This is a genomic window from Sphingopyxis sp., assembly GCF_034380315.1.
GTDB lineage: Bacteria > Pseudomonadota > Alphaproteobacteria > Sphingomonadales > Sphingomonadaceae > Sphingopyxis.
Genome location: NZ_JAXMPB010000001.1, coordinates 55,634 through 165,975 on the forward strand (window position 1 = coordinate 55,634; position 110,342 = coordinate 165,975).

The 110,342-nt window shown below is 65.6% G+C and carries 119 protein-coding genes (2 of these 119 running past the window's edge); 53 read left to right on the forward strand and 66 right to left on the reverse strand.

Features of this window, described 5'->3' with window-relative positions; translation table 11 throughout:
* The 3 genes in view from coaD to U0S50_RS00285 are tightly spaced (at most 16 nt apart) and all read right to left on the reverse strand, a layout consistent with a single transcriptional unit that may run on beyond the window.
* Positions 1-121, reverse strand: the 5' end (the start) of a protein-coding gene (gene coaD, locus U0S50_RS00275) for a pantetheine-phosphate adenylyltransferase (RefSeq protein ID WP_322306751.1). It extends 386 nt beyond the left edge of the window; only the first 121 of its 507 coding nucleotides appear in the window; the start codon lies at positions 119-121; its stop codon lies beyond the left edge, outside the window.
* Positions 121-1,032, reverse strand: coding sequence for a farnesyl diphosphate synthase (locus tag U0S50_RS00280; RefSeq protein ID WP_322307261.1), 912 nt, complete (start codon positions 1,030-1,032; stop codon positions 121-123). The genes coaD and U0S50_RS00280 overlap by 1 nt, the downstream gene beginning before the upstream one ends.
* Positions 1,033-1,048: 16 nt before the next feature.
* Complete coding sequence (locus U0S50_RS00285) at positions 1,049-1,312, reverse strand: exodeoxyribonuclease VII small subunit (RefSeq protein WP_322306752.1); 264 nt, start codon at positions 1,310-1,312, stop codon at positions 1,049-1,051.
* A gap of 74 nt (positions 1,313-1,386) precedes the next feature.
* Between U0S50_RS00285 and U0S50_RS00290 the strand changes: the two genes are divergently transcribed.
* The 3 genes from U0S50_RS00290 to U0S50_RS00300 all read left to right on the forward strand — a co-directional run bounded on the left by U0S50_RS00290 (position 1,387) and on the right by U0S50_RS00300 (position 5,225).
* Positions 1,387-2,043 carry a hypothetical protein gene (locus U0S50_RS00290; RefSeq protein ID WP_322306753.1) on the forward strand — a complete coding sequence of 219 codons (657 nt, stop codon included), beginning with the start codon at positions 1,387-1,389 and terminating at the stop codon, positions 2,041-2,043.
* A 91-nt stretch (positions 2,044-2,134) separates the two neighbouring features.
* On the forward strand, positions 2,135-4,378 hold the full coding sequence (purL, locus tag U0S50_RS00295; RefSeq protein WP_322306754.1) for a phosphoribosylformylglycinamidine synthase subunit PurL: 2,244 nt from the start codon (positions 2,135-2,137) through the stop codon (positions 4,376-4,378).
* A 109-nt stretch (positions 4,379-4,487) separates the two neighbouring features.
* Complete coding sequence (locus tag U0S50_RS00300) at positions 4,488-5,225, forward strand: DUF72 domain-containing protein (RefSeq protein WP_322306755.1); 738 nt, start codon at positions 4,488-4,490, stop codon at positions 5,223-5,225.
* A gap of 6 nt (positions 5,226-5,231) precedes the next feature.
* Here U0S50_RS00300 and U0S50_RS00305 read toward each other — a convergent pair whose 3' ends face one another.
* The gene (locus tag U0S50_RS00305) at positions 5,232-5,570 is read right to left on the reverse strand and encodes a helix-turn-helix domain-containing protein (RefSeq protein WP_322306756.1); all 339 of its coding nucleotides are present in this window, start codon (positions 5,568-5,570) and stop codon (positions 5,232-5,234) included.
* A gap of 135 nt (positions 5,571-5,705) precedes the next feature.
* Here U0S50_RS00305 and U0S50_RS00310 point away from each other — a divergent pair, with 135 nt between their 5' ends.
* Complete coding sequence (locus U0S50_RS00310; protein ID WP_322306757.1) at positions 5,706-6,353, forward strand: flavodoxin family protein; 648 nt, start codon at positions 5,706-5,708, stop codon at positions 6,351-6,353.
* Positions 6,354-6,438: 85 nt separating this feature from the next.
* Here the strand turns inward: U0S50_RS00310 and U0S50_RS00315 are convergent, their stop codons facing one another.
* The gene (locus U0S50_RS00315; protein WP_322306758.1) at positions 6,439-7,257 is read right to left on the reverse strand and encodes a Coq4 family protein; all 819 of its coding nucleotides are present in this window, start codon (positions 7,255-7,257) and stop codon (positions 6,439-6,441) included.
* Between the two features lie 112 nt (positions 7,258-7,369).
* Between U0S50_RS00315 and U0S50_RS00320 the strand changes: the two genes are divergently transcribed.
* Positions 7,370-8,044 carry a nitroreductase family protein gene (locus tag U0S50_RS00320; protein ID WP_322306759.1) on the forward strand — a complete coding sequence of 225 codons (675 nt, stop codon included), beginning with the start codon at positions 7,370-7,372 and terminating at the stop codon, positions 8,042-8,044.
* 31 nt (positions 8,045-8,075) lie between these two features.
* Positions 8,076-9,317 carry a DUF418 domain-containing protein gene (locus U0S50_RS00325; RefSeq protein WP_322306760.1) on the forward strand — a complete coding sequence of 414 codons (1,242 nt, stop codon included), beginning with the start codon at positions 8,076-8,078 and terminating at the stop codon, positions 9,315-9,317.
* On the opposite strand, the gene U0S50_RS00330 is transcribed toward U0S50_RS00325, so the two are convergent.
* From U0S50_RS00330 to panB, 6 genes are all read right to left on the reverse strand, one after another.
* Positions 9,311-9,763 carry an Hpt domain-containing protein gene (locus tag U0S50_RS00330; RefSeq protein WP_322306761.1) on the reverse strand — a complete coding sequence of 151 codons (453 nt, stop codon included), beginning with the start codon at positions 9,761-9,763 and terminating at the stop codon, positions 9,311-9,313. The two genes, U0S50_RS00325 and U0S50_RS00330, sit on opposite strands and share 7 nt — an antisense overlap.
* A 67-nt stretch (positions 9,764-9,830) precedes the next feature.
* On the reverse strand, positions 9,831-10,058 hold the full coding sequence (locus U0S50_RS00335; protein WP_322306762.1) for a sulfurtransferase TusA family protein: 228 nt from the start codon (positions 10,056-10,058) through the stop codon (positions 9,831-9,833).
* A gap of 3 nt (positions 10,059-10,061) precedes the next feature.
* On the reverse strand, positions 10,062-11,435 hold the full coding sequence (gene der, locus U0S50_RS00340) for a ribosome biogenesis GTPase Der (protein WP_322306763.1): 1,374 nt from the start codon (positions 11,433-11,435) through the stop codon (positions 10,062-10,064).
* Positions 11,436-11,479: 44 nt separating this feature from the next.
* Positions 11,480-12,814 (reverse strand): PQQ-binding-like beta-propeller repeat protein, encoded by a 1,335-nt coding sequence (locus tag U0S50_RS00345; RefSeq protein WP_322306764.1) that lies wholly within the window; start codon positions 12,812-12,814, stop codon positions 11,480-11,482.
* A gap of 1 nt (position 12,815) precedes the next feature.
* On the reverse strand, positions 12,816-13,589 hold the full coding sequence (locus U0S50_RS00350) for a tetratricopeptide repeat protein (protein WP_322306765.1): 774 nt from the start codon (positions 13,587-13,589) through the stop codon (positions 12,816-12,818).
* Between the two features lie 120 nt (positions 13,590-13,709).
* Positions 13,710-14,573 carry a 3-methyl-2-oxobutanoate hydroxymethyltransferase gene (gene panB / locus U0S50_RS00355; protein WP_322306766.1) on the reverse strand — a complete coding sequence of 288 codons (864 nt, stop codon included), beginning with the start codon at positions 14,571-14,573 and terminating at the stop codon, positions 13,710-13,712.
* A gap of 129 nt (positions 14,574-14,702) precedes the next feature.
* Here panB and U0S50_RS00360 point away from each other — a divergent pair, with 129 nt between their 5' ends.
* Entirely contained in the window at positions 14,703-15,122 is a 420-nt protein-coding gene (locus U0S50_RS00360) for a hypothetical protein (protein ID WP_322306767.1), read from the forward strand.
* 100 nt (positions 15,123-15,222) lie between these two features.
* A complete protein-coding gene (locus U0S50_RS18510; RefSeq protein WP_416194932.1) occupies positions 15,223-15,453 on the forward strand; it encodes a helix-turn-helix transcriptional regulator in 231 nt (76 codons plus the stop codon).
* Between the two features lie 30 nt (positions 15,454-15,483).
* Here U0S50_RS18510 and U0S50_RS00370 read toward each other — a convergent pair whose 3' ends face one another.
* The 3 genes from U0S50_RS00370 to U0S50_RS00380 are packed head-to-tail and all read right to left on the reverse strand — an operon-like array spanning position 15,484 to position 17,580.
* Positions 15,484-16,551, reverse strand: coding sequence for a glycerophosphodiester phosphodiesterase (locus U0S50_RS00370; protein ID WP_416194933.1), 1,068 nt, complete (start codon positions 16,549-16,551; stop codon positions 15,484-15,486).
* Positions 16,548-16,898: an ArsC family reductase gene (locus U0S50_RS00375; RefSeq protein WP_322306769.1), complete on the reverse strand. Its 351-nt coding sequence runs from the start codon at positions 16,896-16,898 to the stop codon at positions 16,548-16,550. The genes U0S50_RS00370 and U0S50_RS00375 overlap by 4 nt, the downstream gene beginning before the upstream one ends.
* Positions 16,899-16,905: 7 nt before the next feature.
* On the reverse strand, positions 16,906-17,580 hold the full coding sequence (locus U0S50_RS00380; RefSeq protein ID WP_322306770.1) for a cyclic nucleotide-binding domain-containing protein: 675 nt from the start codon (positions 17,578-17,580) through the stop codon (positions 16,906-16,908).
* A gap of 265 nt (positions 17,581-17,845) precedes the next feature.
* On the opposite strand from U0S50_RS00380, the gene U0S50_RS00385 reads away from it, so the two are divergent.
* On the forward strand, positions 17,846-19,219 hold the full coding sequence (locus U0S50_RS00385) for a class II 3-deoxy-7-phosphoheptulonate synthase (protein ID WP_322307263.1): 1,374 nt from the start codon (positions 17,846-17,848) through the stop codon (positions 19,217-19,219).
* Positions 19,216-19,386: a hypothetical protein gene (locus tag U0S50_RS00390; RefSeq protein WP_322306771.1), complete on the forward strand. Its 171-nt coding sequence runs from the start codon at positions 19,216-19,218 to the stop codon at positions 19,384-19,386. Before U0S50_RS00385 ends, U0S50_RS00390 begins: the two co-directional genes overlap by 4 nt.
* Positions 19,387-19,395: 9 nt before the next feature.
* On the opposite strand, the gene U0S50_RS00395 is transcribed toward U0S50_RS00390, so the two are convergent.
* Together U0S50_RS00395 and U0S50_RS00400 are read right to left on the reverse strand one after the other, a co-directional pair.
* Complete coding sequence (locus U0S50_RS00395; protein ID WP_322306772.1) at positions 19,396-20,892, reverse strand: M28 family peptidase; 1,497 nt, start codon at positions 20,890-20,892, stop codon at positions 19,396-19,398.
* Between the two features lie 77 nt (positions 20,893-20,969).
* The gene (locus U0S50_RS00400; protein ID WP_322306773.1) at positions 20,970-21,782 is read right to left on the reverse strand and encodes a CoA ester lyase; all 813 of its coding nucleotides are present in this window, start codon (positions 21,780-21,782) and stop codon (positions 20,970-20,972) included.
* 82 nt (positions 21,783-21,864) lie between these two features.
* Here U0S50_RS00400 and U0S50_RS00405 point away from each other — a divergent pair, with 82 nt between their 5' ends.
* The gene (locus U0S50_RS00405) at positions 21,865-22,779 is read left to right on the forward strand and encodes an SPFH domain-containing protein (RefSeq protein ID WP_322306774.1); all 915 of its coding nucleotides are present in this window, start codon (positions 21,865-21,867) and stop codon (positions 22,777-22,779) included.
* A 1-nt stretch (position 22,780) separates the two neighbouring features.
* On the forward strand, positions 22,781-23,227 hold the full coding sequence (locus U0S50_RS00410; protein WP_322306775.1) for an NfeD family protein: 447 nt from the start codon (positions 22,781-22,783) through the stop codon (positions 23,225-23,227).
* A gap of 53 nt (positions 23,228-23,280) precedes the next feature.
* On the opposite strand, the gene U0S50_RS00415 is transcribed toward U0S50_RS00410, so the two are convergent.
* Together U0S50_RS00415 and U0S50_RS00420 are read right to left on the reverse strand one after the other, a co-directional pair.
* The gene (locus U0S50_RS00415; RefSeq protein ID WP_322306776.1) at positions 23,281-23,811 is read right to left on the reverse strand and encodes a GNAT family N-acetyltransferase; all 531 of its coding nucleotides are present in this window, start codon (positions 23,809-23,811) and stop codon (positions 23,281-23,283) included.
* A gap of 142 nt (positions 23,812-23,953) precedes the next feature.
* On the reverse strand, positions 23,954-24,862 hold the full coding sequence (locus U0S50_RS00420; protein ID WP_322306777.1) for a metal-dependent hydrolase: 909 nt from the start codon (positions 24,860-24,862) through the stop codon (positions 23,954-23,956).
* Positions 24,863-24,937: 75 nt separating this feature from the next.
* Here U0S50_RS00420 and U0S50_RS00425 point away from each other — a divergent pair, with 75 nt between their 5' ends.
* The 6 genes from U0S50_RS00425 to sppA all read left to right on the forward strand — a co-directional run bounded on the left by U0S50_RS00425 (position 24,938) and on the right by sppA (position 31,796).
* Entirely contained in the window at positions 24,938-25,546 is a 609-nt protein-coding gene (locus U0S50_RS00425) for a TetR/AcrR family transcriptional regulator (RefSeq protein WP_322307264.1), read from the forward strand.
* Positions 25,547-25,716: 170 nt separating this feature from the next.
* Complete coding sequence (obgE, locus tag U0S50_RS00430) at positions 25,717-26,760, forward strand: GTPase ObgE (protein ID WP_322306778.1); 1,044 nt, start codon at positions 25,717-25,719, stop codon at positions 26,758-26,760.
* Positions 26,761-26,865: 105 nt separating this feature from the next.
* Positions 26,866-27,666, forward strand: a complete 801-nt coding sequence (locus U0S50_RS00435) for a MipA/OmpV family protein (RefSeq protein ID WP_322306779.1) — start codon at positions 26,866-26,868, stop codon at positions 27,664-27,666.
* A gap of 44 nt (positions 27,667-27,710) precedes the next feature.
* Positions 27,711-28,817, forward strand: coding sequence for a glutamate 5-kinase (gene proB, locus U0S50_RS00440; protein WP_322306780.1), 1,107 nt, complete (start codon positions 27,711-27,713; stop codon positions 28,815-28,817).
* A gap of 17 nt (positions 28,818-28,834) precedes the next feature.
* Complete coding sequence (locus U0S50_RS00445; protein ID WP_322307265.1) at positions 28,835-29,734, forward strand: NAD-dependent epimerase/dehydratase family protein; 900 nt, start codon at positions 28,835-28,837, stop codon at positions 29,732-29,734.
* A 76-nt stretch (positions 29,735-29,810) separates the two neighbouring features.
* Positions 29,811-31,796, forward strand: coding sequence for a signal peptide peptidase SppA (sppA, locus tag U0S50_RS00450; RefSeq protein WP_322306781.1), 1,986 nt, complete (start codon positions 29,811-29,813; stop codon positions 31,794-31,796).
* A gap of 37 nt (positions 31,797-31,833) precedes the next feature.
* On the opposite strand, the gene U0S50_RS00455 is transcribed toward sppA, so the two are convergent.
* From U0S50_RS00455 to U0S50_RS00465, 3 genes are all read right to left on the reverse strand, one after another.
* Positions 31,834-32,736 (reverse strand): alpha/beta fold hydrolase, encoded by a 903-nt coding sequence (locus U0S50_RS00455; RefSeq protein WP_322306782.1) that lies wholly within the window; start codon positions 32,734-32,736, stop codon positions 31,834-31,836.
* A 33-nt stretch (positions 32,737-32,769) separates the two neighbouring features.
* Positions 32,770-34,098, reverse strand: a complete 1,329-nt coding sequence (locus tag U0S50_RS00460; protein ID WP_322306783.1) for an oxygenase MpaB family protein — start codon at positions 34,096-34,098, stop codon at positions 32,770-32,772.
* A 257-nt stretch (positions 34,099-34,355) separates the two neighbouring features.
* A complete protein-coding gene (locus U0S50_RS00465) occupies positions 34,356-34,988 on the reverse strand; it encodes a trimeric intracellular cation channel family protein (protein ID WP_322306784.1) in 633 nt (210 codons plus the stop codon).
* 80 nt (positions 34,989-35,068) lie between these two features.
* On the opposite strand from U0S50_RS00465, the gene U0S50_RS00470 reads away from it, so the two are divergent.
* Entirely contained in the window at positions 35,069-35,563 is a 495-nt protein-coding gene (locus U0S50_RS00470; protein ID WP_322306785.1) for a GNAT family N-acetyltransferase, read from the forward strand.
* On the opposite strand, the gene U0S50_RS00475 is transcribed toward U0S50_RS00470, so the two are convergent.
* The 6 genes from U0S50_RS00475 to mdh all read right to left on the reverse strand — a co-directional run bounded on the left by U0S50_RS00475 (position 35,560) and on the right by mdh (position 44,884).
* On the reverse strand, positions 35,560-36,888 hold the full coding sequence (locus U0S50_RS00475; protein WP_322306786.1) for an amidohydrolase: 1,329 nt from the start codon (positions 36,886-36,888) through the stop codon (positions 35,560-35,562). The genes U0S50_RS00470 and U0S50_RS00475 overlap by 4 nt on opposite strands.
* A 41-nt stretch (positions 36,889-36,929) precedes the next feature.
* Entirely contained in the window at positions 36,930-38,327 is a 1,398-nt protein-coding gene (lpdA, locus tag U0S50_RS00480) for a dihydrolipoyl dehydrogenase (protein WP_322306787.1), read from the reverse strand.
* A gap of 100 nt (positions 38,328-38,427) precedes the next feature.
* A complete protein-coding gene (gene odhB, locus U0S50_RS00485) occupies positions 38,428-39,645 on the reverse strand; it encodes a 2-oxoglutarate dehydrogenase complex dihydrolipoyllysine-residue succinyltransferase (protein ID WP_322306788.1) in 1,218 nt (405 codons plus the stop codon).
* A gap of 17 nt (positions 39,646-39,662) precedes the next feature.
* The gene (locus U0S50_RS00490; protein WP_322306789.1) at positions 39,663-42,476 is read right to left on the reverse strand and encodes a 2-oxoglutarate dehydrogenase E1 component; all 2,814 of its coding nucleotides are present in this window, start codon (positions 42,474-42,476) and stop codon (positions 39,663-39,665) included.
* Between the two features lie 430 nt (positions 42,477-42,906).
* Positions 42,907-43,797 carry a succinate--CoA ligase subunit alpha gene (gene sucD, locus U0S50_RS00495; protein WP_322306790.1) on the reverse strand — a complete coding sequence of 297 codons (891 nt, stop codon included), beginning with the start codon at positions 43,795-43,797 and terminating at the stop codon, positions 42,907-42,909.
* A 124-nt stretch (positions 43,798-43,921) separates the two neighbouring features.
* Positions 43,922-44,884, reverse strand: a complete 963-nt coding sequence (mdh, locus tag U0S50_RS00500; protein ID WP_322306791.1) for a malate dehydrogenase — start codon at positions 44,882-44,884, stop codon at positions 43,922-43,924.
* Between the two features lie 278 nt (positions 44,885-45,162).
* On the opposite strand from mdh, the gene U0S50_RS00505 reads away from it, so the two are divergent.
* Positions 45,163-46,206, forward strand: coding sequence for a hypothetical protein (locus U0S50_RS00505; protein ID WP_322306792.1), 1,044 nt, complete (start codon positions 45,163-45,165; stop codon positions 46,204-46,206).
* 9 nt (positions 46,207-46,215) lie between these two features.
* On the opposite strand, the gene zapE is transcribed toward U0S50_RS00505, so the two are convergent.
* Genes zapE through U0S50_RS00520 form a run of 3 tightly spaced genes read right to left on the reverse strand, consistent with a single transcriptional unit; the run spans position 46,216 to position 48,660 of the window.
* The gene (zapE, locus tag U0S50_RS00510) at positions 46,216-47,340 is read right to left on the reverse strand and encodes a cell division protein ZapE (RefSeq protein ID WP_322307266.1); all 1,125 of its coding nucleotides are present in this window, start codon (positions 47,338-47,340) and stop codon (positions 46,216-46,218) included.
* The gene (locus tag U0S50_RS00515) at positions 47,337-47,831 is read right to left on the reverse strand and encodes a PaaI family thioesterase (protein ID WP_322306793.1); all 495 of its coding nucleotides are present in this window, start codon (positions 47,829-47,831) and stop codon (positions 47,337-47,339) included. Before U0S50_RS00515 ends, zapE begins: the two co-directional genes overlap by 4 nt.
* 46 nt (positions 47,832-47,877) lie before the next feature.
* Positions 47,878-48,660 (reverse strand): succinate dehydrogenase iron-sulfur subunit, encoded by a 783-nt coding sequence (locus U0S50_RS00520; RefSeq protein WP_322306794.1) that lies wholly within the window; start codon positions 48,658-48,660, stop codon positions 47,878-47,880.
* Positions 48,661-48,813: 153 nt separating this feature from the next.
* Here U0S50_RS00520 and U0S50_RS00525 point away from each other — a divergent pair, with 153 nt between their 5' ends.
* The 5 genes from U0S50_RS00525 (at position 48,814) to U0S50_RS00545 (ending at position 53,788) form a co-directional block, all read left to right on the forward strand.
* Positions 48,814-50,358: an oligosaccharide flippase family protein gene (locus tag U0S50_RS00525; protein WP_322306795.1), complete on the forward strand. Its 1,545-nt coding sequence runs from the start codon at positions 48,814-48,816 to the stop codon at positions 50,356-50,358.
* Positions 50,355-51,050 (forward strand): HAD-IB family phosphatase, encoded by a 696-nt coding sequence (locus U0S50_RS00530; protein ID WP_322306796.1) that lies wholly within the window; start codon positions 50,355-50,357, stop codon positions 51,048-51,050. Before U0S50_RS00525 ends, U0S50_RS00530 begins: the two co-directional genes overlap by 4 nt.
* A 62-nt stretch (positions 51,051-51,112) precedes the next feature.
* On the forward strand, positions 51,113-52,255 hold the full coding sequence (locus U0S50_RS00535) for a CDP-glycerol glycerophosphotransferase family protein (RefSeq protein ID WP_322306797.1): 1,143 nt from the start codon (positions 51,113-51,115) through the stop codon (positions 52,253-52,255).
* Complete coding sequence (locus U0S50_RS00540; protein WP_322306798.1) at positions 52,252-53,355, forward strand: CDP-alcohol phosphatidyltransferase family protein; 1,104 nt, start codon at positions 52,252-52,254, stop codon at positions 53,353-53,355. The genes U0S50_RS00535 and U0S50_RS00540 overlap by 4 nt, the downstream gene beginning before the upstream one ends.
* 4 nt (positions 53,356-53,359) lie before the next feature.
* Positions 53,360-53,788, forward strand: coding sequence for an HIT family protein (locus tag U0S50_RS00545; RefSeq protein WP_322306799.1), 429 nt, complete (start codon positions 53,360-53,362; stop codon positions 53,786-53,788).
* Here U0S50_RS00545 and U0S50_RS00550 read toward each other — a convergent pair.
* Genes U0S50_RS00550 through U0S50_RS00560 form a run of 3 tightly spaced genes read right to left on the reverse strand, consistent with a single transcriptional unit; the run spans position 53,776 to position 56,307 of the window.
* The gene (locus U0S50_RS00550) at positions 53,776-54,540 is read right to left on the reverse strand and encodes a phosphocholine cytidylyltransferase family protein (RefSeq protein WP_322306800.1); all 765 of its coding nucleotides are present in this window, start codon (positions 54,538-54,540) and stop codon (positions 53,776-53,778) included. The genes U0S50_RS00545 and U0S50_RS00550 overlap by 13 nt on opposite strands.
* A 55-nt stretch (positions 54,541-54,595) precedes the next feature.
* Positions 54,596-55,366, reverse strand: coding sequence for a nucleotidyltransferase family protein (locus U0S50_RS00555; RefSeq protein WP_322306801.1), 771 nt, complete (start codon positions 55,364-55,366; stop codon positions 54,596-54,598).
* Positions 55,363-56,307 (reverse strand): alpha/beta hydrolase, encoded by a 945-nt coding sequence (locus U0S50_RS00560; protein WP_322306802.1) that lies wholly within the window; start codon positions 56,305-56,307, stop codon positions 55,363-55,365. Before U0S50_RS00560 ends, U0S50_RS00555 begins: the two co-directional genes overlap by 4 nt.
* A gap of 95 nt (positions 56,308-56,402) precedes the next feature.
* Here U0S50_RS00560 and U0S50_RS00565 point away from each other — a divergent pair, with 95 nt between their 5' ends.
* From U0S50_RS00565 to U0S50_RS00580, 4 genes are read left to right on the forward strand one after another with little or no spacing between them, the layout of a single operon-like run.
* Positions 56,403-57,233 (forward strand): diacylglycerol/lipid kinase family protein, encoded by an 831-nt coding sequence (locus U0S50_RS00565; protein ID WP_322306803.1) that lies wholly within the window; start codon positions 56,403-56,405, stop codon positions 57,231-57,233.
* Entirely contained in the window at positions 57,230-58,078 is an 849-nt protein-coding gene (locus U0S50_RS00570; RefSeq protein ID WP_322306804.1) for a metallophosphoesterase, read from the forward strand. The genes U0S50_RS00565 and U0S50_RS00570 overlap by 4 nt, the downstream gene beginning before the upstream one ends.
* 39 nt (positions 58,079-58,117) lie before the next feature.
* On the forward strand, positions 58,118-59,218 hold the full coding sequence (locus U0S50_RS00575) for a hypothetical protein (RefSeq protein WP_322306805.1): 1,101 nt from the start codon (positions 58,118-58,120) through the stop codon (positions 59,216-59,218).
* A complete protein-coding gene (locus tag U0S50_RS00580; protein ID WP_322306806.1) occupies positions 59,215-60,255 on the forward strand; it encodes an aminoglycoside phosphotransferase family protein in 1,041 nt (346 codons plus the stop codon). Before U0S50_RS00575 ends, U0S50_RS00580 begins: the two co-directional genes overlap by 4 nt.
* A gap of 58 nt (positions 60,256-60,313) precedes the next feature.
* Here U0S50_RS00580 and U0S50_RS00585 read toward each other — a convergent pair whose 3' ends face one another.
* From U0S50_RS00585 to U0S50_RS00600, 4 genes are all read right to left on the reverse strand, one after another.
* On the reverse strand, positions 60,314-63,781 hold the full coding sequence (locus tag U0S50_RS00585; protein ID WP_322306807.1) for an autotransporter domain-containing protein: 3,468 nt from the start codon (positions 63,779-63,781) through the stop codon (positions 60,314-60,316).
* Between the two features lie 208 nt (positions 63,782-63,989).
* On the reverse strand, positions 63,990-64,481 hold the full coding sequence (gene rpsI, locus U0S50_RS00590) for a 30S ribosomal protein S9 (RefSeq protein ID WP_322306808.1): 492 nt from the start codon (positions 64,479-64,481) through the stop codon (positions 63,990-63,992).
* Complete coding sequence (rplM, locus tag U0S50_RS00595) at positions 64,481-64,960, reverse strand: 50S ribosomal protein L13 (protein ID WP_322306809.1); 480 nt, start codon at positions 64,958-64,960, stop codon at positions 64,481-64,483. Before rplM ends, rpsI begins: the two co-directional genes overlap by 1 nt.
* A 235-nt stretch (positions 64,961-65,195) precedes the next feature.
* Positions 65,196-66,227 carry a COX15/CtaA family protein gene (locus U0S50_RS00600; protein ID WP_322306810.1) on the reverse strand — a complete coding sequence of 344 codons (1,032 nt, stop codon included), beginning with the start codon at positions 66,225-66,227 and terminating at the stop codon, positions 65,196-65,198.
* Between the two features lie 66 nt (positions 66,228-66,293).
* Between U0S50_RS00600 and U0S50_RS00605 the strand changes: the two genes are divergently transcribed.
* The 6 genes from U0S50_RS00605 (at position 66,294) to galU (ending at position 71,187) form a co-directional block, all read left to right on the forward strand.
* Entirely contained in the window at positions 66,294-67,259 is a 966-nt protein-coding gene (locus tag U0S50_RS00605) for a M48 family metalloprotease (RefSeq protein ID WP_322306811.1), read from the forward strand.
* A gap of 54 nt (positions 67,260-67,313) precedes the next feature.
* Positions 67,314-67,850, forward strand: coding sequence for a peptide-methionine (S)-S-oxide reductase MsrA (gene msrA, locus U0S50_RS00610; RefSeq protein WP_322306812.1), 537 nt, complete (start codon positions 67,314-67,316; stop codon positions 67,848-67,850).
* Between the two features lie 178 nt (positions 67,851-68,028).
* Complete coding sequence (locus U0S50_RS00615; RefSeq protein ID WP_322306813.1) at positions 68,029-68,523, forward strand: YfiR family protein; 495 nt, start codon at positions 68,029-68,031, stop codon at positions 68,521-68,523.
* Positions 68,520-69,737, forward strand: a complete 1,218-nt coding sequence (locus U0S50_RS00620; protein ID WP_322306814.1) for a diguanylate cyclase domain-containing protein — start codon at positions 68,520-68,522, stop codon at positions 69,735-69,737. Before U0S50_RS00615 ends, U0S50_RS00620 begins: the two co-directional genes overlap by 4 nt.
* Before the next feature lie 16 nt (positions 69,738-69,753).
* Positions 69,754-70,254, forward strand: coding sequence for an OmpA family protein (locus tag U0S50_RS00625; protein WP_322306815.1), 501 nt, complete (start codon positions 69,754-69,756; stop codon positions 70,252-70,254).
* A 69-nt stretch (positions 70,255-70,323) separates the two neighbouring features.
* Positions 70,324-71,187 (forward strand): UTP--glucose-1-phosphate uridylyltransferase GalU, encoded by an 864-nt coding sequence (gene galU / locus U0S50_RS00630; protein WP_322306816.1) that lies wholly within the window; start codon positions 70,324-70,326, stop codon positions 71,185-71,187.
* A gap of 49 nt (positions 71,188-71,236) precedes the next feature.
* Here the strand turns inward: galU and aqpZ are convergent, their stop codons facing one another.
* Both aqpZ and U0S50_RS00640 read right to left on the reverse strand, forming a co-directional pair.
* Positions 71,237-71,962 (reverse strand): aquaporin Z, encoded by a 726-nt coding sequence (gene aqpZ / locus U0S50_RS00635; protein WP_322306817.1) that lies wholly within the window; start codon positions 71,960-71,962, stop codon positions 71,237-71,239.
* 98 nt (positions 71,963-72,060) lie between these two features.
* A complete protein-coding gene (locus U0S50_RS00640) occupies positions 72,061-73,341 on the reverse strand; it encodes a methyl-accepting chemotaxis protein (RefSeq protein WP_322306818.1) in 1,281 nt (426 codons plus the stop codon).
* A 190-nt stretch (positions 73,342-73,531) separates the two neighbouring features.
* Between U0S50_RS00640 and U0S50_RS00645 the strand changes: the two genes are divergently transcribed.
* Positions 73,532-73,837: a hypothetical protein gene (locus U0S50_RS00645; RefSeq protein WP_322306819.1), complete on the forward strand. Its 306-nt coding sequence runs from the start codon at positions 73,532-73,534 to the stop codon at positions 73,835-73,837.
* Positions 73,838-73,852: 15 nt separating this feature from the next.
* Here the strand turns inward: U0S50_RS00645 and U0S50_RS00650 are convergent, their stop codons facing one another.
* The gene (locus U0S50_RS00650) at positions 73,853-74,524 is read right to left on the reverse strand and encodes a S24 family peptidase (RefSeq protein ID WP_322306820.1); all 672 of its coding nucleotides are present in this window, start codon (positions 74,522-74,524) and stop codon (positions 73,853-73,855) included.
* Between the two features lie 124 nt (positions 74,525-74,648).
* Between U0S50_RS00650 and U0S50_RS00655 the strand changes: the two genes are divergently transcribed.
* Together U0S50_RS00655 and U0S50_RS00660 are read left to right on the forward strand one after the other, a co-directional pair.
* The gene (locus tag U0S50_RS00655) at positions 74,649-74,909 is read left to right on the forward strand and encodes a hypothetical protein (protein ID WP_322306821.1); all 261 of its coding nucleotides are present in this window, start codon (positions 74,649-74,651) and stop codon (positions 74,907-74,909) included.
* On the forward strand, positions 74,906-75,253 hold the full coding sequence (locus U0S50_RS00660) for a hypothetical protein (RefSeq protein ID WP_322306822.1): 348 nt from the start codon (positions 74,906-74,908) through the stop codon (positions 75,251-75,253). Before U0S50_RS00655 ends, U0S50_RS00660 begins: the two co-directional genes overlap by 4 nt.
* A gap of 5 nt (positions 75,254-75,258) precedes the next feature.
* Here U0S50_RS00660 and U0S50_RS00665 read toward each other — a convergent pair whose 3' ends face one another.
* Both U0S50_RS00665 and U0S50_RS00670 read right to left on the reverse strand, forming a co-directional pair.
* A complete protein-coding gene (locus U0S50_RS00665) occupies positions 75,259-76,155 on the reverse strand; it encodes a hypothetical protein (RefSeq protein ID WP_322306823.1) in 897 nt (298 codons plus the stop codon).
* A gap of 27 nt (positions 76,156-76,182) precedes the next feature.
* Positions 76,183-77,406 (reverse strand): TIGR04063 family PEP-CTERM/XrtA system glycosyltransferase, encoded by a 1,224-nt coding sequence (locus U0S50_RS00670; protein WP_322306824.1) that lies wholly within the window; start codon positions 77,404-77,406, stop codon positions 76,183-76,185.
* A gap of 107 nt (positions 77,407-77,513) precedes the next feature.
* Between U0S50_RS00670 and U0S50_RS00675 the strand changes: the two genes are divergently transcribed.
* The 7 genes from U0S50_RS00675 to U0S50_RS00705 all read left to right on the forward strand — a co-directional run bounded on the left by U0S50_RS00675 (position 77,514) and on the right by U0S50_RS00705 (position 83,158).
* Positions 77,514-77,693, forward strand: a complete 180-nt coding sequence (locus U0S50_RS00675) for a hypothetical protein (protein ID WP_322306825.1) — start codon at positions 77,514-77,516, stop codon at positions 77,691-77,693.
* A complete protein-coding gene (locus tag U0S50_RS00680; RefSeq protein WP_322306826.1) occupies positions 77,686-79,068 on the forward strand; it encodes a putative O-glycosylation ligase, exosortase A system-associated in 1,383 nt (460 codons plus the stop codon). The genes U0S50_RS00675 and U0S50_RS00680 overlap by 8 nt, the downstream gene beginning before the upstream one ends.
* A gap of 263 nt (positions 79,069-79,331) precedes the next feature.
* Complete coding sequence (locus tag U0S50_RS00685) at positions 79,332-80,441, forward strand: mechanosensitive ion channel family protein (protein ID WP_416194945.1); 1,110 nt, start codon at positions 79,332-79,334, stop codon at positions 80,439-80,441.
* 93 nt (positions 80,442-80,534) lie between these two features.
* Positions 80,535-80,993, forward strand: a complete 459-nt coding sequence (locus tag U0S50_RS00690) for a MaoC family dehydratase (RefSeq protein ID WP_322306828.1) — start codon at positions 80,535-80,537, stop codon at positions 80,991-80,993.
* A gap of 92 nt (positions 80,994-81,085) precedes the next feature.
* The gene (locus tag U0S50_RS00695) at positions 81,086-82,267 is read left to right on the forward strand and encodes an acetyl-CoA C-acyltransferase (RefSeq protein WP_322306829.1); all 1,182 of its coding nucleotides are present in this window, start codon (positions 81,086-81,088) and stop codon (positions 82,265-82,267) included.
* A complete protein-coding gene (locus tag U0S50_RS00700) occupies positions 82,267-82,851 on the forward strand; it encodes a carboxymuconolactone decarboxylase family protein (protein WP_322306830.1) in 585 nt (194 codons plus the stop codon). Before U0S50_RS00695 ends, U0S50_RS00700 begins: the two co-directional genes overlap by 1 nt.
* 16 nt (positions 82,852-82,867) lie before the next feature.
* Positions 82,868-83,158: a putative quinol monooxygenase gene (locus U0S50_RS00705; RefSeq protein WP_322306831.1), complete on the forward strand. Its 291-nt coding sequence runs from the start codon at positions 82,868-82,870 to the stop codon at positions 83,156-83,158.
* A 10-nt stretch (positions 83,159-83,168) separates the two neighbouring features.
* On the opposite strand, the gene U0S50_RS00710 is transcribed toward U0S50_RS00705, so the two are convergent.
* A complete protein-coding gene (locus U0S50_RS00710) occupies positions 83,169-83,651 on the reverse strand; it encodes a hypothetical protein (RefSeq protein ID WP_322306832.1) in 483 nt (160 codons plus the stop codon).
* Between the two features lie 56 nt (positions 83,652-83,707).
* Entirely contained in the window at positions 83,708-84,178 is a 471-nt protein-coding gene (soxR, locus tag U0S50_RS00715; RefSeq protein WP_322306833.1) for a redox-sensitive transcriptional activator SoxR, read from the reverse strand.
* Between the two features lie 95 nt (positions 84,179-84,273).
* On the opposite strand from soxR, the gene U0S50_RS00720 reads away from it, so the two are divergent.
* Positions 84,274-84,669, forward strand: a complete 396-nt coding sequence (locus U0S50_RS00720; protein ID WP_322307267.1) for a VOC family protein — start codon at positions 84,274-84,276, stop codon at positions 84,667-84,669.
* Between the two features lie 64 nt (positions 84,670-84,733).
* A complete protein-coding gene (locus tag U0S50_RS00725) occupies positions 84,734-85,198 on the forward strand; it encodes a pyridoxamine 5'-phosphate oxidase family protein (protein ID WP_322306834.1) in 465 nt (154 codons plus the stop codon).
* Between the two features lie 75 nt (positions 85,199-85,273).
* Here the strand turns inward: U0S50_RS00725 and U0S50_RS00730 are convergent, their stop codons facing one another.
* Positions 85,274-86,278 (reverse strand): dipeptide epimerase, encoded by a 1,005-nt coding sequence (locus U0S50_RS00730; protein ID WP_322306835.1) that lies wholly within the window; start codon positions 86,276-86,278, stop codon positions 85,274-85,276.
* A 24-nt stretch (positions 86,279-86,302) separates the two neighbouring features.
* Here U0S50_RS00730 and U0S50_RS00735 point away from each other — a divergent pair, with 24 nt between their 5' ends.
* Positions 86,303-86,698, forward strand: coding sequence for a YkvA family protein (locus tag U0S50_RS00735; RefSeq protein WP_322306836.1), 396 nt, complete (start codon positions 86,303-86,305; stop codon positions 86,696-86,698).
* Between the two features lie 106 nt (positions 86,699-86,804).
* Here U0S50_RS00735 and U0S50_RS00740 read toward each other — a convergent pair whose 3' ends face one another.
* A complete protein-coding gene (locus tag U0S50_RS00740; protein ID WP_322306837.1) occupies positions 86,805-88,025 on the reverse strand; it encodes a polyhydroxyalkanoate depolymerase in 1,221 nt (406 codons plus the stop codon).
* A 178-nt stretch (positions 88,026-88,203) separates the two neighbouring features.
* Between U0S50_RS00740 and U0S50_RS00745 the strand changes: the two genes are divergently transcribed.
* The 3 genes from U0S50_RS00745 to U0S50_RS00755 all read left to right on the forward strand — a co-directional run bounded on the left by U0S50_RS00745 (position 88,204) and on the right by U0S50_RS00755 (position 91,886).
* Entirely contained in the window at positions 88,204-90,012 is a 1,809-nt protein-coding gene (locus U0S50_RS00745) for an ABC transporter transmembrane domain-containing protein (RefSeq protein ID WP_322306838.1), read from the forward strand.
* A 46-nt stretch (positions 90,013-90,058) separates the two neighbouring features.
* On the forward strand, positions 90,059-90,595 hold the full coding sequence (locus U0S50_RS00750) for a DUF1993 domain-containing protein (RefSeq protein ID WP_322306839.1): 537 nt from the start codon (positions 90,059-90,061) through the stop codon (positions 90,593-90,595).
* Positions 90,596-91,019: 424 nt separating this feature from the next.
* A complete protein-coding gene (locus tag U0S50_RS00755; RefSeq protein ID WP_322306840.1) occupies positions 91,020-91,886 on the forward strand; it encodes a hypothetical protein in 867 nt (288 codons plus the stop codon).
* A gap of 288 nt (positions 91,887-92,174) precedes the next feature.
* Here U0S50_RS00755 and U0S50_RS00760 read toward each other — a convergent pair whose 3' ends face one another.
* From U0S50_RS00760 to U0S50_RS00790, 7 genes are all read right to left on the reverse strand, one after another.
* Complete coding sequence (locus U0S50_RS00760; RefSeq protein ID WP_322306841.1) at positions 92,175-92,597, reverse strand: biopolymer transporter ExbD; 423 nt, start codon at positions 92,595-92,597, stop codon at positions 92,175-92,177.
* 463 nt (positions 92,598-93,060) lie between these two features.
* The gene (locus U0S50_RS00765; protein WP_322306842.1) at positions 93,061-94,179 is read right to left on the reverse strand and encodes an OmpA family protein; all 1,119 of its coding nucleotides are present in this window, start codon (positions 94,177-94,179) and stop codon (positions 93,061-93,063) included.
* Between the two features lie 130 nt (positions 94,180-94,309).
* Entirely contained in the window at positions 94,310-94,762 is a 453-nt protein-coding gene (locus U0S50_RS00770) for a DUF2793 domain-containing protein (RefSeq protein WP_322306843.1), read from the reverse strand.
* 13 nt (positions 94,763-94,775) lie between these two features.
* The gene (locus U0S50_RS00775) at positions 94,776-96,953 is read right to left on the reverse strand and encodes a phage tail protein (protein ID WP_322306844.1); all 2,178 of its coding nucleotides are present in this window, start codon (positions 96,951-96,953) and stop codon (positions 94,776-94,778) included.
* An 18-nt stretch (positions 96,954-96,971) separates the two neighbouring features.
* Positions 96,972-97,379, reverse strand: a complete 408-nt coding sequence (locus tag U0S50_RS00780; protein ID WP_322306845.1) for an NlpC/P60 family protein — start codon at positions 97,377-97,379, stop codon at positions 96,972-96,974.
* A 25-nt stretch (positions 97,380-97,404) separates the two neighbouring features.
* Positions 97,405-98,244 carry a DUF2163 domain-containing protein gene (locus U0S50_RS00785; protein ID WP_322306846.1) on the reverse strand — a complete coding sequence of 280 codons (840 nt, stop codon included), beginning with the start codon at positions 98,242-98,244 and terminating at the stop codon, positions 97,405-97,407.
* Positions 98,238-100,565: a DUF2460 domain-containing protein gene (locus U0S50_RS00790; RefSeq protein WP_322306847.1), complete on the reverse strand. Its 2,328-nt coding sequence runs from the start codon at positions 100,563-100,565 to the stop codon at positions 98,238-98,240. Before U0S50_RS00790 ends, U0S50_RS00785 begins: the two co-directional genes overlap by 7 nt.
* A gap of 389 nt (positions 100,566-100,954) precedes the next feature.
* Between U0S50_RS00790 and U0S50_RS00795 the strand changes: the two genes are divergently transcribed.
* Positions 100,955-101,539, forward strand: coding sequence for a hypothetical protein (locus U0S50_RS00795; RefSeq protein WP_322306848.1), 585 nt, complete (start codon positions 100,955-100,957; stop codon positions 101,537-101,539).
* Positions 101,540-102,148: 609 nt separating this feature from the next.
* On the opposite strand, the gene U0S50_RS00800 is transcribed toward U0S50_RS00795, so the two are convergent.
* The 4 genes from U0S50_RS00800 to U0S50_RS00815 are packed head-to-tail and all read right to left on the reverse strand — an operon-like array spanning position 102,149 to position 103,686.
* Positions 102,149-102,730: a tail tape measure protein gene (locus U0S50_RS00800; protein ID WP_322306849.1), complete on the reverse strand. Its 582-nt coding sequence runs from the start codon at positions 102,728-102,730 to the stop codon at positions 102,149-102,151.
* Positions 102,723-102,953, reverse strand: coding sequence for a phage tail assembly chaperone (locus U0S50_RS00805; RefSeq protein WP_322306850.1), 231 nt, complete (start codon positions 102,951-102,953; stop codon positions 102,723-102,725). Before U0S50_RS00805 ends, U0S50_RS00800 begins: the two co-directional genes overlap by 8 nt.
* Positions 102,954-102,955: 2 nt before the next feature.
* Positions 102,956-103,267, reverse strand: a complete 312-nt coding sequence (locus tag U0S50_RS00810; protein WP_322307268.1) for a gene transfer agent family protein — start codon at positions 103,265-103,267, stop codon at positions 102,956-102,958.
* A gap of 11 nt (positions 103,268-103,278) precedes the next feature.
* Positions 103,279-103,686, reverse strand: coding sequence for a phage major tail protein, TP901-1 family (locus U0S50_RS00815; RefSeq protein WP_322306851.1), 408 nt, complete (start codon positions 103,684-103,686; stop codon positions 103,279-103,281).
* Between the two features lie 48 nt (positions 103,687-103,734).
* On the opposite strand from U0S50_RS00815, the gene U0S50_RS00820 reads away from it, so the two are divergent.
* Positions 103,735-104,070, forward strand: coding sequence for a hypothetical protein (locus U0S50_RS00820; protein ID WP_322306852.1), 336 nt, complete (start codon positions 103,735-103,737; stop codon positions 104,068-104,070).
* A 159-nt stretch (positions 104,071-104,229) separates the two neighbouring features.
* Here U0S50_RS00820 and gp17 read toward each other — a convergent pair whose 3' ends face one another.
* The 9 genes from gp17 to U0S50_RS00865 all read right to left on the reverse strand — a co-directional run.
* Entirely contained in the window at positions 104,230-104,625 is a 396-nt protein-coding gene (gp17, locus tag U0S50_RS00825; RefSeq protein WP_322306853.1) for a tail completion protein gp17, read from the reverse strand.
* Positions 104,622-105,167, reverse strand: a complete 546-nt coding sequence (locus U0S50_RS00830; RefSeq protein WP_322306854.1) for a head-tail connector protein — start codon at positions 105,165-105,167, stop codon at positions 104,622-104,624. Before U0S50_RS00830 ends, gp17 begins: the two co-directional genes overlap by 4 nt.
* Positions 105,167-105,448, reverse strand: a complete 282-nt coding sequence (locus tag U0S50_RS00835) for a hypothetical protein (RefSeq protein WP_322306855.1) — start codon at positions 105,446-105,448, stop codon at positions 105,167-105,169. The genes U0S50_RS00830 and U0S50_RS00835 overlap by 1 nt, the downstream gene beginning before the upstream one ends.
* Positions 105,449-105,602: 154 nt before the next feature.
* Positions 105,603-106,745, reverse strand: coding sequence for a phage major capsid protein (locus tag U0S50_RS00840; protein WP_322306856.1), 1,143 nt, complete (start codon positions 106,743-106,745; stop codon positions 105,603-105,605).
* 69 nt (positions 106,746-106,814) lie between these two features.
* The gene (locus U0S50_RS00845) at positions 106,815-107,270 is read right to left on the reverse strand and encodes an HK97 family phage prohead protease (protein WP_322307269.1); all 456 of its coding nucleotides are present in this window, start codon (positions 107,268-107,270) and stop codon (positions 106,815-106,817) included.
* A gap of 26 nt (positions 107,271-107,296) precedes the next feature.
* A complete protein-coding gene (locus tag U0S50_RS00850; RefSeq protein ID WP_322306857.1) occupies positions 107,297-107,632 on the reverse strand; it encodes a DUF6127 family protein in 336 nt (111 codons plus the stop codon).
* An 87-nt stretch (positions 107,633-107,719) separates the two neighbouring features.
* Positions 107,720-108,826, reverse strand: a complete 1,107-nt coding sequence (locus tag U0S50_RS00855; RefSeq protein WP_322306858.1) for a phage portal protein — start codon at positions 108,824-108,826, stop codon at positions 107,720-107,722.
* A gap of 71 nt (positions 108,827-108,897) precedes the next feature.
* Entirely contained in the window at positions 108,898-109,062 is a 165-nt protein-coding gene (locus tag U0S50_RS00860; RefSeq protein ID WP_322306859.1) for a hypothetical protein, read from the reverse strand.
* Positions 109,063-109,072: 10 nt separating this feature from the next.
* Positions 109,073-110,342, reverse strand: partial view of a hypothetical protein gene (locus tag U0S50_RS00865; RefSeq protein WP_322306860.1) — the 3' portion only. The gene runs 50 nt beyond the window's last position; only the last 1,270 of its 1,320 coding nucleotides appear in the window; its start codon lies off the right edge, out of view; its stop codon occupies positions 109,073-109,075.

Consider the following 110,342-nt stretch of genomic DNA (forward strand, 5'->3'; position numbering starts at 1 on the left):
TGGTGATATTGGTCGTCACCCCCACCACCAGCCGATCGACCAGTTTTGCCCCGCGCCGGATGATATCCATGTGGCCAAGGGTGATCGGGTCGAAGGTGCCCGGATAGACCCCAATGCGCATTACCGGTCCCTTTCCACCACATAGCGCGCGATCGCACGCAGCAGCGCCGCCTCTTCGCCGAAGCCGGCAAGATGGGCGGTCGCCTGTTCGACCAGCGCCGTCGCCTGGTCGCGCGCGCGTTCGAGCCCCATCAGCGTCACGAACGTCGCCTTTCCGGCGGCGTCATCCTTGTGCAGCGCCTTGCCCGCCAGCGCCTCGTCGCCCTCGACATCCATGATATCGTCGGCGATCTGGAAGGCGAGCCCGATGTCGCGGGCATAGCCGCGCAGGGGCAACCGCCCCTCTGCCGGGATGCGCGCGAGGATTGCCCCCGCCTCGACCGAAAAGCCGATGAGCGCGCCGGTCTTGAGCTGTTGCAGCCGGGTGACGGTCCGCAGGTCGAAATTGGCGGTTTCGGCGGCGAGATCCATCATCTGCCCCCCAGCCATGCCCGCCGGGCCCGAAGCGCGTGCCAGTTCCTGAACCAGTTCGGCGCGGACGAAGGGATCGGCGTGGGTTGCGGGGTCGATCAGCCATTCGAAAGCGAGCGCGTGGAGCGAATCGCCCGCCAGCACAGCGGTCGCTTCGTCAAAGGCGCGATGCACCGTCGGCTTGCCGCGGCGCATGTCGTCATCGTCCATGCACGGCAGATCGTCGTGGATCAGCGAATAGACGTGCATCGCCTCCACCGCCGCGCCGACGCGCAGGCTGGGTGTCCGGTCGATGTGGAAGAGGTCGCCCGCCGCACGGACCAGCAAGGGACGCAGCCTTTTCCCGCCCGCGATCGCGGCGTGGCGCATCGCCCGATAGAGCCGTTCCCGCGGGTCGTCGGGGACGGTCAGAAGCTGTTCGAAGAGACGGTCGATGCCGTCCGCAACCTCGTCCTGCGCATCGGCGAGGATGCACGATCCGGCAGCCAGATCATCGTCCATGGATGCGGACACCGCCTCAGCCTTCGCCGAAAGGCGTGGTCCCCGCCGGCTGCCCGTCGGCGCCGAGGCTGACCTGTTCGATCCGCGCCTGCGCCGCGGCGAGGCGTGCCTCGCAATGCGTCCGCAGCGCGTGGCCGCGTTCGTAGAGCGCCACCGATTCTTCCAGGCTGACATCGCCGCTTTCGAGGCGGCGCACGATCGTTTCCAGCTCGCCCATCGCGGCTTCGAACGACAGCGACGCGATGGCCGGAGCGGTGGCGGGTTGGGGGGTGTCCGTCATACCCCCTGCTTTGGCCCTTTCGCCCCCTTGCGGTCAAGCTTGACGTCATCGGGCATGGCGATAGCATCGCGGCCATGTTCATCGGTCATTTCGCGCCCGCGCTGATCGTCGCCGCCCGGCCCAACGCCGCCGGGCTCGGCACGCTGTTCGTCGCGGCGCAGCTGGTCGATATCGGCTTTGCCGCGTTGCTGGTTCCGGGGATCGAGGCGATGCGGATCATCCCCGGCTTCACCGCGATGAACCCGATGGACCTTTACCACATGCCCTATACCCACAGCCTGCTCGGCACCTTGCTGTGGGCCGCCGGATTCGGGGCGCTGGTCTGGGGCGTGACGCGCCACCGCGCGGCGGCTGCGGGCGCCGCGCTGGTCGTGCTGTCGCACTGGTTCGTCGACCTGGCCGTCCATGCCCCCGACCTGACCCTGTTCGGAGCGCCGCCCAAGCTGGGCCTTGGCCTGTGGAACCACCCGGCGATCGCGATGCCGCTGGAATTCGCCTTCATCGGCGGCGCCCTGTTCTATTATGCGGCGCGGACCACCGCCCCGACCGGAAACCGGCGGCTGTGGTTGCTTGCCGGCCTGCTCGCCCTGGCGCAGACGATCGACTGGTTCGGACCGAAGGAAGACGCCTATTCGCTGGCCGTCCCGGCGACGATGCTTAGCGCCTACGCGCTGCTGTGCGCCGCCGCCTGGTGGGCCGGGCGCAACCGGACGCCGCGCGCCGCCGCCTGACGAGGCCGGACACCGCCCAGAGGCGGATAAATTGCCCAAAAGGGCCTCATGGGGTCTGTTCCTATCGCGCGCGCGGGGCTAAAGGCGCGCCATGACTCAGCCCGCACCCGCCATCACCGCCGAGATCGTCGCCGACCACGGCCTGTCCCCCGAAGAATATGAGCGCATCCTGTCCGCGCTCGGCCGCGAACCGAATCTGGTCGAACTCGGCATCTTCTCGGTCATGTGGTCGGAGCATTGCAGCTATAAAAGCTCGCGCATCCATTTGAAGAAGCTGCCCACCGAAGCGCCCTGGGTGATCTGCGGTCCCGGCGAGAATGCCGGGGTCATCGACATTGGCGAAGGCCCCGACGGCAAGAAGCTCGCCGCCATCTTCAAGATGGAAAGCCACAACCACCCGTCGTACATCGAACCCTATCAGGGCGCGGCCACCGGGGTCGGCGGCATTTTGCGCGACGTCTTTACGATGGGTGCACGCCCCGTCGCGAACCTCAACGCCCTGCGCTTCGGCCGCCCCGATCATCCCAAGATGCGCCACCTGATCTCGGGCGTCGTCCACGGCATCGGCGGCTATGGCAATTGCGTCGGCGTCCCGACGGTCGGCGGCGAGGTCAATTTCCACAAGGCCTATGACGGCAATATCCTGGTCAATGCGATGACCGTCGGGATCGCCGAACAGGACAAGATCTTCTATTCCGCCGCCTCCGGCGTCGGCAATCCGATCGTCTATGTGGGCTCGAAGACCGGGCGCGACGGCATTCACGGCGCGACCATGGCGTCGGCCGATTTCGGCGAGGATGCCGAAGAAAAACGCCCGACCGTCCAGGTCGGCGACCCCTTCACCGAAAAGCTGCTGATAGAGGCGTGCCTTGAACTGATGGCGTCGGACGCGATCGTCGCGATCCAGGACATGGGCGCTGCGGGCCTGACCAGCTCGTCGGTCGAAATGGCGTCGAAGGGCGGCGTCGGCATCCACCTGGTGATGGACGATGTGCCGCAGCGCGAAACCGGCATGACGGCGTATGAAATGATGCTGTCGGAAAGCCAGGAACGCATGCTGATGGTGCTGAAGCCCGGCAAGGAAGATTTCGCAAAGGCGATCTTCCACAAATGGGAGCTCGACTTTGCGGTCATCGGCACCGTCACCGACACCGGCCGGATGGTGCTGGAACATCGGGGCGAGATCGTCTGCGACATCCCGCTCGCGCCGCTTGCCGACGATGCGCCGCTCTATGACCGCCCGCATGTGCCGACGCCCAAGCAGGCCGAACTGACCGGCATCCCCGAAACCACCGACATCGCGGCGGATCTGAAAACGCTGATGGGTTCGCCCGACATCGCCAGCCGCCGCTGGATCTGGGAGCAGTATGACAGCCAGGTCGGCGCCGACACGGTACAGACCGGCGGCGACGCCGCGCTGGTCCGCATCCATGGCACCGGCCGCGCGCTCGCCATGTCGACCGACTGCACCCCGCGCTATTGCTATGCCGACCCGGTCGAGGGCGGCAAGCAAGCGGTCGCCGAAACCTGGCGCAACATCACCGCGGTCGGCGCGACCCCGCTCGCGATCACCAACTGCCTGAACTTCGCCAACCCGCAGCGGCCCGAGATCATGGGCCAGATCACCGGATGCCTCGACGGCATGGCGCAGGCGTGCCGCGCGCTCGATTATCCGATCGTGTCGGGCAATGTCAGCCTGTACAATGAATCCAAGGCCACCGGCGGCGGCAGCGCGATCCTGCCCACCCCCGCGATCGGCGGGGTCGGCGTCATCGACGATCTGACCAAGGCGGTCGGCATCGGGTTCAAGCGCACCGGTGACATCGTGCTGGCGGTCGGCGAACGCGCGGGCCACCTGGGCCAGTCGGCCTGGCTGCGCGAGATTCTGGGCCGCGAGGAAGGCCCGCCGCCGCCCGTCGACCTGAAGGCCGAAAAGCGCACCGGCGATTTCATCCGGCAGGCGATCAACGCCGGGTGGATCACCGCCTGTCACGACGTGTCGGACGGCGGCATGGCGGTGACGATCGCCGAAATGGCGCTGAAATCGGACATCGGCGTACTGGTCAGCGAAGAACAACCGTTCGGCGTCGCCGAAAGCTTCTTCGGCGAAGATCAGGGTCTTTATCTCGTCACCGTCTGTGACACCTGCCTCGCCGACTTCCTCGACGCCGCGAACCGCGCCGACGTTCCGGTCGATCCGGTGGGCCGCACGATCAAGGACCGCATCGTCTTTGAACTGCCCGACAGCGACTTTTCGGTGACGATCGCCGAACTGCGCACCGCGCACGAAGGTTTCTTTCCGACGCTGATGGGCGCTGACGCCGCGCTTGCCTAACCCGCCATTGCAGGCGTAGCGAAGCATCCGGAGCGGGGTACGCCTCTTTCCGGATGGCTTCGCCATGCTTGAATGGCGCAATGGTGATTGGCACGGAGGTGAGGCGCATATGAGCATCCATGTCGGAATCGGCGGCTGGACCTACGAACCCTGGCGCGGGACATTCTATCCCCCCAAGCACCCGCAGAAGCGCGAGCTTGAATATGCCGGGCAGCATCTGACCGGGATCGAGATCAACGGCACCTATTATGGCAGCCAGAAGCCCGAGAGCTTTGCGAACTGGGCAGCGGCGGTGCCGGACGGCTTTCGCTTCAGCGTCAAGGCGTCGCGCTTTTGCACCAACCGCAAGATACTCGCCGAGGGGGCGGCGTCGATCGAGAAATTCCTGAACCAGGGGCTGACGCGGCTGGGCGACCGGCTGGGCCCGATCCATTGGCAGTTCATGGCCACCAAGAAATTCGAACGCGACGATTTCGCCGGCTTTCTCGACCTACTGCCCGACAGCCAGGACGGTCTGCCGCTGCGCCACGCGATCGAGGTCCGGCACGAAAGCTTTCGCGATTCCGCCTTTATCGACCTGCTGCGCGAACGGAACATGGCGGTGGTCTTTGCCGACAGCGACGAATTTCCCCGTATCGACGAACAGACCGCCGACTTCACCTATGCGCGGCTGCAACGATCCCAGGAGGATGTCGCAATCGGCTATGACGCCAGGGCGCTCGACCATTGGGCGAAGCGGGCGAGAGAATGGGCGACAGGCGACCGCGACGTTTACATCTTCTTCATTGCGGGCGCGAAGGTCCGCAACCCAGCCGCCGCACAGGCGCTGATCGCGCGGCTTGCCTGACCCGTATTATCGGTCCCCGGCGGCCGGCGGTTGCAGATGATGCTTTCCCCATTCGCATAGCGGCGTCAGCGCGTCGTTGAGCGACGCGCCCAAGGGGGTGACCGAATAATCGACGCGCGGGGGAACCTGATGGAACATCTCCCGATGGACGAGGCCGTCGGCTTCCATTTCGCGCAATTGCTGGATCAGCATCTTTTCGCTGATCCCCGCGATACGGCGCCTGAGCGCGCCAAAGCGTACGGGCGCACCGTGAAGTTCCCAGAGAATCAGGGCCTTCCACTTTCCGCCGATGATCTCGAAAACCGGCCCAAGACCGTCGTTATAGGGTTGTCTGCGTGTCGTCATGCGAGCCAATTTTTACCAAAATGTATGTACCTGACAAAATAGTAGGTAGTTGATTGATAGAAAGTATCAAGCCACCCCTTCGCCATCAACCCGACGCGGCGGTCATGCCGTGTCCAACGCGAAAGGATCGCCCGCATGTCCGAAAAACTGCTTATTCTTGTCGGAAGCCCACGCCGGAACGGAAACAGCGCGACGCTGGCCGAGGCCGTCCGGCGCGGCGCCGAGGCGGCAGGCAGCGATGTCACGCTGCGGTTTCTGGACGACCATATTTCCGGGTTCCTGCGCGATTGCCGCCAATGCCGCCGTTCCGACGGCGAATGCACGATCGACGATCCCTATCGGGCGCTGTTCTTCGACGATTTCCTGCCCGCGCGCGGCGTAGTGTTCTGCTCGCCCATCTATTGGTACGGCGTGTCCGCCCAGATCAAGGCCTTCTTCGACCGCAGCTTTTGCTATTATGCGGCGTCCTATCCCGGTTCCGGGGACGCGCTCGCAGCGATGGCCGGCAAGCGGCTTGGCGTCGTACTGGCGTCGGAGGAAAGCTATCCCGGCGTCGCGCTCGGCATCGTCCACCAGATACAGGAGTTTTCCCGCTACACCGGTTCGGACTTTGTCGGCGTCGTGCGCGGAGCGGGCAACAGCCGCGGCGAAGTGCGTCGCGACCCGTCGGACCCGGTCGGCGAGGCCGAACGGCTGGGCCGCGAAATATTTGCGCGATCCTATTCGGATTATCGGTTGGAAACCCCGCGCAGTCTGCGGGTCTGGCCCGAACAGGCCGCCTGACCGCGCCGCCGGAGAGCAGGATGGCGGGGTGGAACGCGACGCCCCTGCGCCGCCGCCTTGCCGCCTTGCTCATCCTGCGGCGGCGTCAGGCCGCCTTTGCCAGTTCGCCGGTGATCTCCGCCGGTTCCGCGGCCCTTGTCCCCAGCAGGTCATAAGGATCGATGCCGTCGGCGCGCATCATCGCATGGACGCGGTGATAGGCCACCGGTTCGGTGATGCCGAGACGCCGCCGCGCGGCATCGAGCGGCTCGGCGAGCAAGGCCTCTATATCCTGATGCGCAATCTGTGCCGCGACGCGGCCGCTGCGCTGTCCTTCGCGCACGGCGGCATAAATGGGATAGCGCTTGTTCGGACCCTTGCGGATTTCACGGGCCCCGGCCCAGGCGATGAACAAGGTGCCCCAACTGGGCGTCTGGCTGTACGAAAAGGCGAGCACGCATTGTTCGCCAAGCGCATCGCGGCCATAGCCGGTGAGGATGTGGAACAGGTCATGCGTATCGCGCAGCCGGTCGGAATAAAGTTCGAGCATGTCGTCAAAGCGCTGATCTTCGCGGCGGAACTTGTCGAATTCGTCGACCAGCCCCTGCGCGGTCAGCCCTTCGCGTTCCATGAAATCGACATAGGTACGCCCGACGCTGCCCTCCGGCAGTTTGCGCAGGCGGGCGTGGTCGTCGAGCAGGCCGGGCAGATACTGGCGATCGGCCAGTTGCCGGCGCCCGGCCGGGGTCGCAAAAAAGGCGGCGGCCGACCGGTCGAAGCGCTTGTCGCGCAAGGCTTCGATAATGTGGAACACCTGTTCGGTATCTTCCTTGTCCGCGATCAATTTTCGAAAATGGCGCCACGCCTTGAGGGGACGAAAGCCGGCATCGGTACGGTCGGGATGCGAAAGGGGGATCATGGTCATGGCGAATCTCTGATACCTGTTCTGCGAGAGCGTCGAATATCATTACTAACATAAATGTCAATAGAAGATGAGCGGGGTGGTACTGGCGCTATCCCGGCGCTAGTCTTTTGCCATGCAGCCACATCCCACCATCCCCTATACCGCCCTTCCCGCCATGACCGATGCCGAGCGCATCGCCGCGGCCGAAGCCTTTCGCGACCATGTCGCCGGACGCCGCACGTGCCGCATGTTCGCCGATACGCCGGTCCCCCGCGCGGTGATCGAGGCGGCGATCGCCGCCGCAGGCACCGCGCCGAGCGGCGCCAACCATCAGCCCTGGCATTTCGCGGCGATCGGTTCGGCGGACATCAAGCATCGCATCCGGGAGGCGGCGGAAGAGGAAGAGCGCGCCTTTTACGCCAGCCGGGCGGGTGAGGAATGGCTGGACGCGCTGGCGCCGCTGGGCACCGATGCCGACAAGGATTTCCTGGACATCGCCCCGTGGCTGATCGTCGTGTTCGGACAGCGCCGCGGCGGCATCGACCCCGGCGAAGCGCGGCAGAATTACTATGTCACCGAAAGCGTCGGCATCGCGTGCGGACTGTTGTTGACCGCGCTGCACCGCGCGGGCCTGGCCACGCTGACCCATACGCCGTCACCGATGGGCTTCTTGCGCGACATCTGCGGCCGCCCCGCCGATGAAAAGCCGGTGATGCTGATCGTCGCGGGCCACCCCGCCGCCGACGCGACCGTGCCCGTCCACGCCACGCGGAAAAAACCGCTCGACCAGATCTCGTCCTGGCTGTAGCGCCCGCGCGATACAGCTAGAGAACAGAAATATGACGATAAAATCTGCCGCGCCGCGCATCGTGGCACTCGACGCGCTGCGCGGTTTTGCGGTGATGGGCATTTTGGCGATGAACATCATCGGCTTTGCCATGCCGCAAGCCGCCTATGTCACCCCGCGCGCCTATGGCGGCGAGACGACCACCGATCTGATCGCCTGGGCGCTCGCCTTCCTGCTCGTCGACGGCAAGATGCGCGGCCTTTTCTCGATCCTGTTCGGGGCCAGCCTGTTGCTGATCACCGACCGCGCCGACGCGGCCGGACAGAGCGCCGCCTCTGTCCATTATCGCCGCATGGCCTGGCTCGCGCTGTTCGGCCTGTGCCACTTCTTTTTCATCTGGTGGGGCGACATATTGTTCCTTTATGCCGCAGTCGGGTCGGTGGCCTTTCTGTTCCGCGGCTGGACGCCGGGACGGCTGATCCGCTGGGCCATCGGGCTTTATGCGGCAGGAACGCTGATCCTGACGCTGTTGATGGGGACCGACATCGCGACGGTGCGCGCAGGCGAAGCCCCCGGCGCGTCCGCCGCGGCGGCACAGGCCGCCGAAGAGCTGCGCAGCGAATATGCACTCACCGATGACGACATCGCCGAAGAAATCGAATTTTATCGCAGCGACTATCCGACAATCGTGATGGGCCAGCTTGAAACGCCCGACGCCCCCTTTGTCGCGGTGGCATGGAGTTTTCTGGAGACGCTGCCGCTGATGATGCTGGGCATGGCGCTGCTGCGAAACGGGTTTCTGACCGGCGGCTGGAGCAGCCGCGCCTATCGGCGCACGCTGATCGCCTTTCTGGTGCCGGGATTGCTGCTGACGCTGCCGCTGATCTGGGTGCAGTGGCGTAGCGGGTTCGATGACATCATAACCCATAACGCCTTTGTCGCATGGGGTTTGCCGGGCCGCCTGATCATGACGATCGGCTATGCCGCACTGTTGATGCTGGTCATCCGCCGTTTCAGCGGCGGCGCCCTTATGGCGCGCGTCGCGGCCGCGGGACGGATGGCCTTTACCAACTATCTGGGCACCAGCATCCTGATGACCTTCATCTTCTATGGCTATGGGCTGGGCCTGTTCGGCGCGATCGACCGTGCGCCGCTCTATCTGTTCGTGGCGGGAGCATGGGTGCTGATGCTGCTGTGGTCAAAGCCGTGGCTTGACCGCTTTCGCTTTGGCCCGATGGAGTGGCTGTGGCGCAGCCTGGCGCGCGGCGCGATACAGCCGCTGCGCCGTCAATAGCTGGCGGCGCGACCGAAACTGACGGGGCGACGCTGAACCAGCGGATTGGCCTCGCGCTCCAGCGCGCCCAGCGTTTCCTCGAACAGCGGGCGCAGGTTGACGACGCGCGGCAGATATTCGTCGGGGCTGATGCGGCTTTCGACGCAGGACCGTGCGAACATCTCGATATCCTCGGCCAGCGCGCCCAGACGTTCGGCACCGAACTGGCGCGCCTCGCTCTTGAGCGTGTGGGCGGGCATTACGAGACCACGGGCATCGCGGGCGCGCATCGCTTCTTCGATCGCGGCGACCGACTTGATTCCATCTTCGCGGAAATAGCCCAATATTCGCACGAACGCGGCGCCTAGCTGAGCCCGCGTGGCGCGAAATTCGTCCCAATCGACCAGGATTTCGTCCACTGTTCCGTCCCTTGGTATCAAATCGATCGGTGGTCCCGACGGTTTCATGCCCTGAAGTCGGTTAAGGGGAGGTTACTTCGTCGCGCCGCCCGGCAGGAAAATGCTTCAATATGGGTCAATCGCGGCGGACACGCCAACACGGTTCATCCAAACCGGCGACATCGACCGGTTCGACGCACCAACCATGTTCGGCGGCCAGCGCCGCCACCTCCGCCCCGGCACGCGGATCATCGGCAACAAGGGTGACGTCGCGAAATTCACGCATGGCGCGGGCCAGACGCACCGCTGGCCAGGGGCAGCGCATACCGCGCGCGTCGACGAGAGCCGGGGCGCCCGCCGTCACGGCCTATCCATCATAGGGATTGCGCGTGTTACGGAAATTGATGCGAATCGGGACGCCCTGGAATCCCAGCTCCTTGCGCATGCCGTTGACCAGATAGCGGTGATAGCTCGCCGGCAGGGCGTCGGTGCGGCTGCCGAAAATCACGAAGGTCGGCGGACGGGTGCGCGCCTGGGTCATGTAACGCAGCTTGATCCGCTTGCCGCCCGGCGCCGGCGGCGGGTTCGCATCGACCGCGCGTTCGAACCAGCGGTTGAGCTTTGCCGTCGAGACGCGGCTGGTCCAAATCTCGCGCTGTTCGAACGCGACGCGCACCAGCGTATCGATGCCCTTGCCCGTCGCGCCCGAAATGCTGAGCAGCGGCACGCCCTTGATCTGGCTGAGCCCGTCATCGAGCGCGGCGCGCACCCCGTTGAACAGCGACGAGGGATCCTCGGCAACGTCCCATTTGTTGAGCGCGACGATCAGCGCGCGCCCCTCTTCGAGGACGCGGTCGGCGATGCGCAGATCCTGCGCCTCCAGCCCCTTGGTCGCATCGAGCAGCAGCACGACAACTTCGGCGAAATCGACCGCGTGCAGCGCGTCGGCGACCGACAGTTTTTCCAGCTTGTCCTGCACCTTGGCGCGCTTGCGCATTCCCGCCGTGTCGAAAAGCTGGATCGGATGAACCTCTCCTTCCCTTTCCCATTGCCAGTCGACGCGGATCGAATCGCGCGTAATCCCGGCCTCGGGTCCGGTAATCAAGCGGTCCTCACCGATCATGCGGTTGATCAGCGTCGATTTTCCGGCGTTGGGGCGCCCGACGATGGCGAGTTTCAGCGGGCCGAGCGGCGCATCCTCTTCATCGCCCGAAGCCGCCGCTTCCTCTGCATCCATAAAGGGTTCGACCACCGGACGCAGCGCATCGAACAGGTCGACCAACCCCTCGCCATGTTCGGCGCTGAGCGCGATCGGGTTTTCAAAACCGAGCGCATAGGCCTCCATCAGCCCGGCCTCGCCCAGCTTTCCCTCGGCCTTGTTCGCGCAGAGGATGATCGGCGTATCCTCGCTCCTGAGCCAGCGGGCGATTTCTTCGTCGAGCGGCGTCACCCCGGCGCGCGCGTCGATCAGGAACAGGGCGGCATCGGCCTCGCGCACCGCCTTTTCGGTCTGCACGCGCATCCGTCCGGGCAGGGTCGCGGCGTCCTGATCCTCGAAACCCGCGGTATCGACGATCCGGAAATTGAGCCCCAGCAACTGTCCGTCACCCTCGCGCCGGTCGCGCGTCACCCCTGGCTGGTCATCGACCAGCGCCAGCCGCTTGCCGACCAGCCGGTTGAACAGTGTCGACTTGCCGACATTGGGACGGCCGACAATGGCGATCGTCGCGGATCGCGCCATGCGTTTATCCTATCTTTCCGCGGAGCCAGCGGCCCCGCACCCCATTAACGCCAGGCGGTGATGCGCCCGTCATCCGCCAGAATATAGAGGATGTTGTTCGCCACGATCGGCGGCTGCGACAACGACGTCTTGAATTCGGTCGTCGCCAGCGTCGAGCCGTCGGTCGGCGAAAATTCGACGAGCTGCCCTTCGCTGTTCACTGCGATCAGGCGTCCGCCAGCCAGAATCGGCCCGGTCCAGCGGATCGGATCCTTTTTCTTCTTGTCGGTTTCGACGCGGAAGCGCGCGAGCTGTTGCAGCCAGCGGACCTTTCCGGTCGAGCGCGACACGCACAGAAGCTTGCCATCGTCGGTCATCGCATAGACCCATTCGCCCGCCACATAGGGGGTCGAAATGCCCGCAATCGAAATTTCCCAGATGCGCTGGCCGGTGACGAGTTCATAGCTCGCCATGCGACCGCCCTGCCCAAGCGCGAAAACGCGGCCGCGATCGATGACCGGATCGGCATCGACGTCGGTCAGCGTCGAAACCGACAGGGCCATCGAGGTACGCGCCAGCGCGTCTTCCCAAAGGTCGCGGCCGTTTTCGTAGCGATAGGCCTGTACCTCGCCCGACGAATAGCCCGCGACGATCGTGCTCTGTCCGGCCGCGGGCGACGCCGCGCCGAACACGCTGCCGGGTTCGAGCGAAGCCGTCGCCTGCCACTGGACCGCGCCGTCCGACGCATTGAGCGCGAACAGCTGGTTATCCTGCGTCACGACATAGACGGCGCCATAGGCGACCGTCGGCGCACCGCGCAGCAGTCCGGCGGGCTTCGCCTTCCAGATGACCGATCCGTCGGCGACGTTGAGCGCCGCGACATCGCCCGCGCCGCTGGTCGCATAGACGACATTGCCTTCGACGCCGGTCCCGCCGCCAAACAGCGAATTCTGGTAATCCTTGCCCGTGCTGCCGATCGAGACGCTCCAGAGCTTTGCCCCGGTGTCGGCGGCAAAGGCCGTGACCACGGCGTCGGTATCGACCACGAACAGCCGGTTGTCGGCGACCACCGGTGCCGCCGCGAGGCGCTGTTTCTTCGTATTGCCGGCCACATCGGCCTGCCAGATCTGGGCCCGCGATGCCGCAAGCGCCGGATGCCCCATCGATTTCTGCGCATTGCCGCCCGATTGGGCCCACGCCGCATTGATCATGGGGTCGGGCAGGACGACCGCGACCGATTCCGTCGCGGGATCGACCTTCACGCTGTTGTCGTTCGACAGGATCGACACGCGTTCGCCGACCGTCGGCGTGCGCGGCCCGCCGTCGCCTTTCAGCGCGCCGCAGCCCGCCAGCGGAAGGGCCAGCAGCGCAGCGTAATATCCATAACGCCTTTTCAGCATATTATTTCTTTTCCTCAGTCTTGGTGACTGCCGCTGCGCCCGATGCGGTCCCGTCGGTTTTCGTTTTCGTTCCGTCGTCGGCCGCACCATCGGGAACAGCATCGACGCCCAGCATTCCCGCCATCTGTACCGTGCGCGATTGCAGCGACTTCGGGACGTCGGGAAGCTTGGCGATACGGCCGTAAAGCGCGCCCGCCTTGTCATATTGGCCCAAACGGTAATGCGCGATCGCCGTCAGTTCGGCGGCGCTGGCGAACCAGCTCGATTGCGGATCCTTTGCATCGACGATGGGCTTCATCCGCGCGATGACCTGATCGGGTTTCAGCGTGTCAAATTCGAACGCCGTCTGGCGGATCAGCGCCATGTCGCGCAGCGTCGGATCAAGCTTGGTATCGGCGGCGGCCTGGGCCATCAACGCCGCTGCTGCCTTGAGATCGCCGCCCTGCGCCTTAATATTCGCCTGCTGGATCAGGGCTGCCGCCCGATAGGCGGGATCGCCCGCCGCTTCGATCTTTTTCAGCGCTTCGTTGGCGGCGGCAGGCTGTCCCGCCGTCACCTTTTCAAAGGCCGCGACCAATTCCTCGGCGCGTTCGCCGCGCGCGACGTCCTGGCTGTGATTCCAATAGAGATAGCCACCGAAAGCGAGCAGTCCGCCCGCGACCCCGCCGATGATCCAGCGACCATAGCGCCGCATGACGCTGTCGAGCTGGTCCTTGCGGACCGCCTCGTCAACTTCCTGCAACAGCGCGGCATTGTTCGTCGGGCTCAGCGCCAATCAAACCTCCATTATCTCGTTTGCGGCTCTGGCCACAGGGCCCCACCGGTCGTTTCCTTAGCGACGGCGCCAGCAAAGGCCAAGCGTTTCGCACGTCGGGGCGGCGAGCGGCCGACGGCGTCAGCCAGCGTAGGTCTGATCCTCTGTCGGGAATGAACGGGACCTGACTTCGTCGGCATATTCCTTGACCGCGCCGTTCACCACGCCGGCCATGTCCTGGTAGCGTTTCACGAACTTGGGAACCCGTTCGAACATGCCCAGCATGTCGTCGGTGACAAGCACCTGTCCATCGCAGCGCGCCGAGGCCCCGATGCCGATCGTCGGGCAATCGACCTTTTCGGTGATCTCGATCGCGATCGATTCGAGCACGCCCTCGATCACGATCGAAAACGCGCCGGCCTGCGCCACCGCGACCGCATCCTCGACGATCGAGCGCGCCTCTTCCTCGCTCTTGCCGCGCACGCCATAGCCGCCGAGGATATTGACCGCCTGCGGGGTCAGGCCGACATGACCCATTACCGGAATTCCGCGCTGGGTCAGGAATTCGATCGTCGGGGCCAGCACCTTGCCGCCTTCGACCTTGACCGCCGCGGCGCCCGTTTCCTTGAGCAGGCGCGCGGCGTTGTTGAAGGCCTGTTCGGGGCTCCCTTCATAGCTGCCGAAGGGCATGTCGACGATGACCGCCGCATGATAGCTGCCGCGCACCACCGCGGCACCGTGCAGCGCCATCATGTCCATCGTCACCCCGACGGTGTGCGGCAGACCGTAAATCACCTGCGCCAGCGAATCGCCGACCAGCAGCATGTCGCAATGCGGGTCCAGCAATTGCGCCATGCGGACCGTATAGGCGGTCAGCATCACCAGCGGCTCGCCGCCCTTGCGCTGGCGGATACGCGGCACCGTCAAGCGCTTCATCGGCTGCGGCGTCGGATTGGCGCGGCTGGTGGAGGTGTCGAGGGTGAGCGTTTTCGGGAGCGTGGACATGGGCAGGCGGCTTAGCCCTTTATGTTGCGCTGCGAAAGCGACAAAGCCGCACCGCGTTACCCTTTCTTGACTTCATGTTAAAAATATATAACATTAAGTTTGAAATTTTTGGCAATGGAGTCGGAAAGCATGTCATTTCGGGAGAAGATTCACTGGGTCGCACTGGTCACGATGATTCTGGCCTTCGGCTGGTATTTCCTTGCCTATCCCTGGCGCATGGCGAACAGCCCGGCGGGCATCTGGGCATCGGCGGGAATGCTCATTCCTGCAACGATCGCGATCATCGTCGTGATGACGATCGCGTCGGCATGGATGGCGGTCCGCGCGCCGGGCGAAGCCAATCTGAAAGAGGATGAACGCGACCGCCAGATCCACGTACGCGGCACGCATTATGCCTATTATCCGCTCGTCATCGGGGTATGGGCGAACATCTTCGCGCTGCTGTGGGGTGTCTACCCTGCCGTGCAGCTCAACCTGATGCTGGTCACGGTCGTACTTGCCGAACTCGCGCGCATCGGCACCCAGCTTTACCTCTATCGGAGGAACTGAGCATGATGCCACTCGAACGAACCGCGCACCGTCTCTGCCCTCCAGGCGACGGGAACGGCGAAGGCCTGGATCGTACCCACCCGCGATCGGGAAGGTTCGCATGACCAGGCTTCCGTTCACCAACGATATCCGCACGCTGCGCTTCCTTGCTGGCGAGATGACGCAGGGCGAGCTCGGCGACCGCGTCGGGGTGACGCGCCAGACGATCGCCGCAATCGAACAGGGCAAATATTCGCCCTCGCTCGAGGTCGCCTTTCGCATCGCGCATGTCTTCGGAAAGTCGCTGGAAGATGTATTTCAGTGGCAGGCAGAAGGCGCGCAAGAAGGATAGGAAGCGGCCCGCGAGGCGTGGCCGGGAACGTCAGCGCGGCCCGCGCGCCTCCACCGCCTCGCGCACATTGTCACTGAACAAGCCGTCGATGCCGGTGGCCAGATAGGCGCGAATCTCGGCCGCCAGGTCGCCGTGCCCGGCCGGGTTCAGGCTGCCCTTGCCCGCCAGCGGCAGGAAATAATTTTCGCGGCGAAAGGTCCAGGGATGCACCTTGAGCCCCGCAGCATGAGCGTCGCGCACCAGCGTCGTCGGCTCGGCCAGCGTACCGAGCGCGCCGCGCGGAATGATCATCGCCTTGTTGGGACCGATGCCGTCGGCATAGGCCGCCACCGATTTGAGCCCATCGGGTGACGCCATGGCGGCATAGCTGGTCCCGGGCAGATCGGCCGGGCCGCCTTCCCCGTCCATCAACTGGATCAGCGGCAAGTCGCTTTTGGCGCGCAAGGCTTTCAGATTGCCGACCTCGAAGCTCTGGATAAACACCGGCGCCTGGCGCCCGCGATAGCCGAAGCGGGCGAGCGCTTCCAATAGCGGCGCTTCGTGCGACAAGCCGATCGCGGCGAAATAGGCAGGATGCTTGGTTTCGGGATAAACGCCGATCGGTGCCACCCGCCCCCGGTTCGCCGAAGCCAGCAATTCCAGTATCTCGTCAAAAGTCGGCACCGGATAGCGGCCGTCATGCGCGGTGCCGCGCAACTGCGGCAAGCGTTCGCGCGCGCGCAGGGTCTTGAGTTCGGCCAGCGTAAAATCCTCGGTAAACCACCCCGTCACCGTTTGGCCGTCGATCGTCTTGCTTGTCTTTCGGACCGCGAATTCGGGACGATCCGCAACGTCCGTCGTCTCCGATATCTCATTCTCGTGCCGCGCGACGAGAACCCCGTCGCGGGTCAGCACCAAGTCGGGTTCGATATAATCGGCACCCTGTTCGATCGCGAGGGCATAGCTGGCCAGCGTATGTTCGGGCCGCTCGCCCGATGCACCGCGATGCGCGATGATGATCGGCGCGGCGCCGTCGAGCGTGGGCTGCATCACCCGTTCGTCAGCCGCGCAGCCGCCGGCGAGCGCCAGCATCAGCAAGGCCGCGACCGATCGTTTCATGCCGCAAAGCGCGTCTGCCAGTCATCGGCCGAAAACCCCACGCTGACACCCGCAGCCGATTCGGCGACCGGCCGCCGAATCATCGCCGGCTGGTCGAGCATAAGCGCCTTTGCCGACGCGGCGTCGAGCCCCTGCTTCTGATCGTCGGGAAGCTTGCGGAACGTCGTCCCGTTCCGATTCAGCAGCTTTTCCCATCCGATGGCGTCGATCCACCCTTGCAACAGCGCAGGATCGAGTCCGTCCTTGCGGAAATCGTGAAAGCGATACGCCACGCTGGCATCGTCGAGCCAGCGCCGTGCCTTTTTCACCGTGTCGCAGTTGGGAATGCCATAGATTGTCAGTGCCATGCCGCCTTCATAGCGGCACCGTATCGCTAAGGCGAGTATTGGCGTTCGCCAATTTTCCGCGCAGCGCCCGCGCGAAACCTTCGTGCAGCGCGGCCGCGATATCGGGATTGGCGGCAAGATAGGATCGCAGCGCCGCCGCCGGGACGAACCACAGCCGGGCATTGTCCTTCAGCGTCACCGTACCCGTCGCATTGCTGCCGTCGAGCACCGTCGCCTCGCCGATCAGCGCGCCGTCGACGACCGAGCCCACTTCCTTGCCATCGCGGTGCACGCTCGCCGCCCCGCGCGCGAGGTAAAAGAGGCTGGGTGCCGCCTGGCTTTCCCGGATCAGCACTTCGCCGCGCTTCGCGCTGATCCAATGCCCCTGGTCGATGAGCCGCCGCGCCGAAGATGGATTGAGCCCGTCGAAATGCAGGCGCCGCAGTTCCTGTTCCTCGGACGAAAAATTGATCCTGGCATCGTGCAACCAAAGGCGCAGCAGCAGGCCCGCATTGGCGAGGAACACGAGCAGAAGGAGGAGCGTCAGCCCCAGATTGTGCCAGGTCGCAAAGGCGACCAGCAACCCCATGAGCGCCGCAACCGCGAGCCCCATGCGCACGCGATCAATTCGCGTCGCAAAGCTCGCCGCAAGCAGGGCGAACAGGGCTCCATAGCCGAACCACAGGGGATCGAAATCCGTCATGTCACAACCGTTCCGCGCAGAATCCCACAGCGATCCGCAGATCAAGGACGTTGCCGATTGCCGAATGCCTTAAAAAGGCGCGCCCCACATGCGCTCCCGGAAACTGAAACAAACTATCAGTTTTTGAGACGCAAGAAAAGCATAGGTGCGCAAAAGACGCAAAAATGCTAAGAATCATCCTTACGGGTCGCGGACGCATTGCGTCCGCGGCCCTTTCGCGCCATTCCGGCGCGCGATTCGCACGGAATAGACAAGAAGACAGATGATGACGCAACCATGGCAACCGCATAGCTGGCGCAACCACGAAGCCCGCCAGCTTCCCACCTATGCCGACCAGGCGGCACTGACGGCCGCCGAGCGCGAGCTCGCGAGCTATCCCCCGCTGGTCTTTGCTGGCGAAGCGCGCGCGCTGACCGGTGAGCTGGCCCGGGTTGCCGAAGGCAAGGCCTTTCTGCTTCAGGGCGGCGACTGCGCCGAAAGCTTTGCCGAGTTTCATCCGAACAATATCCGCGACACCTTCCGCGTCCTGTTGCAGATGGCGGTGGTGCTGACCTTTGCCTCGAAGATGCCGGTGGTGAAGCTCGGCCGGATGGCAGGCCAGTTCGCCAAACCGCGCTCGGCCGACATGGAAGAGATCGATGGCGTCGAACTGCCGAGCTATCGCGGCGACATCATCAACGACATCGCCTTTGAGGCCGAGGGCCGCGGCCCCGACCCGCAGCGCATGATCAAGGCGTATAACCAGTCGGCGGCGACACTCAATCTGCTGCGCGCCTTCGCCGGCGGCGGCTATGCCAATCTGCAGCAGGTCAACGCCTGGACGCATGATTTCATGGACCGCAGCCCATGGGCCAAGAAATATCAGGAAACGGCCGCGCGCATTTCCGAAGCGCTGGCTTTTATGGAAGCATGCGGCGTCACGCCCGAAACCGTCCCGCAGATCAAGGGGACGAGCTTTTACACCAGCCACGAGGCGCTGCTGCTCCCTTATGAGCAAGCCCTCACCCGTCAGGACAGCCTGACCGGCGGCTGGTACGACACCTCGGGCCATTTCCTGTGGGTCGGCGACCGCACCCGGTTCGAAGGGTCGGCGCATATCGAATATCTGCGCGGGATCGGCAATCCGGTCGGCATGAAGTGCGGACCGAGCCTGGAGGCGGACGCCCTGCTGCACCTGCTCGACACGTTGAACCCCCATCATGTTCCGGGGCGGATGACGCTGATCACCCGCTATGGTCACGACAAGATCGAGGCGCATCTGCCGAAGCTGGTGCGCGCGGTGAAGGAATCGGGACACCCCGTCGTCTGGTCGTGCGACCCGATGCACGGCAATGTCATCAAGACCTCGACCGGGTACAAGACGCGGCCTTTCGAACGCATCCTGGCCGAAGTGCGCGGTTTCTTTGCGGTGCACCGTGCCGAGGGCACGCATGGCGGCGGCATCCATATCGAGATGACCGGCCAGAATGTCACCGAATGCACCGGCGGCGCGATGGACGTGACGCAGATGGATCTGGCCGACCGCTATCACACGCATTGCGACCCGCGCCTGAACGCAGGGCAGAGCCTGGAACTCGCATTCCTGCTCGCCGAAATGCTCAATCAGGAAATGGCGGACCGCGCCAGGCAGGCAGCGTGACCGAGCGGCGCGTCGTCGTCCGGCATGAAGCGATCCGTAACGGGATCGGTTTTGGCAGCGCGCTGGCGATCGCCATCAGCTTTACGACGCACAAGTCGGTGCTGTGGGCGATCGTCCACGGCGTCTTCAGCTGGTTCTACGTCGCCTATTATGTGCTGACCCGCTGACCGCGGGGATCATTCCCCCGGCCAGCGCTTGCTGTCCGCAAAGGCCCGGCCCAACGCGACGTGCAGGTCGGCATCCTCTGCTGCGCCGCCCAGCGGTATCCGGTCCGAAAACTGGTCGGCGGGCCCATGATAATCGCTTTCGAGAAATTTCATGAGCAGCCCCATGTCGGAAAAGCTGCCGCCGACCATCAGCGACGGCACATCCTTGGCGCCGAGCGCCCAGCCGTCCTGCCGCTGAACAAAGGCATCGGCCTCGCCATCGGTATCGAGCGTGCGACCGAGCCCGACCGCAACATCGCGGACCAGCGCGTCATGCGCGAGCCGTCCGCGGCCAATCGTCGCGACGGGCGTGCCGCGCGGCGAAATGGCGACGGTATCGACATTCAGCGCCACGGCAATATCCTGAAGCGGCACCACCGGATGGTCGGCGAAATGATAGGCGCCGAGCAAGCCGCGCTCCTCCGCCGTGGTCGCCAGGAAATAAATGTCGCGATCGGGCCGGGGTCCGGCGGCAAGCCGTTTTGCCACCTCGATCAGCACTGCAATCCCGCTCGCATTATCGACCGCCCCGTTGCAGATGCGATCGGCGGCGCCCTCCGGACGACAGATGCCGAGATGGTCCCAATGCCCAAGGAAAAGCACTGCCTTGCCGTCGGGTTTTGCGCCGGGAAGCTTGGCGATGACATTATGGCTGTCGAAAGCGCGAACCTCCGCCTTGGTCGCAAGATTGGCGGTCACCGGCAGCACCGCCCCGCGATAGGCGGGCGCTTTCGCGGCCTCGCGCAAGACATCGCCCTTGAACCCGGCCTTTTCGAACAGCGCGTCGGCAGCCTTCGGCGACAGAAAGCCGCTGACCGGCGCACCGGCCTTTGCCGCGGCCAGCCGGATCGACGGGCCATCGACCGCGCCGCGCAGCTGGTCCCAGGGCAGCGCATCGGTCGCGATCACCAGCACCCCCGCCGCGCCGGCATCGGCAAGCATCTGGCGCCGTTCGCGATAGCGCGGCAGTTTTTCGCCGAAGGGCGCATTGTCGAACAGCATGATCGCAAGCTTGCCCGCGACATCGGCATTGACCTTGCCCGCACCGTCGATGCCATAGCCGACGAAGACCGTCGGCACGTCGGCCATCGCCACATCGCTGTCGCGGCCGCTGAGGATGACCCCATCTTCTTCGAGGGCAAAGGGGCGGCCCTTGACCCGGAATTGGGCTGCGCCGCCCAGCGCGCGGCTTTCGACTAGCGGAACAGGTTGCAGCCAGGGCGTTTCACTGCCCGGCACCGCCGCGAGCCCCGCCCTTGCCCACTCGCCGACAATATAGGCGATGGTCCGATCCTCGCCCGCCGTTCCGGGTGCCCGTCCTTCGAAAGCATCATCGGACAGCGCCCGGATATGGGCGGCGAGATCAGCCTCGGTAATCGGCGTATCGGCGGTCTTGGCAGGGGCAGCGGAAACACCGGAGCCGGCAACCAGGGCGATGGCCGCGACCGCGACCCGAAACGTCATCATCTGCATGGCCGTGTCGCATGGCACGATCGTCCGCCCCCGGCAAGGCGCGTTCGTCGAACGATAAATGACCGGCTGGCTCAGTCCCGCGCGGCGCGGTCCAGCAGCGCGCGCGCCGCCGCGACGTGCATATCCTCGATCATCCGTCCGTCATGCCGCTGCGCCCCGCCGGTTGCGGCGGCGACCAGCGCCGCGGCCGCCGCAATCTCCCGCGCGCTTGGTGCGAAGGCAGCATTGCACGGATCGACCTGCGACGGGTGGATCAGCGTTTTGCCGTCGAAACCCAGCCGCCGCCCTTCGGCCGCCTCGGCCGCGAAGCCCGCGGCATCATCGATCGCATTATAGACACCGTCAAAGCACCACGTTCCGGCCGCCCGCGCCGCGAGCACGATCGCCTGGATCGCATGGCTCATCGCACCGCGATCCATGCCGTCAGGGAGCCGAAGCTCGTGCGCCAGATCGTTGAGTCCGGCGATCAGGCCATGCGTTGCCGGGTCGCCAGCAATATCGCGCGCCGCATAGATCGCCGCCGGGGTCTCGATCATCGCGAACAGCGGCACGCCAAGCCCCCGGGCGGGGTCGAGATCGGCGGGGGCATCGACCTTGGGCAACACCACCGCATCGAGCGCCAGTCCATCGAGCGCCGCGAGGTCCGCCGCCTGTTCGTCGCTGCCCGTCCCGTTGATCCGCACCGCAACCCGCTTGCCCACATAACCCGCCACGACGGCATCGCGCATCGCGGCCCGCGCCTCCGCCTTGCGCGCCGCGGGAACCGCATCCTCCAGATCGATGATCAGCATGTCGGCGGCGAGACCGCGCGCCTTTTCGAGCGCCCGTGCATTGGATCCGGGAACATAAAGCAGCGATCGGGGAGCGAATGGTGCAAGGGTCATGCGCTTTTGTCTGGCGCAGCCACACGGTTCCCGCAATAAGGAAGACGGATCGCGAACAGCAATTTGATTGAGGGGATGATCGATGGAATTCGCACTCGCACTGGTGGTATTGGCGCTGGTGTTCCTAGTCTGGGCGCTGACGCCAGTGCGCCAGGGCTTTGCCTATACGATCGAACGCTTCGGCCGTTACACGCACACGGCGCAGCCGGGGCTCAATTTCATCATGCCGATCTTTGACCGCGTCGGTCGCAAGGTGAACATGATGGAACAGGTGCTCGACATTCCGGGCCAGGAAATCATCACCAAAGACAATGCGATGGTCGCGGTCGACGGGGTGGTGTTCTTTCAGGTCCTCGACGCGGCCAAGGCGGCCTATGAGGTCAGCGACCTTTATCTGTCGATCATGAACCTGACGACGACCAACCTGCGCACCGTGATGGGGTCGATGGACCTCGACGAAACGCTGTCGAAACGCGACGAGATCAACGCCCGGCTGCTCCATGTCGTCGACGATGCAACGACGCCCTGGGGGGTCAAGATCACCCGCGTCGAGATCAAGGACATCCGCCCGCCCGCCGACATTTCGAACGCGATGGCCCGGCAGATGAAAGCCGAACGCGAAAAGCGCGCCGCCATTTTGGAAGCAGAGGGGCTGCGCGCATCGGAAATCCTGCGCGCCGAGGGTGAGAAGCAGGGCCAGATTTTGCAGGCCGAAGGGCGCCGCGAGGCCGCCTTCCGCGACGCCGAAGCCCGCGAGCGCGAGGCTGAAGCGGAGGCCAAGGCGACCCAGATGGTGTCGGACGCGATCGCCAGCGGCAATGCCCAGGCGATCAACTATTTCGTCGCGCAGAAATATGTCGAGGCGGTGAGCCAGTTCGCAACCAGCCCGAACAGCAAGACGATCCTGTTCCCGGTCGAGGCGACCCAGCTGATCGGCACGCTGGGCGGCATCGGCGCGCTCGCCAAGGACGCGCTCGACCACAAGGCGGGAGGCTGAGATGCCCGACTGGCTGACCCATATGGAACCGCATTGGGCGTGGCTGTCGCTGGGCGTCCTGCTCGCCGCGGCGGAAATCGTCATGCCCGGCTTTTTCCTGATCTGGCTGGGCGCCGCGGCGATCGTCACCGGCGTCATCGCCTGGGTGGTGCCGATCGCGGTCCCGGCCCAGCTCGGCATTTTCGCGATATTGTCCTTTGTGGCGCTTTATGCGGCGCGCAAATGGCTGCGCGACAATCCGATCACCAGCGCCGATCCGCAGCTGAACCAGCGCGCCGGACGGCTGGTCGGTGAAATATTGACCGTGACGCGGGCGATCGAGGATGGCCGCGGACGGGCGCGGGTCGGTGACGGCGAATGGCCCGTGCGCGGTCCCGACGCCGCCGAAGGCACCAAGGTTCGTGTCGTCAGCGCCGATGGCGGCGTGCTGGTGGTCGAGGCGGCCTGAGCCAATTCCCTTCGCGATTGCGCCCACCCCGGCCCCGGTCCGGGGCGAGGCTGCTACCCTCCCCTTGGCCGGCCATATAGTGCGACCACATGGCCCAGCGCGTCGCTTTCGCCGATACGCCGAAAGCCGAGCTTTGCCGCGACCCGTTCCGATGCGGTATTGCCGATGTCGATGATGCAGCGGACCTCCGCCGCGTCGAGATGGTCGTCGGCCCAGCCGAGAGCCGCCCCCATCGCCTCGGTCGCCAGCCCCCCGCCCCAATGGTCGGCGCCAAAGGCCCAGCCCGCTTCGGGCACATCTTCCAGTTCGGGAATGCCGCGACAGAAATAGGACAGGCCGCCCATTCCGATCAGCCGGTCGCTCGCCCGGTCGGCAAAGACCCAATAGCCAAAGCCCATCACCGGCCAGAGCCCCGCAGAGCTCAGATATTTTCCCCAGCTGACGTCGGGCGTGCGCGGTTCCCCGCCGATGAAGCGGGTCACACGCTCGTCCGCCCACATGGCGATATGGTCATGCTTGTCGGCGAGACGCTGGCCGCGCAGGCGCAGCCGGTCGGTTTCGAGGGTCGGTGGCGAGGTAAACATGGGCCCGACATGGCGCACCGGGCGGCACGCGGTCAATCGGGATCGGAACCGCCCCCAGGGCGCGGGCCAAGGTTGCTGCAAAGGTTCGAAAGCATCTGGGGAGAGGAGAAGAAGCCCCCTCGCCTTCGCAGCAGCCCCGGTGTCAGGCGACTGCGGTCGCCAACTCGTCCTGCGCCTTGACGGGCGCCGCCGACGCATGCGCGGGCATGATCGCGTCGGCATAGTCGCTTTCATATTTGCGGATCAGCGACCGGTCGTCATGATTCCATGGATGGAAGCCCGGCAGGAAATAGGCCAGCCAGGGCAGAAAGCTTCGACGCAAAATACCCGGACGACCCAGCAGATAGGCCCAGATCCGCATCGATACGCGCCAGCCCGACAATCCGTCCTGTTTCAGCAACGCCTTCATCCCGGCGACGCGGCGCGGCCAGAAGCGCAGCGTGATGATCAACATCATCAGCGACTTCATCCGCCAGCGTTTCCAGCGGCTCCAGTCCCTGGTCGCGTGCATCCAGGTGTCATAGGCGACGCCCTTGTGCTCGATTTCCTCGATCGCGTGCCATTTCCAGAGCGCGGCCCATTCGGGTTCGGCGCCGGCATACATCTTGTCGTCGCGCAGCATGATCGCCGCCATCATCGCGGTATAATGTTCAAGCGCAATCGTCGCGGCGAGGTTGACGATGGCCGGACGGGTCTTGATCAGTTCCATCACCTCGTCGACATCGGCCTCGAGTTCGGACAGATCATATCCCGCCTCGGCCGCCTTGCGGTTGAAGACGACATGTTCGCGGCTGTGAATCACTTCCTGCTGGGTGAAGGCGCGGATTTCGCGCGCCAGCTTTTCAGGCACGCCGTCGCGATGCGCCTTCACTGCTTCGATGAACATCGCCTCCCCCTTCGGAAATGTGACCGACAGGGCGGTATGAAAGGCGGAGGCGATCGGATCGCCGTTCAGCCACCAGCGCCCCTGTCGATCGTCACGCCCAAAGCGCATGTCGCGCGGGGTAATCGCAAGGTCGGATGGGGTCGGAGAGAGCGAAGGGCTGGACATATGTTCCTCACCGTCGAAAAGAAGCGTATGGCGCGGGGGCGCCGTGGGGCAACGAGATAGGATTTACTTACAGTGGTGTCAATAGTGAAGAAGCGGCTCAGCCCGGAAGAAAGCCGTTCGGTCGCGCTGGAGGCCGCCCGGCTGATCCTGATCGAGGCCGGCCCGCAGGCGGTGACGCTGAAAGCCGTGGCGGCGCGGATCGACCGCACCCATGCCAATCTGCTGCACCATTTCGGCAGCGCGGCCGGACTGCAAAAGGCGCTGGCTGCCTATCTTGCCGAAACCGCCTGCGCGACGATCGGCGAGAAAATGGCCGGATCGCCGCCGGGCGCCCGGAATGTGCGCGAAATCGTCGACCTGGCATTCGACACATTCGATCAGGGCGGCGCGGGCGGGCTGGCGTCGTGGATGCTGATCAGCGGCAATGAAGACGCGCTGGACCCGATCATCGACGCGATCCATCGCCTGATCGACGGCATGGCGCCGGGCGCGCAGGAAAAGCGGCTGATGCACGAAGATACGCTTGCGCTGGTGCTGATGGCGCTGGGCGATGCGCAGCTTGGCGGCCCCATGGCGGCGGCGCTCGACCTGCCGCGCGACACGGCGCGCGCACTGGCGACCGAACTGATTTCGGGTCGCATCGCTGCCTTTTGGGCCGAGCAAGGTGGAAAACCGGCCGCCTAAGGACTCGCCATCGGCTTGTGCGGGCGCTAGAGGCTGTCGCCTTTCCCCCGTTTCGCATCGTGCGCAGCCCGGACATCCTTTGGCCCAAGCCCTGGGACGTTGCGACTTCGACCGACGCGAACGATCATATATAGTGTAGCGTTACCGCTTCCGCCCCATAAGGCCTCACCATGCATTTCCTCGACCAAGCCAAGATATTCGTGAAATCCGGCGACGGCGGCCCCGGCGCCGTCAGTTTCCGGCGCGAAAAATATATCGAATATGGCGGCCCCGACGGCGGCAATGGCGGCAAGGGCGGCGACATTGTGTTCGAGGCGGTCGCCGGGCTCAACACGCTGATCGACTTTCGCTATACCCAGCATTTCAAGGCGCGACGCGGCACCCCCGGCGCGGGGCGCGACCGCACCGGCGCGGGCGGCGACGATCTGGTCATCGCGGTTCCGGTGGGGACCCAGATCCTTGCCGATGACGACGAGCGCAGCTTGCTTGCCGATTTGACCAAGGAAGGCGAACGCATCGTCTTTCTGCGCGGCGGCGACGGCGGGCGCGGCAATGCCAGTTACAAAAGTTCGACCAACCGCGCCCCGCGCCAGCATGGGCCGGGATGGCCGGGCGAGGAAATGTGGGTATGGCTGCGGCTGAAGCTGCTCGCCGATGCGGGGCTTGTCGGCCTGCCCAACGCGGGCAAATCGACCTTCATCAACGCCGTCACCAACGCCCAGGCCAAGGTCGGCGCCTATGCTTTTACCACCACCCGGCCGCAGCTCGGCGTCGTCAGCCACAAGGGGCATGAATTTGTCGTCGCCGACATTCCGGGACTGATCGAGGGCGCCGCCGACGGCGCCGGGATCGGCGACCGTTTCCTTGGCCATATCGAGCGGTGCCGCGTTCTGCTGCACCTCGTCGATGCGAATGACGCGGATGTCGCGACCAGCTATCGCATCGTGCGCGACGAGCTCGAAGCCTATGGCGGCGGGCTGCTCGACAAGCCGGTGATCGTCGCGCTCAACAAGGTCGACACGCTCGACGAGGAACTGATCGCCGCGCTGTCAGCCGAACTCGCCGAGGAAAGCGGCCAGCCGGTGATGGCGCTGTCCGGCGCCAGCGGGGCCGGTATCGGCTCCGTGCTCGACAAGCTGCTCGAAGCCATCGCTCCCGACAAGGCAGACGGGCAGGATATCGACGACGGCGAAGGCGACTGGTCGCCGATCTGAACGGCCGAGGCCGGCGACCGGCGGCGCACGGATGCGAAGGCGCACTGGCACCAAGCGGAACGAAATGCGCCGCAACGAATATCATAGGAACAACAAGGAGTTCCCATGACCGCTCGTTTCATCGCCCTGCCCCTGTTTTGCGCGGCCCTGATCGCCCCGGCCACGCCCCCCGCGCAGGCCGAAGAGGCCGATGAAACCCCGGCCAAACGCACCCGCATCTTCATCGGTCCGCAATTCTTTCCCGAATATCCGGGCGCCAAGGATCTGGGTGTCGGCCCCTTCATGGATTATTCGCGCTCGCCCGTCGGCACCCCTTTTGAATTCGAGGCGCCCGACGAGAGCATCGGCCTCGGCCTGATCGGCAATGATCGCTTTTCGATCGGCCCAGCGGCCAATCTTGTCCGCAAACGCCGCGCATCGGATGTCGGCGGCCAGTTGCCTGAGGTGAAGCGCACGATCGAGGTCGGCGCCTTTGCCCAGGCCTGGATCACCCCCGCCTTCCGGCTTCGCGCCGAAGGCCGCCGGGGCATCAACGGGCACGACGGCTGGGTCGGCAATATCAGCGCCGACTATGTCGCCCGCGACGGCGACGATTGGCTGTTTTCCATAGGGCCGCGCGTTACGCTGGCCGATGCAAAGGTTCAGCGCGCCTATTTCGGAGTGGCCCCCACCGATACCGCCGCATCCGGCCTCGCCAGCTTTCGCCCGAACGGCGGCGTCCAGGCGGTCGGGGTCACAGCCGGCTTCCTGCGCCAATTGACCCCCAGCCTGGGCATCGCCGCCTATGCGCGGTACGACCGGCTGGTCGGCGACGCGGCGAAATCGCCGGTCACGCGCGCCTTTGGATCGCGAAATCAGCCGTCGGCAGGTATCGCGCTAAGCTATACATTCGGCGGCGAGCGCTGACGGAAAATATTGGCGCGCGGGCGTGCCCGCGCTATCGGCGGCGCATGTTGTTCGCCCCTTCCACCTGCTCCCGGCTGATCGTGAAGATCGGTTCCGCCCTGCTCGTCGATCCGGACGGCGCCGTGCGCCGCGACTGGCTGGCTGAAATCGCCGCCGATATCGCGGCGCGAACGAAGGCGGGGCAGCAGGTCGCGGTCGTTTCATCGGGGGCGATCGCGCTCGGCGCGCGGCGTCTGGGCCTTGCCAAGGGCGGGCGCGCGAGCCTGGAGGATGCGCAGGCCGCCGCCGCGACCGGCCAGATCGCGCTGAGCCAGGTCTGGGCCGAGGTGTTGGGCGCCGAAGGGCTGACCGCAGCGCAAATGCTGGTGACGCTGGACGATCTGGAACATCGCCGTCGCTATCTGAATGCCGCCGCGACCCTCGACCGGCTGCTGAGCCTTGGCGTCGTACCGATCATCAACGAAAATGACAGCGTCGCGACCGAGGAAATCCGTTTTGGCGACAATGACCGGCTGGCGGCGCGCGTCGCGCAGGCCGCCCTGGCAGGCGGGGTCATCCTGTTGTCCGACATCGACGGGCTGTACGACCGCAACCCATCCCAGCCGGATGCCAAGCATATCGCGCGGATCGAGCGGATCGATGCCGCGATCGAAGCGATGGCCGACACGGGATCGGCATCGGGCATGGGATCGGGCGGCATGGTGTCGAAGATCGCCGCCGCCCGGATCGCCAACGCGGCGGGCGCCCACCTTGCGATAGCGTCCGGGCGTATGGGCCGACCGCTGTCAGATGCCGAAGCCCGCCACAGCCTGTTCGTCGCCGAACGCGGCGCCAGCGCGCGCAAGGCGTGGCTGGCGGGCGGTCTGACCGCCAAGGGGCGGCTGACCATCGATGCGGGCGCCGCAAAAGCGTTGCAGGGCGGCGCGAGCCTGCTCGCAGCCGGCGTTACCGGCGCGAACGGCGAGTTCGCGCGCGGCGACATTCTCGACATCGCCGGACCCGACGGACGAATCGTGGCACGCGGCCTGTCCGAATATCCCGCCACCGACGCCGCCGCGATACTGGGGCTCGGCCGCGACGCGCAGGAAGCCGCGCTGGGCTATTCGCCGCGCGCGGCCATGGTGCACCGCGACCATCTGGTGCTGCTGTGACCGGCGCCGTCCTCGCGATGACCGGGGCCACCGGCTTCGTCGGCAAGGCGACGCTGGCCCGGGCGATCGCGGCGGGCTGGCACGTGCGCGCACTGACCCGCCGTCCGCAACCCGACCAGGCGGGCGTCACCTGGATCGCCGGGGCGCTCGACAAGCCCGACAGCCTTGCCGACATGGCGGAAGGAAGCGACGTCGTCCTGCATATCGCGGGGGTGGTCAACGCACCCGACCGGGCCGCATTCGATGCCGGCAATGGCGTCGCGACCGGCCATGTCGTCGAGGCGGCACGCGGCGCCGGCGTGACGCGCTTTGTCCATGTTTCCTCGCTCGCCGCGCGCGAGCCCGACCTGTCCAACTATGGCTGGTCAAAAGCGCGGGCCGAAACGGTTGTCCGCGCCAGTGGGCTCGACTGGACCATCGTTCGCCCGCCCGCCGTATTCGGCCCAGGCGACACGGAAATGCTGGACCTGTTCCGCATGGCGCGGCGCGGGATCGCCCTGTTGCCGCCAAGCGGGCGCATGTCGGCCATCTATGTCGACGAGCTGGCCCGGCTGCTCGTCGCCCTTTGCGGCGACCGCTATGCCAGCGTCGGCGCGACCTATGAGCCCGACGACGGCCACCCCAAGGGCTGGTCGCACCGCAGCTTTGCCCAGGCGATTGGCCGTGCGGTCGGGCGGCACCATGTATCGACGCTGTCGATTCCCGCGACGGTGCTGAAAGCCGGAGGGCGGCTGGACAAGCTGGTACGCCGCGGCGGCGCGAAGCTGACTCCTGACCGCGCGCGCTATATCGCGCATCCCGACTGGGTGGTCAGCGAAGGCGCGGCACCGCCGCCCGCGCTGTGGCGTCCCGACACCGAAACCGCCGATGCGCTGGCGGAAACAGTGCGTTGGTATCGCCGGGAAAAATGGCTCTGACGTCGTCGGTGGGACCAAAAGCCGCATCGGTCGAAGCCTGATTGCCAACGCGGGTCCGTGGCCCTAATTTGCCGCGATGACCGACACCAGCGCGCCTTCCGCCAACGATCCCGCCGGCCCCTGGGCCATCCCCGTCCGCCGCCCGATTCCGGGCGACGACAAACCCCGCAGCGGGACGAGCTTTCCGCGCAAGGTCTGGCGCTTCCTGGTCGCGATCAAGGACGCGCTGGCGCTGATCTTTCTGCTGCTTTTCTTCCTCGCGCTTTTCGCCATCATGTCGGGCCGCCCCAATACGGCGCTGCCGGTCAGCGAAGGCGCGCTGGTCATCGACCTCAACGGGACGCTGACCGAACAGCCGGCCGAGGTGGACACGGTTTCGGCGTTGTCCGGCGGCAACCAGATCCGCGAAACCAGGGTCCGCGACGTCGTCCATGCGCTCGAAAGCGCGGCCGATGACAAGCGCGTGACGTCGGTGGTGCTCGACCTCGATCGGTTCATGGGCGGCGGCCAGGTGTCGCTCGCCGAAGTCGGCGCGGCGATGGACAAGGTCCGCGCCAAAAAGAAACCGGTTCTGACCTTTGCCACCGCCTATACCACCGACAGCTATCAACTGGCGGCCCATGCCAGCGAGATATGGGTCGATCCGATCGGCGGCGTGGCAATCGCCGGGCCGGGCGGATCGCGCCTTTACTACAAGGGGCTGATGGACCGACTGGGCGTCACCGCGAACATCTATCGCGTCGGCACCTTCAAAAGCGCGGTCGAGCCCTATCTGCGCGGCGATCAGTCGCCCGAAGCCAAGGAGGCCAATCTGGCCTATGCCGGAGCGCTGTGGGACGTCTGGCTGGGCGAGATCAAGAAGGCCCGGCCCAAGGCGCAAATCGCTCCGTTCATTGCCGACACCACCGCCGCCGTCCGCGCGGCGGGCAACGATCTGGGCAAGGCGTCGCTTGATGCCGGACTGGTCGACAAGCTGGGAAGCCGCATGGCATTCGAACGCCGGATCGCCCAAATCAGCGGCACCGCCGACGATAGCCGTCCCTGGGAATATAAGGCGATCCCGCTCGAAAACTGGGTCGCCGCCAATCCCCCCGCCGCCCATGGCGACACCATTGCCGTCGTGCCGTTGATCGGCGAAATCGTCGACGGCGAAGCAAAGGGCGGCACCGCGGGCGGTGAAACCGTTGCCGGGCATATTCTGGACGCGGTCGCCGACAGCAGCGTCAAGGCCATCGTCCTGCGTGTCGATTCGCCCGGCGGATCGGTGACGGCATCCGAACAGATTCGCCAGGCACTGCTCGCCGCCAAGGCAAAAAAGCTGCCGGTGGTCGTGTCGATGGCCAATGTCGCCGCGTCGGGCGGTTATTGGGTATCGACCCCCGCCGACCGCATCTTTGCCGAGCCCGAAACGATCACCGGATCGATCGGCGTGTTCGGCATTCTGCCCAGCTTTGAAAAAACCCTCGCGAAGGTCGGCGTGACGACCGATGGCATCGCCACCACGCCGCTGTCGGGCCAGCCCGACATATTGGGCGGCGTGAATGACGAGTTCAACCAGCTGGCCCAGGCCAGCGTCGAGAATGTCTATGCACGCTTTACCGGCTTGGTCGCCAAAAGCCGCAAACAGCCGGTCCAGAAGATCGAGGAAATCGCCGAAGGCCGGGTCTGGGCGGGTGGTACGGCGCGCCAGATCGGGCTGGTCGACCAGTTCGGCGGCCTGCCTGACGCGATGGCCGACGCGGCGAAGCGCGCCGGGATCAAGGGCCAATATCACGCCCGCTATTTCGAGGATGAACCCAGCGAGTTTTCCAAGCTCCTCGCCCAATGGGCGGGCAGCGAGCAGGAAGAGGCTGCCGCCGCGCCGCGCGGGTGGTTCGGCATTGCAGCAATGAACCGCCAATTGACCGAGCGGCAGATCGTCCAGGACCTGTCCATGCTGGCCAAGGCGGGTTCGATCCAGGCAAGCTGCCTCGATTGCCGCGCCTATCGCCCGGCCGTTGTGCGCGCCGACCGGGGCGAGGCAAAGGGGCTTTTCGCGACGCTGGCGCTGCTGCTCCGTTAGGGAAGCGCGGCGGGCATCGCCTTGGACGCCCCGCCCGTCAAGCTGCGACCAGGGCGGCGCGCGCGTGGTCGGCGATCGCGTCGGCCAGCGTATCAACCAGAGCCAGGGGTAAATCGTGCCCCATGCCGGGGATCGTCCGGAGCCGGGCACCGGGAATGTTGGCGGCGGTATCCTGTCCGCCCGCCAGCGGAACGAGCGGGTCCGCCTCGCCATGGATCACCAGCGTCGGGACGGCGATATCCTTCAGCATCGGACGCCGATCACCGTCGGCGACGATCGCCGCCGTCTGGCGCGCCACGCCTTGCGGATACCATCCGCGCTCGAAATCGCTCCTGACGCGCCGACGCAATCGCTCCTCGTCGGGCGGAAAGCCGGGGCTGCCGATGACTTTTGCGGCGCGAACCGAAAAGGCTATCATCTCTTCGGGATCGCCGCTCATGGGACGGCTGGTGAGCACGCGCATGGCCTCGCGGTCGGCGCGCGGCAGGCGGCGATTGCCGGTCGTCGACATCACCGACGTCAGCGACAGGACATGATCGCTGTGGCGCGCCGCGATATGCTGCGCAATCATGCCGCCCATCGATACGCCGACGATATGCGCCCGGGCGATATTTAGGTAATCGAGCAGGCCGATGCCGTCCGCAGCCATATCGGCCAGCGTATAGGCGCTGCGCACCGGCAGCCCGACGACCGATTTCAGGAACATCCATTTAAGGTTGGGCACACCCGCCGCATCGAAGCGGGTCGACAGCCCGACGTCGCGATTGTCGTAGCGGATCGTTCGAAAGCCGCGCTGGTTCAAGGCGTCAACAAACTCCTCTGGCCAAAGGGTCAACTGACCGCCCAGCCCCATGACGAGCAGGATCGGGGGGGCATCGCGCGGGCCACGATCCTCAAATGTGATGGAAATGCCGTTGGCGGTGGTCGTTTGGGTCTGCATGGAAATCCTTGAACGAGAGAACGGTAAGGCGGATCAGCGCGCGGTGGCCGGACGGTAATCCGCAGCGTCGGAGGTGAATTCCGCGTGGCCATAGCCCGCAAGCTGGCGCTCGATCCGATGAATGAGCCGGCGGTCGGCAAGGTGGCGCACGACGGGCAATCGCGACGCGACGCGATAGGCGGCCATGCGACCGGCCACGCCCAGCATCGTCGCGCCGTAAACCAGCCGGTCACGGCGTCCGACCGGAACGCCAAGGCCTTCGGCCCGCTGCGCATCGCCGTTCAAAAATGCCTTCACGAAAAAGACCCTGCTGGTCGAACGTTCGAGCCGCCGCTTTACGCGCGCGGCGGGTGATGCGGCCTTGGACAGTTCGGCGTCCATCGTCGCGCGAAGCAGCGCACCGCAAATCGCATCGTCATATTCATAGCGCAGCGTGGCACTGCGCGTGCGCCAGATGCGCACGATTTCCTGCGGGGTATCGGCGAGCAGATCTTCGGGCAGGCCAAGAAGATAGCAGCGATAACGCGCGAGTTCGACGCGGCCCCGTTCGACCCGGTTGAAGCGGCACCGCCCCTTTTTCAGCACCTCCTGCGACAGGAAGTAGATGGGGATCAGGCCCGCCGGCATCTGATCGAGTTGGGGAATGGGCACGCCATAGGTGTCGGCATCCCACATGCCCGGCCGCGACAACAGATTGACCCGGACCATCGAGTGCATCAGCCGCACCATCGCCGCTGCCTTGAACCCTGCCCCAAAGCGTTCGAGGGCGCCGGGGAGCGCGGTCGTCGCAAAGAAGGTCGCGGTTTCCTTTACGCGGCGCGCGGCGGTCGTATGGCCGAGGGTGCCGGTGAGCGCCATCGGCAGGGCCGAATATTTGTTGAGGAAGGTCGCGATAAAGGCCCCGCGAATCAGGAAAGGGGCAAGATTCGCAGTCGCATTGCGTTCATAGGCGGCGCCCGCCTCGACCAAATCCATGTCCAGCCAGTCGGGGCGCGCCTCCATCTCACGGATCAACGCGACCAGTTCGGGCGGCGCATCGGCGACCGCATCCACGCCCCGGTCGCAAGCTTCCACCAGCATCGCGACGGTTCGCTGGAAACCCAGGCGCGGCATCAACGCCGCATAGGCATCGCCGGTGCGGTCGCCGAGCATGGTATATTCACGGATCCGGCCAACCAGATCATCGTCGTGCAAATAGGCGCCGCGATCCACCCCGCGCAGCCTTCCCAACTCGCTCGTCGCATCCGCTTCGGGCGCCCAGCGTTCGGGCGCGCGGTCGAAATCGAAACGACCGAACAGCTCGGGCAAGGCATCGGCCTGGCCGCGGACCCGTTCGGCGATCATGCTGACATTGCTGTTCATAAATCGAACCTGCCATAAATCGGCGATTTGGCAAGCGCGGCGCGGCAAGGACAAGCAAAGCGCACGCAACACCGCGAACAGCGGCATCACGCCCAGCCACGACCAAGACGAAATCGGGGCCTGCGCGGCGGCGGCGCCCGGCCCCGGCACCCCGGCGCCGAACAAGATCAAAGTCGAATACATGGTCCCACGAACGCCCCCAGCGCGCCGCGGGGCTGTAACGCGGAAATATTAAACTGTTATGGAGCGCGGCGCGATCAGGCCTCGGGCGTGCGATCCGCGCCATAGCTGGGCAATGCCAGCGACCAGCGGATGGCCGCACCGCGCAGGATAAAGCCCGCGGCGGCCCCCGCAACGGCTGCCACCGGCGTCGCGACGCCCAGCCACAGGAGCAGCAGAAACAACCCGGAGGCGAGCGCGGCGGCCGTCACGTAGATTTCAGGCCGCATAATGATCGAGGGCGCTCCGGCGAGGACATCGCGGATGATCCCGCCGACACAGCCGGTGATCACGCCCATCAACAGCGCCGGCACCGTCGGCACGCCCCAGGCCACGGCCTTTGCCGTCCCGAAAACGGCGTAAGCGGCAAGGCCCACCGCATCGGCCCATTCCAGAAGTTGCCCCTGCCACCAGCGTTCGGGCGTCATCCAAACGAGCAGGGCGATCACGATGCACACGGCGGCGACGGCGCCATCCTGAACCCAGAACACCGGCGCCCCGATCAACAGGTCGCGCACGCTGCCGCCCCCCACGCCGGTCAGCAGGGCGAAAAAAGCCGCCGTCACGAGCGTCTGCCGCAATCGGACCGCCATCAACGCCCCCGACAGCGCGAAAACGCCAATGCCGGCAAGGTCGAGGATGCCGATGAGGGCGGGCAGGTCGGGTTTCATGGCCAGCGCTATATCGTCAAAAGATTTGGCTGTCGCGGGCTGGTGACAAGTGCCCGGCGGGCTGGCAAAGGAGCCGCATCATGACCGGAACGACAACGACAGGCTGGCGCCCGATGCGCGCCGGCGACCTTGATGATGTGCTTGCCATTGCCGACGCCGTACACGGCGCTGCCTATTCGGAAAGCCGCGAAACCTTTGCCGAGCGGCTCGCGCTCTATCCCGCGGGCTGCCAGATTCTCGACCGCGATGGCGCGGCGCTTGGCTATCTGATCACCCATCCCTGGTGCCGCGACACCCCGCCGGCACTCGGCCAGCGGCTGGGCGCGATCCCGGCCGACGCTGACACCTATTATCTGCACGATATCGCGCTGCGCCCCGAAACGCGCGGCAGCGGAGCCGGGGCCGCCGCCGTCGCGCACGTCGAGACGTGCGCCCGCGCCGCCGGTTTTGACGAAATCACGCTGGTCGCGGTCGGCGGCGCCGACAGCTATTGGGAACGTCACGGCTTCACGAAGCTGATCGCCTATCCGGCCTATGGCCCCGAATGCTGGCTGATGCGCCGGACGGCAATCTAGGGCCGCGGCTCCCCGTCCGGACGCACGCCGCCGATAATCGACAGGACAATCGCCTTGACCGCGTTGCGGATCGCGGGTTCGGGACTGGGTGCGAAAAAAGGGGAATGGTTCGTCGGCACCGCCTCCCCCTTCGCTTTCAGCGCGGCGAGCGCGGCAGGGTCATAGCCGCCAATCACAAAATAGAGCGACGGAACCCCGGCTTCGACAAATTCGGAGAAATCCTCGCTCGCCGACATTGGCGGCGTCGTGGACGGCGCAAAGACGAGCCCGGCGCCAAAGACCGGTTTCAGCACCGCCGCCCCCGCCGCCGCCATCGCATGGTCGTTAATCAGCGCCCCGGTCCCACCAAGATAGGCGACCGTCGGTTCGGGTGCATTGCCCATCTGCGCCGCCGCCTTGGCGGCCCGCACGGTTCCGTTCTTGAGCAAGAGGCGCACGTCATCGGCGTGCGAGCGAAGATTGACCTTCACCTCTGCGGTGTCGGGAATGATGTTCGGCGCACTGCCCGCATTGATCGCGCCGATGGTCAGCACCCCGAAGGCACCCGGGTCCTTTTCCCGGCTGACCACCGTCTGCACGTCGGTCACAAAGCGCGCCGCGATCGGAATCGGGTCGATCGTCGCGGACGGCATCGATCCATGCCCGCCGCGACCGTGAAAGGTGATCGCATAGCTGTCCGACGCCGAAGAAGTCGCCCCCGCCTTGACCACCACGCTGCCCGCAGGAAGATTGGTGACGTGAGCGGCAAAACCAAAGTCAGGCCGGGGAAAGCGCGTGAGCAAGCCATCATCGAGCATCGCCCGCGCACCGCCCAACGCCTCTTCGGCCGGCTGACCGATCAGAACGACGGTACCGGACCAACTGTCGCGAAGCGCGGCGAGCGAACGGGCGACCCCAACAAGATAGGCGACATGGGTGTCATGGCCGCAGGCGTGCATCACCGGCGTTTCGCGGCCTTCATAGGTGGCGCGGACCTTGCTGGCCCAGGCCAGGCCCGTCTTTTCCTCCATCGGCAGCGCATCCATGTCGGCACGCACCAAAATGGTCGGGCCGTCGCCATTGCGCATAACGCCGACGACACCGGTGGTTCCGACCTTTTCGGTGACGGCAAAGCCTGCCTTGCGCAGATGGTCGGCGAGAAGTTTCGCGGTTCGGACTTCCTGCATCGCGAGTTCGGGATGCGCGTGGAGATCCTTGTACAGCGCCTCGAGCGCCGGATAGTCGCGATCGAGCAGGGCATCGAGCTGACGCGCGGCAGCTCCGACATCGGCGGCGGTCGCCGCTGGTATCGCGGTGAGGGGCAGGAGCAGCGAAGCCGCCCCCAAGAGCCAGTGCTTCGCCGTCGTATCCTGTCCCCTCGCCTCGATCAGATGTGGATCGGCTTTCCGGTCACGGCCATGGCCGCTTCCTTGATCGCCTCGCTGTGCGTCGGATGCGCGTGGCAGGTATAGGCGATGTCTTCCGACGTCGCGCCGAATTCCATCGCCTGCGCCGCCTGCGCGATCATCGTACCGGCCACCGTTGCGATGCACCACACGCCAAGCACGCGGTCGGTCTTGGCGTCGGCGATCACCTTTACGAAGCCGTCGGGCTCGTGGTTGGTCTTGGCGCGGCTGTTGGCGAGCATCGGGAATTTGCCGACCTTCACCTCGCCCTTTTCCTTCGCCTGTTCCTCGGTCAAGCCGACACCGGCGATTTCGGGCCAGGTATAAACGACCGACGGGATGACATCGTGGTTCACGATACCGGTCAGCCCGGCGATATTTTCGGCGCAGGCGATGCCTTCGTCTTCGGCCTTGTGCGCGAGCATCGGGCCGGGAACGACGTCGCCGATCGCCCAGATGCCATCGACCACGGTGCGGAAGTCATGATCGGTTTCGATCTGACCGCGGGCGTTGGTGCTAAGCCCCGCCTTGTCGAGCGCCAGGCCATCGGTGTTGGGACGGCGTCCGATCGACACGAGCACGACGTCGGCCTCGAGCGTTTCGGCTGCGCCGCCCGCCGCGGGTTCGAGCGTCAGTACCGCCTTCTTCCCCTTGACGGCAGCACCCGTCACCTTGGTCTTCAGTTTGAATTCGATCCCCTGTTTCTTGAAGATCTTGTTCGCTTCCTTGCGCACGTCGGCGTCCATGCCGGGCAGGATCTGGTCGAGAAACTCGACGCAGGTGACCTTGGCGCCCAGACGGCGCCAGACGCTGCCGAGTTCCAGCCCGATCACGCCGCCGCCGATCACGACCATGTGCCCCGGAACCTTCGCGAGTTCGAGCGCGCCGGTCGAATCGACGATGACCTGGCCGTCATTGTCGACCTCGACACCCGGAAGCGGCGTCACCGACGATCCGGTCGCGATGATGATATTCTTGGCGCGATAGGTCTTGCCCGCAACCGCGACGCTGTCCTTGCCGGTGAAGGCGGCATAGCCCTTCAGCCAGTCGACCTTGTTCTTTTTGAACAGATACTCGATGCCGCCGGTCAGACCCTTTACCGCATCCTTGCGCTGCCCGTGCATGGTGGGAAGGTCGAGTTCGGGCTTTACCTTGATGCCCATCGCCGCCATCGCGCCGCCAGCCGCCGCTTCGAAATATTCCGAAGCGTGCAGCATCGCCTTCGACGGGATGCAGCCGACGTTGAGACAAGTGCCGCCCAGCGTTTCGCGCCCTTCGGCGCAGGCGGTCTTGAGGCCCAGCTGCGCCGCACGGATCGCCGCGACATAACCGCCGGGGCCGGCACCGATGACAAGGACGTCGTAGTCGTAATCAGCCATTTTTCACTCCATTCGTCATCCCGACGAAAACCGGGATCGCTGGCACTCACAACGGAGCCCAGGGGAATTGCGGCCCCGGCCTTCGCCGGGGCGACGGTCCTTACAGGTCGATCAGCAAGCGCGTCGGATCCTCGATCGCTTCCTTGATCGTCTTCAGGAAGGTCACAGCCTCGCGGCCGTCGATCAGGCGGTGGTCATAGCTCAGCGCCAAATACATCATCGGGCGCACGACGATTTCGCCGTTCACGACAACCGGGCGATCCTCGATCCGGTGAAGGCCGAGCACCGCCGACTGCGGCGGGTTGATGATCGGGGTCGACATCAGCGAACCGAATACACCGCCGTTCGAGATGGTGAAGGTGCCGCCGGTCATGTCGTCCATGGTCAGCGTGCCTTCCTTGGCGCGCTTGCCGAAATCGCCGATCGTCTTTTCGATCCCGGCAAAGCTCAACGCTTCGGCGTTGCGGATCACCGGAACGACGAGGCCGCTGGGGCCGCTGACCGCGACCGAGACGTCCATATAATTATGATAGACGATCTCGTCGCCATCTATGCGGCCATTGACCGCCGGGATGTCCTTGAGCGCAAGGCAGGCCGCCTTGGTGAAAAAGCCCATGAAGCCCAGGCGCACGCCATGCTTCTTTTCGAACAGATCCTTGTAACGCGCGCGCGCCTCGATCACCGCCGTCATGTCGACGTCGTTGAAGGTGGTGAGCATCGCCGCGGTATCCTGCGCCGATTTCAGCCGCTTGGCGATTGTCTGACGAAGACGGGTCATCTTGACGCGCTCTTCCTGACGGCCCGGTGCCGCGGACGCGGCAGCGGGAGCAGCAGCGGCAGGAGCGGCGGTCGAGACATCGGGCGCGGCGTTGGCAGCGGCCACGACATCTTCCTTGGTCAGGCGGCCATCCTTGCCGGTGCCCTTGATCTTCGTCGGGTCCAGGCCATGTTCCAGTACCAGGCGGCGTACGGCGGGCGACATGGTGGTGACGGTATCGACGCTGGCTTCGCTGGTCGTGGCGGGTGCCGGCGCCGCCGTTTCGGCCTTTGCCACCGGGGCCGGAGCCGCCGCCTTGCCCGAACCGGCCTCGATCGTCGCGATAACCGCGCCGACATTGACCGTGTCGCCGACCGCGACGACCTGTTGCCCCATCACGCCCGCAACCGGCGACGGCACTTCGACCGCGACCTTGTCGGTTTCGAGGCTGGCAATGGGTTCGTCGACAGCGACGGCGTCGCCCGGCTGCTTCAGCCATTCGCCGACGGTCGCTTCGGTCACGCTTTCACCCAATACGGGGACTTTGACTTCGGTGCTCATAATGCAGTTCCTTGGGGTCAGGCTTTGTTCTTGGTACGGCGGATTTCGGCACGGACATTAAGGCCGAGCGCATCGGCGACCAGGGCCGCCTGTTCGGTCTGGTGACGACTCATCAGGCCGGTCGCGGGGGATGCCGCGGCGTGGCGTCCGGCATAGCGCGGACGCATGCCCTTGTGCCCGGCATCGTCCAGCGCTTCCTCGATCAGTTCGTTGACGAAGAACCAGGAGCCATTGTTGCGCGGTTCTTCCTGCGCCCAGACGACGCATTCGAGGTTCTTCATCCGCTTCAGCCGCACCGCAAGCGCGTCGCCGGGGAAGGGATAAAGCTGTTCGATACGCACCACGCTGACATCGTCGAGACCGGCGCTGTCGCGCGCCTCCATCAGATCATAGGCGACCTTGCCCGAACAGAGGACCAGCCGCTTGACCTTGTCGTCGGCGGGCGGCGTCAGGTCGGACTTGATGCGCATGAAGTGGCTGTCGCCCAGGAATTCCTCGCGGCTGCTGACCGCCTGCTTGTGGCGGAGAAGTGACTTGGGCGTCATGATGATCAGCGGCTTGCGGAAATCGCGGAGCATCTGGCGGCGCAGTACGTGGAAATAGTTCGCCGGGGTCGTGATGTTGCACACCTGGATATTGTCGCCCGCGCACAATTGCAGGAAACGTTCGAGGCGGGCCGAGCTGTGTTCCGGCCCCTGGCCTTCATAGCCGTGGGGGAGCAGCATCACGAGGCCGTTGGCGCGCAGCCATTTCGCCTCGCCCGACGCGATGAACTGGTCGATCATGATCTGCGCGCCATTGGCGAAGTCGCCGAACTGCGCTTCCCACAGCACCAGGCTCTTGGGATCGGCCATCGCATAGCCATATTCGAACCCGAGCACACCATATTCGGACAGCGGGCTGTCGAGCACTTCGAAACGGCCGTGCGGCAGCGTTTTCAGCGGCACATATTTGGTCTCGCTCGTCTGATCGACCCAGACGGCGTGGCGCTGGCTGAACGTCCCGCGGCCCGAATCCTGGCCCGACAGGCGCACTTGATAGCCTTCGCTGAGCAGCGTCCCGAACGCGAGCGCTTCGCCGGTTGCCCAGTCGAAATTCTCGCCCGACTTGAACATGTTGGCGCGCCCATCGATCACGCGGCGCAGTGTCTTGTGCGCATCGACATCATCGGGGATCGTCGTGATCGCGCGGCCCACCGCGTCGAACAGCTTGCGTTCGACCCCGGTTTCGACGTTGCGGCGGGCGTTTTCGCCATCCTTGGGTGCGTAAAGCCCGGACCAGCGTCCCGCGAACCAGTCGGCCTTGTTCGCCTTGTAATTGGCGCCAAGCTTGAACTCATCCTCCAGATAGGCGGTGAACTCGGCGCGGTGCTGGGCCACGAAATCACCGCCGATGACGCCTTCATCGACCAGTCGCGCGCCAAAAATATCGCTGACCGGCGGATGCTTGCGGATCGTCTTGTACATCAGCGGCTGGGTAAAGCCCGGTTCGTCGCCTTCATTGTGGCCGAAACGGCGATAGCACCACATGTCGATCACGATATCGCGCTTGAACTGCTGGCGGAAATCGATCGCCAGCTTGCACGCGAACGTAACTGCTTCGGGGTCGTCGCCGTTGACGTGCAGGATCGGCGCCTGAACACCCTTTGCGACATCCGACGGATAGGGTGACGATCTGGCAAATTGTGGGCTTGTCGTAAAACCGATCTGGTTATTGACGATGAAATGGATGCAGCCGCCGGTGTTATAGCCGGGGACGCCCGAAAAGCCCAGGCACTCCCAGACGATACCCTGCCCCGCAAAGGCCGCGTCGCCGTGGATCAGCACCGGCAGCACCTGCTCATGCTTGGCCAGGTCGTCGCGGTGAACCTGCTGCGCGCGCGCCTTGCCCAACACGACCGGATCGACCGCCTCGAGGTGCGAGGGGTTGGGGACGAGCGACATATGGACGCTGATCCCGTCGAATTCGCGGTCGGTCGAGGTGCCGAGGTGATATTTGACGTCGCCCGACCCGCCGACATCGTCGGGGTTGGCACTGCCGCCCTGGAATTCGTGGAAGATGACGTGATAGGGCTTGGCCATCACGTTCGCGAGCATGTTGAGCCGTCCGCGGTGCGCCATGCCGTACACGATTTCGCGCACGCCATATTGGCCGCCATATTTGATGATCGCTTCCATCGCCGGGATCATCGCTTCGCCGCCATCCAGGCCGAAACGCTTGGTCCCGACATATTTGCGGGCGAGGAATTTTTCCCACTCTTCGGCGTCGATCACCTTCTTCAGGATCGCCTGCTTGCCTTCGGGCGTGAATTCGACGCGCTTGTCGGCGCCTTCCATGCGGTCCTGCAGAAAGCGGCGTTCCTCGACGTCGGCGATGTGCATATATTCCAGACCGACGTGGCCGCAGTAATTGCCCTGCAGGATCGCGACGATCTCGCGCACCGTCGCACGCTCCAGACCCAGCGTCCCGCCGAGATAGACGGGACGGTCCTGATCGGCGCCGACAAAGCCGTGATATTCAGGGGTCAGGTCGGCGGGCAGCTCGCGCTTCGTCAGGCCGAGCGGATCGAGCTGCGCGGCGAGATGCCCGCGCACGCGATAGGTGCGGATCAGCATCATCGCGCGTATCGAATCGTCGGCGGCGCGTTCGACCTCAGCGCTCGACAACGGCGCCCCCGCCTTCGCCGCGGCGGCCTTTACCGCAACCTGCATCTGCTGCGGGTCCAGCGCGGCGGTCAAATCGTCGCTGTCGATCAGCGGCCAATTCTTCGGCGCCCAGCTCGGGCCCTTTTGGACTTCGTCGACGTCAAAGCTCTGTCGTTCGAGATTCATGATCTTATACTCGCCATGCCCCTGCACAGGCAGGGACCCATCTCCTGGGGTTTCAAACTAGCGCGTCCAACCGATTGGCCAACTCGGGATTCTTTCCCTGTGCGGCCGATCGTCCACGCCCGATACACTTTGCCTTCATCCATGCCCAAACGGCCCGCGATCCCGGAATATATCGAATATCCCGTATCGGAACGGTCGCTTGCCGCCCTTGCCTTCGTCAAAACCTCGGCCGCTTCTTCGCCGCAAAGCCCGCCTGCCGTGATCCGCGGGCCCGCCCCGGGGGGCAAGCGCCGCGCCTTTTCGGCCCGTGCTTGCCGCTCCGAAGCCGCAGTGCGCCCTTCCGTCATCCCGGCCCGCGCCCTGCTCGAAAACAGGGACGCCGCGCCCCCGCTTTCACGGGAGGCACCGGAAAGGGAGGGACGCGCGTCGATCAGACGCGCTCCTTGAGCACTTCGGCCAGCGTGGTTCCGAGTTCCGACGGGCTTGCCGACACGGTGATGCCGGCGGCTTCCATCGCGGCGATCTTGCTTTCGGCATCGCCCTTGCCGCCCGACACGATCGCGCCGGCGTGGCCCATGCGGCGGCCCGGAGGCGCGGTGCGGCCCGCGATGAAGCCGACCATCGGCTTTTTGCGGCCGCGCTTGGCTTCGTCGATCAGGAACTGCGCCGCCTGCTCCTCAGCATCGCCGCCGATTTCGCCGATCATGATGATCGACTTGGTCGCTTCGTCGGCGAGGAAGAGTTCGAGCACGTCGATAAAATTGGTGCCGTTGACGGGGTCGCCGCCGATGCCGACCGCAGTGGTCTGGCCAAGGCCCGCATTGGTGGTCTGGAACACCGCTTCATAGGTCAGCGTGCCCGAGCGCGAGACAACGCCAACGCTGCCCTTGGAAAAGATGCTGCCGGGCATGATGCCGATCTTGCATTCGCCGGGGGTCAGCACGCCGGGGCAGTTGGGGCCGATCAGGCGCGATTTCGAACCCGTCAGCGCGCGCTTCACCTTGACCATGTCGAGCACCGGAATGCCTTCGGTGATCGCGACGATCAGCTCGATCTCGGCGTCGATCGCCTCGAGGATCGAATCGGCGGCGAACGGCGGCGGCACATAAATGACCGACGCGGTCGCGCCCGTCGTCGCCTTGGCCTCCGCCACGGTGTCGAACATCGGCAGGCCGATGTGCGTCGTCCCGCCCTTGCCCGGCGTCACGCCGCCGACCATCTGCGTGCCATAGGCGAGCGCCTGTTCGGTGTGGAAGGTGCCGGTGGCACCGGTCATCCCTTGCGTGATGACCTTGGTATTCTTGTCAATAAGGATGCTCATGGATTTCGTTCCGTTTCTCGTGCCCATGCGGAGGCAGGGGCCCATCTCCAGATTTGTCGACCACCCGCCGCCGGACATTTCAAGGGCAGGTGATGGGTCCCTGCCTTCGCAGGGACACAGACTATTATGCGAGGCTGGAATCCAGATTCTTGCATGCGTCGAGCAGTTCCTTGACCGCGTCGACCGACACCTGCAGGCCTGCCTTGTCTTCGGCATCAAGTTCGATCTCGACGATCTTCTCGACGCCGCCCGCACCGATCAGCACCGGCACGCCGACATAGAGGCCGTCGAGGCCGTACTGGCCGTCGACATAGGCGGCGCAGGGCAGGATGCGCTTCTGGTCGCCCAGATAGGCTTCGGCCATCGCGATGCCCGATGCGGCGGGCGCATAGAAAGCCGAGCCGGTGCCGAGCAGCGCGACGATTTCGCCGCCGCCGCCGCGGGTGCGCTTGACGATCGCGTCGATCTTGTCCTGCGACGACAGGCCCATCTTGACGAGGTCGGGAACGGGGATGCCGTTGACGGTCGAGTAACGGACGACGGGGACCATCGTGTCGCCATGGCCGCCGAGGACGAAGGTGTTCACATCCTTCACCGACACGTCGAATTCGTCGGCGATGAAGTGGCTGAAGCGCGCCGAATCGAGCACGCCGGCCATGCCGACGACCTTGTTGTGCGGCAGGCCGGAAAATTCGCGCAGCGCCCACACCATCGCGTCGAGCGGGTTGGTGATGCAGATGACGAAGGCGTCGGGGGCGTTCGCCTTGATGCCCTCACCCACCGACTTCATGACCTTGAGGTTGATGCCGAGCAGGTCATCGCGGCTCATGCCCGGCTTGCGGGCGACACCGGCGGTGACGATGATGACGTCGGCGCCCGCAATATCCTTGTAATCGTTCGAGCCGGTGATCTTCGCGTCGAAACCGGCGATCGGGCCGACCTGCGACAGGTCCAGCGCCTTCCCCTGCGGCACGCCTTCGACGACGTCGAACAGCACGACGTCGCCCAGCTCCTTCTGCGCCGCGAGCAGCGCTAGCGTTCCGCCGATATTCCCGGCTCCGATCAATGCGATCTTCTTGCGTCCCATGGCGCGCGGCACTCCCTTCCTGGCAAGCCCGGCAATTTGGTTCACAGACCGGCGGAGGCACGGGCCACAGCCCCACGGCGATCCCAAGACTGGCGTTGCCCCTACGCCGATTCCCCGAAGGAAACAACCGTCAAAAGGACGAAAATCCGCCTATTTTTGCTAATAGTTCGCAGCAGCATTAATGCCGAAAAATGCCACCCCGAACGTCGCAAACGACGAACGGCATATCGCAATCATCGATTAACCATCCCTTATCCACCTGCTATTAATCTGCGCACGTGACGCGCGCGATCATCAGCTTTGACACTGAATTATCAGCCGGTCTGCACCAGCGGGGGGTCGATCCGCGCGCCAATTTTGAAAGCTCGATTCTTGGTCGCTGCCGCGAGGGCGATTTCGGTATTGTTTTCCAGATGGACATGCTCGAACGCCATGGGCTGACGGGAGTCTTTTTCGTCGATCCGATGCCCGCGCTCGTTTACGGGCCCGCGATCATTCGCGACATTGTCCAACCGATCGTCGAGCGCGGCCATGAAGTGCAATTGCACATTCACACCGAATGGCTCGCCTTCGCGCGCTTCAATCCGGTGGGCCGTATGACCGGGCGCAATATCGGCGACTTCTCGCGCAGCGCACAGAAAAAGCTTATCGGCCTGGCCCGCGACATGCTGATGCGCGCGGGCGCGCCAACACCAACCGCCTTTCGTGCCGGAAACTTCGGCGCCAATGATGACACGCTGCGTGCGCTGACCGCGCTCGGCTTTCGCTACGACAGTAGCTTCAATGGCGCCTATCTGGGGCATGGCTGCAGGATCAGCCTCGATCGCGACAATATCGGCATGCGCCATCACCAAGGCATTTGCGAAGTCCCGGTGAGCGGCGTGATGGATCGCGCCGACAGTTTCCGCCCCGCCCAGCTTTGCGCCATGTCCGAGGAAGAGATGCGCGATGCGCTGGACCATGCCGCACGAAATGGAGCGGCCCAGTTTTCGGCGTTCAGTCACAGCTTCGAACTGCTGAGCCGCGACCGCGAAGCACCGAACCGGCTCGCCATTGCACGGATGGAAGCGCTCTGCCGCACTATCGCGAACGATGCGCGCATCAGCACCAGCGGCTTTGCAGATCTTCCCGAACCGCCCGCCGATCCGGGGGCCATTGCGGTCGCAGCGCCGCGGCCGTTACGCACGCTGCGCCGCGTGGGCGAACAGGCGGTAGGGCATTTGCTCCATGAGGTGCGCTATATCCGCAGCATCGTCTCTGTTACGCTCAACACCTCGCGTTGGGGCAAGGCCGCCGGCGGCATCCTCCTGGCGCTCGCGTAAGCCGAACCTCTAGCCCCCCTCCTCACCAGGGCCGTGGCCCAGGGCCAGATAATCATCCGACTGCATTTCGGCGAGGCGGCTCGCGGTCCGCTCGAACTCAAAGGCGCCATCGCCCGCAACATAGAGCTGATCTGGCTCCGCTGCGGCGCTGGCGAGCAACTTGACCTTATATTCGTAGAGCGCATCGATCAGCGTGACAAAACGCGCGGCTTCGTTGCGGTTTTCGGGGCCCATCCGGGGGATGCCGACGATGATGACGCTGTGGAAATGGCGCGCCACCGCCAGATAGTCGGCCGACCCCCGCGCGCCCCCACACAATCGCTTGAACGAAAAGACCGCCACGCCCTTCAGCGCCTTGGGAACATGGAGCGTTCGACCGCCACCGACATCGAGGTCGAGCGAGGGCACATGCCCCCGGTCCTCGGGCGGATAATCGGTGAGGCGAAAGAAGGCGGCCGAGAGCGCAGCGCTCGCCGCATCGTCGGCGGGGACGAACCAGCGCGCGCCGTCGCCAAGCCGGTCGCGGCGATAATCGGTCGGACCGTTGAGGCTCATCACGTCGAGCCGGTCCTCGATCAGCGCGATGAAGGGCAGGAAATGCTCACGGTTGAGCCCGTCCTTGTAAAGATCGCCGGGCGGGCGGTTCGAGGTCGCGACCACCGTCACCCCGCGCTCGATCAGCGCGGTGAACAGGCGCGAGAGGATCATCGCGTCGGCGCTGTTGTTCACCACCATTTCGTCAAAGGCGAGGCAGCGGACATTTTCGACCAGCGCGGCGGCGACCTGCGGAATCGGATCGCCGCTTTCGGTCTTGCGGATCTCGCGCATGCGGGCGTGGACGTCGAGCATGAAGGCGTGGAAATGGACGCGCTTCTTGCGCTGGATGCCGAGCGCGTCATAGAACAGGTCCATCAGCATCGACTTGCCGCGCCCGACCGCACCCCAAAGATAGACGCCGCGTGGCGGCGCGGGCTTGCGCCCCGTGATCCGCCACAGCAGGCTGCCGCGCGGCGGCGCCGCTTCCAGTTCCCGTTGCAATTGATCGAGCCGCACCGCAGCGGCGCGCTGTTCGGCATCAGGTTTCAATTCCCCGGCCGTCACCAGCGCATCATAATGGGCCAGCACCGACATCAGCGGCGCGGGCTCGCCTTGCGGATCGTCCCGGCGAAACTCAGCACGATATGGCCGTCCTCGGCGCCCTGGACGACCAGCCCGCGCAGGAAGATCAACCGCCCCGTCTCGCGCACCAGTTCGACCACCGCATCGAGCGGTTCGCCAACGCGGCCGGCGCCGACGAACTGGGTCGACAGGTCGAGCGTCACCGAATGGCCGGCATCGAGCGCGCCGAACTGATGCGATGCCGCGAACAGCGCGATATCGACCAGCGCCAGCGTCACCGCGCCATGAACATTGTCGCCCAGATTGCTGTGCTTGCGCTCGGGCAGCATCCGCACCCGGGCGCGCGGGCGGCCGTCGGGGGTCGGTGCCTCGGCGCGTACCGACAGCGGTTCGATGAAGCTGTTGAAGCGGGTCGGATCCTTGAGGTTCCAGCTGACCCAGCCATCGTCCAGCGCCTCTGCGCTGAAATTTTCGCGGCGCTTCGGCTCCTCGATCCCGTCGTTCATCGATGCGCGTCCGCCGGGCCGGTGCCGCTGGGGGCGTCGGCCACCATCAAACCTGCCGCTCGGCTTCCATCTTCTTGATTTCGGCAATCGCGCGCGCCGGGCTCAGACCCTTGGGGCAGGCGTTGGCGCAGTTCATGATGGTGTGGCAGCGATAAAGGCGGAAGGGGTCTTCCAGCTCGTCGAGGCGCTCGCCGGTATATTCGTCGCGGCTGTCGGCGAGCCAGCGATAAGCCTGAAGCAGGATCGCCGGGCCCAGGAACTTGTCGCTGTTCCACCAATAGCTGGGGCAGCTGGTCGAGCAGCAGGCGCAAAGGATGCACTCGTAAAGACCGTCGAGCTTTTCGCGCTCGGCGGGCGACTGCAGCCGCTCCTTGCCGCTGGGGGTGGTCGTCTTGGTCTTCAGCCAGGGTTCGATCGACGCATATTGCGCATAGAAATGGGTGAAATCGGGGACCAGATCCTTGATCACGTCCATCGCGGGCAGCGGGGTGATCGTCACTTCGCCCTTCAGATCCTCGATCGCGGTGGTGCAGGCGAGCCCGTTCTTGCCGTTCATGTTCATCGAACAGCTGCCGCAAATGCCCTCGCGGCACGAACGGCGGAAGGTCAGCGACGAATCCTGCTCGCTCTTCATCTTGATGAGCGCATCAAGGACCATCGGGCCGCATGTGGCGGTGTCGATCTCGAACGTGTCGAAGCGGGGATTTTCACCGCTGTCGGGGTCGTAACGATAAACTTTGAACGTCTTCACGTTCGCCGCGCCCTCGGCCTTGTGGACCTTGCCCTTCTTTTGCGGGCGGCTGTTCTTGGGCAGGCGGAATTCGGCCATGTCGCGGGGCTCCCCTATGCAATCGCGGGCTGACTAGACCCGATTGCGGGCAACGACAAGGGGCCTGTCACAGGAAATCGCCCGATCGCGGTGCCCGATCGCCCCGTAAAAAGCCGTTCCCACTTTATCCGGAAATGCTCTAGGGGCGCTGCCATGAGCGAAGACGCCGCCCAGTCCGCCGTCACCAGCCGCCACGTCGCACGCGGGCTGGGAACCACCGTGCTTGCACGGCTCGGCGCGGTGGTCGAGATCGTCGCCCAGCCGCTTTACGTACTGATGTTCGGGCTTGCCGGCTATGGCCTCTATGCGGTGCTGTGGGCGGCGGTGAACCTGCTCGAGAATATCTTCGACCTTGGCATGACCAGCGCGATGCAGCGCACCGTCCCGCAATCGGCGAACGACACCGAAGCCGCGGCGGCGCTGCGCACCGCGCTGGTCTTCGGCGTCGGCCCATGCGTCATCGTCGCGGCGCTGATCGCCGCCTTTGCCGCCGACCTCGCGCCGATGCTCAATGTCGCCGACAAGGACCGGCCGCTGCTCGTCCCGGCAATCCAGCTTTTCGTCTGGGCGTTGCCGCTATGGGCCTTTGTCGAGATCGCCACCTCTGCGATGCGGGCACGCATGGTGTTCGGGGCGGAAATCCGCCTGCGCATCGTCTGGGAACAGATTATGCGACTGGTCTTCGCGGTCGCCTTCTACCTGCTTGGTTTCGGGCTTACCGGCCTGTTCCTCGCCCATCTCTGCTCGCTCGCAGCGACCGCGCTGCTCTCGGTCCGGATGCTCGCGCGCTATTACCGCCTCGCCGATATGTGGCGCGCGCCGCGCGGCAGCGAAACCGCGCGCCACACCTTCTGGGCCGGATTGTCGGTGCTGCCGTCCAACATCATCGGCCGCCTGTTCGGCGATGCGCCGACGCTGATCCTCAACATCATGCTGACGGGCGCCGCCGGCGCGACGGCGGCCGGGCTGTTCACCATTGCGCGCAAGCTGTCGAGCGTGGTGCAGCTTGTCCGCATGTCCTTTGCCTATGTGCTTGCGCCCCTCGCGGCGAGTGCGGAGCGGCGCGACCGGCGGCAGGTCGCCGACATTTATGCCTATGCGATGCGGCTGATCGCGGCGATCGCCCTGCCGCTCGCCGCGGTGCTCGCGGCGGGAAGCGAACCGCTGCTCGGCCTGTTCGGAGCCGGAGCCCAGGTGGCACAACCGGCGCTCGTCATCCTGTTGTTCGCGCGCGCCGCCGAAGCCGTCCTCGGCATTTCGGTCCCCGTCCTTCAGGTCGTGGCGGCTTTCCGACACCAATTGACCGCCAGCCTCTTCGGCGTGTTGGCCGCGATCGTGGTCGGCGCCCTGATCGACGGCCATATGGACGCCCTGACCGGCGTAACGCTGGCGATGGGTATCGGCCTGATCGTGATGGCGGGCATCCCGATGCTGCAACTCGCCGTGGCCGAAAGGCTGCACCCCTTTGACCGCCAATTCCCCGGCGTGGCGCTGCGCGGCGGCGCCGTCACGCTGATCGGCGGCGCGGCGGCGCTGATGGCTAGCCGCCTGCCCGATGCCGCCGCCCTGCCGCTGATCCTCGTGATCGCATTGGGCGCCATCTGGTCGGCGCTGCGCTTTGCGCTGCCCCATGCCGACCGCGCATCGCTGGGCAAGACGGGGCGGCGCCTGCGCCTGTTCGAAAGCCACGCGGCATGAACGCCGTGCACCGGATCGCGGTCTATGACCTCGACCGCACGCTGTTGCGACGGCCGACCTTCACCCTGTTCCTGCTGTGGGCGGCGTGGACCGGCGCGCCGTGGCGATTGCTGCTGACCCCGCTTCTACTGCTCGCCGGGGCGGGCCACGCGCTGCACCTGTTCGGGCGCGACCGGTTCAAGCCGATCGCCATCCGCCTGATGCTGGGTTCGCACCTGCCCGCCGGACGCACCGCCGACCTGGCCGAACGCTTTGCGGCATGGCGGGTACCGGCTGATGTCCCGCCGGGCGCCCGCGCCCGGGTCGACCGCGACCGCGCCGAGGGCTATCGCCTGTTGATGGCAACCGCCGCGCCCGAATTTTATGCCGGCGCGATTGCCGCGACGCTGGGCTTTGACGCCGTCGTCGCCTCGCGCCATCGGCGCAATGCCGACAGCCACTGGCTGCCCGCGCTCGACGGCCCCAATTGCTATGGCGCCGAAAAGGCGCGGCGGGTCGCCGAATGGCTCGATACCCATACGCCGCAGGGCGCACGCCATATCCGCTTTTATTCCGATCACCCCAGCGATGCACCGACCTTCGCGCTTGCAGACGAAGCCTGGCTGGTCGGACGCGGCGAAAAGCTGGCACGCCTTGCCAGGAAAAACGGCTGGCACCTTGCCGATTTCGAAACGGACGTTTTTCCCGACTGAGAAGCAAGCTAGCCATCGCCCGCATGGCATGTAAGAGAAATCCGGTTCAACAAGGCTTGGCAATGCGCATCCTTTTCCTGTTTATCGGCGAACCCCATCAGATCTTCCATTCCCTGCCCATCGCCGCAGAAATGGCCTCACAGGGCCGGAACGTGGAAATTGCCGTCGCCAGCACCGACCATCTGCGGATGGTCCAGCAGGTCGCGAACGTCTATCCGGACTTTACACCACACGTCACGTTGCTTGGTCAGCGCGGCCCAGCGCAATGGCTGCGTGCTGCCGGAATTATACGCAATGCACGCCTACCGCTGCTGATCGGTGCATTGCGCTTCCTGCGCGAGTTCGATGCGATTGTCGTACCCGAACGTACGACCACAGCGATCCGCCACTTTCTTCCACACCGCACAAAGCTGATTTTCACGCCGCATGGAGCGGGCGACCGGGCGATCATGCTTGATCCGCGCGACCGCTATTTCGATTTCGTGCTCGTCGCGGGCGAAAAAAGTGAAAAACGCCTGCTCGAGGCAGGGACGATCCGTCGCGACCATTACGCAGTCAGTGGTTATGTAAAGCTCGACCTGATGACGCGGATGCAAAAACGCCGCGCCCCCTTGTTCGACAACGATCGACCGACAGTTTTATATGCGCCGCATTTTCGCCGTTCGCTCTCCTCATGGGATCGTTTCGGTCACGAATTGATCGCGTGGTTCGCGGGTCAGGAGCGCTATAATCTAGTCGTCGCGCCGCATATCCGTTTGTTCGCCGAAGCAAACGCAGCCGAACGCGCCAGCGTCGAACGGCTTGCGATACCAAACCGAATCTTAATCGACCTGACTTCTGACCGGCTGTTTGACATGAGTTACACGACCGGAGCGGACATATATATCGGGGACGTCAGCAGCCAAGTATATGAGTTTCTAGGGACGCCACGCCCGTGCATTTTCCTGAACGCCCATCGGTCGGCATGGGAGGGCGATCCTGACTATCTATTCTGGACGCTGGGCGACGTGCTCGATGATCTCGCGGAGCTGAGTCCAGCGCTCGATCGCGCGCCCATGCGCCACTCAGATTACATTGATTTACAACGCAAGCGTCTTCGAGAATCAATTGGTGGCGACCCGGCGGGTGCCGCAAAGCGCGGTGGCGAGGCGATTCTACGCTTTCTTGCAAAGGACAGCCCAGACGATAAGAACGCGCAGACATGATCGACGCTACCTCTCCACCCGCTCTTAATCCTTTCGGCGAAAACTCAACCCCGATATGGGGTCTGTCCAATACAGAGCGTCTGCGGCGCATGGCCAAAGCGGAAGGGCTCGCGAATCCAAGCCACGCATCCGGCGCACAGCTTTTCGTCAATCTCGATTATGTCTTCGATCCGGTGTGGCTGCGCCATGTCGTGGCGCGGCCCGGGCTGGCCGTGACCGACGGCGGCACGCTGGTGATGGCGCATCTGGTGGACGGCATGACCCCCGCCGACCTTGCCGGGGCCGGCGATGCCGTCGATATCCTCGATTATCGCGACAATCCGCAAATCTATAACCGCCAGCTGCGCAAGCTCGACTGTCCCTTCATCCAGCGGCTGACCCCCGAAACGCGGCGCGAGATCGAACGCAAAAGCTATTTCGGCGCCTATAAGGGCGTCACCGACCTGCTCACCAAATATCTGTGGCCCGAACTCGCGCTGTGGCTGACGCGCGGCGCGGCGAGCATCGGCATGACCCCGAACATGGTCACGGCGATCGGCGCGACGCTCTGCATCTATGCGACCTACCTCTTTGCCTATGGCCATTATTGGGCCGGGATGCTCGCGGGCTTTGCCTTCATGGTGCTCGACACGGTCGACGGAAAGCTTGCCCGCTGCACGATCACCTCGTCAAAATGGGGCAATGTCGCCGACCATGGCGTCGACCTGATCCATCCGCCTTTCTGGTGGTATTTCTGGGGCGTCGGCCTCGCCGCCTGGGGGCTTGCCCTGTCGACCCAGACCTTCACCCTGGTGATGGTCGCGGTGATCGCCGGCTATATTCTGCAGCGGGTGATCGAAGGGCTGTTCCTCAAGGACTTCGGCATGGACATCCATGTCTGGCAGCGCTTCGACAGCCAGTTCCGCCTGATCACCGCGCGGCGCAATCCCAATATGGTGATCCTGTTCGCCTCGCTGCTCGCCGGGCGCCCCGACATCGGGCTGATCATCCTCGCCTGGTGGACCGTCCTGTCGCTGATCGTCCATGCGGTGCGGCTGGCGCAGGCCTATGCCGCGCGCCGCGCGCGCCGCCCGATCGTCAGCTGGATGGAGGAGGGCTGACCCCATGAACGCGACCATCGAAAAATTCGGCTATCCCGCGACGCTGATCGCCGACTATGCGCATTGGACCGTGCTGCTGCGCCCGGCGCAGCCGACGCTCGGCGCGCTGGTGGTTGCCGCCAAGTCCGACGCGACCGCCTTTGGCGATCTGCCCGCCGCCGCGCACGCCGAGCTCAAGCCAGTGACGGCGGCGATCGAGGCGGCGCTGTCGGCCGCCACCGGCTATGCAAAGATCAACTATCTGATGCTGATGATGGTCGATCCGCACGTCCATTTCCACGTTCTGCCCCGCTATGAGGGCGAGCGGACGGGTGCCGGGGTGACGGTCGCCGACGCGGGCTGGCCGGGGCAGCCCGACCTTGGCCAGGCGGTCAAACTCGATGCCGATCAGGTGGCGGCACTCGCCGCCTGGCTCAAAGCCTATTTCGCATAGCGCCCTTCGGCGGCCCAGCGCGCCGTCAACGCCTCGGCCGCCTCGACATCCTGGGGGAAATCGACCTCCTGCCAGCCCAGCCCCTCGATCGACACGGTGCCGACCCGGTTGCCCTTGGCGATGATGTCGATCGCGCGCAGATACCAGCGCTCGACCCCGTCGGGGGTGCGCATCATCTGGTCGACCTGGTTGCGAAAGATCGCCGGGCCGTCGCCGATAAAGGCCAGCATGCCGATCGATTCGGCATTGGTGTCGGGAGGCAGCAGCCGCTTGCCGATCGCGTGGAGCCGCCCTTCGCCATCGCGGTTCACCTTCATATCATCATCGTCATAGTCGGTCTTGACGTCGACGGTGACGGTGATCGGTTCCTTGGCGCCTTCGATCAGCCGCCCGACGATCTCGTCCGACACGATGGTATCGCCGTTGAGGATGATGAAATCGCGGTCCATTTCTTCGCGCGCGATCCAGCAGGTGCCAAGATTGTCGGCGACCTGGAAAAAGGGATTGAACAGCGTGCGGACCCGCGCGCCGGTGTCGCGGTAGAGCTGCAGCGCGTGATCTTCGACCCGTTCGGTGCGAAAGCCGGTGACGACGACGATGTCCTTGATGCCGTTGGCGGCCAGCGCCGCGACCTGCCAGCTGATCAGGCTGCGGCCCGCAAATTCGATCAGGCATTTGGGGATGTCGCGGGTCAGCGGCAACAGGCGTGATCCCTGCCCGGCCGACAGGATGATGGCTTTGTCGATGCTCATAGCGGCTCCCTAGGGCCCCGCGCGCGCGGTTTCCACAAAAACCAGACGCGGCAGATCATCCGCGCGCCGCGAATATCCGTTCGATCAGGATGATGTCGGCGGGCTTGTCGGCGTCGATGCACGCCTCCGCCGCCGTCATCGGCACGACGCGGGCATCAAGTCCGAAGCGCCGCCCGGCGCGGGCGACCCCCTGCTCGATGGTGAAAAGGCGGAGCAGCGCGCCGAGCAGCAGCCAGGGACCGAAGGCAGCGATGATCTTCAGTCCCTTTTTGCGGTCGCGCTCGATCCGGCCCCAGAAATCGAGCAGCGGCAGCACCCGGCGCCCGCGCAGCCGGAACAGATTTGCCCCCGACCACCAGCCGTGCCGGAATTTGAGCCAGGTACGCCGCGATTCGGGATAACGGGCGAGCAGCACGGCGCGCTCGACCATCGCCACCGCAACGTCGCTGTTCGCCGCACCGTCCAGAAATTCGGCGATCATCGCGGGGGTGAGCAGCACATTGTCGGCGGTGGTGACGAGCAGCGGATCGTCATTGTCGGGAAGCGCGGCGGCGAGCGAGCTGCTGATCCCCTGCCCCGAATCGGCGAAATGCAGGTCGGCGAAGCCGGCAAGCCCCGGTTCGGCGGCGAGTTCGGCACTGTTCTGTGCCAGAATATGCACCGGCCCGACCAACGGCGAGGCGCGCAGCGCGCGCACGACATGGACGAGCATCGGCACGCCCGCGACCGGCAGCAACGCCTTGGTCGATACGCCGCTGCCGCTGAGCAGCGGGTCGGGGCCGGGACGGCTGCCCGCCAGCACAATCACCGATATGGGGCGGGTCACGGCACGATCCCCTTCGCCGGAGCGATGCGGCGGCCGGTCACGCCGCGCAGAAAGTCGGTGGCGTCATCGAGCACCGGCGCACGGCCGCGAAAGGGGCGTGCGAGCGCCATGACGATCCCCGTATGGCCGATGCCGGGATAGAGGCGCAGCGCCGCCGATCCGCCCGCGCGCTCGATCGCGGCCGCCAGATTCTGGCTGTTGCGCGGGCGCACCCTGGTGTCGGCATCACCGGTTGCGAGCCACATCGGCGGCGCGTCGCCGCGTGCAAAGGCGATCGGCTGCGTCCGTTCGACCGGCCGCACCTTGCCCATCGCCCTGTCGGCGCTGCCGCCCTTTTCGAGCGGCAGGAAATCATAGGGACCGGCAAGCCCCGCAACGCCGCGCACGACCGATGGATCGCTGCCCGCATCGCGCAGCCATTGCGGATCGAGCGCCAGCATCGCGGCATTATAGGCGCCCGCCGAATGCCCCATCAGCGCGATCCGGTCGGGATCGCCGCCGAGCGCCCCGATATGCGCGTGCGTCCAGGCGACGGCCTCTGCGCTGTCCTGAAGAAAATCCGGCCATTGCGCGCGCGGCGCCAGGCGATAGTCGGGAATGACGACGATGAAACCCTGCTGCGCCAGCGCGCGGCCGGCAAAGCCATAATGTTCGCGCTCGCCGCTGCTCCAGCCGCCGCCATAGAAAAAGACGACGACGGGAAGCCGGTCGCCCTCGCGCACGCCGCCGGGCGCCCATATGTCGAGATACTGCCGCGTCCCATGGCCATAGCGCTGGTCGGCAACGAGCAGCCGGGCACCGTCGCCGCTGCCGATCAGGCGGTCCGCCATGTCGAGCGAACGCGCGCCACCGGCAATGACCCATCGAATGCCGCCGCCGAACAACAGGGCCAGCAGCAGCGCCGCGATGAGCAATTTGATCAAACGCCGTCCCTTTGCCATGCGCCCTCTTTGATTTTTGCGCCCTACAGGTCGGCGCCTCGGCCGACAAGCATCCTCGCGCCGCGACCTTTTTCGCGTTCGTGCGTAGGAAATATATGACCAGCTCCTTCCTTCGCCCCGCACTCGTCTGCAACCGTGCCAGCGGCAGCCACGATCCCGCGCTGCTGCGGACCATTACCGAAAGCTGCACCCGGCACGGCGCCCCGCTCGTCGACACCTTCATCCTGCCCGACGCCGATCTGCCCGACGCGGCCGCGCTGCGCCGGGTCGACGCGGATCTGTTGATCCTTTGGACCGGCGACGGGACGATCAATGCGGCGGCGCAGCGCCTGCCCGGCTGGGCCGGGGCGCTGCTTCCGCTGCCCGGCGGGACGCTCAATCTGCTATCGAAAAAGCTGCACGGCGACCGCCCGGCGGACGAGATATTGGAGGATGTGCTGGCGAACGGTGCGCGGCGGCAGCCCATTCCGATCATCCGTTCGGCGGACGGTCATGCGCTGATCACCGTCATTGCCGGACCCGCCACCCGCTGGGCCGAAGTGCGCGAGACGATGCGCCAGGACGGGCTGATCGAGGCAGGCCGCGCGGCGCCCGACGCGCTGGAGGCGATGCTGAGCGCCCCCGGCGTCGGCATCGCCGGACAGGATGCCGAACATGCCGCGATCATCCTGACCCCGACCCAAAGCGGCCTGACCGCCGATGCCATCCAAACCGGCGGAACCGCCGACGTGCTGCGCCATGGGCTCGCCTGGCTCGGCGGCGATTTTCGCGACGGGCCGAGCGAGCGCGTCGCCGAGGGCGAGACGATCATCCTCGAAAGCGCCGCGCCGATCAGCCTGGAATATGACGGGGAACTCGCCGAAACCGCTTCGCCCGCGCGCTTTGCGCTGGGAATGAGCCGGGTCGATTTCGTCGTCACGGCATGACGCGGCTGTTCCATATCAGCGATCTGCATTTCGGGCTGGAGGATCGGGCCGCGCTGGCGTGGTTTGGCGACTGCGTGCGCCGCGAACGCCCCGATGCGGTGCTGATCACCGGCGACCTCACGATGCGCGCGCGAAGGCGCGAATTTGCCGCCGCCTGCGACTGGATCGAAACGCTCGACGTGCCGGTGACGGTGGCGGTCGGCAATCACGACCTGCCCTATTTCAACCCGTTCGCGCGTTTTCTGTGGCCCTATCGCCGCTTTCGCCGGATCCAGCGGCTGGTCGAGCGCGAACTCGACTTTCCGGGGCTGGCCATCGTGCCGTTGAAAACGACCGCGCGCGCGCAGTGGCGCTTCGACTGGTCAAAAGGGTGGGTGACGCCGCGCGCGCTCGACCGGACGCTGGCCGCGATCGACGCCCTGCCGCAGGGCACGACCATCCTCGTCACCGCGCATCATCCGCTGGTCGAGGCGGGAACGCGCGGCCGTGCGCTGACCCGCGGCGGCGAAAAGGCATTGTGCGAACTCGCCGCGCGGCGGGTCGCCGCGGTGCTGACCGGCCATGTCCACGACGCCTTTGATCTGGAAAAACAGACCCCCGCCGGGGTAATCCGAATGATCGGCGCCGGAACATTGTCACAGCGCATCCGGTCCACGCCGCCCAGCTTCAACGATCTGTCGGTGACGGACGGCGGCATCGGGGTGCGGGTGCGCAATCTGGCCGATGTGCCGACCCCCGACATGCAGATCAGCGACATTCCGCCCGACGCCCTGCCCCCGCGCGCCATCGGCGAACCCGTCGCGCCGGTCGCCGCCATTCCGCCGGTCGATCCGCCGGTCCATTGACGCGCCGCCCCGCCCCGTTAGGTTGCAACAAAAAACGGGATGACGATCATGCTGACCAAGGGCGACGATTTTCCGGTCCACCAGACGAGCGAGCCGCTGGCCTTTGCGGGCACCGACCGCAATTTCTATGACCGTTATTTCTTCAACGGCTACAGCCCCGACGGGGCGGTGTTTTTTGCCGCGGCGATGGGTTTCTACCCCCAGCTCGGTATCGTCGATGCCGCCTTTTGCGCGATTGTCGACGGGGTGCAGCATAATCTGCGTGCCAGTCGCCGTTCGGGGGGCGAGCGGCTTGACCTGTCGGTGGGGCCGATCGCAATCCATATCGACGCGCCGCTGGAAACCATCACGCTACGCATCGCGCCGAACGACGGGCCGCTCGCCGCCGAACTGCGTTTCAGCGGGCGGCATTTCCCTGTCGAAGAGCCACGCTTCATCCGGCGAACCGGAACCCGGCTGTTCATGGATTATACGCGGATGACCCAGAACGGCCGCTGGTCGGGCTGGCTGTCGGTGGATGGCGGCCGCATCGCGGTCGGCGACGGCTGGACGGGGACGCGCGATCGCAGCTGGGGCATCCGCCCGGTCGGCGCCAGCGAGCCGCAGCCGCCGCCCGAGGGCAATTTCAACCAGTTTTTCTGGCTGTGGACGCCGTGCCATTTTTCGGGCCGCTCGCTGTTCTTTCACAGCAATGACGATGGCGGCGGGACGCCGTGGAACCGCCGCGCGGTGATCGCCGGCGACGACGGGACAGAAAGTCATTTCGATGCCGCCCGGTTCGCGGTTGACTGGAAAGCCGGATCCCGCCGCATCGCGCGCCTGACCGCCGACCTTGGCGCCGGGCGGCGATTGATGCTGACGCCATCGGGCCCGGTGTTTGCGATGAGCGGGCTTGGCTATACCCACCCGGTGTGGGGCCATGGCCGCGACCATGGCGCCGCACCGGTGGTCGCGCACGACATGCTGACCGCGGCGGAACGCGAATGGGGCAATCCGCTCGCCCTCCATGTACAGGCGCTGGTCGAGGCGGAACTTGGCGATGGCGACAGCGTCCATCGCGGTATCGGGGTGCTCGAACAATTGTTCGTCGGCCCGCATAGCCCCACCGGGCTCACCGGCATGACGGACCCCGCCACATGAGCTTTCCGACCGCGCCCGACGCGATGAACGCGGCGTGGCTGGGCGCCGCGCTGGGGGCAGAGGGACAGCTTCGGGGCTTTACCGCCACCCGGGTCGGAACCGGGCAGATGTGCGACAGCTATCGCCTTGCCCTTCATTGGGAAAAGGACGGAGCAGGCCCGGCGAGCATCATCGCGAAATGCCCCAGCCAGGACGCCGCAAGCCGCCATATCGCCAGGCTGACCGGCACCTATGTCAAGGAAGTGAACTGGTATCGCGCGCTCGCTGCGGAAAGCGGGGTGTCCGCTCCCGCTTGCCATTTCCACGCCATCGCGGCCGATGAGGTCGAATTTCTGCTGCTGCTGTCCGATCTCGCGCCCGCTCGGCAGGGCGACCAGCTTGCGGGAACCGACCTTGCCGGACTGGTCCCGTGCATCGACGCGGCGGCGAGCCTTCATGCATATTTATGGGACGATCCCCGACTGGATGGGCTCGACTGGCTGGCGCGCGATAACGGGTCGCTTGTCCGCACGCTGTTCCCGCAACTCTATCAGGGTTTTCGCGAACGCTATGCCAGTCGCCTCGATACCGACGTCCTCGATCTGGGTGCCGGACTCGTCGAACGGCTCGACGCCTATCTGGCGCGGGTTCCGGCCGCCCCCACGCTCGTCCACGGCGATCTGCGGATCGACAATATATTGTTTGCGCCCGATAGCGCCCGCTGCTGGCTGGTCGATTGGCAGACGCTGGGACGCGGCAGCGGCGCCGCCGACCTCGCCTATCTGGTCGGGACCAGCATCGCCGACCCTGGCGACCGCGCCGCCGCCGACCACCCCGCCTTTGACCACTGGATCGCCGCACTGGCGGATCGCGGGATCGAAGCCGATCGCGCCGCCCTGTGGACCGATTATCGGGTCGGAGCGCTCAGCGGCTATTTCATGGCGGTCTTCGCCTCGATGAGCGTCGAGCGTACGGCGCGCGGCGACGAAATGTTCGCGGTGATGGCCGAACGCCCGGCGCGCCAGGCGCTGGCGCTCGGCAGCCTCGATCTTCTCTGACCAAAAAGGGCGGCCCGCTGCCGGACCGCCCCCTTTTTTTTCCGCGCTATTGCCGGGTTCAGAACCGGAACGTCACCGACCCGCGATAGCTCTGGTTCGAGACATCCTTGCGCCAGATCGTCGTGTCGGCGCCGATCGACAGGTCGACATTGCCCGTCGAGATGGAGATGCCGCCGCTGATTTCGCCCCAGTTGCGGTCCGATCCGGCAAGTCCGAAAATCGCATTCGGGCCGACCCCGCCGACGAAATTGGCGCCGAAAGCAGCCGGTTCATCGTCGAACTCATGCACGAAATCGGCGCTGAGATACGGCTGAACCTTGCCGCCCGGTTTGCCCGACAGCGCCAGGCCAAGACGGCCCTGCAAGCTGTTGAAGGCCTTGCGGTCAAGCCGCAGCGCCGGACCGCCCCCCTTTTCGCTGGTGGCCGAAAAGCCGATGTGGCTGGCCCGCAACGCAGCGCGCGGGCCGATTTCGATGCTGCCGACATCGAAATCCTTGCCCAGGCTGATCTCGCCGGTGAAAGCGAGCGCGCTATCGTCGGCAGTCAACGTATAGGGAGTGCCGACCACGTCGGCGATCCGCATCGTGCGCGTGTCAAAGGCGCCCGCGCTGACCTGGGTCGACAAATCGATCCCGCCGCCAAGCTGCGTCTTGCCGTAGAGGGTGCCCTGAAACAGCTTGCCTTTGGCGCTCTGGCCGCCGACGCCGCTATGTCCCTTTACATCGGTATAGCTGAGCGCAAAGCCCAGGACGTTCGCGTCGTCGAGCGCCTTTTCGATACCCCCCGCGATGTAAAAGCCATCGAACTGATCGCGCCCGCCAAGCGGAATGGCGGTCGCCATCGGGCGGCTGTCGCCATCGAGATACCCCCCGGCCAGAAAGGCGCTGGTGTCTTCGGGCAGGCGGCCCTGCTGCACCATCACCGGCTGCGCATCGCTGCGTACAGCCATGCTGTCACCGCCGACGGTTGCCATGCTGAGCGCCGCCATCTGGACCGGCCGGCCGATGATCGCCAGCGTACCGCCCATGTTGCCGGCATCGAGGCGCAGCAGGCGATCGCGATAAAAGCGCGACATATTGTCGAGCGCCACCGTCCCGAGCGATCCGCGCAGCGTTTCGGCGCGCGGTGCCCAGCCTTCGAGCACCGCCTGGATCGTCTCGGCATTCTGCATGTCGAGCGGGCCAAAAACATCGGCGAGAAAACCGCTGCGGCGATTCTGGTCGAGCAACTGCGCATAGCCGCGCTGGACGGGCGAATTGCCTGCCACCACGTCGCGATAGAGCCCTGCCTCGATCACCACCTGCACCGCATTGGGCAGATAGTTGAAGGTCGGGCGCAGGATCGCACTGATCGCCTGGACGTCGGAGAAGCTACCGTCGATGCCGCCCTCTGCGGTGACGATCGTATAGGTATCGCCATCGCGGATGGTGTAGCCGCCGGCCGGGCTGAACAGCACGGTTCCCCCCAGCGACGCGACGCCGTCATCGGCACCGGTCGCATTGACGGCGATCCGGTCCGAGGCGCCATTGGCGCCCAGATTGACGAAAAAGCCCGTTCCGTCGCTGAGCACGACATTGCCGTTGAAGGTCAGCGTACCCGTGGTGGTCATGCTGCCGGGCGAGATCGCACCCGACGCGCTGGTGAAATAGGGCGTGTTGATCGTACCGCTGCCCTGCAGACTGCCGAGCATCATGAAATAATCGCCAAGCGTCGTCAGCGTGCCGTTGACGGTCATCGCACCGGCGATCTGGCTGACCTCGATCAGGCTGGTCAGCGATCCGCCCTGCGCAATCGTCAACCCCGAATTGATCCCCGCCAGCGTCAACCGGTCGATGGTCACATTGCTGTCGAGCGTCGTGGTACCGGCCGCCGCCAATGTCACGTCATAATAGCGGGGCATCTGACCCTGCAGCCGGTCGCCGTCGCTGTTGTTCGGGACAAAGCCGGTTGCACCAGGCAGGCCATTGTCGATCGTCGGCGCGGGCAACGCCATGGTCGCGGTCTGCGCGGCCGGAACGATGCGATCGAGGATCGACGTCGCCGGGTCGCCGCCCTCTCCGGTCAGCGATGCGACGCTGGCGGTCTCCGCACCATTGCGGATTTCGCCCGTTCCGATCGGCCGGATGGTCGACGTATATTCGTCGGTCGCATAATTATAACAGTCGCTGGCGCCGCCGGCGATCGGACCTTCGAAACAGGCTTCGCCAAATTTGCCATCGGTGCCGTTCGGGCCTTCGCCTGGATCGGTCGGGACCCCGTTCACCAACTGACCGTCGGGCCCGATGATCTGGTAATTGGGATCAAGATTGCTGACCCAGTTCGCACTGTCGTTCCAGTTCCGGTTGCCCGCCACATTGCCGACATAGCGATAGGGGTTATTTTCCGCGATCCAGTCCCAATAGAGATACAATGGCTGATAGAAGCTGGCGGTGCCATAACCATTCGCCGGCGCACCGTTGAAAAAGCGGGTATAGCCCCCCGACAGCACCCCGATCACCACCTTTTTGTCAAAGGTGGAATCCAGGATCAGCGGGCCGCCCGAATCGCCGCTGGCGGTGGTGCCTTCGGTCGGGGTCGGATTGTCGCGCCAGGCGTTGAAGTCGCGCGGATCGGCAGCGGCGGTGCCGCGGCGCGGGTCATCGAAATCGATCCAGTACAGATTCTGCGGCAGGACGCCCGATGCGCTGCCGAAAATAAATCCTTCGAAATCGTCGATCGACGCGAGCGCGCCCAGCATGTTGGTCGCGATGCGACGGCGAAAATCCGATCCGGTCGATCCGGTGGTGCCGGTGCCATTGCGGCCATAGCCGGTGATATTGACGTGATAGCCGGTGCCCTCGGCACCCCCAGCCGTCTGTGGCAGCGGCGAAAACAGCAGCGCCCAGGTCGGGATTCCGACCGCCGGCGTGTCGAGCGACGCCAGCGCGACGTCGCCATAAAGGAAGCTTCGCGCGTCGGGTTCCAGCGACGCCGGATGATAAGCGACGCCATTCACATTATACATATATTGGTCGGGGTTGGTGGCATAAGCGGGGTTGGTCGCGGTGCCGTTCAGCCATTGGCCAAAGGCGCTGTTGCCCGCGACATTATTGTTGTTGGAGAATCCAAAGCCGATCGGCTTGCCGCCGCTGTCCGCGCCATAGGCACCTGCCGGCGCGCCGTTGACGCAGTGGGCGGCAAAGATGACCGCGCGGGGGTTGATCAGCGTCCCGGTGCACAGGCCGATAAAGCCATTTTGCTGATCGATGATCATCTGGCCGACGCCATTGACGTTCACCGGATCGCGCGCCGTCGTCGGAGTTCCGGGATCGCCAATCACGATCTGTTTTTCGATTTCGATCCGCGTCGAAATGAAACCGAGCGTCGATCCGTCGGCATGTGCCGCCAGTTCGGCGCCATTGCGGTTCACGAGAGAGTTTTGCGTTGCATCCTGCGCAGAGGCCGGAGCCGCCATCGCAAGGCCGACGCCCGCGGCCGACAGTAACAGGCCTGCGCGCAACGAACGCGCATTCCGATTGATGATCATAAATATCCCCTGTCCAATTTATTCCCGCCCAGCCCCCTGGACGGCATGGAATAGAGGCTATGTAAAAATTGACGCCATTCAAGCGTGTAATGTCGCCAAAACAGCTTATGGTTTCGAAAGAAACGAACTGTTGCCCACGGGCAACAAAAAAGGGCGGCCCGTTGCCGGACCGCCCTTCTCTTTTCCACCCGTCGGCGGAAAAAAGCTCTTAGCGCTTCGAGAACTGGAAGCTGCGGCGGGCCTTGGCCTTGCCGTACTTCTTACGCTCGACGGCGCGGCTGTCGCGGGTCAGGAAGCCAGCCGCCTTCACCGTGCTGCGCAGCGCGGGTTCGAAACGGGTCAGCGCCTGGGCGATACCGTGCAGCACGGCACCCGCCTGGCCCGACAGACCGCCGCCCTTGACGGTGGCGATGACGTCATACTGGCCAACGCGCTCGGTCAGGCCGAAGGGCTGGTTGATGACGAGACGCAGCGTCGGACGCGCGAAATAGACTTCCTGGTCACGGCCGTTGACGGTGATCTTGCCCGTGCCGGGCTTGACCCACACGCGGGCGACGGCGTCCTTGCGGCGGCCGGTCGCATAGGCGCGGCCCTGCTTGTCGACCTGCTTTTCGCGCAACGGCGCGGCCGGGGTTGCGGGGGCGACGGTGCCTTCGACAGCGCCGGCGAGATCCTTAAGATCGTTCAGGTTGTCGGCCATTATGCACCCACCTTGTTCTTGCGGTTCATCGACGCGACGTCGATCACTTCGGGGTTCTGCCCTTCATGCGGATGTTCGGTGCCCGCGAAGATGCGCAGGTTGCGCATCTGCTGGCGGCCGAGCGGGCCGCGCGGGATCATGCGTTCGACCGCCTTTTCGAGCACGCGTTCGGGGAAACGGCCTTCCAATACCTTCTGGGGGCTGGTTTCCTTGATGCCGCCGGCATAGCCGGTGTGCTTGTAATAGCGCTTGTCGGCCATTTTCTTGCCGGTGAACTGCACCTTTTCGGCGTTGATGACGATGACATTGTCACCGCAATCGACGTGCGGGGTAAAGCTCGGCTTGTGCTTGCCGCGCAGGATATTGGCGATGATGGTGGCGACGCGGCCCACGACGAGACCGTCGGCGTCGATCAGCACCCATTTCTTTTCGACCGTTGCGGCATTCGCCGACTGGGTCGTCTTGGTCAGCGCCTTCATGGCACGCTCCTTGAAGAGATGGACGAGGCGGCGGCTTTTGGGTCCGTGCCCCGGAAACAAACCGCGCCGCCTTTCCCCGAAAAGGAATCGGCGGCGCTTCGGAGCGGGCCAATGCGCGTTAGGAGCGTCAAAGTCAAGCATAGCGCGGCTTTGCTGACGGGTATTATAATACCGCCGACATCACAGCGTCCCGATCCGCAGCATTGCGGAGCGCCCGCGGCGCGGCCCTCGTCCGTTACGCCGGCCGACTTCCCCAGCGATGCAGCGCCGCCGCGACGATCGCGACCAGAAGCGCGCCAACGACCTGATGCGCGACGGCGACCCACATCGCCATGCCGCTCACCACGGTCCATATTCCTAGCGACATCTGGGCGGCCACGACCGCGAGCAACAGCTTCGCCTCTGTTCGCGCGCCCCTTTTCCAAAGCCCGCGCGCCAGCAACAACAGGGCAGCCGCGGCAACCCACGACCACCAGCGGTGGAGGAAATGGATCAGAAAGGGATCATTGGTCAGCGCCAGCCAGGCGCCGCCAGCCCAATCGACGCCCTGCGGAAAGAAATGATCGTTCATCAGCGGCCAGCTGCTCGCCACATAGCCCGCGTTGAGCCCGGCAACCCAAGCACCGAGCAACAGCTGAACGGCCAGCACGGCGGAAAGGCCAAAGCCGCCCGCGGTCAGCCGAGCGGGGCGCGCGCGCCGATTGCGCGCGAGCGTGCCAAGATCGCGTGCCGTCCACACCAGCCCCGCGAGCAGGAACAGCGCGGTCAGCAGATGCGTCGCCAGGCGAAAATGGCTGACGTCGGTTCGATATTCGAGGCCAGAGGCCACCATCCACCAGCCGATCGCGCCCTGCAGGCCGACCAGCGAGGTCAGCGCGAACAAGCGCCAGCCATAGCCCGCCGGAATCGCGCGCCGCCATGCAAACCACAACAGGGGCACGATCATCGCCGCCCCGACGAGCCGCCCCAGAATGCGATGCAGCCATTCCCAAAAGAAGATCGCCTTGAATGCCGCCAGCGACATGCCAAGGTTGATCTCCTTATACTCCGGAATCTGCTTGTATTTCTCGAATTCGGCGACCCAATCGGCCTCGTTGAGCGGCGGCAGCACGCCCGACACCGGGCGCCATTCGGTGATCGACAATCCCGATTCGGTCAGGCGGGTAATTCCCCCGACACCGACGACGATCACGACGAGCAGGGCGACGAGCCAGAGCCAGCGCGCGAGCGCGGCGGGACGAGCGGCATGTGCGGAAGTTTGCGCCATGCCCGCCCTATCGGCGCTCGCCCGGTGATAGGCAAGAGGGCCGATCGCCCCAGTACCGGGAAATTCATGGCCGCGACAGCCCGCGATTGTTATGCCCGGCCGATGCGCCGCCCACTTCCTTTTCTGGCAATATTCATCGCCGCGTTCCCCGCCGCCATGCTGTCGCCTCCGCTTCACGCGTCGGACATCGGCGACCTGCCCATGCAGGAAGCGCGACTGGCGGCGGTCGGCCACCGGCTCGCGGTCGCCAGCGCGTCCTGGTGTCCCGAACTCGCACCGCAGCCGGGATGGTTGCTCGGCGACCTTCGCCGCTTCGCGGGTGACGAGCGCGATGCGGCCCGGCACGCTTATGGCGCCGGCGAGGGCGCCTTTGCCGCCGCCATTGCCCCCGGCTCCGCCGCCGCCCGTGCCGGTATCGCGCCCGGAACGGCGATCGCCGCGATCAACGGCGATCCGGTGCCGACGCTCAGCGACCAACCGACCATTCGTATCGATGCGGTCATCGTCGCGCTGGCCGAACTCGACCCCGCCGCGCCGCTCGCGATCACCGACACCGCCGGGCAAATCTATCGGCTGGACGCCACCCCGGGATGCGCCAGCGCGTTTCGGATCGAACGCGACGGCCCACAGGCGGCCGCGAACGGAAAGCTGGTCCGGCTGCGCCTCGACCTCGCCCGCTCGATCACCGACGAGGGCGAATTAGCGGCGGTCGTCGCGCACGAGATGGCGCACAACATCCTGCGCCACCGCATCAGGCTCGGCGATGACCGGTCGGCGCGGCGCGTGCGCATGACCGAAATCGAGGCCGACCGGCTGTCGGTCTGGCTGCTCGTCGATGCGGGCTATCCCCCCGAAGCTGCGATACGCTTCTGGCAAAGGCACAAGAAACCGCTGATCCGCGCGGCGACCCATCCGCCGCGCCAGGAAAGGATCGCGGCCATCGAGGCAGAGGCGATCGCGATGCAAAGCGCGCGCGCAGCCGACCCGGCGGCCAGGCCGCCGCTGGTCACGGCACCGCCGCCCTTGGAATAATGACGCGCGCGCCTATTTTCGAGATGGACCATCTTTCTACCAAGGATCGACATCATGACCCGTGACACTGCCATCTTCGCCGGCGGCTGCTTTTGGTGCACCGAGGCGGTGTTCCAGTCGCTTGCCGGGGTCGAAAAGGTCGAAAGCGGTTATATCGGCGGCACCGTCGCCGATCCGACCTATAAACAGGTGTGCGGCGGCGACACCGGCCATGCAGAGGCGATCCGCATCACCTTTGATCCCGCCGTCATATCCTATGACGATCTGCTCGACGTGTTTTTCGCAACCCACGATCCGACCCAGCTCAACCGTCAGGGAAATGACGTCGGCACCCAGTATCGCAGCGCGCTCTTCCCACGCGACGAAGCGCAGGAAACGGCGGTGCGCGCCGGTATCGCACGCGCGCAGGCCGACTGGCCCGCGCCGATCGTCACGACCGTCGAAGCAGCATCCCAATGGTATCCGGCCGAGGATTATCATCAGGCCTATTGGGATGGCGAGGGGCAGCGCAACCCCTATTGCATGGCCGTCATCCCGCCCAAGCTCGCAAAGCTGCGCAAGGGATTTTCCGACCGGCTGCGTACCGACTGATCATAGACCACCCTGTTGCAAATTGGCCGCACGGCACCGGTTTTCATTGACTTTCCGCCGCTTTTGACTAGCGGACGCCGCTTTGTCGGGGCAGGATCGCGCCGAAGGCACAGTTGGGGATTGCGACAGGGTGCTGGCATCACTGCTTCTGATTAGCGCGCTTTCGTCCGCGCCACAGATGACGGTTCAGGTCGCCAGCCAATCGCTCGTCGAGGGCGGCGCTCGGGGAATCGCCCACACGGCAAACCGGATGATCGGCGGGATCATCAGCTACGCCCGCTGGCCCGACGACCCATCCCCGGCGCCCCGTACATTGTGCGTCATCGGCCAGCCGAAGCTGGCCGACCCCATTGCGCCCGAAATGCCCGGACGCGGCAAGCTGGTCGTGCGCCGCACGGCGGCGGCCGAGGTCACGGGTGGCGGATGCGACATATTGTTCCTGGGCCGAATGCCCGTCAGCGACCGCCAGCGCCTGATCGCCTGGGTACGCGGCCGTCCCGTCCTGACCCTGACCGACGACGATCCCAATTGCCTGTACGGCGCCATGTTCTGCCTGGCGGGGCGCACCGGCGGGCTTGGCTTTTCGGTCAATCTCGACGCCATCGGCCGCGGCCCGCTGCGGATCGACCCGCGGGTTCTGAAAATCGGCAGCGACGATGGAGGGCGGCCATGACCGCCCCGCCCACCCGCGACAAATCGGCCCCGCGCACGACGCTGCAACGCCTGTTGTCGCGCTTTCACTTCGGCATCACCCTGTTCGCCGTGGCGCTGTCGGGCATGACCATCCTGCTTGCCGGGGTGACGGCGCTGCGCAGCTACGCCGACCGCAATATCGAACTCGCGGCGCAACTCGGCGCCTATGGCGTCGAGCCGGCGCTCGTTTTCAACGACCCCGTCGCGGCGCGCGAGGGGATCGAGCCGCTGACGCATATGGCGGGCGTCGCCCGGCTGCGCGTTCTGGACGACCGCGGCCGCCCGCTGGCGCATTGGACCTCTCCCGTCAGCGACCCGACACCGTTTCTGACCAACCTCTTCTTTCCAGACCCTGCGTCGGTTCCGATCCGGCGCAATGGCTCGGTGATCGGGACGATCGAGGTGTGGGGCGACAGTTCGACGCTGACCGATTATGTGCGACTGGGGCTGCTGGCGGGCCTGGCCTGCCTGCTTGTCACCGCGCTCGGGACGATCGCGCTTGCCCGCCGGTTCGAATATGAGCTGGTCAAGCCGCTGAACGAGATCGCGACCGTCGCCCACGATGTCCGCCTGCATCGCCGCTTCGACAAGCGGGTGCAAACGCTGCGGATTGCCGAACTCGACCGGCTGGGCGGCGATATCAACACCCTGCTCGACGAGCTTCAGGGGTGGCAGGGGCATATGGAAGATGAACGGGCCATGCTGGCGCACCGCGCCTCGCACGATCCGCTCACCACCATGCCGAACCGCGCGGCGCTCGACGAACAACTGGCGCAGCGCGTCCAGTCGGCGGAGGCGCGCGGCACCCGCTTTGCCCTGCTGTTCATCGACGCCGACAATTTCAAGGCAGTCAACGACAATTTCGGTCATGCGGCGGGCGATGCGGTGCTGATCGCCCTGTCGGCCTGTATCAAGGGCACGCTGCGCAAGGGCGATTTCGCGGCGCGGATCGGCGGCGACGAGTTCGTCGTGATCATCGACACACTCGATAACGATGCCGCGCCAGAGGCGCTGACCGCGCGTATCCGCGATTGTGTCGAGGATCCGTTCACCCTGCCTGACGGCACCCGATATTCTGCGTCGGTCAGCGTCGGCGTCGCCATCTATCCCGACGATGGGGGCGATACCACCGCGCTGCTGACTGCCGCCGATGCCGCGATGTACAGTAACAAGCTGGCACGCAAACTGTCATGATGTCCACTGGAGCTCAATGATGACCCTGCCCTCTTCCCGATTCCGAATATTCGCGGCGGCGCTTCTTGCCGCCCTGCTCGCGGCCTGTCAGTCCGTGCCGCCGCCGTCGGGCTTCAGCCCCGAACAGATCGCCGCCCTGCAATCGGAAGGCTTCGTCGAAAGCGGCCCCGACTGGCAACTGACCATTTCCGATCGCCTGCTCTTCGACACCGACGAAAGCGCGCTCAAGGTCGAACAGATCGATCGCATCGCCGCCATGTCGCGCCATCTGGTCTCGGTCGACATCCGGAGCGCGCGTGTCGAGGGTCATACCGATTCGGTGGGCACCGAAGCCTATAACCAGCGCCTGTCGCAAGCCCGAGCCGAAGCCGTCGCGGCGCCGATGCTGACGAACGGCATGCAACTCGCCGCCGATCAGATCATCGGCCGCGGCGAAACCTTTCCGCTGTCCAGCAACGACACCCCGGAGGGTCGCCAGGACAACCGCCGCGTCGTGGTCATCGTCACGCCGCCCTGAACGATCGACCGGACGCGCTCCCGTCCGCCGTTCTTTCTTTCGCAACCCTTCGCGATTAGAGCCGCCGTGATGAAACCGATCCGTAAAGCCGTATTTCCCGTCGCGGGCCTTGGCACCCGCTTTCTGCCCGCGACCAAGGCGATCCCCAAGGAGATGCTGCCCGTCGTCGATCGGCCGCTGATCCAATATGCGGTCGACGAGGCGCGCGAGGCGGGGATCGAACAGATGATCTTCGTCACCGGACGGGGCAAGAGCGCGATCGAGGACCATTTCGACATCGCGTTCGAGCTCGAAAAGACGATGTCGGAACGCGGCAAGGATCTGTCGGTATTGGCGCCGACGCGGCTTGGGCCGGGCAATTGCGCCTATGTCCGTCAGCAGGAACCGATGGGCCTTGGCCATGCCATCTGGTGCGCGCGCGACATCGTGGGCGACGAACCCTTTGCGATCTTCCTGCCCGACGAGTTCATGCACGGCTCGCCTGGTTGCATGAAGCAGATGGTCGATGCCTATCACAAGGTCGGCGGCAATCTGATCTCGGTGCTGGAGGTTCCGCGCGAACAGGTCTCCTCCTATGGCGTCATCGCGCCGGGGCGGGCCGAAGGCGCGCTGACCGAAGTGACCGCGCTGGTCGAAAAGCCGCCGGTCGATCAGGCACCCTCGAACCTCATCATCTCGGGCCGCTATATCCTGCAACCCGAAGTGATGCGGGTACTGGAAAGCCAGGAAAAGGGCGCGGGCGGCGAAATTCAGCTGACCGACGCCATGGCGTCGATGATCGGGACGCAGCCTTTCCACGCCGTGACCTTCGATGGCGCCCGCTATGACTGCGGATCAAAGGCCGGTTATATTCAGGCCAATCTGGCGGTGGCGCTCGGCCGCCCCGACATGGCCGCCGACGTGCGCGCCTTTGCGCTCGATCTCTTGAAATAGGCGGACCGAAACGAACCGGCGGAGGCAGACGCCCCCGCCGGACGGATCGTCAATCGCCTTCGATATCGGGCTTGGCGCCTGCGTCGGCGCCGACGGTGCGATAAAGCCAGCCGCCGACCAGCCCGCCAAGCAGCGGCGCAACCCAGAACAGCCACAATTGCTGCAGGGCGATACCGCCGACCACCAACGCCGGGCCCGTGCTGCGCGCCGGATTGACCGACGTATTGGTCACGGGAATCGAAATCAGGTGGATCAGCGTCAGGCCAAGGCCGATCGCCAGCGGCGCAAAGCCCGCGGGCGCCCGGCCGTCGGTCGATCCCATGATGATCCACAGGAATACCGCCGTCAGCAATATCTCGATCGTGAAGCCCGATATCAGGTCATAGCCGCCCGGCGATCCCTCACCGAAACCATTGGCCGCAAGCCCGTTGGCCGCGACGCTATAGTCGGGATTCCCGCTCGCGACATACAGCAGCAGAAAGGCAGCGACGATGCCCCCCGCGACCTGCGCGGCAATATAGAGCGGCATGTCACGCGCGTCGAAACGCCCGCCGGCCCACAGGCCGACCGTAACCGCCGGGTTGAGGTGACAGCCCGAAATATGCCCGATGGCATAGGCCATGGTCACGACCGTCAGACCGAAAGCCAGCGCCACGCCGAGCAGGCCGATACCGACATCGGGAAAGGCGGCCGCCAGAACCGCGCTGCCGCACCCGCCGAACACGAGCCAGAATGTGCCGATAAACTCGGCCAAGCCCTTTTGCATATTCGTCATATGACCCTCCTCCCACCCGGTGGTCATACGCCACCGGCGCGTAGGGAAGAGTAGCAGCCTGTCGCCGCGCGGCAAGCCATTGTGACGTCCGCGTAAAGTCAGGCGGCAGCGACGCTCTCGACAAATTGTCGGGTGCGCTGGTGCAGCGACAGCGCGGTTCGCGTCAGCCCCGAAGCCAGCTCGCCGAGCGAGGCGGCGCCATACCCCGCCAACGACGCATCGCGGCTGATATGGCGAACGCGGTCGTCGATCTCGCGTCCGGCCATCACCGCCTGTTCGACATAGCTGGCGATCAACAACGCGGTGGCGCTTTGCCCCGTAACCGCTTCATCGACGGCATCCGAAAAGGCGCTGTTGGCATCGATCTCGCGTTCGGCCTCGGCAAAGCCCTCGGCCAGTTGCCCGACGATTTCGCGTATCCGCGCGATATAGGGGGTGATGTCGCTCGCCGCCGCGCGGGTCTGACGCGCCAGCATCTTGACCTCTTCCGCGACCACCGCGAACCCGCGGCCGGCCTCGCCGGCGTGGGCGGCCTCGATCCCGGCGTTCAGCGCCAGCATGTTGGTGCGCCCGGCCATGTCGATGATCAGCCGCATCATCTGTTCGATCGACTGGCTCGCGCCCTTCAGCGCCGCGGCACGTTCCCCGGCCTGCTTGACCTTCGCCTGCGCCTGATGCCGGACCGCGCGCGCATGGGTGCCATCCTCGACGATCCGCGACAGGCTGTGGGCCAGGCCATGTCCATGCTCGCCCAATTGCGTCAGCCCGGCCAGCGTCTGCGACGACGCCCCGGCCACCGACGCGGCATCGCGGCCGGTCTGTTCCGAACGGTCGGACAGGCCCGCAGCGACCATTTCGACCTCGCGCGCGGCCTCCGACATCGCTTCGGCAAGCGCGGCGATATCCTCCTGGAACCGGCGCCCTTCGGTATCGACGCGCACGCCGCGCGCGGCCTGCTCCTGCGCAGCCTCCATCTCGCGCATCATCGCGAGCTTCGCCAGTTGCCCGCTGTCGAGCGTTTCGACAAAGCGGCCACGATCGACCAGCACCAGCCCTTCGCATCCGGCCGAGCGCGCGACCCGGCGAAGCAGGCTGGCGGTCGATTCGCTGGCATCGGCAACCAGACAGGGTTCGACCATCGCGTCGATCGACCCGCCGATGGTCGGATTCTGCATCAGCGAAAACCAATAGGGACAGAAAAGCAGCTCACGCACCCGCTGTTCGCGGATAATTCCCACCGGCCGATGCTGTTCATCGACGATCGTCAGGATCGTCAACCGCGCCTGACTGCGGAACAGGTCGATCACCTCGGACAAATGCGCGTCGCAGCGCAGGGTGGTCGAGTGGCCGGAGGCGGGGACAAGGGCGGCGGGGTTCATGGCTCTGCTCATTGGATGGGGGGTACGGCGTATCGCCGGCGGCACCGATCTAGAACGTCAAGGTAAACGCAAATTTAACCATTTGTTTCAATCATATGACAGATACCGGTGCAATGCCCCGATCCACCGCAACCCGCTGTTCAGAAAGCGGCGCTTATGCGATAGGCGGCAACCGGCAAGGAGAAAGACGATGCGGATGTTCATCTTTGCGGCCCTCGCCGCACCGGTGCTGGGCGGCTGCGTCAGCACGGTCAAATCGGTCGTCACCGCGCCGGTCAAGGCCGTCGGGCAGGTCGCAGACTGGTCGACCACCAGCCAGGACGAGGCCGACCGCAACCGCGGCCGGGCGCTGCGCGAGCGCGAGGAACAGGTTGGAAAGCTGTCGCGCCAGCGCGACAAGGCGATGGAAAAGTGCCGCGACGGCAAGGATGATCAATGCCGCCGCGCCGAGGTGCTGGACCATGAAATCGAAGCGTTGATGGCGGCGCCCTATTGATCCCGATCGGGCCGATCAGCGTACCCGGCGCCCGGTCCAGATCACCCGTCCGACCAGTTGCACCGCCGTCATCGGCAGGTCGTCCCAATTGCGATAATGCGGATTGTCGCTGATCACCGCGATGCGCCCCTGCCCCGGAACGCGCGCGACGCGCTTCACCATCAGCACATCCTCCATGCGCAGCACATAGATGCCGTCGCGCAGCCGCGACGCCGCATCGCCGCCGTCGACCAATATATCGTCGCCATCGTCCAGCGTCGGCGCCATCGAATCGCCCTCGACCCGAATGATGCTGAGCGCGCGCAGATCGGCGCCCAGATCGCGCAGCCATTTGGGATCAAAGGCGACAGCCCCCTCGACCGGCTCGCCGTCGATGCTCGCCCCGGCCCCCGCCGAAGCGCCGATCGCCAGCTTGGGGACAAGCAGCATATCATTCCCATGCGCGCCCCGCACCGATGTCGCGACCCGCTGCACCGGCGCCCCCAGCACCGCTTCGGGCACGCCCAGATAGGCCGCGATGCGCGCGCGATCCCCTTCCGCCAGACGCCGCGGCGATCCACGCTTGATATATTGCTGGATATAAGCGGGATTGCGCCCGATCACGTCCGAAAGGCGCGCATAATCAACCCCCCGGTCCCGGCACAACCGGTCGAGCGCCGCGCGCGGATCATCGTCGAAATCGGTCAAGCGCTGGTCCTTCCTATTTCGTCCTAGCAAGCGGATTTTTCCTAGACAAGTAGGAAATCAATCATCAGATAGGAAATATCCTATCGAGCGACTCATCCGCTCATCACCGAACAGGCAGGAAAATATGGAGCGCAGCCTGTTGCAACGGATCGAAGCGTTTCTGAAGGAATCGGCCATGCCGCCCAGCGTGTTCGGACGCGCCGCCGTCCGCGACCCGCGCCTGGTCGGCGACCTGCGCGGCGGGCGCGAACCGGGGCGTCAGATCATCTGTCGTACGGAACATTTCATGAACAAATGGCGTGCCGATCGCGATGCCGGGCGTATTGCGGCAGTGGGCGACCTTCGTACCCGTGCGGCGCGCCAGGCTGGCGGAGGACGGGCATGATCCGCTGGTCGCCCGCGGCACCGGGGCGCACGGCTTGCCCGCACCGGCGACTTGCCCGCCTGCTCGCGCGGATGATGCCGACGGGGATCGAACTCGGCCGCTCCACGCTTCGCCCCTGGGCCAGCGCGAATTTCGTCGGGGCCCGGCATGTTTTTCCCTGCACGCTGGTACCGGATGGCGCACCCGCGATGGCCGCGGGGGCCGAGGTGATCGCCGCGGCGATGCAGCAGATGTTCGGTGACCAGCAATGGCATGTACCGGGGCATATCGTCGCCGATGTCGCCATAGAGCCGGCGACGGACGGGCGCGGCCTGACGATCGAAATGCTGACCGTCGAAGCGTGACCCGATCAGCCGGTCGCCTGTCGGTTGAGCCGCTGCAGCGTCCCGAGCGCGGCCTCGAGCGCAAAGTCGATTTCGGGGTCCGCCTCGGATCCGGCGTCCGTTTCGGGGGCCGTCTCTGCGGCCGCCGAACCCGGAACCGGAATTGCCGGTGCCGACGGGCCGCCGGGCGCCACACGGCGTCGAGACAGGCCGGCCTCCAGCCGCGCAACCATCGCGCCCAGGCTGTTGTCCGACGGATCGGGCAGCGCGGGTCCGGTCGCGGCAACGGGCTGCAGCCACGGCTCCTCGCCGGGTTCCACGGCCGCATCGGGCGCCAGGTCGGCAAGGATCAGCTCGTCGCCGCCATCGCCCATCACCGGATCGGCCGGAACATCAACCTGGATATCGACCGGCGCTTCTTCGTTGGCGAACGGCCGGACGAGCGGACCCAACCCTTCGGGCGGCAGGTCGCGGCCGGCGCGGATCGGCGGGCGCAGCGCATCATCGGGGTGAAGGTCGGCGCGGCGGCGCGGCAACACCGCTTCATCGTCCGCGCTCGCTGCCGCCTTGCGCCCGCGTATCCGGCGCGCCAGCGCGGCGACGCCGGTTTCTTCCGGGCGAGTGACGAGCAACGCCACAAAGCCCGCCACGATCGCGGCCGCTCCCGCCATGCCGATGGCAAGGCCAAGCCGCGCGGCATTGCCGACGGGCGGCACGAAAAAGTCCGACAGGCGATCGAGATAAAGGTTCCAGCTGATCGCCGCGACCCATGCCATCGGCATGACCGCCACGACCAGAAAGGTCAGCGCCGCGGCGCCGATGATCGCGGGGACCGCCGGGCGCAGGCCACGAAGCAGCCCTTTCAGGGTCGGTTGCCGCCGGATGTCGCTGGCTTCGTGCATATCGTTCCAAATCTGCGGCATTGCTTTCAATACCGCCCTTCCCTTTCGCTACGCCGCCCGGCCGATGCCGTCGCGGTGCAGCAACCGCTGGTAAACCGGCTCGTAACGTAAAATGTTTGATGACCAGTTACGATGAGTTTCGACGAAGATGCGTGCCGTCCGGCGTCGTTCGTCCCACATCGCCCGATTTTCAAGCAGCCCGGCCAGCGCGGCAGCGATCGCTGCCGGATCGTCGGGCGTAAACAGGGTTCCGGTCACGCCATCCTCGATCAGTTCGCGGTGCCCGCCGACATTCGATGCCGCGACCAGCTTTCCCTGCGCCATCGCCTCCAGCGGTTTCAGCGGCGTGACAAGGTCGGTCAGCCGCATCTTCTTGCGCGGATAGGCCAGGATATCGATCATCGAATAATATCGCTCGACCTCCTCGTGCGGCACGCGGCCGACGAAATGGATGTGCGCCGCGACCGGCGATGCCGCCGCCTGCGCCTTCAGCGCCGCCTCCATCGGCCCGCCCCCCACGAGCAACAGCCGCGCGGCGGGCTGCGCCGCGACCAGCGCCGGCATCGCCGCGATCAGATCGTCGATGCCCTCATAATCGTAAAAACTGCCAATGAAGCCGATCACCGCGTCGCTCGGCGCCAGTCCCAGCGCGGCGGCGAGCGCATCGTCGCGCGGCGGCGGATCGCCGAACAGGTCAAGGTCGACCCCGTTCGGCGACACGATGATCTTGGCCGGATCGATGCCGCGCGCGATCAGGTCGTCGCGCAGTCCGTCGCAGATCACGGCAACCGCGTCGGCCGACCGGACGGCGTGGGTCTCCAGCCGCCGGGTCAGCCGGTAACGCGCGCTGCCTTCGCGCCCGGTTCCATTTCCGACCGAGGCATCCTCCCAAAAGGCGCGAATCTCGTAGATGACCGGAATATTAAGCCGCTTTCCGACGCGCAGCGCCGCCAGCGCGTCGAGCACCGGCGAATGGGCATGGAGCAGGTCGGGCCGCCATTCGCGTACCAGCGCCTCGGTCCGGGCCGCCAGCGCGCCGATTTCGCGCCATTCGCGGATCGGCGAGCGGGCGGGCGCGACCGCCGGGGTGCGATGAAAGGTCAGCCCGTCGACCGTTTCGACCGCCGGGCCGGGAATCGGATGACGAACCCCCGTCACCCCCGCGACCTCCCACCCCTTGGCGGCTTGCGCCTTCATCAGCGCGCGGGTCCGAAAGGTGTAGCCGCTGTGCGTCGGCAGGCTATGGTCAAGAATGTGCAGGATCCGGGTCATGGGCTTGCGCTTTGACATAGAAGGCTTAACGCGGCGTCAACCCCCTTGGCGTAGAGCCGCCGCAAGAGACCCGACAGGGTCGCAGAAAAGCTAGGCGTTGCCGCTCGATGGTCGACAATTTCTCGATTGCCCTGACCCATGTGCTGATGGCCATCGCGCTGTGGCGCATGCTGCACCGCGACGATCTCGACCATGAGGTCAGCCCGCGGATGCGCTGGCAGCAACAGCGCGACGCCGAAACCGCGACGCGCCCCGCCACGACAGAGGACACGCCCGGCCATGCGTGACATCGCCTTTGTCGCCTTTCTGTTTGCCTTTATCGGCGTGGGGTTCCGCAAACCCTTTCTGTTCATCCTGTGCTTTTGCTACATCGATATCGTCGCGCCGCAACGGCTCAGCTATTTCCTCATCAACGCGCTGCCGGTGTCGCTGATCGTGTTCGGGCTCGCCGTCGGGGGGTGGCTGCTGGCCGATGACAAGCGCGATACCCGCTGGTCGGGACGCCAGAGCTTGCTGCTGCTGCTGCTCCTTTATTGCTGGATGACGACGATCAACGCCGATTTCCCGGTCGAGGCGGCCGACAAGTGGAGCTGGGTGTGGAAAGCATTGCTGTGGGCGATCTTCCTGCCGCTGGCGCTGCGCACGAAATTGCGGATCGAATCGCTGGCGCTGATCATGTTGCTGTCGGCGGCGTCGATCGCCATCGCGGGCGGGATGAAAACGGCGATGGGCGGCGGCGGCTATGGATCGCTGCAATTGCTGCTCGACGAAAATTTCGGCCTGTACGAAGGGTCGATCATGTCCACGGTCGGCGTTGCGATCATCCCGCTGATCCTCTGGTATCGCCGTCATGGCACCATCTTTCCGCCCGACTGGCGGGTCTCGCTCTTCTGCTTCGCGCTCTGCTTTGCCTGCATGTTGCTGCCGGTGGGGACGCAGGCGCGCACCGGTCTTGTCTGTCTCGCGGTCCTCGCGATCCTCTCGCTGCGCACCGTAAAGCACCGGATGCTCTATATCGGCGGGGCCGCCTTGCTCGCCGTTGCCGCCGTGCCCTTCCTTCCGGAAAGCTATACCAACCGGATGGAAACGATCCGCGGGTACAAATCCGACCAGTCGGCCTCGACGCGCGTGGCGGTCTGGGCGTGGACCTGGGACTATGCAAAGGAAAACCCCTTCGGCGGCGGGTTCAACGCCTATATCCAGAACCGGCTGCGCGTCGAAACCGAGGCATCGACGTCGGGATCGGCCGATCCCGGCGCGGCTGGTCCGACGGTTCATGACGAACAGTCGCGCGCCTATCACAGCAGCTATTTCGAAATGCTGGGCGAACAGGGATATCCGGGAACCGCGATGTGGCTGCTCCTCCATTTCGCCGGGATATTTCAGATGGAACGGCTGCGCCGCCGCTATCTGAAAACCCGCCGGGCCGAGGAGCAATGGATCGCCCCGCTCGCGACCGCGCTGCAGAACGGCCACATCGTCTATATGGTCGGGTCGCTGTTCGTCGGCATCGCGTTCCAGCCCTTCATCTATATGATGCTGGCGCTCGAAATCGGGCTTTCGACCTATTGCCGGCGGCGCGAAAGCGAATCGGGTTGGCGGCCGTTGATGGCCCGCCCGGCCCAGGTTCCGGCCCGCCACGGCTGGACCGCGCCCCGATAGGCGGCGCGGCGCGCGGGAACCTTTCGGCGGTCCGGACGCTACAATCGTGGGCGGTCGTCGCCCTTTCCAATGTTTCGCGTTACCCACGCGGGATTTTCGCCTATCTGAAGCCGATGCCCGACGCTGCGGGGGCCAGCGCCCGCAGCGCCCCGTCGCCATCGACAATGACCAAATGATCAACGAGGAACCACGTGACCCTGTCCCTTCTTGCCGCCGCGGCATCCAGGCCGGCCCCCGCAACGACCAGCAACCCGATCGAGGACATGCGCCACTGGTGGGATAGCAGCGCCGCCTGGCTGAACAGCCACTGGCTGCAGATCGGCATCGCGGTGGTCGCCGGCCTGGTGATCTATTTCCTGCTGTCGATGCTCCGCTCGCTGGCGCTCAAGCGCGCGCAGGCGGCGGCGGGCCAGTTCACGCTCACCGATATCGTCGGGCGTGTCATCTACAAGACCAAGTCGGCGGTCCTCGCCATCGTCGCGGCCCGCATGGTGGCGGGCTATGCCCAGCCGCCCGCGATCGTCATGGAACTGATCCGCTTTGCCTTCACCGTCGCGGTGGTGATGCAGGCGGCCTTCTGGATGCGCGAAATCGTGCTGGGGCTGATCCAGCGCCGCGCCGCCGACGGCAACAATGAAACGCTGTCGAACGCGATGGGCATCATTCGCCTGCTGATCAGCGTCGCGCTATTCGCGGTCGCCGGCATCGTCATCCTCGACAATATGGGGGTCAATGTCACCGGCCTGATCGCCGGTCTGGGGATCGGCGGCATCGCCATCGGCCTTGCCGCGCAGGGAATTTTTTCGGACCTGTTCGCCTCGCTCTCGATCATCTTCGATCGCCCTTTCCGGGTCGGCCAGACGATCAAATATGACAACAGCATCGCGACGGTCGAACGCATCGGGCTGAAGAGCACCCACCTGCGGTCGGTGAACGGCGAGTTGCTGGTCATTTCCAACACCAATCTGCTGTCCAAGGAAATCACCAACTACGCCAATCTCGACCGCCGCCGCGTCCAGTTCGCGATCGGCGTGGTGTATCAGACCAGCCCGGCGATGCTGCGCGCCCTGCCCGCGCTGCTCGAAGCGCAGGTCCGGACCGAGGGGCATGAATTCATCCGGTCGAGCTTCGTCGGTTTCGGGGCCTCCAGCCTCGATTTCGAACTGGTCGCCGACGTCCACAGCGACGATTATGCCGAGGTGATCGCCGCGCGCACCGCGATCGGTATCCGGCTGTTCGAGGAAATGACCCGCGCCGGTTACGAATTCGCCTATCCGACCCAGACGACCTTTACCGCGGCGCCCGACGGGACGATGATTCTCCCCTATGCCGAAACCCTCACGATGAAGCAGCCGAAACCCGCCGCCCAATGACGCTACGGCGCCGGGCGCACATGGCTTGGCCCTTGTGCGACCGGTTCCGCCGGGCCTAGAACACGCCCTTCACAAGAGATGAGGGGATCAGAAATGGCTGCGATTCCGCCGCAGGAAATGAAGAAACTGGTCGGACAGCCGCTCGGTTCGTCGGAATGGGTGCTGGTCGATCAGGACATGATCAACAAGTTCGCCGAGGCGACGGGCGATCATCAGTTCATCCATATCGACGAGGAAAAGGCAAAGCTGACGCCCTTTGGCGGCACCATCGCCCACGGCTTTTTGACGCTGTCGCTTTTCCCGCTGCTGATGGCAAAATCGGACTGCCCACGCCCCGATGGCGTCAAAATGGGCGTCAACTATGGCGGCAACAAGGTTCGTTTCCTTGCCCCCGTCCGTTCGGGCAAGCGCGTGCGCGGCCATTTCAAATTGCTCGAACTCGACGAAAAGCGTCCGGGCCAGTGGCAGCAGACACTGGAATTCTCGGTGGAGATCGAGGGCGAGGAAAAGCCCGCGCTGATCGCCGAATGGATCAGCCAGTTCTTCGTCTGATCGCGACGATCATATCGGATGTGACACATCGAGTTTGACCGGCCGACCTCCCCCGAAAAGACATACCGGTCCAAAGCAGAAGGAAGATTATCATGCGTGACGCCGTCATCGTTTCCACCGCCCGCACCCCGCTGACCAAGGCGGCGCGCGGCTCGTTCAACAACACCCCGTCGCCGACGCTCGGCGCCTTTTCGGTGAAGGCCGCGGTCGAACGCGCCGGGCTCGAGGGCGGCGAAATCGACGATGTCGTCTTCGGCGCCGCGATGCAGCAGGGTTCGCAGGCACCGAATGTCGCGCGGCTGATCGCGCTGCGTGCCGGCCTGCCCGTCACCGTCCCCGGCATGTCGATCGACCGCCAGTGCTCGTCGGGCCTGATGACGATCGCGACGGCAGCAAAGCAGATCATCGTCGACCGTCAGGACATTGTCGTCGCGGGCGGTGTCGAGAGCATCTCGAAAGTCAGCGGCAGCGGAAAGATTTTCATCGAACCCGATGCCGAACTGCTCGCGATGCACAAGGACACCTATATGCCGATGATCGGCACCGCCGAGGTCGTCGCCAAGCGCTACAATATCAGCCGCGAATATCAGGACGAATATTCGTTCCAGTCGCAGCAGCGCACCGCCGCCGCGCAGGCGTCGGGCAAATATGACGACGAAATCGTCGCGTGCAAGGCGACGATGGCGGTCGTCGACAAGGAAACCAAGGAGGTTTCCTACAAGGAAGTCGTCGCCAACAAGGACGAATGCAACCGCCCCGACACCACGCTCGAAGGGCTCGCGAGCCTGAAACCGGTGATGGGCGAAGGCCACACGATCACCGCGGGCAACGCCAGCCAGCTCAGCGACGGATCGTCGGCGTGCGTCGTTATGGAAGCCAAGCTCGCCGAAAAGCGCGGCCTGACCCCGCTCGGCCGCTATGTCGGCATGGCGGTCGCGGGCACCGAGCCCGACGAAATGGGCATCGGCCCCGTCTTTGCGATCCCCAAGCTGCTCGAACGCTTCGAGCTCAAGATGGACGATATCGGCCTGTGGGAACTCAACGAAGCCTTTGCGGTGCAGGTGCTCTACTGCCGCGACAAGCTCGGCATTCCGAACGAACTGCTCAACGTCAACGGCGGCTCGATCTCGATCGGCCACCCCTTCGGCATGACCGGCGCGCGCTGCGTCGGCCACGCGCTGATCGAAGGCAAGCGCCGCGGCGTCAAATATGCCGTCGTCACCATGTGCATCGGCGGCGGCCAGGGCGCAGCGGGCCTGTTCGAGGTCTTCTGATGCGTCTCGGCGCGCCCCGCATCGCGCCGGTCGATCTCGACCGGATCGACGCCGACCAGCGCGCCGCGCTCGAACCCTTCCTTGCCACCAATGGTGGCAAGGTCGGGGGCGGCCGGGTGCTCAACATCTTTCGCACCCTTGCCCATGCGCCGACCGCGCTGACCGCCTTTCTCGGCTGGGGCAATTACATCCTGTCCAAACGCAACGCGCTCAGCCCGCGCGACCGCGAGCTCGTCATCCTGCGGACCGGCTTCAACTGCCGCTCGGGCTATGAATGGACCCAGCACAAGCGCATCGGCCTCGACTGCGGCCTGACGGAGGAGGAGGTCGAGCGGATCAAGACCGGACCGGACGCTCCGGGATGGAGCGCCCTCGACCGCGCGATGCTGCGCGCCACCGACGAACTGACCGCCGACCATTTCGTCACCGACGCCAGCTGGTCCGCGCTCGCGCCGCTGGGCGACAAGGCGCGCATGGACCTTGTCATGACCGTCGGCCAGTACACGCAGGTTTCGATGATCTTGAACAGCTTCGGCATCCAGGTCGAGGACGGCTGGACGATCGACCCCGATCTCAAGGCCTGACACCAGGGGGAAAGACATGAGCGCCATCGGAGTGATCGCGACCATCCGCGTGCAGCCGGGCAAGGAAGCGGATTTCGAGGCGGCCTTCGCCGACCTCGCGGCGGCGGTGAATGCCGACGAGCCGGGCAACAGCTATTATCGCCTGTTCCGCACCGACGAGGCCGGCACCTACAAGGTGCTCGAATGCTATGACGATGCGGCGGCGGTCGAGGCGCACCGCGCATCGGCGCATTTCCGCGAGATCGGCGCCCGCTTCGGCGCATGGCTCGCCGGCGCACCCGATATCGAGCGGCTGACCGCGGTCTGATCGCTCGCGCTTATTCGACGCGGGTGAACAGGTTCGTTCGCATCCCCGGCGTGCCGTCGCTCGTGAAAAACACCACCGTTTCGGTCATCGTCCGGCCGTCGGGCGACACCGTGTAGGTCCGCATCGATCCCGGTACGCCGCCGAGCGCCAGCGCGGTGATCATCACATTCGGCTCGGGCATCCGCGTTGCGGCGGTATCGGCCTCCAGATTGCCCTCGACATGGACGGGCTTGCCGTCGGGGCTCCAAACCGACTTCGCCTGGACCATCTTCCCGTCGGGCAGCGTCACGTCGACCAGCGTCCGCCACTGCCCCGCCCCCGCGTCGCTATAGGTGATCGTGACGCTCTTCGGCCGTGCCTCCGGCGGGATCGGCAGGCTGGCGACGTCGACCGCCCAGGTGCCGATCAGCGGGGAAACGGCGGCCTCCGCGGCCAGCACGGGGCTGGCCGACATCGCGCCGGCGACCAACAGAACCGGAAAGAACGCTTTCATCGAACCTCTCCAAGCCATTGCATATCGCGGCATTTCTATCGGGCGCGGCGCGTGCGTCAATCGACCGCGGCGATGTCGACCGCCCGGTCGCCGAGCAGATATCGCGGCCCCGCGCCGCGCTGCGCCGCCTTGTCCCCCGGATTGTAAAGACCGCATTTCTTGAGGCTGAGGCAGCCGCAACCGATGCAATTGTCGAGCAGCGCGCGGGTGCGCTGAAGCGCGGCGATCTGGCCGTCGATGCGATCGCGAAGCCCGGTGCTGATCCGCGTCCAGTCGGCACCGTTCGGCGTTCGCCCGGCCGGAAGCCGCGCCAGCTCGGCCGCGATCTCTTCCAGGCTCAGGCCCAGTTGCTGGGCGATCAGGATGAAAGATATGCGGCGGATGTCGGCGCGCAGGAAACGGCGCTGCCCGCCGGGGGTTCGCAGGGCCGCCACCAGCCCCTTTTCCTCGTAGAAACGGATCGCCGATACCGCGACGCCGGTTCGCGCCGCCAGATCGCCGATCGCGATCAGGTCGCTGCAGTGCATATGTGCTCGCTACCTCCCGATACAGATTGGGCTTGATCTCAACTCGACTTTAGATTGCAGAGAAGGGGCGTCAATCTGGAAACAGGAGAATGATGATGACGCACCCCTTCATCGAACATGTCAATCTGACCGTCAGCGACCCCGGCCGCACCGCCGCGCTGATGACGCGCATCTTCGGCTGGCACGAACGCTGGCACGGTCCGGCACGGGATGGCGGCCGCACGATCCACGTCGGATCGGACAGCGCCTATGTCGCCCTATACACGGGGCCGAACGGCGAACATGCCGGCGTCCGCTGGCCCTCGGGCGCGCCGCTCAACCATATCGGTATCCAGGTCGACGATCTCGATGCGATCGAGGAAAAGGTGATCGCCGCGGGGCTTCGCCCGATCAATCACGGCCATTACGAGCCCGGACGGCGTTTCTATTTCCACGACCATGACGGGATCGAATATGAAATCGTCAGCTATGCCGAGCCCGCCAAGGGATGAACCGGGCAACATCGGGGCGTTCCGCTCGTTGGTCTGTCGCAAGCCAAGGAAAGGAACCCCCACGATGACGGACGACATCAAACAGCGTTTCTGGAAGGAATTGTCGGCCAGCCCCTATCTGATGGTCGCCCTCGACGGCGCGCACCATCACGCCATTCCGATGACGGCGCAGCTCGACAAGGACAATGACGGCTGCTTCCACTTCTTTCACAGCCGCGGCGGCCGACTGGCGGCGGGCGGCTCGGCGATGGCGCAGTTCGCGGCCAAGGGCCATGATCTCTTCGCCTGCGTCGCGGGCACCCTGACCCCTGTTACCGACCGCGCCACGATCGATCATCTGTGGTCCAACGCGGTCGAGGCCTGGTACGAAGGCGGCCGTGACGATCCCGACCTCCTCCTGCTGCGTTTCGACCTCGACGACGCCGAAATCTGGACCGCCGATGCCGGGATCAAGGGCCTGTTCAAGCTGATGACCGGGCGGACGATCCGGGAAGGCGAAATGGGCCGTCACGCCGAAGTGACGCTCTGATGCCCGCCGCCATCGCAGTCGGCACCTTCGCTTCCGACGTGCGAACGGACCGCGTGAAGCGCTGAAGCCCGCTCGCTAGGGATTCGGCTTGGGATCCGGCGGCGCCACCTCTCCTCCCCCGAAACGAAAGCCATTCTCGCGGTCGCGCGCCAGCAGCGCGGGGCCGTCGAGATCGACCCAGCGCGCGCGCTGCGTCAGGACAAAGGCGGGGGCGATGGCCAGGCTGGTCGAAAGCATGCATCCGACCATGATCGCCAGCCCCGCCGCGTCGGCGGCATCGGCGATCCGCAGCGCTTCGGTCAGCCCGCCGGCCTTGTCGAGCTTGATATTCACCCCGTCGTAAAAGGCACCGATCCGCGCGACATCGGCGGCGGTCTGGCAACTTTCGTCGGCGATGAACGGGATGGGCGCATATACGCCGTCGAGCAGGGCATCGGCGCCGACCGGCACCGGCTGTTCGATCATTTCGACGCCCAGTTCGGCCAATGCTTCGGCCTCGGCCAACAGGTCGATCTGGCCCCAGCTTTCATTGGCGTCGACGATCAGCCTTGCATCGGGGGCGGCGCCGCGCACCGCCGCGACCCGCTCGCGATCGCCGGTTCCGGTCAGCTTGAGCTTGAAAAGGCAAAAGCCCTTTTCGGCCGCCGCCGCCGCGTCCGCCGCCATGCGGTCGGGGGCGGCCAGCGAGATGGTAAAGGCGGTGATGCGCGCGGCGGGCGCGCCATCGCATCCGGCCAGCCGCCACAAGGGGACGCCGCGCCGCCGCGCCTCGGCATCCCACAGCGCGCAGTCGAGCGCGTTGCGCGCCGCCCCCGGCCCCATCAGTTCCTGGATCGCGCCGCGCGCGCCTTCGGCGCTCATCCCGGCGAGATGCGGCATCACGCGCAAGATCGCGTCGCGGCATCCCGTCGCATCCTCGCCCAGATAATCGATCGGCGTCCCCTCGCCGCGGCCCGGCGCGCCATCGTCGTCGATCTCGGCGACGACGACATCGACATGCTCCCTCGCGCCGCGGCTGATCACGAACGCCCCCGCGACCGGCCAGCGCTCGACGCGCGCGCTTTTCAGTTGGATAGCCATGGAAGAAGTCTAATGATGCGCGCCATGCCCGGCAAATCCCTTTCCGAACGCATCGGCGATCTTGGCCTTCGGCTCGCCATCGACGCGCACACAGCCTGGCTGGCCGCCCGCGACCCGCGTGTCCCCGGCCTTGCGCGCTTTCTGGCGGTGGCGGTGGCCGCCTATGCCCTGTCGCCAATCGATCTCATCCCCGATTTCATTCCGGTGCTGGGATGGATCGACGACCTGATCCTGGTTCCGCTCGGGCTGTGGGCGGTACGCCGCCTGATCCCCGATCCGCTGTGGGCCGACCTCCACGCCGCCGCCGAAGCCGCCAGCGAACGCCCCTCAAGCCGTGCGGGCATGGTCTTCATCCTGCTGCTCTGGGCCGTCCTGCTCTATCTCATCTACTGGAGCGTCCGGATATCCCCGGCGCACTAGCGCCGAGGCGATCACCGTCCGAAGCGCGGCCACCGCCAGCATCGCACTCCACCGCCGTGGGCTGAGGTGTCCCGGCGCTGCTCAAAAGGGAAAAAGTCGCGACCGACTATTTGGCGTTCGCGCGCATCCAGTCCTCGACCACCGGCGCGATATCCTCGCGCCATTTGCGGCCGTTGAAGATGCCATAATGGCCGACGCCCTTCGCCATCAGATATTTCTTCTTTTCGGCGGGCAAAGACTTGGCGAGCGTCAGCGCCGCCTTGGTCTGGCCGATCCCTGAAATATCGTCGCGCTCGCCCTCGATCGCCAGGATCGCAATATCCTCGATCGCGGTCAGGTCGACCGGGCGGCCGCGGTGCAGCATCTCGCCCTTCGGCAACAGATGGCGCTGGAAAACGGCATCGACGGTCTGCAGATAAAATTCGGCGGTCATGTCGCACACCGCGCGATATTCGTCGTAAAATTCCTTGGTCTTGTCGGCGCTTTCGCCGTCGCCCTCGACCAGATGCTTGAACATCTCCCAATGGCTCATCAGATGGTTGCCAAGGTTCATCGACATGAACCCGGCGAGCTGCAAAAAGCCCGGATAGACGCGGCGCCCGGCGCCGGGATAATAGGCCGGAACCGTCGCGATCACATTTTCCTGGAACCAGGCATAGGGGCGCGTCGTCGCATGCTGGTTCACCGCGGTCGGCGCCTTGCGGGTGTCGATCGGTCCGCCCATCATGGTCAGCGTGCGCGGGCGGCACTTGTTGCCCGCCGCCGACATCACCGCCGCGGCCGCCAGGCTGGGAACCGACGGCTGGCACACCGCCAGCATATGGGCGCCGGGTCCGATATGCTCCATCCAGCCGATCAGATAGTCGATATAATCGTCGAGGTCGAAATGCCCTTCCTCCAGCGGCACGTTGCGCGCGTCGCGCCAATCGGTGATCCACACGTCATGGCCGGGCAGCATGCGCTCGACGGTCCCGCGCAGCAGCGTCGCATAATGGCCCGACATCGGCGCGACGATCAGCAGCTTGGGCGCGTCCTTCGCCCCCTTGTGCTTGAAATGCTTGAGCTGGCCAAAGGGGCGCCGCGCCTCGATCGCCTCGGTCACGCGCACCGTTTCGCCGTCGACGATCGTTTCGAACAGGTCGAACCCCGGCTTGCCGCGCGGCGCCGCGGCGTGCGCGAACACCTCCAGCGCCGATGCGAACATCGGGCTGCCGCTGAAATAACCCAGCGGATTCGCCGGATGCTGGATGACCTGTGCGCCCGCAGTCGCCAGCGCGCTTGCCCCCGCAAGCCAGCTGCGCTGCATTTCAAAGGCGTGATACAACATTCTTCGCTCGTTCCTTGCGTTGCCCACGGCGCTCTTCCGGCGCCTGTTGTCAGGCGCGCAGTCTAGGCAATCGCCTTCATTGTGCAACGCATCATTTCGTTCCGCTTCACATGGCTTGAAGCCCAGCGCCACTTTGGATCGTTGAGCGGCGGCATCGCGGCTGCTAGGGCCGTCGACGATGGCGACGACAACAGACCAGACCGCGCCCGCCGCGACGACCGCCGCGGCCCCACCCCGCCGCAAGCTTGGCAGCCTGCGCATGATTGCGCGCTATGCCGGGCGCTATCCGCTGCAATTGCTGATCGCGGGCATCGCGCTGGGGGTCGCCGCGCTTGCGACGCTCGCGATACCCTATCAGTTCAAGGAGATGATCGACTCCGGCTTCATCGCGGCCGGGGGCGACGTCGCCCCGCATTTCCGGCTTTTCTATATCATCGTGCTCGTGCTGGCCCTGGCGACGGCACTGCGTTTCTATTTCGTCAGCTGGCTTGGCGAACGCACGGTCGCCGATATCCGCCAGGCGGTTCAGCAGAATCTGCTGCGCCTTGCGCCCGGATTTTTCGAAGAGAACCGCCCGTCGGAAATCGCCTCGCGCATGACGTCCGATACCGCGATCATCGAACAGGTGGTCGGAACGACGGTGTCGGTCGCGCTGCGCAATACGGTGATCGGTATCGGCGGGATCATCTATCTCTTCACCCTGTCGCCCAGGCTGACCGGCGGCATATTGCTCGGCATTCCGGTGATCATCCTGCCGATCGTGCTGCTCGGCCGCCGTCTCCAGAACGTCTCGCGATCGAGCCAGGACCGCGTCGCCGACATCGGCGCGACTACCGCCGAACAACTGGGCGCGATGAAGATCGTCCAGGCGTTCGGACAGGAAACGCGCGAAGCCGACCGATTCACCGCCGCCGTAGAGGCGAATTTCGCGACCGCAAAGCGCCGCGTTCGGCTGCGCGCCACCATCACCGCGGTCGTGATCGGCCTGCTTTTCGGCGCGATCACCACCCTGCTCTGGTACGGGGCAGAGGGGGTCGCGGCGGGAACGATCACCGGCGGCACGATCGCCGCCTTCGTGCTCACCGGCGGTCTCGTCGCGGGCGCCTTTGGCGCGCTCACCGAAGTCTATGGCGATCTGCTCCGCGCCGCCGGGGCGGCCGAACGGCTGAGCGAGTTGCTGAGCGCCGAACCCTCGATCGCGCCGCCCGCACGGCCGCAGGCGCTTCCCGAACCGCCGCTCGGCACGCTGGCCTTCGAACAGGTCGAATTTCGCTATCCGACGCGGCCCGATGCGCCCGCGCTCCACGATTTCTCGCTCGCCATCCGGCCACGCGAAACGGTCGCCATCGTCGGCCCGTCAGGGGCCGGAAAATCGACCCTCTTCCAATTGGCCGAGCGCTTCTATGATCCGCAGGCGGGCCGCATCCTGCTCGACGGCGTGCCGCTGACCGATGCGGATCCGGCCGCGGTGCGCGCGCGCATCGCCATGGTGCCGCAGGAAACGGTGATCTTTGCCGCCTCGGCGCGCGACAATCTGCGCTATGGCAATTGGGACGCCAGCGACGATGATCTGTGGGCCGCCGCCCGCGCCGCCAATGCCGAAGAATTTCTGCGCAAGCTTCCCGACGGGCTCGACACCTTCATGGGCGAAGGCGGTGCGCGGCTGTCGGGCGGCCAACGCCAGCGCATCGCCATCGCGCGCGCGCTGCTGCGCCGCGCACCGCTGCTGCTGCTCGACGAAGCGACCTCGGCGCTCGATGCGGAATCGGAAAAGCTGGTCCAGAATGCGCTCGAAACGCTGATGCACGATCGCACCACGATCGTCATCGCGCACCGGCTTGCCACCGTGCGCGCCGCCGACCGCATCGTGGTGATGGACGAAGGCCGCATCGTCGAGGAAGGGTCGCATGACGATCTGGTCGCCGCCGACGGCCTCTATGCCCGGCTTGCCCGGCTCCAGTTCCAGGACAATCCCCTTCCCGCCTGAACAAAGGCCCGCCTGAACAAAGGCCCGCCTGAACAAAGGACAGCGCATGCTCTACGACCAGACGATTTCGGCTTATGCTCCGGCGCTGCGCGCCCTGTCGACGGAACTTGGCAAGGCTGCGGCCTGGGCCCAGACCAATGACATCGGCGAGCTCCAGTTCGCCGCGGCGCGGCTCGCGCCCGACATGTACCCCTTGTCGTCGCAGGTCCGTTTCACCTGCCTGCAGGCGCTGCAACCCTTGGCCCGGCTCGCCGATATGGCGGTTCCGGAATTTCCGGACGATGCCAGCGACTTCGCGGGCATGCAGGCGCAGATCGCCGGCACGCTGGCCTTTCTGGACGGCGTTGCACCGGCCGAGCTCGGTGACGATGGCGACCGCGCGGTCGGTTTCACGCTGCCGAACGGCATGGCCTTCGACATGACCGCGGCGAGCTATGTGCGCGACTGGGCGAACCCGCAATTCTATTTCCACCGTGTCGCGGCCTATGCCGTGATGCGCCACATGGGCGTCCCGCTCGGCAAGGCCGATTATGTCAATTACATGATGCAGTATCTACGCCCCGGGACCGCCCCCGCGGCCTGATGGCCCGCCTGCACAGCTAACGCCCCCAAGCGGGCGATCTACCGGGAACGGCAGGTCGGATCGCCGATAGCGTGACGGATTTAGGGCGCGGGCCCCGATCCGGATCAGATGGCCGGTATCGCCCCCGAACGTCGCCGTTGCCGCCCCCCGACCCGTTCGCATCGAGCGAAGTCGAGATGCCCATCGGGCCAGGTGCGGTGTCGATGGGTGCCTCGACTTCGCTCGACACGAACGGAAAAGGAGGTTCGTCGGCTAGCGACCGATCTCTGCCGCTCAAGCGATTGTGCGGACCTCTTAAAAGCGGCCTTTCCGAAGTCAGTCGTCATTGCCAATTGCTGGGTTATGGGAATGCCACACCTTATTTAGGATTTACTGCCATTTCCCGATCGGCCGTTAAGGCAAGGAAGCGATAGAGGGCAGTACAATGGAAATTATCGTCGACTTCCTGAAAACGATGCAGTTTCTTCTGCTCGTCAAGATTGCCCTATTCCTAGTCATCGGGTTTGGGCTTGGGGCTGCCGGCTTCGTAACTCGTAAGTGGTGGCTCGTGGCCATCGGCTTGGTTCTAGCATTGGGGCAATTTGTTTGGCCATGGGTCTCCAACAGGAGCTATGAGAACGAAATCGAGGCGCGAAGGGAGTATGTCCAGAAGCTTCCAAAGATCCCACTTACAGGAAATTATCCCCGTCTTCTTGTGTTAGAAGGAGACTTGAGCCCGGTTCCACCAAGCTGGTTTATAGCGGTGGGATACTTCGACAAAGTGGATTTCTTGGGCCGCCGATTGGCTGCCAGCCAATCAGCCGCTTCTTGTCGCGAAGCTGCCCTTGCGATTCACGACCCCGGCAACCCTAGAATGCCAAGGCGATTTGGTAAGAATGCCCATCAATGGCTGGAGAAATGTACCGAGGACACCGGGCCGAGCACACCTGACGCCGATGCGCTCATTCTTCGTATAGATCGAAAGACGACTCTCTATGACCGTAAACAGGTTCGCCTACGGGGCATCCCGAGATCTATCCAGTTGTCGCTTCGCAGAAACAAGAAAGAGAAATTGGTCCACTACGATGAAATTCCGACGCTTGCTTACCCAGAAAGCGCTACGAGGCTGCTCCCCGAAGGATACTATCAAGCCTGTAAACAATTCAACAATCTGCAGATCGTCTCTAATATTCTCGATGCAGCAATGTCGCCGAATCAGGCTAATTCTCTGATGAAAAGAGGGTCTGTTCGCAGGTCTGAATATGATTCCTGCATTGCATCCATCGCCCCCCAGATCAAAGTGAGTGACTGATTGCCGCGCAATAGACTGCCAACGACGGCCGCATTTCCGGTCGCGTGACCGGAAGCGGCCTGTCTGCAACCTTCCCCATATCAGGCATTCGCTACTGACGACCGGTTGCGATCGCCCATAACCTTCCTGTGCCGCAACCATGGAAAGGTGGGGAGACGCTGGAGGGGGTCTTTCCAGCCGCCGCCCCGTTGCGCGCCCTCCCCATCGCGGCGCGGCAACGAGGAACCGATAACGGCGGCCCTCTCATTCGAGAACTGCCGCTTCGGCCTCCGCGGCTCGGAACGGCCGTCAGATCAGGGCGCGGTATCGATCGATTCCGGGAAAGCTTAATCGGGTCGCGCCATTGCGGCGAATTGCCCCAATGGCCTGGTCGACGCGCAGATAGCGCGCGTTGGCGTCGGGTTCAAAGGCGATGGTGGCCGCCTGCGGCCGCTCTGCCGCCTGTTTTACCAGCGCGCCAAGTTCTGCCAGATCGACCGCCTCGCCGTTCCAGCGGATGATATCGGCGGGATCGATCGTCACCCGATTGCTATCGGCGATCGCCACCCCGGGTGTATCGACCGGAAGCATCACGTCGACGCTGTGGGTCGGCGGCGGGATGGTGATGATGAACATCACCAGCATGACCAGCATGACGTCGATCAGCGGGGTGGTGTTGATATCGGGGCTGATGTCGGGCTTTGCACGGAAAATACTGCGGCGTCGGCGCATTTCCTCTCTCCCTTGCTGGCGCAGGGGGCGCGGATACCGAACGGCCGCCCCGCCGCGCGCTTCGCTGATCCGCCGCCTGGGCCAAGAGGGCAACCAATCGGCGGTCGACACATGATGTTATAACATCATTCATAAGGCAAGCCGAAATTTATGCTCGCCAGAAAGCTATCCTGCGACGCTGGTTCGCGCCGGACGGCACACCGATTGGATATAGCCACCGGCCGCAACCGACCCGATCCCACGCCGCCAGCCGCCGAAAAGCGGGCACCCGCAGCACCGACAGCACACCGCGGCGCCCGCCGCCGGGGTAACGGCAGCGTCCACGCCGCCTGCCCATCGCCGCTACGGCGGCCGGGAAGAGCCGAACAAAAAGCCACATATCCGCGGCGCCACAAAAAAGGGCGGCACCTTGCGGCACCGCCCCTCTTTTTCGTCCAAACCCTGTCGGGAATGGAAACCGGTCTTACATGCCCGAGTTCGGACCGTAAGTGATTTCCACGCGACGGTTCTGGTCATTGCGGACGCCATCGGCGGTCGCAACGGCCGGACGGGTTTCGCCAAACGCTTCTGCGCTGATCGAGCCATCCGAAACACCGCGTGCGGTCAGGTAGCTGCGAACCGCATCGTTGCGGCGCTGCGACAGACCGACGTTGTAGCGGGCGTTACCCGAACGGTCGGCGTGACCGGCGAGCATAACCTGCGTACCCGAGCAGCCACGGTTATAGGCGCTGATCGCGTTGTCGAGAGTCGAAGCGGCTTCCGGCGTGATGTTCGACTGATCCCAGTCGAAGTACACGATGTACGGCCCAGGCGCACATTCCACGACCGGCGGCGGAGGCGGCGGCGGGGGCGGCGGCGGGGGCGGCGGAGGCGGCGGGGGCGGCGGGGGCGGCGGGGGCGGAGCTTCCGCGCCACCGAAGTTGTAGGTCAGCGTCCCCATCAGCGAGTGCGAACGGAAACGGCCCGAAACATCGCGGCCAGCCTGATCGACCAGATCCAGACCCGTGGCGTTGAAGAAGCGGTACTTCAGGCCCGCATCCCAGTTACGGCTGATCGGAGCGCGAACGCCCGCGATCGCCTGCCAGGCAAAGCCCGTGTCCGAATCGTCAAGGAACGCGCCGGCGAAGACGGGTTCGACCGACACGCGCGCCACACCGGCACCACCGCCGATGAAGCCCTGCAGGCCATCGTCGTCGCCGAAGTCGAGCATACCGTTGACCATGAAGCTCAGGGCGTTCGTGTCACCGTTCAGCGGCGTTGCGCCGGTGAAGGAGCCAGTGCCATTGGCATTCGACGGAATGCCCGGAGCGCCGAAGGTGCCCGACTTGATGTCGGCTTCGCGATAGCCGACTTCGACTTCCGCACGGAAACCGCCGAAGTCATAGCCGACGACGCCTTCGAAGTCGTAACCGGTCCGGTGATCCAGCGTACCAGCGTTATTCGTGGCGCCGATGTCGAGGTCAATGTCCTCGACGATCATCACACCACCACCAACACCGACATACCAAGAGTTGTCGCGAGCCAGGGCCGGCGACGCCAGGGCAGTGGAGGCCAACGCCACAGCGACGGCAAGCTTCCTCATAGTAGGTTCCCCTTTCAATTGAGTTTTACGTCTCGTCAGACGTCCTACTCGTGCCTTTGGTTCCACGCAAGCTAACAAATCGTCAATATGTTGCCAAAAAGTCGCACTCGATACGGTTTTCCAGCGAAAATTACGCCGGAATCAGAAGACCATGTGTCGCAAGTTGCGATATTATGGCCGCAATGGCGACCCGCGCTTCAGAATCAATCGTGGCGCCGCCGACCGGATCGGCGACCGAACCGGGCGCATTCCACCCCCCGCCGCCGAATCTCTGAATCGCGCCATCGGACGCGCGCACCGCCCGCATCCCGATGCGGGGAACGACAAACCGCCATCCGCCCGCGGTCCAGATCGCCAGGGCGGCGGCCTGTCCGCTCCACGCCCCCGTCGGCGCCCCTCCGACGATCCAGCATTGCCCGGCGGCCGGGGCAGCCGGCGGCGCATCGAGCGGCCCTGCCTCGACCACCGTTTGGACCAGTGCATCGATCATCGAAAGCGCTTCATTGTGCGTCACCTCCTTCTGCGCCTGCGCCACCGCGAGCAGGGGGAGCGCAAAGCGCGGCGTCGTCATCGGTTCGGACATGATATGATCCTTCTCAGTTCAGCGGCAGCATCAGCGGCTGCGACAGGTGAAAATCCCCGACCTGGCGGACCGCGATCGCGGTTCCCGGCGGCACCGCGGCGATGACCGCGGCGGGTATCATGAGTTCGGCCGCGCTGCATTCCCATGGCCCGATGCCCGCCACCGCGGGTTCCAGCCCGACCAGCCAGGCCTCGCGCGCTTCGCCCAGCGCCAGGTCGACCTGGTCGCGCCAACCGGTGTCGGCGCGGCTGCGCCGGATCCAGCGAAGCAGCACGCCGCCGCTGCCGTCGGGCTGGATGCTACCGTGAATCGGGGACAAAGGCCGCAGCGCGGCCGCAGCGGCGGGGACATCCACCTCGGTCATCGCGGTCGCGTTGCGCGGCGCCCATTGCAATCGCGCCGCGCCGCCCTCGGCCCAGCCCGCCAGCCCGTCGGGCAGCGGCAACAGCGCCGGGTCATCGAGCAGGACGAAGGGCGTACCCGCGCCGTGCCCCGCCCCCGCATCGCTTCCGGCCCGCCCGCGCAGCAGGCGCGACAAGCGCCACCGCCCCGGTGCCACCGGCACCGCCGCGCCAAACTGGATCATCTCGGCGCCGATCATCGCGCGGTTCGCACCGCCCAGCAGCTGCATATCATCGACCGATTCCAGACTCATGGACGGGTTGGCGAGCGATACGACCGCCGAATGGATGCGGTCGAACAGCGCCGCGCTGCCCGGCCCCAGCGGTTCGGCCAGCGCGCCCATCGCGGCTGCACCGCGCACCGTCCCGATCGCGACGGGCTCGGCATCGGCGACCGGCACGAACCAGCAATCGGCGCCGCGCCACCCGTCGTTGCTCCCCGCCCCGGCGATCAGCACGCGCGGCACGGCGGGGGCACTTCCCTCCAGATTGGGAATGTCGAACAGATGCACCGTCCCGACCGCATCGGGCCAGTCGGGCGCGGGGACCGCGACGCCGGGATCGGCGCCCAAATCTCCCTCGGGCGGCGGCAGATACCGGCACAGCATGATCCGCAGCGCTTCGGCCTGCACCTTGCGTTCGGCGACGCGCCACGCGCTCCCGTCGCCAAGGCGCACCAGCCCGCCGACCGGCAGGGCCAGGACCGCCAGGTCGCCGTGCCAGACGGTGGTTTCGCGCCCGTCCGCCGCCGCGCCCGCCAGCTTGCGCGCCAGCGCGCGCGCCGATGCGGCGGGCAGCACCGCGGGCAGGTCGATGCGCTCCTCGCGCATCCCGCCGCCCGCGACCGCGCTCGTCTGCTGGCCCAGTTGATAGTCGCGCTCGGGCTCATAATGGCGCAAGCGGATCGCGCCGGGCAGCGCCGACAGCGGCGCGCGGCGCTGCTCGGCCCGGTCGCCGGGCGCCTCGGTCCGCCGCGCCTCGCGAAAAGCCGCCAGATCGACCGGCGCCCCCGCGCCGCCCGGCGGCGCCAGCACCCATCCGTCGGCACGGCTCAGCAGGCGAATGCCATCGGCCTCGAACAGCGGCGCCAGCGCCTCGCGCACCCGGCCCCCCGATGCCGCATAGCCCGCGATCGGCCAGTGCCCGATGCACCGCCCCGCCGCGCCGAGCAGGGCATCGCCGATATCGCCGGCATCGACCGCGCCGGCATCGGCCTCGACCTCGAAGGTCAGCGACGGGATGCGATTGCCGAAACTGGCAAGCTCCAGCCCCTCGAACACCGCATAGGCCAGGCCGCGAAACGCGCTCGCCGACGCCGGGCCGAGCGCAGCGGCGATCAGCGGATCGGCGGGCTGATCCTCATGTCCGTCATAAAGGCGAAAGGCGCAGCGTTCGCGAAACGTCCCGCTCGCCCCGCGCAGCAGATTGCCGTCGGCCCAGATCCGCCGCACCGCGCGCACCCGCCGCGACGACAGCGCCACCGCCAGCGACACCGAATAGCTATATTCGGTCACCGATGGCCGCCCCTTGCCGCCGCCGCGCTTGCTCCGCCGCTCGATCAGGTCGGTCGCCCAGATGACGCTGCCCGCGACCCGCATCGTCCCGAACAGTTTCGGTATCTGCTGCCCATAATTGGAGGCCTGAACCTTCAGGTCGGCCAGCCGCGGCCCTTCGCGCCCCTTGGGACGGAAAATCGCCCCGTCGATCTGCTGGCCCAGCGCGGCGCCGATCGCCGCCCCGGCCTGTCCGCCCAGAAATCCGCCGACCACCGTCAGCACCAGCGTCGCCATGATGTCCTCCCGTCCCGTCTATTCGAAAAGCCGCCATCGGGTCGCGGCATCGGGCACCACCGTCGGCGGGCTTTCGACCACGCGGCGCAGCCCGGCATGCGCATGGACGACGATATCCTGCCCGATCATCGCCAGATGAAACTGCCCCGCCGCATCGGCGATCAGCGCGACGTCGCCGTCGCGCCGCTCCGCCCGCACCGGCTGGAACCCTGCCGCCCTCAGCGCCGCCGCGATCCGTTCGGCCGACCAGCCGCGCATCGGATAATCCGCCGGCCGCGCCAGCGCCCGCCCCGCCGCGGCAAAGGCGGCCCAGACCAGCCCGACGCAGTCGAGCCCGGTCGCCGGATCGCATCCCTGCCGCCGGAACGGCACCCCGACCATCGCGCGCGCCGCCGCAAGGGCGCGCGCGCCCATATCGGCGCCCATATCGTCGCCTATATCGTCGGGGCCCTCAGCCACCGGGATAGCGGGTCAGCAGGTCATTGCCCGGCAGATGCGCCTCGCCCCGGAAATTCACGGCATTGGCGAAACGGTCGCGGCAGGTCGCCAGCTGCTTGTCGCATCCCTCGATCAGCCGCACGCGCAGCGGCGGCGCGGCGGCCAGCGGCGGCGGCTCGGCAAGGTGCAGCACGCTGCCCTCGGCCCCGATCACCGGGCTCGCCAGGCCGCAATTCGCGCCCTCCAGCCACAACAGCTCGCCGAACGCCATCGTTCCGGCCGCCGCCCCCGCCGCCACCGGCACGTCGAGCGTCACCGCGCGGCCCGCCAGCGCGACGACGCGGCGCGCGTGGGTGCGCGGGGCCAGATCGACGCGGCACGCCCGGTCGCCCAGCATCGCGCGGCACGACGGCGAGGTCGCGGGACATACCGGCTGGTCGAGCAGCCGCGTCACCCCCTGCAATTCGGCGGCAAAGGCCGCGCCGCGCCGTTCGATCGCGCCCAGCGTCCCGCGCGCGACCGTGACCGGCACCGCCCCGGGCACGCTCCAGTCGATCACGAACAGCCTCAGCGCGGCACCGTCCCAGCGCCCGGCGTCCAGGTCGCGCGCCGCGATCGCGTCGCTCGCGATCGCGCCTTCCAGATCCATCGTCGCCGCATCGATGCTGTCGCTCGTCTCGATCGCCGACGGTTTCATCCCCGGCGCGGCGCGATAGCGCAGCCCATCGACCATCAGGTCGCGGTCGTGCGAAGTCAGGCCGATCGTCACCCCGTCGCGCCGCGACAACCGCCAGCACCAGGCGAGCGTCACCAGTTCGCTGCGCAGCCAGTCGGGCGCGGCGTCGCTCACCATGGCGCGCGCACCTCGATCAACGGCACGCTGGCCAGCTCGCCCGCCAGAAAGGTCGCGCGTCCCGCCTCCAACCGGTCCTCGGCAAAGCGCACCGGCACGTCGAACAAAAAGCCCGCCCGCACCGCGGCGCCCGGCGCCGGGGCGGCATCGAACAGCACCTCGCCCGCCGCGGTCATCGAAAAGGCGGCCGTCTCGATGCCGTCGACCGACACCCGCACGCTGCCCGCGACCGGCAGCCGGATCGCGCGCTGCTGCACCGCGTCGCCGCTGCCATAGCGCTTCACCAGCGCGAACTGCCGCCGCACCCCGTCGCCGATCCCCAGCCACTGGTCGGTGGCGCCCGGCGGCCCGCCATCGGCGGCCGATCCATGGTCGAAGGGATCGCGAAAGCGAAAGGCGCGCGCCGCCCCGCGCCGGGCGCGAAAGAAATCGGCGAGGCAGCGGACATCCTGTTCGGACCGGATTCCCGGCCCGGCATCGTAACGCATCCGCGCCTCGGCCCATTCGCTCGCGCGCTGTTCATGCCCCGATGGCGCGGCGATGATCTGGGTCGAAAATTCGGTGACGACCAGCGCCTCGCGCCCGATCGCCAGCGGAAAGTCCACCGCATCGAAAGCCTGCATCGCATCCTCCTCACCGTCGAAAGCCACAAAGCCGTCGCGCGCCACCTGCGGCAGCGCCCAGACAAAGGCGCGCGCCACCCCGGCGCCCCGCGCGGCATCCGCCGCATCGGCGATCGCCGCCCATTGCGCACGATCCGCCGCGTTCAGCACAAAGCCCGCAAAATAATGCTGTTCGGCGACCGGATAGCCGAGCCGCGCGACCATCAGCGCCCGCGCGCCTGCGGTCTCTCCGCCGCGCCCCGCCGTCACCCAGTCATAATCCTCCAGCTGCAACACGTCGAAGGCCGGCGCGGCCCAGCCCGCGGGCACATTGGCGCGGCGCAGCTCGGGCGCCGCGGCGTCGAGCACGGTGGGCAGAAAGACCAGCAAATGGCTCCCCGCCCAGGCGCCGCCCGCCTCGTGGCGCGCGGCGGCGACCAGCGCCGCGGTCGATACCGCGAGCAGCGCGCCCAGCGCATCGAGCATCGCGCGCGCCTCTGCATCCTGCGGCCCGCGAATATCGGCGATGGCGATGCTCGCGCCGCCCAGCGCCGCGCGCGTCGCCGCATCATAGGCGCACAGCTGGCCGCCCGCATTGGTCCACCACCAGGGTTCGCCGGCCTGGAATTTCACCGCCAGTCCGGCATCCCGCGCGATCGCGACAAAGGCGCGCGCGACCAGCTGCAAATATCCCATCGCCCCGGCATGGGCGGGCGACAACAGCGTCGATGGCGGGCTCCATCCGGTCAGCGCGGGCGCGCCGCCCGCATCGCGCTGTTTCCAGTCGTTCCAGCAATAGGCGTCGAACAATTCGTACGACAGCGACCAGATGATCACCAGCCCCGCGTCGCGGCATCGGGCGGCAAAGGCGGCGTGCCAGGCGCGGCACGGCGTCGCCAGCGTCCCGCCCGCCAGGCTCGCATAATGGCCGCCGCCCAGCGGTTCGAGCCGCATATAATGGCTCATCCCGACATAATGGACGACATCGCCGCGATAGCCGAGCTGGACGATCTGGCGCACCACCCGCGCCGGGGTCATATGATAGCAATCGTCATAGCCGTTCGTCAGGCCCAGCGCCTGTTCGGGCAGCACCGCATCGCCGATCGCCAGCACCGATCCCGACCCGGTACAGGCGATATCCGACATCTCGGCCCAGCCTTCCGCCGCGGCCGCCAGCACGCCTGCGGCGCCGTCATAGGATGGCGGGACCAGCGAGATGAACATCCGGTCGATGTCGCCCGCCCACAGCGGATCGGCCTCGCCGGGATGCAGGAAACCGCCCGCCAGATTGTCGAAATCCAGCGTCACGACCGCATCCTCGCCGCTTCCCGCGGCATAGTTCCACAAGCGCACATACCAGGCGCGCGGATGCCCCGCCGCGTCGCGCCCCTCGATCGTCAGCGTCGGCCCATGCAGCGCGTCGAGCGGCTTCACCCCGCCCGACCGCCAGCGAAAGCGCCATTGCACATGGCGGAAATCGCGGCTGCTTTCATAGGCGAGCAGCGGATGGTCCCAGCGGTCCTCGGCCTCCCAGATCAGCCCGGCCAGATCGTCGCGGTTATAAAAGACCGCATCGACGCGCAGCGCCTGCGGCCCGCTCGCATCGATGCTTGCCATCATCGGCCGCGCGAAATCGATCGTCCAGAACCGCGGATCGAACCGCTTGATCCAGCCCTTGCTGTGATGCGGCTCCGCCGCCGCGACAAGCGCCCAGCCCATCCCCGTCTCCTTTTTCCGTATAGCGAAAACACGAAATCCGGCGGCGGCGCCCATCACCCCCTCCCCGCCGCGCGGCAGGCTCAGAGGGCCGCGCCCGACCGGTTGCGATCGTTGTCTCCCCTCCCGCTCGCGGGCGGGGTCGGGGGTGGGCGGCGACGTTGCGATTGCCCACACCGCTGCAACTGGCGAACAAGGTCGCAAGTTTCGCTACCCCTCCCGCCCGCGGGAGGGGAAACCAGCTCAACGCCTATACATCCGCTCGCCGCCCCATTTCGGTTACTTGTTTGGTTACTTGCTGCCGATCTGGATCGAATGGCCGGAAACGACAAAAAAGGAAGCATTCAGGTTTCCAATATAGTCTGCGCACGCAACCTGAGGGAACGTAAGATATGGACTGGGAGCGACGGAAAGCACTGGCACTCGCCGCAGGCATCGCGTTGTCGGCGGGAATGAGCAAAGATGCATCGGCTTGCAGTCGGCGGCTACCCCCAGCTTTCAGGCCAACCAAAGCCGAGCAGAGGCGGATGCTGGGACAGTTGAAGCTGCTGAAAGATTTTTGGAATCGCGGTCAGCCCGGCCGATTCATCGAACAATATTGTATCGAACATGCGCAACTCAATTACATTCTCGATGGAAGGGGCGGAAATTGGGCCGATGCTGTAACAGCCCTTCGAATCTTTCATGCAAGATATCCAAGAATCACTTCGGACTTTTCTGGAGTTATGTTCGATCCGCTATTGCCATTTTTATACGCATTCGCCGAATTCGAAGAGGCTCCCAAGGCACCTTCAGAAGACGAAGAAATCACCCTCTGCTTTCGCGCAGGAATGGTTCCCGCGTTCATCATTCAAATGCGTTTCGTTGAGTCGTACTATCCGAAAGCCAGCCGTATCCCCGCCGACAAGCCGATTGTCGCACAGCTCAGTTTTCGCGAACATCGGACATTGGCGGGTTGGTTTAGCAGCAACGCTTAAACAGTTTAGCGTCACGCCCGCTCCCCAACCCGGTCTCGCCATTCGCTTTCGATCTACATGGAGCGGCATCAGGCGGTCGTGTCTCCCCTCCCGCTCGCGGGAGGGGGCGGGGGTGGGCAGCGACCTTGCGATTGCCCACCCCGCTGTAACTGGCGAACAAGTTCGCAAGTTTCGCTGCCCCTCCCGCCCGCGGGAGGGGAAACCAGCTCAACCCCTATATATCCGCTCTCCACCCCACTTCGGTTACTTGTGCGGTTACTTGCTGCCGATCTGGATCGAATGGCAGGAAACGACCCCGAAGCCGCCGTCTCCGCCTCCTCAACCCGTTCGCATCGAGCGAAGTCGAGATGCCCCTCGGGCCAGGCGCCGCATCGATGGGTGTCTCGACTTCGCGCGACACGAACGGAAAAACAGGTGCGTCGGCTAGCGACCGGTTGCGACCGGAAGTTGACCTATCCATCATCGTCACCCCGGACTTGATCCGGGGTCCCGCTTGAGATCGAAGGCGATCCGCGCCTCAAAAGAGCGGGATCCCGGATCAAGTCCGGGATGACGAAGGAAGGCAACGTCCGCTTGCCACCCCAAACCAGCCCCACCAGCAATACCCCCCTAATCCTCGCCCTGCGCGACCGCGCGGCGCACCGCGCGCGCCAGTTGCCGCCCGGTCTGCGCCAGCCGCTGCGGCTCGTGCACCGCATCGCCGCGCACCTGGACGCTGATCGCGATATTGCGCACCGCCGCGCCGCCCGTCTCGACCCGGCCGCTCGATGTCGGCACGAACCATTCGGGGCCGCGTTCGCCGACGCGATAGGCGCGCCCGGCGCTCACCGGTCCGCCCGTCGCGCGCCCCGGCGCCCCGAACAGCGACAAGGCCAGCGTCTGCGCCAGCGACAGCAGCCCGCCCGCGCCGCCCCCGCCCTGTCCGCCGCCCAGGATCGCGCCGATGCCGCCCGAAATCGCCGCGCGGGCGATGTCGTTCATCACCGACAGGATGATCCGCTTCAGATCCTCGAACCCCAGCTTGCCGGTCAGGATCGCGCGGTTCAGCGCGCGGTCGATGCCGCGTCCCGCCGCATCGGCGGCGGCGACCAGCGGCCCGTCGAGTTCGGCGCGCATCGCCGCCACATCGGCGCGAAAGGCGCCGGTGTCGGCGCGCACCGCGACCAGCATCTCGTCAATCTCGTCAGTCATCGGGACATTGCTCCATCATCGCGGCCAGCGCCGCGCGGTCGAAACCCACCGCCGCCGCCGCCGCATCGCCCCCCCATCCGCCCAGCACCGCCGCGACATCGGCGGGCGTCGCCGCCCACAGCTCGTCGGGCCGCCACCCCGCCACCCGCGCCATCACGCCGACAAGCCGCGCCGCGGCGTCGCCAATGAAAAGCGCCTCGGCTTCCGCGTCGCGCCCCGCCATCCTCAGCGCCCCTGCAAAATCTGCCCGATCAGCACGCGCAGCGCCGGGGTCACGCCCGCCAGCCCTGCTGCCACCACCGCCTCGCCGACCGCCTCGCGCGTCAGCGTGTCGGGGCGATCCTTCGCGCAGTGCCAGAACAGCGCCGCCAGCTCGCCGAGCGCCAGCCGCCCGTCGGCGGCGCGCTCGACCAGCGCGAACAGCGGGCCGATCTCGGCCTCGGCGGCGACCAGCGCGGCAAAGCTCGGCCGCAGCACCAGCATCGCCCCGCCGACCCGCAGCTCGGCCTCGCCGCGCCGCGCATTGGCGGGCGGCATCGCGGCGGCGCTCACAGGCTCACCACCGCGCCGCTCGATTCCAGGTTCAGCGTGTAATTGCGCTCGCCATTATAATCGCCGGCATAGTCGAGCCGGGTGACGAGGAAGCGCCCCTGCATCCGCTCGCCGCTTTCGAACCGCAGTTCATAGGCGTCGATCGCGCCCGACAGCGCATGGCCGCGCAGCCGCGCCTCGGCGTCGGAGCCGGTAAAAATGCCCGCGGCGCTGACCGACACCGACCGCACCCCTGCCCCCGCCAGCAATTCGCGCCAGCCGCCCGAATCCTTGGTCGTGACGTTGACCGCCTCGCCGTTCACCGACAGCTGCGTTGTGCGCAGCCCCGCGACGGTGCGATAGGCGGGCGGAACCGCGCCGTCACCGATCCGGAGCAGAAAAGCGCTCCCATTTTCAATCGCCATCGTCTAATCTCCTCAACAGAAAATCGCTGCAAAACGGGGAGTCGCGGGATGCTGTTCACAAGTTTGCTTTTGGCCGCCATGGCGCCGTCGCCGTCCGCGGTCGTCGACACCACGCGGGTCGCCTTCACCAAATGCCTGCGCGACCATCTGAAGAAGTCGCTCGAGGCCAAGATGGAAGAGGTCGAATATGAAATGGCGCTGAAATCGGTCTGCACGACCGAACGCGACGCCTTTCGCAAGGCGGTGATCGCGCTCGACCGCTCGGGCGGCGATTCACAGGCCGATGCGGCCGACAATGCCGATATGCAGATCGACGATTATCACGTGAACTTCACCGACAAGTTCAAGGATTATAAATCCACCAACACGATGCCGGGCAACTGAACCGCGCCGATATATCCGGCGAACCGCGAACCGAATGATCCTCCCTGCGGCGCCGCCGTGGGGAGGGGAGCCGCGAAGCGGTGGAGGGGGATCAGCATGGAGCCATCGGCGTTTGAACGCCCGGCCCGGCCCCCGCCCCCAGCGCCCGGCCCACCGCCCCTATCCCGCCAGACAGCGGCACCGCACCAGCATCTCGAACCGCCACCCGCCTTCGCGCGCCACGGCAAAGCGGGTGCGCAGCGTGCGCGCCGCCACGATCGTCCAGCCCGCGGCGCCCCCGCGCAGCGCCCCTACGATCGCCTCGATCCGCGCCGCGGCGCCATCGCCGCGCGCGCTTCCCGCCCCAGCCAGCACCAGCGTCAGCCGCACCTCGCGCCCGGCGCGGTCCTTGGTCCCCCAATCGCCGCCCTCGGCGCCGCCGACCGAAACATAGGGCGCGCTCGCGCGCGGCGGCACGCCGTCAAAGACGCCATGGACCAGCCGCGCCAGCTCGGCATCGGCGCGCAGCAGCGCCAGCGCCCTTGCCCGTACCGCCTGTTCGGCGCCGCCGGTCATACCCCACCCCCCAGCGTCAGCCGCCGCCATGGTTGCCACAGCGCCGCGACCGCAGCGGGCGGTGCCGCGTCGTCGCCGTCGCGCGCCAGGTGCAGATATTGCGCCATGCGGATGATCCCCTGGCGGATCGCCTCGGGAATGCCATTCGCGCTGTCGGCCATGCCGGCGCGATAGGCGATGCGCGCCCGCGCCGCATCGCGGCGCTCGTGCACCGTCACCCGCGCCGCGCCGTCGCGCCCGATGGCCACGCCATAGCCGCCGGGATCGAGCGCCACCGCATCGCCGCCCGGCGGCAACAGCGCCACACCATCGACCGCGACCACCGGCCGCATCGCCAGCCGCACCGCACCGCCGTCCAGCGCCACCACCTCCTCGATCGGCCGCACGATCAGCGCGCGCCCGACAAAGGCTTCGCAGATATTGGTCGCCGCGCGCACGATCTGCGCCACCACCGCATCCTCGTCGTCGGCGCCCATCCGCATCCAGCGGCGCGCTTCGTTCAGGCTCACCGGCATCTCGCCCGGCCCATCGCTCACGATCATCAGCGTTCCTCCACCCGCACGGTCAGCGACCGTTCGTCAATCTGCCCGTCGTTCAGCGTGACCCGGTTGGTCGCGCGATAGACGTGGCCCGCAATCCCGCCGGTCAACGTCACCGCCGCGCGCAGCCCCGCATGCGCCGCGCCCGCGACCACAACGCCGCCCGCTTCGACCGGCTCCACCGTCCATTCGCTCACGGTCAGCGCCTGCCCCGCCCGGACGACATCGCCCCAGTCAAAGGCGAATTCGCTGCGGCTGCCGGGGTCCTTGATCACCAATGTCATCGGCCGTCCTTTCGATGTCCCGCGCACGGCATCACAGCGCCCGGCACACAGCGCGCACCGGGCCGCAACAGCGGGAAAGGGTTGGAAAAGTTGCGCCCGGCCCTCCCCCGAAAGGGAAAGGGAGCCAGGGCCGGGCGCCATCGCGCGCCAGCGCTTAGCTGGCGGCGAATTTCAACAGCTTGATCGCGTTTGAATCGATGATCGCACCACCCACCCTTTTGGTTGCATAAAAATGCACAAAGGGCTTGTTGCTGAACGGGTCGCGCAGGATGCGCGTCTCGCCGCGATCGGCGACCAGATAACCGGCGCGGAAATTCCCGAACGCGATCGACAGGCTGTTCGCCGCGATGTCGGGCATGTCCTCGGCCTCGACGACCGGATAGCCGAGCAGGCTCGCCGCCTGTCCCTCGACCAGCCCCGGCTGCCACAGAAAGGCGCCGTCGCCGGTCTTGAACTTGCGGATCCGCGCCAGCGTGTCCGAATTCATCACCCAGCACGCCCCCTGGCGATAGGGCGCGCGCAGCGCATGGACCAGCTCGACCAGCCGGTCCTGCGGGTTCGCCGCGGCAAAACCGCCCGCCGCCCCCGACGCCAGATATTGCAGCGTCCCGAACGCGCGCGCGCCGTCGCCCTCGTTCGTCGCGGCATAGGTCAGAAAGCCTTTGGGGCGGTTGGTGCCATTGCCGTTCACAAACGCCGCGCCTTCGGCAACCGCGAATTCGCGGCCGATCTCGTCCGCCAGCCACGCCTCGACGTCGAACATCGCATCGTCGAGCATCGCCTGGCTCGCCGCCGGATTGGCGTAAAGCTCGCCCGACGGGGGCGCGATCTCGGCCAGGCTGCGGGTCGCGGTTTCGGGCCGCGCGGCGGTTTCGCCGACCCAGCCCGCGCCGCTCACCCCGGTCGCGACCAGCTTGCGATACCCGCTCGATCCCGTCTGCACGACGGTCGCGATGGCGCGGATCGGCGACAGGCCGGTCAGCGTCGCCGCAATGCTGGTGTCGATCTCGCGCGGCACCGCATAGCCGCCCTCGGCGCCGCTCGCCCCCGACAGGCTCTTCATCTCCAGCGCCGCGTCGATCCCGCGCCGCAAATAGCGTTCGACAAAGGCATCGCGCGCCGGATCGGCCGCCGCTTTCGTCCCGTCGAGCGGCAACCGCGACGCCGCCACCGCCTGGGCATCGACCTGCGCCTTCAGCGCCGCCACCGACGCCTTCAGCTCATCGACCGCGTCGGCCGCCAGCACCGCATCGAACGCGCCGTCCAGCGCCTCCGCCTTCACTTCCAGATCATCCATCGCCTTCACTCCTTCCAGAAAAGATCCGCCGCGCCCTCGTCGCCCCAGCGAAGGCTGGGACCGCTCTCGTCATCGAGCCCCGCCACCGGCGCCGGCTTTCGCCGGGGCGACAGTGATTTTCTCCACCGCAATCACCCGCGCCAGCGGCTGCATCGGCGCCGCGACCAGGCTCACCTCGGCCAGGTCGAGCGCCAGCAATTCGCGCGGGGTTGTTCCCCGCGCCGCGCGCACCCGATATCCAAAGGACAGGCCGGTCAGGCCCCCGCGCGCGACCAGCGCCGCCGCCGTCGGATGCGTCACCCGCGCGATGACGCGCAGCCCGCGGCGATCCTCCGCCAATGTCTCGATCGCCCCGACCACCGCGCCGGGGCGATGCTGCCAGAGCAGGGGCACCGGTCGCCCGGCACGCAAACTCGCGGCAAAGGCCCCGCGCCGCACGATGTCCCCGCCCCGGTCCAGGCGGTCGAACACCGCCGCATAACCTGCGAACCGCAGTCCCCCCTCCCGCTGGCGGCAGGGGGCCAGGGGGTGGGCCGCGGCATCAGCCGCTGTCACCGCAACAGCCCCAACAGCCCCATCTTGACCGCCAGCCCCACGACCAGCAGCGCCAGCGCCCCGCGCACCGCCCAGTCGACCACCGCCTTCCACGCGCTCGTCTTGGCGTCGCGCCAGGCGCCGAGCAGCTGCCGCAGATCGCCGATGTCGCCGCGCGCCGCCTCGTCGGCGAGGCCCAGCCGCGCCAGTGCGCGCCGCGCGCCGAGCTCGCTCGCTTCCTCGACCAGCGCGCGCAGCAAAGCCGCATCGGGCGCCCCGAACGCGCCGGCTGTTCCGGCCACGCCCGTTCCCGCCAGCGCGACCAATCGCGCCAGGGCTTCTTCTTCATCCATGTCGATTTCTCCTCTTCGTCACCCCGGGCTTTGACCCGGGGTCCCGCTTGTCAGGTGTCGCTGACCGGGACCGGCTGGGCCGCGATCTCACCCCATCCCCAACAGCGCCTTCTTCTCCTCGGCGGTCAGCCAGTCGGCGCCCGACACCTCGCGCCACAGCGCCATCCGGTCCTCGGCAAGCGCCGGCACGCGGTCGAGGTCGACGCGCAGCTCGGCGCCCGCGAACCAGCCCGCCAGCCCCTGCGACAGCGCGCCCAATATCTTGGCGCACAGCGGCAGCACGGTCAGCCGCCACAGCGCGCGATTGGCCTCGCGGTAATTGGCATAGGTCGCATCGCCGGGCAGGCCGAGCAGCATCGGCGGCACCCCGAACGCCATCGCAATCTCGCGCGCCGCGCTGTGCTTCAGTTCCAGAAAATCCATCTCGGCGGGCGACAGCGACAGCGCCTGCCATTTGAGCCCGCCCTCCAGCAGCAACGGCCGCCCGGCATTCGCCCCGCCCGCGAAACTCTCGCTCAGCTCCGCGCGCAGCCGCTCGACCTGTTCGGCCGACAACGGCATGCCGCGCTCGCCCGGATCATGGACCAGTGCCCCCGACGGCCGCGCCGCATTTTCAAGGAGAGCGGCATTCCATGCCGCCGCCGCATTATGCGCCGTGATCGCCCCCGCCGCGGCGCCGAGGCACCCCGCGCCATAATGATCGTCCAAGGGGTGGAGCGCCTTCACATGCACCACCGCGGGCCGCCCCGCGCCATCCTCGGCGGCCAGCACCGCCGCCGTCCCGCCCGCCTTATAGCGATAGGCGACCGGCCAGCCGCGCGCGTCGGCCTCGACCGTCACCCGTTCGGGGCGCAGCGCGAACAGTTCGGCGGGTGCCCCGGCGGCATCGGTCAAAATCTGCACATAGCCATTGCCGTGGAGCAGCAATTGCGACGCCAGCGTCTCGACCAGCGCCTGCCCCGCCGACGTCGCCTGGACGAGGCGGACGAGCGCCGGATCGTCCGCGGCGAGCGGCGCCGCCCCGGCGGCTTCGGCGATCAGCCGCACGCTGCGCTGGACGATCGCATTGCCCATATAGCCCGCGCGCACCTGTGCCTCCCACGACAGCGGCGCGGGCGCACTCCACGTCCCATACACACGCGACAAAGCGGGCCGCGCAGCCTGCTGCGCCGCCTTGCGGCCAAACCAGTTCATGATGTTCTCCAAAGAAAAAGCCCCGCGCTGGCGGGGCTTGCACTCCTCAATAGAGGAAGATCACGTTGAAATTAGCGAGTGTTTTTCAGACGTGTCGCAATTTTTATTTGGCGAGAAAAGGCTATTTCAATCCGAGCGCGTGTCTCAGAAACTGCCTCACGCAGCGCATCGCTCAATTCCTCTTTCGCCAACTCAGGTTTATTGCGATTCTGGCCGTCTCGAATCAAGGTGTCCAAAGTGCAATTCCTATGCATCACCTGCCTCCCGACACTGTCGGCGTTCCGATTTCATACGTCCAAAAAAGCGCTGATTCAACTCTGGCGGAAAATAATGTTTCCGTTTCACCCAAACGAATCCTTCAGCCTGCGATATTACGGCTACGTCAATCGGCCCGCCTACGGTTTCCATTCCACGCGACACTCGACGTTTTATCGAAGTAAGGTTAACCAAAGCTTCCGCCATCCGAGCCATTTCCGGCTTCGGCATAAATTCGACCATGTCCTCGATCTCAAGCTCTGACTGCTGACGGATCGCAGCAAAACTCCTCTGAGCGAGCCCGTCGTAGAAACCTTGCTCTGCCTCCTTGGCATCTTGGATCAATGAGTCCCGATCCTCGTCCGGCATGTCTAGATTTTGGATTAGTTTGGCAGCAATGTCAGGGACGGACATTTCGCAAAACTGAGTAATCTTTCGCTCGATGCCTTCATCTAACCCGTACAGAAATCGCTCAACCATCTCTCGCTGAGCAAAGGGCAGGACCTTGGCACGATCGCCGTCGCGATCTATATCGATCAAATTGTTCTGAGAGTATTTCAACCGCCCGGCGATAATCCCAAAAAGTTCAAACGAAACGAGCGTCGGAAACGTCTCCTTGCTTCCAAAGCCCGCGACGACAAGCCCGGTGGATGAAGCTCTCCATCCGATTCGAGTGATGTGCTCGGAAATGAGATTGCAAACAGCTTCCCGTTGCTCATCTGTAGCTACGGACAGCTCCTCTTCAACAGATGTCGCTACCGCAGTTTTCTCCGCCTCGGAAAGCGCGATTTCTCCATCATCAAAAAAAGTCGCAATCTTGGTTTGTGACAACGCCCGACCAACGACTGCGATTTCTTCTGAAATCAAATCGTGCATGACGTCGGAGAAGGGGCGATCTGTAATGGACTCGTCTGAGGATGCGAATAAGCGTTGCAACGCGCGCTGGCTTCGCTCCCTGACAAGCACGATCAGAGGGCGAACGTGACGATCCAAATGTCGCAAGCGAATGCTTTCCGGAGATTTTCGGCCAAAATCATGAAGATGCCTTAGAAAATCCTCGGCCGCATCAACAATACTGTTGAACTCTCTCCCTTCTGATCTGTATTTTTTAATAATAACTGGCAGGGGAGTTTCCATGAAATTCATGTCATTGTTGATCATAATTCCGATAGGCTGCCCCATAGAAAGTTCAAACAACTTGTCAGCAGAGTCGTAAATTTTTTCCTGACTACTCCCTGCCGAGATGGTCACTGCGCTATCA

Bases quoted from the DNA above. Each gene is read 5' to 3' on its own strand.
- U0S50_RS00280 (WP_322307261.1), bottom strand. From the start codon at position 1,032: ATGGACGATGATCTGGCTGCCGGATCGTGCATCCTCGCCGATGCGCAG.
- U0S50_RS00285 (WP_322306752.1), bottom strand. From the start codon at position 1,312: ATGACGGACACCCCCCAACCCGCCACCGCTCCGGCCATCGCGTCGCTG.
- U0S50_RS00290 (WP_322306753.1), top strand. From the start codon at position 1,387: ATGTTCATCGGTCATTTCGCGCCCGCGCTGATCGTCGCCGCCCGGCCC.
- purL (WP_322306754.1), top strand. From the start codon at position 2,135: ATGACTCAGCCCGCACCCGCCATCACCGCCGAGATCGTCGCCGACCAC.
- U0S50_RS00300 (WP_322306755.1), top strand. From the start codon at position 4,488: ATGAGCATCCATGTCGGAATCGGCGGCTGGACCTACGAACCCTGGCGC.
- U0S50_RS00305 (WP_322306756.1), bottom strand. From the start codon at position 5,570: ATGACGACACGCAGACAACCCTATAACGACGGTCTTGGGCCGGTTTTC.
- U0S50_RS00310 (WP_322306757.1), top strand. From the start codon at position 5,706: ATGTCCGAAAAACTGCTTATTCTTGTCGGAAGCCCACGCCGGAACGGA.
- U0S50_RS00315 (WP_322306758.1), bottom strand. From the start codon at position 7,257: ATGACCATGATCCCCCTTTCGCATCCCGACCGTACCGATGCCGGCTTT.
- U0S50_RS00320 (WP_322306759.1), top strand. From the start codon at position 7,370: ATGCAGCCACATCCCACCATCCCCTATACCGCCCTTCCCGCCATGACC.
- U0S50_RS00325 (WP_322306760.1), top strand. From the start codon at position 8,076: ATGACGATAAAATCTGCCGCGCCGCGCATCGTGGCACTCGACGCGCTG.
- U0S50_RS00330 (WP_322306761.1), bottom strand. From the start codon at position 9,763: ATGAAACCGTCGGGACCACCGATCGATTTGATACCAAGGGACGGAACA.
- der (WP_322306763.1), bottom strand. From the start codon at position 11,435: ATGGCGCGATCCGCGACGATCGCCATTGTCGGCCGTCCCAATGTCGGC.
- U0S50_RS00345 (WP_322306764.1), bottom strand. From the start codon at position 12,814: ATGCTGAAAAGGCGTTATGGATATTACGCTGCGCTGCTGGCCCTTCCG.
- panB (WP_322306766.1), bottom strand. From the start codon at position 14,573: ATGTCCACGCTCCCGAAAACGCTCACCCTCGACACCTCCACCAGCCGC.
- U0S50_RS00360 (WP_322306767.1), top strand. From the start codon at position 14,703: ATGTCATTTCGGGAGAAGATTCACTGGGTCGCACTGGTCACGATGATT.
- U0S50_RS18510 (WP_416194932.1), top strand. From the start codon at position 15,223: ATGACCAGGCTTCCGTTCACCAACGATATCCGCACGCTGCGCTTCCTT.
- U0S50_RS00370 (WP_416194933.1), bottom strand. From the start codon at position 16,551: ATGAAACGATCGGTCGCGGCCTTGCTGATGCTGGCGCTCGCCGGCGGC.
- U0S50_RS00375 (WP_322306769.1), bottom strand. From the start codon at position 16,898: ATGGCACTGACAATCTATGGCATTCCCAACTGCGACACGGTGAAAAAG.
- U0S50_RS00380 (WP_322306770.1), bottom strand. From the start codon at position 17,580: ATGACGGATTTCGATCCCCTGTGGTTCGGCTATGGAGCCCTGTTCGCC.
- U0S50_RS00385 (WP_322307263.1), top strand. From the start codon at position 17,846: ATGACGCAACCATGGCAACCGCATAGCTGGCGCAACCACGAAGCCCGC.
- U0S50_RS00395 (WP_322306772.1), bottom strand. From the start codon at position 20,892: ATGATGACGTTTCGGGTCGCGGTCGCGGCCATCGCCCTGGTTGCCGGC.
- U0S50_RS00400 (WP_322306773.1), bottom strand. From the start codon at position 21,782: ATGACCCTTGCACCATTCGCTCCCCGATCGCTGCTTTATGTTCCCGGA.
- U0S50_RS00405 (WP_322306774.1), top strand. From the start codon at position 21,865: ATGGAATTCGCACTCGCACTGGTGGTATTGGCGCTGGTGTTCCTAGTC.
- U0S50_RS00410 (WP_322306775.1), top strand. From the start codon at position 22,781: ATGCCCGACTGGCTGACCCATATGGAACCGCATTGGGCGTGGCTGTCG.
- U0S50_RS00415 (WP_322306776.1), bottom strand. From the start codon at position 23,811: ATGTTTACCTCGCCACCGACCCTCGAAACCGACCGGCTGCGCCTGCGC.
- U0S50_RS00420 (WP_322306777.1), bottom strand. From the start codon at position 24,862: ATGTCCAGCCCTTCGCTCTCTCCGACCCCATCCGACCTTGCGATTACC.
- obgE (WP_322306778.1), top strand. From the start codon at position 25,717: ATGCATTTCCTCGACCAAGCCAAGATATTCGTGAAATCCGGCGACGGC.
- U0S50_RS00435 (WP_322306779.1), top strand. From the start codon at position 26,866: ATGACCGCTCGTTTCATCGCCCTGCCCCTGTTTTGCGCGGCCCTGATC.
- proB (WP_322306780.1), top strand. From the start codon at position 27,711: ATGTTGTTCGCCCCTTCCACCTGCTCCCGGCTGATCGTGAAGATCGGT.
- U0S50_RS00445 (WP_322307265.1), top strand. From the start codon at position 28,835: ATGACCGGGGCCACCGGCTTCGTCGGCAAGGCGACGCTGGCCCGGGCG.
- sppA (WP_322306781.1), top strand. From the start codon at position 29,811: ATGACCGACACCAGCGCGCCTTCCGCCAACGATCCCGCCGGCCCCTGG.
- U0S50_RS00455 (WP_322306782.1), bottom strand. From the start codon at position 32,736: ATGCAGACCCAAACGACCACCGCCAACGGCATTTCCATCACATTTGAG.
- U0S50_RS00460 (WP_322306783.1), bottom strand. From the start codon at position 34,098: ATGAACAGCAATGTCAGCATGATCGCCGAACGGGTCCGCGGCCAGGCC.
- U0S50_RS00465 (WP_322306784.1), bottom strand. From the start codon at position 34,988: ATGAAACCCGACCTGCCCGCCCTCATCGGCATCCTCGACCTTGCCGGC.
- U0S50_RS00470 (WP_322306785.1), top strand. From the start codon at position 35,069: ATGACCGGAACGACAACGACAGGCTGGCGCCCGATGCGCGCCGGCGAC.
- lpdA (WP_322306787.1), bottom strand. From the start codon at position 38,327: ATGGCTGATTACGACTACGACGTCCTTGTCATCGGTGCCGGCCCCGGC.
- odhB (WP_322306788.1), bottom strand. From the start codon at position 39,645: ATGAGCACCGAAGTCAAAGTCCCCGTATTGGGTGAAAGCGTGACCGAA.
- U0S50_RS00490 (WP_322306789.1), bottom strand. From the start codon at position 42,476: ATGAATCTCGAACGACAGAGCTTTGACGTCGACGAAGTCCAAAAGGGC.
- sucD (WP_322306790.1), bottom strand. From the start codon at position 43,797: ATGAGCATCCTTATTGACAAGAATACCAAGGTCATCACGCAAGGGATG.
- mdh (WP_322306791.1), bottom strand. From the start codon at position 44,884: ATGGGACGCAAGAAGATCGCATTGATCGGAGCCGGGAATATCGGCGGA.
- U0S50_RS00515 (WP_322306793.1), bottom strand. From the start codon at position 47,831: ATGAACGACGGGATCGAGGAGCCGAAGCGCCGCGAAAATTTCAGCGCA.
- U0S50_RS00520 (WP_322306794.1), bottom strand. From the start codon at position 48,660: ATGGCCGAATTCCGCCTGCCCAAGAACAGCCGCCCGCAAAAGAAGGGC.
- U0S50_RS00525 (WP_322306795.1), top strand. From the start codon at position 48,814: ATGAGCGAAGACGCCGCCCAGTCCGCCGTCACCAGCCGCCACGTCGCA.
- U0S50_RS00530 (WP_322306796.1), top strand. From the start codon at position 50,355: ATGAACGCCGTGCACCGGATCGCGGTCTATGACCTCGACCGCACGCTG.
- U0S50_RS00535 (WP_322306797.1), top strand. From the start codon at position 51,113: ATGCGCATCCTTTTCCTGTTTATCGGCGAACCCCATCAGATCTTCCAT.
- U0S50_RS00540 (WP_322306798.1), top strand. From the start codon at position 52,252: ATGATCGACGCTACCTCTCCACCCGCTCTTAATCCTTTCGGCGAAAAC.
- U0S50_RS00545 (WP_322306799.1), top strand. From the start codon at position 53,360: ATGAACGCGACCATCGAAAAATTCGGCTATCCCGCGACGCTGATCGCC.
- U0S50_RS00550 (WP_322306800.1), bottom strand. From the start codon at position 54,540: ATGAGCATCGACAAAGCCATCATCCTGTCGGCCGGGCAGGGATCACGC.
- U0S50_RS00560 (WP_322306802.1), bottom strand. From the start codon at position 56,307: ATGGCAAAGGGACGGCGTTTGATCAAATTGCTCATCGCGGCGCTGCTG.
- U0S50_RS00565 (WP_322306803.1), top strand. From the start codon at position 56,403: ATGACCAGCTCCTTCCTTCGCCCCGCACTCGTCTGCAACCGTGCCAGC.
- U0S50_RS00570 (WP_322306804.1), top strand. From the start codon at position 57,230: ATGACGCGGCTGTTCCATATCAGCGATCTGCATTTCGGGCTGGAGGAT.
- U0S50_RS00575 (WP_322306805.1), top strand. From the start codon at position 58,118: ATGACGATCATGCTGACCAAGGGCGACGATTTTCCGGTCCACCAGACG.
- U0S50_RS00580 (WP_322306806.1), top strand. From the start codon at position 59,215: ATGAGCTTTCCGACCGCGCCCGACGCGATGAACGCGGCGTGGCTGGGC.
- U0S50_RS00585 (WP_322306807.1), bottom strand. From the start codon at position 63,781: ATGATCATCAATCGGAATGCGCGTTCGTTGCGCGCAGGCCTGTTACTG.
- rpsI (WP_322306808.1), bottom strand. From the start codon at position 64,481: ATGGCCGACAACCTGAACGATCTTAAGGATCTCGCCGGCGCTGTCGAA.
- rplM (WP_322306809.1), bottom strand. From the start codon at position 64,960: ATGAAGGCGCTGACCAAGACGACCCAGTCGGCGAATGCCGCAACGGTC.
- U0S50_RS00600 (WP_322306810.1), bottom strand. From the start codon at position 66,227: ATGGCGCAAACTTCCGCACATGCCGCTCGTCCCGCCGCGCTCGCGCGC.
- U0S50_RS00605 (WP_322306811.1), top strand. From the start codon at position 66,294: ATGGCCGCGACAGCCCGCGATTGTTATGCCCGGCCGATGCGCCGCCCA.
- msrA (WP_322306812.1), top strand. From the start codon at position 67,314: ATGACCCGTGACACTGCCATCTTCGCCGGCGGCTGCTTTTGGTGCACC.
- U0S50_RS00615 (WP_322306813.1), top strand. From the start codon at position 68,029: ATGACGGTTCAGGTCGCCAGCCAATCGCTCGTCGAGGGCGGCGCTCGG.
- U0S50_RS00620 (WP_322306814.1), top strand. From the start codon at position 68,520: ATGACCGCCCCGCCCACCCGCGACAAATCGGCCCCGCGCACGACGCTG.
- U0S50_RS00625 (WP_322306815.1), top strand. From the start codon at position 69,754: ATGATGACCCTGCCCTCTTCCCGATTCCGAATATTCGCGGCGGCGCTT.
- galU (WP_322306816.1), top strand. From the start codon at position 70,324: ATGAAACCGATCCGTAAAGCCGTATTTCCCGTCGCGGGCCTTGGCACC.
- aqpZ (WP_322306817.1), bottom strand. From the start codon at position 71,962: ATGACGAATATGCAAAAGGGCTTGGCCGAGTTTATCGGCACATTCTGG.
- U0S50_RS00640 (WP_322306818.1), bottom strand. From the start codon at position 73,341: ATGAACCCCGCCGCCCTTGTCCCCGCCTCCGGCCACTCGACCACCCTG.
- U0S50_RS00645 (WP_322306819.1), top strand. From the start codon at position 73,532: ATGCGGATGTTCATCTTTGCGGCCCTCGCCGCACCGGTGCTGGGCGGC.
- U0S50_RS00655 (WP_322306821.1), top strand. From the start codon at position 74,649: ATGGAGCGCAGCCTGTTGCAACGGATCGAAGCGTTTCTGAAGGAATCG.
- U0S50_RS00660 (WP_322306822.1), top strand. From the start codon at position 74,906: ATGATCCGCTGGTCGCCCGCGGCACCGGGGCGCACGGCTTGCCCGCAC.
- U0S50_RS00665 (WP_322306823.1), bottom strand. From the start codon at position 76,155: ATGCCGCAGATTTGGAACGATATGCACGAAGCCAGCGACATCCGGCGG.
- U0S50_RS00670 (WP_322306824.1), bottom strand. From the start codon at position 77,406: ATGACCCGGATCCTGCACATTCTTGACCATAGCCTGCCGACGCACAGC.
- U0S50_RS00675 (WP_322306825.1), top strand. From the start codon at position 77,514: ATGGTCGACAATTTCTCGATTGCCCTGACCCATGTGCTGATGGCCATC.
- U0S50_RS00680 (WP_322306826.1), top strand. From the start codon at position 77,686: ATGCGTGACATCGCCTTTGTCGCCTTTCTGTTTGCCTTTATCGGCGTG.
- U0S50_RS00685 (WP_416194945.1), top strand. From the start codon at position 79,332: ATGCGCCACTGGTGGGATAGCAGCGCCGCCTGGCTGAACAGCCACTGG.
- U0S50_RS00690 (WP_322306828.1), top strand. From the start codon at position 80,535: ATGGCTGCGATTCCGCCGCAGGAAATGAAGAAACTGGTCGGACAGCCG.
- U0S50_RS00695 (WP_322306829.1), top strand. From the start codon at position 81,086: ATGCGTGACGCCGTCATCGTTTCCACCGCCCGCACCCCGCTGACCAAG.
- U0S50_RS00700 (WP_322306830.1), top strand. From the start codon at position 82,267: ATGCGTCTCGGCGCGCCCCGCATCGCGCCGGTCGATCTCGACCGGATC.
- U0S50_RS00705 (WP_322306831.1), top strand. From the start codon at position 82,868: ATGAGCGCCATCGGAGTGATCGCGACCATCCGCGTGCAGCCGGGCAAG.
- U0S50_RS00710 (WP_322306832.1), bottom strand. From the start codon at position 83,651: ATGAAAGCGTTCTTTCCGGTTCTGTTGGTCGCCGGCGCGATGTCGGCC.
- soxR (WP_322306833.1), bottom strand. From the start codon at position 84,178: ATGCACTGCAGCGACCTGATCGCGATCGGCGATCTGGCGGCGCGAACC.
- U0S50_RS00720 (WP_322307267.1), top strand. From the start codon at position 84,274: ATGACGCACCCCTTCATCGAACATGTCAATCTGACCGTCAGCGACCCC.
- U0S50_RS00725 (WP_322306834.1), top strand. From the start codon at position 84,734: ATGACGGACGACATCAAACAGCGTTTCTGGAAGGAATTGTCGGCCAGC.
- U0S50_RS00730 (WP_322306835.1), bottom strand. From the start codon at position 86,278: ATGGCTATCCAACTGAAAAGCGCGCGCGTCGAGCGCTGGCCGGTCGCG.
- U0S50_RS00735 (WP_322306836.1), top strand. From the start codon at position 86,303: ATGCCCGGCAAATCCCTTTCCGAACGCATCGGCGATCTTGGCCTTCGG.
- U0S50_RS00740 (WP_322306837.1), bottom strand. From the start codon at position 88,025: ATGTTGTATCACGCCTTTGAAATGCAGCGCAGCTGGCTTGCGGGGGCA.
- U0S50_RS00745 (WP_322306838.1), top strand. From the start codon at position 88,204: ATGGCGACGACAACAGACCAGACCGCGCCCGCCGCGACGACCGCCGCG.
- U0S50_RS00750 (WP_322306839.1), top strand. From the start codon at position 90,059: ATGCTCTACGACCAGACGATTTCGGCTTATGCTCCGGCGCTGCGCGCC.
- U0S50_RS00755 (WP_322306840.1), top strand. From the start codon at position 91,020: ATGGAAATTATCGTCGACTTCCTGAAAACGATGCAGTTTCTTCTGCTC.
- U0S50_RS00760 (WP_322306841.1), bottom strand. From the start codon at position 92,597: ATGCGCCGACGCCGCAGTATTTTCCGTGCAAAGCCCGACATCAGCCCC.
- U0S50_RS00765 (WP_322306842.1), bottom strand. From the start codon at position 94,179: ATGAGGAAGCTTGCCGTCGCTGTGGCGTTGGCCTCCACTGCCCTGGCG.
- U0S50_RS00770 (WP_322306843.1), bottom strand. From the start codon at position 94,762: ATGTCCGAACCGATGACGACGCCGCGCTTTGCGCTCCCCCTGCTCGCG.
- U0S50_RS00775 (WP_322306844.1), bottom strand. From the start codon at position 96,953: ATGGCGACGCTGGTGCTGACGGTGGTCGGCGGATTTCTGGGCGGACAG.
- U0S50_RS00780 (WP_322306845.1), bottom strand. From the start codon at position 97,379: ATGGGCGCCGATATGGGCGCGCGCGCCCTTGCGGCGGCGCGCGCGATG.
- U0S50_RS00785 (WP_322306846.1), bottom strand. From the start codon at position 98,244: ATGGTGAGCGACGCCGCGCCCGACTGGCTGCGCAGCGAACTGGTGACG.
- U0S50_RS00790 (WP_322306847.1), bottom strand. From the start codon at position 100,565: ATGGGCTGGGCGCTTGTCGCGGCGGCGGAGCCGCATCACAGCAAGGGC.
- U0S50_RS00795 (WP_322306848.1), top strand. From the start codon at position 100,955: ATGGACTGGGAGCGACGGAAAGCACTGGCACTCGCCGCAGGCATCGCG.
- U0S50_RS00800 (WP_322306849.1), bottom strand. From the start codon at position 102,730: ATGACTGACGAGATTGACGAGATGCTGGTCGCGGTGCGCGCCGACACC.
- U0S50_RS00805 (WP_322306850.1), bottom strand. From the start codon at position 102,953: ATGGCGGGGCGCGACGCGGAAGCCGAGGCGCTTTTCATTGGCGACGCC.
- U0S50_RS00810 (WP_322307268.1), bottom strand. From the start codon at position 103,267: ATGCCGCCCGCCAATGCGCGGCGCGGCGAGGCCGAGCTGCGGGTCGGC.
- U0S50_RS00815 (WP_322306851.1), bottom strand. From the start codon at position 103,686: ATGGCGATTGAAAATGGGAGCGCTTTTCTGCTCCGGATCGGTGACGGC.
- U0S50_RS00820 (WP_322306852.1), top strand. From the start codon at position 103,735: ATGCTGTTCACAAGTTTGCTTTTGGCCGCCATGGCGCCGTCGCCGTCC.
- gp17 (WP_322306853.1), bottom strand. From the start codon at position 104,625: ATGACCGGCGGCGCCGAACAGGCGGTACGGGCAAGGGCGCTGGCGCTG.
- U0S50_RS00830 (WP_322306854.1), bottom strand. From the start codon at position 105,167: ATGATCGTGAGCGATGGGCCGGGCGAGATGCCGGTGAGCCTGAACGAA.
- U0S50_RS00835 (WP_322306855.1), bottom strand. From the start codon at position 105,448: ATGACATTGGTGATCAAGGACCCCGGCAGCCGCAGCGAATTCGCCTTT.
- U0S50_RS00840 (WP_322306856.1), bottom strand. From the start codon at position 106,745: ATGGATGATCTGGAAGTGAAGGCGGAGGCGCTGGACGGCGCGTTCGAT.
- U0S50_RS00850 (WP_322306857.1), bottom strand. From the start codon at position 107,632: ATGGATGAAGAAGAAGCCCTGGCGCGATTGGTCGCGCTGGCGGGAACG.
- U0S50_RS00855 (WP_322306858.1), bottom strand. From the start codon at position 108,826: ATGAACTGGTTTGGCCGCAAGGCGGCGCAGCAGGCTGCGCGGCCCGCT.